The 115,343-nt window shown below is 39.0% G+C and carries 97 protein-coding genes, 3 tRNA genes and 1 pseudogene (2 of these 101 cut by a window edge); 54 read left to right on the plus strand and 47 right to left on the minus strand.

All coding sequences use genetic code 11. From position 1 onward, the window contains the following. Window positions 1-126, plus strand: partial view of a KamA family radical SAM protein gene (locus JKG61_RS06855; protein WP_202102227.1) — the end only. The gene continues 1,227 nt to the left of window position 1, outside the view; 126 of the gene's 1,353 nt are visible here — the last part of the coding sequence; the start codon falls outside the window, past its left edge; its stop codon occupies window positions 124-126. A gap of 95 nt (window positions 127-221) precedes the next feature. On the opposite strand, the gene JKG61_RS06860 is transcribed toward JKG61_RS06855, so the two are convergent. From JKG61_RS06860 to JKG61_RS06875, 4 genes are read right to left on the minus strand one after another with little or no spacing between them, the layout of a single operon-like run. Beyond that, on the minus strand, window positions 222-2,804 hold the full coding sequence (locus JKG61_RS06860; RefSeq protein WP_202102228.1) for a BamA/TamA family outer membrane protein: 2,583 nt from the start codon (window positions 2,802-2,804) through the stop codon (window positions 222-224). Window positions 2,805-2,843: 39 nt separating this feature from the next. Then, entirely contained in the window at window positions 2,844-5,156 is a 2,313-nt protein-coding gene (locus JKG61_RS06865) for a GAF domain-containing protein (protein ID WP_202102229.1), read from the minus strand. Continuing rightward, window positions 5,156-6,067, minus strand: a complete 912-nt coding sequence (locus tag JKG61_RS06870) for an SdiA-regulated domain-containing protein (protein ID WP_202102230.1) — start codon at window positions 6,065-6,067, stop codon at window positions 5,156-5,158. Before JKG61_RS06870 ends, JKG61_RS06865 begins: the two co-directional genes overlap by 1 nt. 4 nt (window positions 6,068-6,071) lie before the next feature. Further along, window positions 6,072-7,253 (minus strand): Pycsar system effector family protein, encoded by a 1,182-nt coding sequence (locus JKG61_RS06875; protein WP_202102231.1) that lies wholly within the window; start codon window positions 7,251-7,253, stop codon window positions 6,072-6,074. A 245-nt stretch (window positions 7,254-7,498) separates the two neighbouring features. Between JKG61_RS06875 and JKG61_RS06880 the strand changes: the two genes are divergently transcribed. From JKG61_RS06880 to JKG61_RS06900, 5 genes are all read left to right on the plus strand, one after another. Beyond that, window positions 7,499-8,611: a sensor histidine kinase gene (locus JKG61_RS06880; protein ID WP_202102232.1), complete on the plus strand. Its 1,113-nt coding sequence runs from the start codon at window positions 7,499-7,501 to the stop codon at window positions 8,609-8,611. 5 nt (window positions 8,612-8,616) lie between these two features. Next, the gene (locus JKG61_RS06885; RefSeq protein ID WP_202102233.1) at window positions 8,617-9,366 is read left to right on the plus strand and encodes a LytR/AlgR family response regulator transcription factor; all 750 of its coding nucleotides are present in this window, start codon (window positions 8,617-8,619) and stop codon (window positions 9,364-9,366) included. A 148-nt stretch (window positions 9,367-9,514) separates the two neighbouring features. Continuing rightward, window positions 9,515-10,639 carry an efflux RND transporter periplasmic adaptor subunit gene (locus JKG61_RS06890; protein ID WP_202102234.1) on the plus strand — a complete coding sequence of 375 codons (1,125 nt, stop codon included), beginning with the start codon at window positions 9,515-9,517 and terminating at the stop codon, window positions 10,637-10,639. 20 nt (window positions 10,640-10,659) lie between these two features. Beyond that, window positions 10,660-13,806 (plus strand): efflux RND transporter permease subunit, encoded by a 3,147-nt coding sequence (locus tag JKG61_RS06895; RefSeq protein ID WP_202102235.1) that lies wholly within the window; start codon window positions 10,660-10,662, stop codon window positions 13,804-13,806. Between the two features lie 14 nt (window positions 13,807-13,820). Next, on the plus strand, window positions 13,821-15,221 hold the full coding sequence (locus JKG61_RS06900; protein WP_202102236.1) for an efflux transporter outer membrane subunit: 1,401 nt from the start codon (window positions 13,821-13,823) through the stop codon (window positions 15,219-15,221). Between the two features lie 113 nt (window positions 15,222-15,334). Here JKG61_RS06900 and JKG61_RS06905 read toward each other — a convergent pair whose 3' ends face one another. Together JKG61_RS06905 and JKG61_RS06910 are read right to left on the minus strand one after the other, a co-directional pair. After that, window positions 15,335-15,673: a hypothetical protein gene (locus tag JKG61_RS06905; protein WP_237249401.1), complete on the minus strand. Its 339-nt coding sequence runs from the start codon at window positions 15,671-15,673 to the stop codon at window positions 15,335-15,337. 68 nt (window positions 15,674-15,741) lie between these two features. After that, window positions 15,742-16,122 (minus strand): hypothetical protein, encoded by a 381-nt coding sequence (locus JKG61_RS06910; protein ID WP_202102237.1) that lies wholly within the window; start codon window positions 16,120-16,122, stop codon window positions 15,742-15,744. A gap of 183 nt (window positions 16,123-16,305) precedes the next feature. Between JKG61_RS06910 and JKG61_RS06915 the strand changes: the two genes are divergently transcribed. Both JKG61_RS06915 and JKG61_RS06920 read left to right on the plus strand, forming a co-directional pair. After that, complete coding sequence (locus JKG61_RS06915) at window positions 16,306-16,704, plus strand: hypothetical protein (protein ID WP_202102238.1); 399 nt, start codon at window positions 16,306-16,308, stop codon at window positions 16,702-16,704. A gap of 106 nt (window positions 16,705-16,810) precedes the next feature. Next, the gene (locus tag JKG61_RS06920) at window positions 16,811-17,599 is read left to right on the plus strand and encodes an SDR family oxidoreductase (RefSeq protein ID WP_202102239.1); all 789 of its coding nucleotides are present in this window, start codon (window positions 16,811-16,813) and stop codon (window positions 17,597-17,599) included. A 57-nt stretch (window positions 17,600-17,656) separates the two neighbouring features. Here the strand turns inward: JKG61_RS06920 and JKG61_RS06925 are convergent, their stop codons facing one another. The 6 genes from JKG61_RS06925 to JKG61_RS06950 all read right to left on the minus strand — a co-directional run bounded on the left by JKG61_RS06925 (window position 17,657) and on the right by JKG61_RS06950 (window position 27,831). Then, window positions 17,657-19,093 (minus strand): SusD/RagB family nutrient-binding outer membrane lipoprotein, encoded by a 1,437-nt coding sequence (locus JKG61_RS06925; RefSeq protein WP_202102240.1) that lies wholly within the window; start codon window positions 19,091-19,093, stop codon window positions 17,657-17,659. 12 nt (window positions 19,094-19,105) lie between these two features. Continuing rightward, the gene (locus JKG61_RS06930; RefSeq protein WP_237249402.1) at window positions 19,106-22,324 is read right to left on the minus strand and encodes a SusC/RagA family TonB-linked outer membrane protein; all 3,219 of its coding nucleotides are present in this window, start codon (window positions 22,322-22,324) and stop codon (window positions 19,106-19,108) included. An 81-nt stretch (window positions 22,325-22,405) separates the two neighbouring features. Next, a complete protein-coding gene (locus tag JKG61_RS06935) occupies window positions 22,406-23,461 on the minus strand; it encodes a dipeptide epimerase (RefSeq protein WP_202102241.1) in 1,056 nt (351 codons plus the stop codon). A 14-nt stretch (window positions 23,462-23,475) separates the two neighbouring features. After that, window positions 23,476-24,696, minus strand: a complete 1,221-nt coding sequence (locus JKG61_RS06940) for a C40 family peptidase (protein WP_202102242.1) — start codon at window positions 24,694-24,696, stop codon at window positions 23,476-23,478. A 197-nt stretch (window positions 24,697-24,893) separates the two neighbouring features. Next, window positions 24,894-27,086, minus strand: coding sequence for a WG repeat-containing protein (locus tag JKG61_RS06945; protein ID WP_202102243.1), 2,193 nt, complete (start codon window positions 27,084-27,086; stop codon window positions 24,894-24,896). Window positions 27,087-27,342: 256 nt separating this feature from the next. Continuing rightward, window positions 27,343-27,831, minus strand: coding sequence for a DUF2938 domain-containing protein (locus tag JKG61_RS06950; RefSeq protein WP_202102244.1), 489 nt, complete (start codon window positions 27,829-27,831; stop codon window positions 27,343-27,345). 202 nt (window positions 27,832-28,033) lie between these two features. Between JKG61_RS06950 and JKG61_RS06955 the strand changes: the two genes are divergently transcribed. The 4 genes and pseudogenes from JKG61_RS06955 (at window position 28,034) to JKG61_RS06970 (ending at window position 30,695) form a co-directional block, all read left to right on the plus strand. Next, window positions 28,034-28,315, plus strand: coding sequence for a thioredoxin family protein (locus JKG61_RS06955; RefSeq protein WP_202102245.1), 282 nt, complete (start codon window positions 28,034-28,036; stop codon window positions 28,313-28,315). 37 nt (window positions 28,316-28,352) lie between these two features. Next, window positions 28,353-28,646 carry a thioredoxin family protein gene (locus JKG61_RS06960; protein WP_202102246.1) on the plus strand — a complete coding sequence of 98 codons (294 nt, stop codon included), beginning with the start codon at window positions 28,353-28,355 and terminating at the stop codon, window positions 28,644-28,646. Between the two features lie 2 nt (window positions 28,647-28,648). Beyond that, window positions 28,649-29,578: pseudogene (gene trxB, locus JKG61_RS06965) on the plus strand (thioredoxin-disulfide reductase); the annotation flags it as partial. 109 nt (window positions 29,579-29,687) lie between these two features. Further along, a complete protein-coding gene (locus JKG61_RS06970; protein ID WP_202102247.1) occupies window positions 29,688-30,695 on the plus strand; it encodes an NAD(P)/FAD-dependent oxidoreductase in 1,008 nt (335 codons plus the stop codon). Window positions 30,696-30,729: 34 nt separating this feature from the next. Here JKG61_RS06970 and JKG61_RS06975 read toward each other — a convergent pair whose 3' ends face one another. After that, complete coding sequence (locus JKG61_RS06975; protein WP_202102248.1) at window positions 30,730-31,680, minus strand: helix-turn-helix domain-containing protein; 951 nt, start codon at window positions 31,678-31,680, stop codon at window positions 30,730-30,732. A 154-nt stretch (window positions 31,681-31,834) separates the two neighbouring features. After that, a complete protein-coding gene (locus tag JKG61_RS06980; protein WP_202102249.1) occupies window positions 31,835-32,368 on the minus strand; it encodes a 5' nucleotidase, NT5C type in 534 nt (177 codons plus the stop codon). Window positions 32,369-32,520: 152 nt separating this feature from the next. Here JKG61_RS06980 and JKG61_RS06985 point away from each other — a divergent pair, with 152 nt between their 5' ends. Beyond that, a complete protein-coding gene (locus JKG61_RS06985) occupies window positions 32,521-33,267 on the plus strand; it encodes a DeoR/GlpR family DNA-binding transcription regulator (RefSeq protein ID WP_202102250.1) in 747 nt (248 codons plus the stop codon). A 227-nt stretch (window positions 33,268-33,494) separates the two neighbouring features. Beyond that, on the plus strand, window positions 33,495-34,829 hold the full coding sequence (locus JKG61_RS06990; RefSeq protein WP_202102251.1) for a GH1 family beta-glucosidase: 1,335 nt from the start codon (window positions 33,495-33,497) through the stop codon (window positions 34,827-34,829). 74 nt (window positions 34,830-34,903) lie between these two features. Here JKG61_RS06990 and JKG61_RS06995 read toward each other — a convergent pair whose 3' ends face one another. Continuing rightward, on the minus strand, window positions 34,904-35,437 hold the full coding sequence (locus tag JKG61_RS06995) for a hypothetical protein (protein ID WP_202102252.1): 534 nt from the start codon (window positions 35,435-35,437) through the stop codon (window positions 34,904-34,906). Between the two features lie 92 nt (window positions 35,438-35,529). After that, window positions 35,530-36,036: a GNAT family N-acetyltransferase gene (locus tag JKG61_RS07000; RefSeq protein WP_202102253.1), complete on the minus strand. Its 507-nt coding sequence runs from the start codon at window positions 36,034-36,036 to the stop codon at window positions 35,530-35,532. Between the two features lie 168 nt (window positions 36,037-36,204). Between JKG61_RS07000 and JKG61_RS07005 the strand changes: the two genes are divergently transcribed. After that, window positions 36,205-37,308, plus strand: coding sequence for an AI-2E family transporter (locus JKG61_RS07005; protein WP_202102254.1), 1,104 nt, complete (start codon window positions 36,205-36,207; stop codon window positions 37,306-37,308). Here JKG61_RS07005 and JKG61_RS07010 read toward each other — a convergent pair. Beyond that, on the minus strand, window positions 37,303-38,037 hold the full coding sequence (locus JKG61_RS07010; protein WP_202102255.1) for a metallophosphoesterase family protein: 735 nt from the start codon (window positions 38,035-38,037) through the stop codon (window positions 37,303-37,305). The genes JKG61_RS07005 and JKG61_RS07010 overlap by 6 nt on opposite strands. Before the next feature lie 318 nt (window positions 38,038-38,355). Here JKG61_RS07010 and JKG61_RS07015 point away from each other — a divergent pair, with 318 nt between their 5' ends. From JKG61_RS07015 to JKG61_RS07030, 4 genes are all read left to right on the plus strand, one after another. After that, on the plus strand, window positions 38,356-40,779 hold the full coding sequence (locus tag JKG61_RS07015; RefSeq protein WP_202102256.1) for a DUF2339 domain-containing protein: 2,424 nt from the start codon (window positions 38,356-38,358) through the stop codon (window positions 40,777-40,779). Continuing rightward, on the plus strand, window positions 40,766-41,995 hold the full coding sequence (locus JKG61_RS07020) for a DUF3999 family protein (protein WP_202102257.1): 1,230 nt from the start codon (window positions 40,766-40,768) through the stop codon (window positions 41,993-41,995). The genes JKG61_RS07015 and JKG61_RS07020 overlap by 14 nt, the downstream gene beginning before the upstream one ends. A gap of 129 nt (window positions 41,996-42,124) precedes the next feature. Further along, window positions 42,125-42,655 (plus strand): hypothetical protein, encoded by a 531-nt coding sequence (locus JKG61_RS07025; protein ID WP_202102258.1) that lies wholly within the window; start codon window positions 42,125-42,127, stop codon window positions 42,653-42,655. 117 nt (window positions 42,656-42,772) lie between these two features. Next, window positions 42,773-43,801: a threonine aldolase family protein gene (locus JKG61_RS07030; protein WP_202102259.1), complete on the plus strand. Its 1,029-nt coding sequence runs from the start codon at window positions 42,773-42,775 to the stop codon at window positions 43,799-43,801. Between the two features lie 25 nt (window positions 43,802-43,826). Here JKG61_RS07030 and JKG61_RS07035 read toward each other — a convergent pair whose 3' ends face one another. Continuing rightward, on the minus strand, window positions 43,827-44,792 hold the full coding sequence (locus tag JKG61_RS07035; protein WP_202102260.1) for a YeiH family protein: 966 nt from the start codon (window positions 44,790-44,792) through the stop codon (window positions 43,827-43,829). Window positions 44,793-44,977: 185 nt separating this feature from the next. On the opposite strand from JKG61_RS07035, the gene gndA reads away from it, so the two are divergent. The 3 genes from gndA to pgl are packed head-to-tail and all read left to right on the plus strand — an operon-like array spanning window position 44,978 to window position 48,706. After that, window positions 44,978-46,381, plus strand: coding sequence for an NADP-dependent phosphogluconate dehydrogenase (gene gndA, locus JKG61_RS07040; RefSeq protein ID WP_202102261.1), 1,404 nt, complete (start codon window positions 44,978-44,980; stop codon window positions 46,379-46,381). A 29-nt stretch (window positions 46,382-46,410) separates the two neighbouring features. Beyond that, the gene (gene zwf, locus JKG61_RS07045) at window positions 46,411-47,922 is read left to right on the plus strand and encodes a glucose-6-phosphate dehydrogenase (RefSeq protein ID WP_202102262.1); all 1,512 of its coding nucleotides are present in this window, start codon (window positions 46,411-46,413) and stop codon (window positions 47,920-47,922) included. 55 nt (window positions 47,923-47,977) lie between these two features. Continuing rightward, a complete protein-coding gene (gene pgl, locus JKG61_RS07050) occupies window positions 47,978-48,706 on the plus strand; it encodes a 6-phosphogluconolactonase (RefSeq protein ID WP_202102263.1) in 729 nt (242 codons plus the stop codon). Between the two features lie 587 nt (window positions 48,707-49,293). Here the strand turns inward: pgl and JKG61_RS07055 are convergent. The 11 genes from JKG61_RS07055 to JKG61_RS07105 all read right to left on the minus strand — a co-directional run bounded on the left by JKG61_RS07055 (window position 49,294) and on the right by JKG61_RS07105 (window position 60,268). Continuing rightward, window positions 49,294-49,366 (minus strand) — tRNA-Lys (locus JKG61_RS07055). Window positions 49,367-49,488: 122 nt separating this feature from the next. Then, window positions 49,489-49,995, minus strand: a complete 507-nt coding sequence (locus JKG61_RS07060) for a hypothetical protein (RefSeq protein ID WP_202102264.1) — start codon at window positions 49,993-49,995, stop codon at window positions 49,489-49,491. Between the two features lie 894 nt (window positions 49,996-50,889). After that, window positions 50,890-50,962: transfer RNA gene (locus tag JKG61_RS07065), tRNA-Lys, on the minus strand. Window positions 50,963-51,095: 133 nt separating this feature from the next. Continuing rightward, window positions 51,096-52,094 (minus strand): GTPase ObgE, encoded by a 999-nt coding sequence (obgE, locus tag JKG61_RS07070; RefSeq protein WP_202102265.1) that lies wholly within the window; start codon window positions 52,092-52,094, stop codon window positions 51,096-51,098. Between the two features lie 22 nt (window positions 52,095-52,116). After that, the gene (locus JKG61_RS07075) at window positions 52,117-52,692 is read right to left on the minus strand and encodes an adenylate kinase (RefSeq protein WP_202102266.1); all 576 of its coding nucleotides are present in this window, start codon (window positions 52,690-52,692) and stop codon (window positions 52,117-52,119) included. A gap of 76 nt (window positions 52,693-52,768) precedes the next feature. Next, window positions 52,769-52,842, minus strand: a tRNA-Arg gene (locus JKG61_RS07080). Window positions 52,843-53,030: 188 nt separating this feature from the next. Beyond that, window positions 53,031-56,237: an efflux RND transporter permease subunit gene (locus JKG61_RS07085; protein WP_202102267.1), complete on the minus strand. Its 3,207-nt coding sequence runs from the start codon at window positions 56,235-56,237 to the stop codon at window positions 53,031-53,033. Between the two features lie 24 nt (window positions 56,238-56,261). Further along, entirely contained in the window at window positions 56,262-57,317 is a 1,056-nt protein-coding gene (locus JKG61_RS07090; RefSeq protein WP_202102268.1) for an efflux RND transporter periplasmic adaptor subunit, read from the minus strand. Window positions 57,318-57,331: 14 nt separating this feature from the next. Next, window positions 57,332-58,816 carry a TolC family protein gene (locus JKG61_RS07095; RefSeq protein WP_202102269.1) on the minus strand — a complete coding sequence of 495 codons (1,485 nt, stop codon included), beginning with the start codon at window positions 58,814-58,816 and terminating at the stop codon, window positions 57,332-57,334. A 63-nt stretch (window positions 58,817-58,879) separates the two neighbouring features. Continuing rightward, window positions 58,880-59,482 (minus strand): TetR/AcrR family transcriptional regulator, encoded by a 603-nt coding sequence (locus tag JKG61_RS07100; protein ID WP_202102270.1) that lies wholly within the window; start codon window positions 59,480-59,482, stop codon window positions 58,880-58,882. A gap of 129 nt (window positions 59,483-59,611) precedes the next feature. Further along, entirely contained in the window at window positions 59,612-60,268 is a 657-nt protein-coding gene (locus tag JKG61_RS07105) for an NUDIX hydrolase (protein ID WP_202102271.1), read from the minus strand. Between the two features lie 142 nt (window positions 60,269-60,410). On the opposite strand from JKG61_RS07105, the gene pfkA reads away from it, so the two are divergent. From pfkA to gap, 3 genes are read left to right on the plus strand one after another with little or no spacing between them, the layout of a single operon-like run. Beyond that, window positions 60,411-61,394, plus strand: coding sequence for a 6-phosphofructokinase (pfkA, locus tag JKG61_RS07110; RefSeq protein WP_202102272.1), 984 nt, complete (start codon window positions 60,411-60,413; stop codon window positions 61,392-61,394). Window positions 61,395-61,400: 6 nt separating this feature from the next. Next, window positions 61,401-62,249, plus strand: a complete 849-nt coding sequence (locus tag JKG61_RS07115) for a hypothetical protein (protein ID WP_202102273.1) — start codon at window positions 61,401-61,403, stop codon at window positions 62,247-62,249. Window positions 62,250-62,254: 5 nt separating this feature from the next. Further along, a complete protein-coding gene (gene gap / locus JKG61_RS07120) occupies window positions 62,255-63,253 on the plus strand; it encodes a type I glyceraldehyde-3-phosphate dehydrogenase (protein ID WP_202102274.1) in 999 nt (332 codons plus the stop codon). Window positions 63,254-63,295: 42 nt separating this feature from the next. Here gap and radC read toward each other — a convergent pair whose 3' ends face one another. After that, window positions 63,296-63,982, minus strand: coding sequence for a RadC family protein (gene radC, locus JKG61_RS07125; protein WP_202102275.1), 687 nt, complete (start codon window positions 63,980-63,982; stop codon window positions 63,296-63,298). Between the two features lie 146 nt (window positions 63,983-64,128). On the opposite strand from radC, the gene JKG61_RS07130 reads away from it, so the two are divergent. After that, the gene (locus JKG61_RS07130) at window positions 64,129-64,587 is read left to right on the plus strand and encodes a peptidylprolyl isomerase (protein WP_202102276.1); all 459 of its coding nucleotides are present in this window, start codon (window positions 64,129-64,131) and stop codon (window positions 64,585-64,587) included. Between the two features lie 19 nt (window positions 64,588-64,606). Further along, window positions 64,607-65,011, plus strand: coding sequence for a DUF5606 family protein (locus JKG61_RS07135; protein ID WP_021070166.1), 405 nt, complete (start codon window positions 64,607-64,609; stop codon window positions 65,009-65,011). A 410-nt stretch (window positions 65,012-65,421) separates the two neighbouring features. Here the strand turns inward: JKG61_RS07135 and leuS are convergent, their stop codons facing one another. After that, on the minus strand, window positions 65,422-68,205 hold the full coding sequence (gene leuS, locus JKG61_RS07140; RefSeq protein WP_202102277.1) for a leucine--tRNA ligase: 2,784 nt from the start codon (window positions 68,203-68,205) through the stop codon (window positions 65,422-65,424). 241 nt (window positions 68,206-68,446) lie between these two features. Here leuS and JKG61_RS07145 point away from each other — a divergent pair, with 241 nt between their 5' ends. From JKG61_RS07145 to JKG61_RS07165, 5 genes are read left to right on the plus strand one after another with little or no spacing between them, the layout of a single operon-like run. Then, window positions 68,447-69,325 (plus strand): cell division protein FtsX, encoded by an 879-nt coding sequence (locus tag JKG61_RS07145; protein ID WP_202102278.1) that lies wholly within the window; start codon window positions 68,447-68,449, stop codon window positions 69,323-69,325. 52 nt (window positions 69,326-69,377) lie between these two features. Then, window positions 69,378-69,620, plus strand: a complete 243-nt coding sequence (locus JKG61_RS07150; RefSeq protein ID WP_202102279.1) for a DUF3098 domain-containing protein — start codon at window positions 69,378-69,380, stop codon at window positions 69,618-69,620. A gap of 5 nt (window positions 69,621-69,625) precedes the next feature. Continuing rightward, complete coding sequence (locus tag JKG61_RS07155) at window positions 69,626-70,420, plus strand: undecaprenyl-diphosphate phosphatase (protein WP_202102280.1); 795 nt, start codon at window positions 69,626-69,628, stop codon at window positions 70,418-70,420. Continuing rightward, window positions 70,420-71,145: a tRNA pseudouridine(55) synthase TruB gene (gene truB, locus JKG61_RS07160; protein ID WP_202102281.1), complete on the plus strand. Its 726-nt coding sequence runs from the start codon at window positions 70,420-70,422 to the stop codon at window positions 71,143-71,145. The genes JKG61_RS07155 and truB overlap by 1 nt, the downstream gene beginning before the upstream one ends. Window positions 71,146-71,157: 12 nt before the next feature. Beyond that, window positions 71,158-72,135 carry a bifunctional riboflavin kinase/FAD synthetase gene (locus JKG61_RS07165; RefSeq protein ID WP_202102282.1) on the plus strand — a complete coding sequence of 326 codons (978 nt, stop codon included), beginning with the start codon at window positions 71,158-71,160 and terminating at the stop codon, window positions 72,133-72,135. An 11-nt stretch (window positions 72,136-72,146) separates the two neighbouring features. On the opposite strand, the gene bshB1 is transcribed toward JKG61_RS07165, so the two are convergent. The 3 genes from bshB1 to JKG61_RS07180 all read right to left on the minus strand — a co-directional run bounded on the left by bshB1 (window position 72,147) and on the right by JKG61_RS07180 (window position 74,195). Then, the gene (gene bshB1, locus JKG61_RS07170; RefSeq protein ID WP_202102283.1) at window positions 72,147-72,866 is read right to left on the minus strand and encodes a bacillithiol biosynthesis deacetylase BshB1; all 720 of its coding nucleotides are present in this window, start codon (window positions 72,864-72,866) and stop codon (window positions 72,147-72,149) included. A gap of 169 nt (window positions 72,867-73,035) precedes the next feature. Next, a complete protein-coding gene (locus tag JKG61_RS07175; RefSeq protein ID WP_202102284.1) occupies window positions 73,036-73,533 on the minus strand; it encodes a glutathione peroxidase in 498 nt (165 codons plus the stop codon). An 8-nt stretch (window positions 73,534-73,541) separates the two neighbouring features. Then, window positions 73,542-74,195: a DUF4294 domain-containing protein gene (locus JKG61_RS07180; RefSeq protein ID WP_202102285.1), complete on the minus strand. Its 654-nt coding sequence runs from the start codon at window positions 74,193-74,195 to the stop codon at window positions 73,542-73,544. 144 nt (window positions 74,196-74,339) lie between these two features. Here JKG61_RS07180 and JKG61_RS07185 point away from each other — a divergent pair, with 144 nt between their 5' ends. The 8 genes from JKG61_RS07185 (at window position 74,340) to coaA (ending at window position 83,073) form a co-directional block, all read left to right on the plus strand. Then, window positions 74,340-76,547 carry a RelA/SpoT family protein gene (locus JKG61_RS07185; RefSeq protein WP_202102286.1) on the plus strand — a complete coding sequence of 736 codons (2,208 nt, stop codon included), beginning with the start codon at window positions 74,340-74,342 and terminating at the stop codon, window positions 76,545-76,547. A gap of 86 nt (window positions 76,548-76,633) precedes the next feature. Then, complete coding sequence (locus tag JKG61_RS07190) at window positions 76,634-77,128, plus strand: Fur family transcriptional regulator (protein ID WP_202102287.1); 495 nt, start codon at window positions 76,634-76,636, stop codon at window positions 77,126-77,128. Window positions 77,129-77,358: 230 nt separating this feature from the next. Beyond that, window positions 77,359-78,633 carry an adenylosuccinate synthase gene (locus JKG61_RS07195; RefSeq protein WP_202102288.1) on the plus strand — a complete coding sequence of 425 codons (1,275 nt, stop codon included), beginning with the start codon at window positions 77,359-77,361 and terminating at the stop codon, window positions 78,631-78,633. Between the two features lie 3 nt (window positions 78,634-78,636). Next, on the plus strand, window positions 78,637-79,923 hold the full coding sequence (locus JKG61_RS07200) for an anthranilate synthase component I family protein (protein ID WP_202102289.1): 1,287 nt from the start codon (window positions 78,637-78,639) through the stop codon (window positions 79,921-79,923). A gap of 87 nt (window positions 79,924-80,010) precedes the next feature. Next, window positions 80,011-81,243: a nucleoside recognition domain-containing protein gene (locus tag JKG61_RS07205; RefSeq protein ID WP_202102290.1), complete on the plus strand. Its 1,233-nt coding sequence runs from the start codon at window positions 80,011-80,013 to the stop codon at window positions 81,241-81,243. Window positions 81,244-81,281: 38 nt separating this feature from the next. After that, complete coding sequence (locus JKG61_RS07210; RefSeq protein WP_202102459.1) at window positions 81,282-81,659, plus strand: methylglyoxal synthase; 378 nt, start codon at window positions 81,282-81,284, stop codon at window positions 81,657-81,659. Continuing rightward, window positions 81,659-82,060, plus strand: coding sequence for an OsmC family protein (locus JKG61_RS07215; RefSeq protein ID WP_237249403.1), 402 nt, complete (start codon window positions 81,659-81,661; stop codon window positions 82,058-82,060). Before JKG61_RS07210 ends, JKG61_RS07215 begins: the two co-directional genes overlap by 1 nt. A 56-nt stretch (window positions 82,061-82,116) precedes the next feature. Further along, on the plus strand, window positions 82,117-83,073 hold the full coding sequence (coaA, locus tag JKG61_RS07220) for a type I pantothenate kinase (protein ID WP_202102291.1): 957 nt from the start codon (window positions 82,117-82,119) through the stop codon (window positions 83,071-83,073). Here the strand turns inward: coaA and JKG61_RS07225 are convergent. Then, on the minus strand, window positions 83,060-83,929 hold the full coding sequence (locus JKG61_RS07225) for a mechanosensitive ion channel family protein (protein WP_202102292.1): 870 nt from the start codon (window positions 83,927-83,929) through the stop codon (window positions 83,060-83,062). The two genes, coaA and JKG61_RS07225, sit on opposite strands and share 14 nt — an antisense overlap. A gap of 132 nt (window positions 83,930-84,061) precedes the next feature. Here JKG61_RS07225 and JKG61_RS07230 point away from each other — a divergent pair, with 132 nt between their 5' ends. Further along, window positions 84,062-85,015: an acetyl-CoA carboxylase carboxyltransferase subunit alpha gene (locus JKG61_RS07230; protein ID WP_202102293.1), complete on the plus strand. Its 954-nt coding sequence runs from the start codon at window positions 84,062-84,064 to the stop codon at window positions 85,013-85,015. A gap of 47 nt (window positions 85,016-85,062) precedes the next feature. On the opposite strand, the gene JKG61_RS07235 is transcribed toward JKG61_RS07230, so the two are convergent. Both JKG61_RS07235 and JKG61_RS07240 read right to left on the minus strand, forming a co-directional pair. Further along, window positions 85,063-86,313 (minus strand): thioredoxin fold domain-containing protein, encoded by a 1,251-nt coding sequence (locus tag JKG61_RS07235; RefSeq protein WP_202102294.1) that lies wholly within the window; start codon window positions 86,311-86,313, stop codon window positions 85,063-85,065. Window positions 86,314-86,424: 111 nt separating this feature from the next. Continuing rightward, entirely contained in the window at window positions 86,425-87,141 is a 717-nt protein-coding gene (locus JKG61_RS07240; RefSeq protein WP_202102295.1) for a class I SAM-dependent methyltransferase, read from the minus strand. 75 nt (window positions 87,142-87,216) lie between these two features. Here JKG61_RS07240 and JKG61_RS07245 point away from each other — a divergent pair, with 75 nt between their 5' ends. Then, window positions 87,217-88,098, plus strand: coding sequence for a LysR family transcriptional regulator (locus tag JKG61_RS07245; RefSeq protein ID WP_202102296.1), 882 nt, complete (start codon window positions 87,217-87,219; stop codon window positions 88,096-88,098). Between the two features lie 49 nt (window positions 88,099-88,147). Here JKG61_RS07245 and rseP read toward each other — a convergent pair whose 3' ends face one another. The 5 genes from rseP to JKG61_RS07270 form a co-directional block, all read right to left on the minus strand. Then, window positions 88,148-89,455 carry an RIP metalloprotease RseP gene (gene rseP / locus JKG61_RS07250; protein ID WP_202102297.1) on the minus strand — a complete coding sequence of 436 codons (1,308 nt, stop codon included), beginning with the start codon at window positions 89,453-89,455 and terminating at the stop codon, window positions 88,148-88,150. Between the two features lie 10 nt (window positions 89,456-89,465). Continuing rightward, window positions 89,466-90,629, minus strand: a complete 1,164-nt coding sequence (locus JKG61_RS07255) for a 1-deoxy-D-xylulose-5-phosphate reductoisomerase (protein WP_202102298.1) — start codon at window positions 90,627-90,629, stop codon at window positions 89,466-89,468. Window positions 90,630-90,640: 11 nt separating this feature from the next. Then, window positions 90,641-91,429, minus strand: a complete 789-nt coding sequence (locus JKG61_RS07260) for a hypothetical protein (RefSeq protein WP_202102299.1) — start codon at window positions 91,427-91,429, stop codon at window positions 90,641-90,643. 96 nt (window positions 91,430-91,525) lie between these two features. After that, the gene (locus JKG61_RS07265) at window positions 91,526-93,652 is read right to left on the minus strand and encodes a S9 family peptidase (RefSeq protein ID WP_202102300.1); all 2,127 of its coding nucleotides are present in this window, start codon (window positions 93,650-93,652) and stop codon (window positions 91,526-91,528) included. A gap of 356 nt (window positions 93,653-94,008) precedes the next feature. Then, window positions 94,009-94,347, minus strand: a complete 339-nt coding sequence (locus JKG61_RS07270; protein ID WP_202102301.1) for a DUF3276 family protein — start codon at window positions 94,345-94,347, stop codon at window positions 94,009-94,011. A gap of 250 nt (window positions 94,348-94,597) precedes the next feature. Between JKG61_RS07270 and JKG61_RS07275 the strand changes: the two genes are divergently transcribed. The 6 genes from JKG61_RS07275 (at window position 94,598) to purH (ending at window position 101,186) form a co-directional block, all read left to right on the plus strand. Beyond that, entirely contained in the window at window positions 94,598-95,482 is an 885-nt protein-coding gene (locus tag JKG61_RS07275) for a LiaF transmembrane domain-containing protein (protein ID WP_202102302.1), read from the plus strand. Between the two features lie 143 nt (window positions 95,483-95,625). Beyond that, complete coding sequence (locus JKG61_RS07280) at window positions 95,626-96,537, plus strand: sensor histidine kinase (protein ID WP_237249404.1); 912 nt, start codon at window positions 95,626-95,628, stop codon at window positions 96,535-96,537. Next, window positions 96,530-97,267 carry a LytR/AlgR family response regulator transcription factor gene (locus JKG61_RS07285; protein WP_021070135.1) on the plus strand — a complete coding sequence of 246 codons (738 nt, stop codon included), beginning with the start codon at window positions 96,530-96,532 and terminating at the stop codon, window positions 97,265-97,267. The genes JKG61_RS07280 and JKG61_RS07285 overlap by 8 nt, the downstream gene beginning before the upstream one ends. Before the next feature lie 25 nt (window positions 97,268-97,292). Then, window positions 97,293-98,723: a serine hydrolase domain-containing protein gene (locus JKG61_RS07290; protein ID WP_202102304.1), complete on the plus strand. Its 1,431-nt coding sequence runs from the start codon at window positions 97,293-97,295 to the stop codon at window positions 98,721-98,723. Window positions 98,724-98,850: 127 nt separating this feature from the next. Next, on the plus strand, window positions 98,851-99,426 hold the full coding sequence (purN, locus tag JKG61_RS07295; RefSeq protein WP_202102305.1) for a phosphoribosylglycinamide formyltransferase: 576 nt from the start codon (window positions 98,851-98,853) through the stop codon (window positions 99,424-99,426). Between the two features lie 233 nt (window positions 99,427-99,659). Next, a complete protein-coding gene (purH, locus tag JKG61_RS07300; protein ID WP_202102306.1) occupies window positions 99,660-101,186 on the plus strand; it encodes a bifunctional phosphoribosylaminoimidazolecarboxamide formyltransferase/IMP cyclohydrolase in 1,527 nt (508 codons plus the stop codon). Between the two features lie 67 nt (window positions 101,187-101,253). Here purH and JKG61_RS07305 read toward each other — a convergent pair whose 3' ends face one another. The 4 genes from JKG61_RS07305 to recQ form a co-directional block, all read right to left on the minus strand. Next, window positions 101,254-102,591 (minus strand): Na+/H+ antiporter NhaC family protein, encoded by a 1,338-nt coding sequence (locus tag JKG61_RS07305; RefSeq protein ID WP_202102307.1) that lies wholly within the window; start codon window positions 102,589-102,591, stop codon window positions 101,254-101,256. A 263-nt stretch (window positions 102,592-102,854) separates the two neighbouring features. After that, on the minus strand, window positions 102,855-104,333 hold the full coding sequence (locus JKG61_RS07310) for an alanine/glycine:cation symporter family protein (protein WP_202102308.1): 1,479 nt from the start codon (window positions 104,331-104,333) through the stop codon (window positions 102,855-102,857). A 167-nt stretch (window positions 104,334-104,500) separates the two neighbouring features. Then, window positions 104,501-105,316: a 3-deoxy-8-phosphooctulonate synthase gene (gene kdsA / locus JKG61_RS07315; protein ID WP_202102309.1), complete on the minus strand. Its 816-nt coding sequence runs from the start codon at window positions 105,314-105,316 to the stop codon at window positions 104,501-104,503. 9 nt (window positions 105,317-105,325) lie between these two features. Beyond that, on the minus strand, window positions 105,326-107,515 hold the full coding sequence (recQ, locus tag JKG61_RS07320; RefSeq protein WP_202102310.1) for a DNA helicase RecQ: 2,190 nt from the start codon (window positions 107,513-107,515) through the stop codon (window positions 105,326-105,328). Between the two features lie 95 nt (window positions 107,516-107,610). Here recQ and JKG61_RS07325 point away from each other — a divergent pair, with 95 nt between their 5' ends. From JKG61_RS07325 to JKG61_RS07335, 3 genes are all read left to right on the plus strand, one after another. Then, window positions 107,611-108,576, plus strand: a complete 966-nt coding sequence (locus JKG61_RS07325) for a KpsF/GutQ family sugar-phosphate isomerase (RefSeq protein WP_202102311.1) — start codon at window positions 107,611-107,613, stop codon at window positions 108,574-108,576. Window positions 108,577-108,731: 155 nt separating this feature from the next. Continuing rightward, window positions 108,732-109,106, plus strand: a complete 375-nt coding sequence (locus JKG61_RS07330) for a DUF1573 domain-containing protein (protein WP_202102312.1) — start codon at window positions 108,732-108,734, stop codon at window positions 109,104-109,106. A 108-nt stretch (window positions 109,107-109,214) separates the two neighbouring features. Continuing rightward, entirely contained in the window at window positions 109,215-110,417 is a 1,203-nt protein-coding gene (locus tag JKG61_RS07335) for a pyridoxal phosphate-dependent aminotransferase (RefSeq protein WP_202102313.1), read from the plus strand. Between the two features lie 52 nt (window positions 110,418-110,469). Here the strand turns inward: JKG61_RS07335 and JKG61_RS07340 are convergent, their stop codons facing one another. Then, window positions 110,470-111,546, minus strand: a complete 1,077-nt coding sequence (locus tag JKG61_RS07340) for an SGNH/GDSL hydrolase family protein (RefSeq protein WP_202102314.1) — start codon at window positions 111,544-111,546, stop codon at window positions 110,470-110,472. A gap of 61 nt (window positions 111,547-111,607) precedes the next feature. Here JKG61_RS07340 and JKG61_RS07345 point away from each other — a divergent pair, with 61 nt between their 5' ends. The 3 genes in view from JKG61_RS07345 to JKG61_RS07355 are tightly spaced (at most 46 nt apart) and all read left to right on the plus strand, a layout consistent with a single transcriptional unit that may run on beyond the window. Beyond that, window positions 111,608-112,975: an exonuclease domain-containing protein gene (locus tag JKG61_RS07345; RefSeq protein WP_202102315.1), complete on the plus strand. Its 1,368-nt coding sequence runs from the start codon at window positions 111,608-111,610 to the stop codon at window positions 112,973-112,975. A 46-nt stretch (window positions 112,976-113,021) separates the two neighbouring features. After that, complete coding sequence (locus JKG61_RS07350) at window positions 113,022-113,747, plus strand: SIMPL domain-containing protein (protein ID WP_202102316.1); 726 nt, start codon at window positions 113,022-113,024, stop codon at window positions 113,745-113,747. A 33-nt stretch (window positions 113,748-113,780) separates the two neighbouring features. Next, window positions 113,781-115,343, plus strand: the 5' portion of a protein-coding gene (locus JKG61_RS07355) for an ABC-F family ATP-binding cassette domain-containing protein (protein ID WP_202102317.1). Its footprint extends 69 nt past the window's final position; only the first 1,563 of its 1,632 coding nucleotides appear in the window; it begins with the start codon at window positions 113,781-113,783; the stop codon falls past the right edge of the window.

Below are 115,343 nucleotides of genomic sequence, written 5' to 3' on the forward strand. Positions count from 1 at the left end.
TTTGCAAAATATGATCCTAACGCTATGTGGATGGACGATCTGAAGCCAGCTTTCGGCGATCAGTTCTTTTTCGAAGCCGAACTTCAGGAAATGAAGGAAGCTTCTTTAGAACCTGAAAGTATATAAAACAACGGTAGGATAAATCGGGTCGTCGAGGACAGGTATATCGACGACCCAATACAGTTGTATACATTTCTGCCATCTTTCCACTCGGGATCAACTCAAAACCGGAGACCGATACGGATATAGGGCAATACGGCTTCATTGGAAATACCCCAAGCAGCCTGTATCAGCATCAGATCAGCAGGGATAAAATAGACACCACCACCATAACCATGATGCCATGACTGCGATTTTTCCTGCGACATCCAAACACGACCTACGTCATAAAACCCGACTAGACCTACAGTGCCTGGTACAAGATAGGAATCGTAACTAAATAATTTGGCACGCGTCTCTAGATTATTATAGACCATCGTCTTACCTGTAAAACGTCTGGAATTATAGCCTCGTAAACTCCCCTCTCCTCCCAATTGCACATGTTGAAAGAAATAAGGATCACCCCATACCGCCTCTAGCCCAGTACGGTTCGCTAATGTAGCTACATCTTTTCCAAAAGTATGATAAAAGCTAAATGCGGTATTCAGATAGGTATGCTGTTTCCTATCACCTCCTGTCTCTGACTGCCAACTCACCTTAGCATAGGCATACATTCCTTCTTTGGTATTTTCAATATTGTCTCTTCCATCATAATCCATCCCCACTTTAGCTCCCGTAAAGAACTTACTACCGTAAAAACTTTCTGTGGGATGTTCGTTTTGATAGTCGCCCAAGAACCGTCCGTTATTTTTACTTTCTTGTGCATTAAAATAGGTGGAAGACGAACCATAGCCTAACCGCAACTTGTTAGAGAGTGGGTATAGCAAGGCTATATCCGCATCCACTACATCGTAACGGTTTCGGTAATAATGTATACCTTTGTCTTCTCCTTTTTCATACACAGTATTATTGCCGTAACCAAAGAAGTTGCTCAGATTGAATGGTCCTTGGGATTCGATATCGATATACAGATCCTGCTTTCCCCAGATTGATTTTGCTATCCCCTGATAACTTAACATAAAAGACTCCCGTCCGGTTAAGTAACTTGCCTTAAGAATATGCTTGATGGCAAATGGAGTTTTTCGGAACCCCTGATTCTCAATGATATAACCAAGCCCCATGATCAGCCCACGGTCAATACCGTAATTGACATCTACCAGGACTCCTTTACGATCGTATACAAATGCATTATAATCGTATGCGTGAATAGCGGTATCATTACGTATTCGATACTTTATACCCATTTTACGGGGAATCGTATTTAATGATGCATCCTTGTCATCGTATAGATACAATTTCTTCCTATTGGAAAATGAGGGCTCGATGTTGTAATCATCTTTTCCATCACCCCCGACTATACGTACCTTTATCGGTGATTTGCCGTCGCCATCTATGGTATAGCTATCTGTACCGCCTATTCCATAAATCCGTAATTCCTTGGTTTCATGTGGAAAGAAGTTTCGTTCTAAAAGCTTTCGGCCTTCGGTACCATCTTTCTTTTTATTATTGACCTTCAATGCTACTGTACCGTCTTCCCTATAGTCAAGTTTTACGAACTCGTTTTTAGCAGACAATGGAATGTCTACAACATTTGCCAAAGCTTTATAATACGCTATCCCTGTCGTCTCCATATCATCCCTTCTGGAACGGATGTTATGCACCAATTCTTCGGCACTGAGCTTTACTATGGTATCCGGCATAGCTAACATCGCACGCTGAATCAACGAATCGGTCAATGCCTGTTGAACAAAACGAATCTCTTTCTCCCAATCCGATTGACTCAGGTGATTCAAAAAGAAACGGTCAAAATGTCTAGCATTGAAATTCCAATGGGAGACATTTCTGATATGGGGGCTAAACGGCTGCAGATGTGCTTTCAACCATTGATGAGACAATAAAACAGGGAATACTCCGGAAGTTTTGTAATACACCTTATCCCGATCTCTGGGAACTGGTGTATAGGTCTTTTTGCCCTTTTCCTTTTCTGGATCCCAACGCCAATTGTCTTCATGCCTATCCCAATCTCCCAGTATCATATCCAGTAATCTGGCCCGTAATGTCAGGTCTTGTTCGACCTGGGTATCGTTGTCTTCGAGTACCTTACGGATTACCTTTAGGGTATTATCGGTCTTGCTATCTTCGAAAGGCATCCGAGGTTCGAAAATATAAGCTCTATTTTTGAAAATGTCCCTAAATTCGCCCAAGCGCGGATCATCTCCGACATACACCAACTCGGGTTTAGCATGAGGAATATCCAAAGCTTCATTAAAAGGAGGCACTGTCAATGCACCAAAAGGATGGGTAATGGAAATCTGATCTTGAACGATATCTTTTATAATCGTCTTTCTAAGATTTTCGGGTAAGCTCCTTTCCGGATACTTCTGTATAGAACGCAATACCCACTCTCTACCATTGGCATCCGCAAATCTAAGCGACTGGGTCTGCATCCCACCGCCTAGTTTTATCACTTGCAGCCCACCATGCTCTTTACTCAAATCCATTACCCGCATAGGGACAGGTGTGTTATATAGTTTCCGGTAACTATCGCCAAACCAAAACCGACGGACTGGACCTACTTTGTCATACTCGGGAGCAATCAATGCTGTAGTACTATCCGCCTTTTGGGCATATGTATCCGTGCCGAATGTACAGCCCAACAAACCTAAAAACAGGATATACTGGATTTTTTTTCCGACTGATATCATCTTTTTCCTGTGAACTTGCATAAATAAGTGCTTTTTATTTTATAAAATGACATCTACACGTAATGCGTGCAGCCCACTAACCCCCTGTAATTCTTCCAATTCTAACTCTTCTATATCAGGTTTAATCAATCCCATATCTGCTACCGAGAGTAGATCTTCGATCAAAATAGACACTTCTGCTTCTCCCTGTACGACAACCGCTATTTTCCCTGGCTGAACAAGTCGTTCATCTGTACCACGGATCAAGACCTTATCGATTCTCTTTTTGATCATCTGATAGCGGATATTATAACCGCCTTCGACATCAAACCGTCTTTCGTCTCTCCTGAACGAAATATCTATTGCAGTAGGGTGTACAAAAACCAACTGGGTCGTATTCATCGCTATAGGCAATGAATCCTGCAATCTATCAACCTGTTGGCTGATTTGTGCCATAGAGACCAACTGTTGCCGTCTGAATGTTCTCAAAATAGTTGGATTAAACACCATAGACGGTGTTATCGACTGTCCGATATAAAAATCGTACTCAATGCCATCGGTTCTGAATTTTTCGAAATAGGAAGGAAAACGCTCTTGAACAAACTCATTCAGCTTGTTAATATTACCAGCTATCAAAGTATTTACCTGTTTTAAGGATTCTTCAAAAGCATCCTGGTAATAGGTTATACCCAATGACTCTGCATATATTTTAATCTGTCTATCCAATTCATCATCCAACCAAGATAATGTCAGAATAAATGTAGCGACTTCCTCTTGGAAAAAGGCTGTAATGTCATGCATCCGCTCGACCTTACGATCTGTTGCCAACCAGGTGTCTACCTTATCCATCTTGCGTTTAAAACTTTTCAACGCAGCCAAATCAGGGAACAAACCTTCAGGCAAGTATTTCATAAGGCTTCGCAGTCTATCCAGATGAAGCTTATTATCTTTCCTAAAGGCAATATTGCGAAGCTTCGTAGAATCTTTGAGATCCACCCCTCCATACAGCGGATATACATTTGAAAAGCTGATCCGCTCCAATGGCAACGACTCATGGGTGTTTTCGTAATCCTTCAGATACTTTGCTGCAGCCTGATTGAAACGCCACTGCACTGCAGGCTGGAGAGCAGTATAGTTCTGCAAAATCACGGTATCTAACCTATTCTTGAACTTTAAACGTAAATCATATCCCAATTGGATTAATACAGGAAAAAGTGGTGATAAACGAGTCAGAATAGAAGGCGACAACGTAGACTCTTCCTTCGTATATAACTCCAAGAAACCAACAAGTTCCTCTTGGTGTTTTAAGGGAAAACAGACGTAACTACTCACGTCCAACGCCTCGATCTTCGCTCGGAAATAATCCAGCTGGGTATCAAAATCGGGATGAATATTATACGATAGAATAAAAGGAGATTCTAAATATTTAAGTACATATTCTTCGATATTATCGATATTTCCTCCGATATATTCGTTAAAAAGCAAATAACTTTTGGCCACCCCTTCCTTTAGAATAGGCATGCCATTGAGGTATAAAACAGGAAAAAGTGAACAGTTGACATCCTGCTTGCCAAGTACACTCTTTATTTTATCCAGAAGACTATGAACAAATTCGCTACGTGTGTAGGTATTAAAGTTCAATATCATATCCTGTATACTATCCAGGACAAAGCTCTCGGTTGCATCCGTAAACCGTAGCATAGAAAAGCCTTCGAATATAAAATTATCCAAGTGTATACTTTGGAGAAGAGGCTGCACATTGGCCTCATCAAGCATTTCCCGATTATTGACACATGAAAAATCTAACGTCGGCAATACAGTCCTGGGGCGCACCGTGACAAAACTGAAATCAACCTCTAACTTCAAATATTTGGTAACTTCTTCCTCTCCTATATATTCAAAGATGTAAGGAGTTGCAGTCATGGGGATACCGTACAGTCTGTCAAGTACCAACTCGTACATAATCTTATCGGTATGAATCACATCCCTACAAAATAGATGCGCACGCTGATCTATAACCGGAGATAATATTTGTTCAAGCAGATCGTACATCGGAACTGTTCCAGCAAATAGAACCGAAGGAATAGGCGTAGACATGCCCCAAGCCTGAGGTGTATCTGTCGCTAAATTATTTGCCCAACCAAAGATCAACTCAAAAGCTTCTAAAAACTCCTGAGCATTGTCTACAGACAGCTCTCCCTTTTCTTTTTCTATTTCTGCAATACGCTGTTGTACCAATTGGGACATGCTTTGTCCGATTGATCCAACATCTATAGTCCGCAAATGTTCATATAGCTTAGCGAAAGATAAATCACTATATGCACTTGTTACAGCAATTAATTTATTTATATAGACATTTCTTGTCTCTATCATTACTTTTTCACCTGTTGTATTTTACAAATTTCAGCATGGCCTTTATCCCCAGCTTCACTGGATATATAGAGATTTAAATGCTCGTCAAACACCATTCCCTCAGGCTGCTCGAAGGTTTTCCTATCGAATCGCACTACTTGTTTCAAGCGGAATGTTTCATCTGTCACAATCAATGCTTTATCTATGGAAGATATAATATACCATTCATCATTTATAGGATGTTTGGCCATAGCCGATGGCTTAAAAGACTTAGCCATCCTTTTGTCCAACTGTCTTATTTCATCTGTATGAATAGAAAATGTTTTCTCTACTGTAAGCTCTCCGTCGGAAGAGTGACTGAGTATGTATCCGGTTGTGGTAGCAGTCTTTTTATCTATTTTACAGCTTTTGCACAATACATATAAGCGGTTAGTTTTCGAATCAAAAGCCATAGATTCATATTCTCCTGACGGCAACACCCCTGTATGATGTTTGACCTTGGACCGATCCGTCGTACCGATGGCAAAGCTATAAATAGAACCGTTACTCTTCAATATGAAAAACTCTTTTCCATCGTTGGCAATACCCTCATAGTCTCCTGAACCTGCAAATTGAAACTGCGCTGTAACCTCTCCTCTTTCCAAGTCATAAGTAAAGAGAATTCCATCCTCATCTTGTATCGCAAAGACAGTCTGTGGTATCGTAGAAAGATAAGTCAAACCCGATATTTCCTCCAATACATCTGGCAAAACATAAATCTTCCCAGAGGCTAAAGGATAGGGAAAACCGGTCGTATCTGTTTCCAATTGGCTATCCTGTTGAGAAGCCGTTTTGAAATTGCAACTGAGTAAGCTATGTACAATTAGCACAAAAAGAAAACCTAAAATGACTTTTAGCTTTCTTTGTTTTGGTAGGGAGTAATGCTCAATCATATCGTTAATAGGTAATAATGGCTATAAAAAATGCTATTACGGATAGAACCAGCCCAAACATAAACACGCCATACGCATAACGGAGCAGTCTATACTTACGCCCTAGAACTACCCCTTGGGAGTACACATCCTTGGTCATCATTCCGTATAAGAATTCGCTATCTTCCATTGCTTGCTGCATTCCATCCTGATAGGTATGAAATGGCATTCTAAAGAAATTACCAAAGAACAGAAGATTTACGGTTTTATTTTGGACCTCTTCGTCCTTAAAGTAACCTGCAGGAATTTTCGGTATAGTTGCTAAAATCGCCAACACCATCGTAATGACAACTGCAGTCATCAAAGTAAAAGTAGGGATAATGAGATGTTGGTTACTATCCAGTTTTCGCAGGAGTCCTGCAGCCACCACAGATAGAATAATAGAGTTGACAGTCAACAATATGTTGGCTTTATTATCAGCCATATCACTCAATCGTTGATTATTGGATGAGGTAATCCGAAACATTGTTTCAATGCCACGTTCAGGTCTAGACTTCTTACCACCTACTTTAATGGCCTTTTGTTGGGATATCTTATCACCATTTCCTTTATTATTTTTCTCCAACAGTGTATTCAAATTGTGCTTTTTTATGCTTTCGCGTCGTTCCTGCGCATATTGTGTGTGGTAGTGATGATTTTCCATAAGCCGAATAGTCTGCCTCCTCCACATTTCCTTGTCTATCGTTTGTCCTGTGACCAATTCCGACTCCTTACGCATGAGTTTATTACGTTCGGCAAAATTCATCCCTCCTAAATGAAAGAGATCAGCGTCGCAGACAATCTGTTGTAATAACCCCTCAGGTTTCTGGGGCATTCTGGTTGCCAATATACAAGCCATGACTTGCTTGCGTGCGTCCTCCTCCACATCATATTTAATCAGAAACTGATCAGCAAACTCTGCACTCCGTTCTTCATGCCCCACTGCACCACCATTCGCATAGCCAACGTCGTGAAAATAAGCGGCACAGATAACAATAAAACGGTCTGTAGGCGACAAGAGATAATAATCAGCCATTTCGCGCACCGCTGCCACGACATCTAGCACATGAGTCTCATCGTGAAAACAATACGTCATACCTTCTGTAGACTGCCGTATGTTTTCCTTGATAAAAGAAGGTATCTGCGCTATAATATGTTCATATTCCATAAGTATCTGTGTTAAGCATATTATACATATCTGATATAAAATAAGCACAAAAAGTCCAAAGAACAAAAAATACTATGCAGTTTGAACAATTGTTTCAAACAGGTGTATATACGTTTCAGTAGGAATTATTCTCGTCTTGGCCGATAACAATGGGTAAGCCCCGTATTATTGCTTACTTTTAAAGTGGTTTATATACTGGTTTTTACACATTTTTGTAGATGAAAGATTAAAAGGCAACAACGACATTGAAGGAAAAATTTAAAGTAATCAATCGCACAGCTTCACAGAAGGATGCTTTTTTTACCGATATGGGCAAACGGATTCTCATTGCTACATCGGCATTCTTCTTATACAATATTGTGTCCTATATTGTGGATCCTTTATCTTATTTCTGGCAAAACTATTTTCAACACGGATGGCGCTATATTCTAGCCGATTGTATTATCTCTTTTTTATTTTGTTTTGCGGTTTCAGAAGCAAGTATATTAATTGGCAGAAAACTAGATAACTTCATCTCCTGGAAAGATAGTCCGATAAAACGATTATTGCTTGAATCTACTACTACCCTAGCTACAGTACTTATCCTCCTCTATATACAGACTTTTATCTTTATCACTTTTTTTGAAGATGGAAACGGGAAGGCAACCCCACCTACCGTACAGGATACGGTAGAATCTATCCGATGGCTTGTTGTCAGTCTAATTATCTCTTTTGCTATAATGGCCATTAATACTGGTGACTATCTCATAGCCAGTTGGAAAAATGCGGCCTTAAATGCTTTAGAATTAAATCAGCTTGCTGTAGAGGCCGAACTACAATCGCTAAAACTACAACTGGACCCTCACTTTGTTTTTAACAACCTCAGCGTACTGTCAGAGCTTATTCTGACAAATCAACAATTGGGGCATGAATATGCTGAAAACTTCACCAAGCTATACCGATATCTCCTTATACATTCCAAAAAAGATCTTGTCCAGCTGGAAGATGAAATCAAATTTTTAAACGCTTACATTTTTCTACTAGAACAACGCATCGGGAGTGGCGTACGTTTTGAAATTGAGATTGACGAAGCTTATTACGGACTTTCACTCCCCCCTATGACCTTGCAAATGTTGGTTGAGAACGCGCTTAAACATAACAAGACCCTCCGAACGGATCCTTTATTGATCCGTATAGGATCAGACGACAAGGAATGTATCGTCGTCGAGAATAGCCGACGTCCTCTGGAGCATACAACGTTATCCTCTGGTATTGGTATCTCTAATATCATCCGACGTTACCGCCTTCTAGGAAGCCTAGTTCCATCTATAGACACAAGCGAACAAACTTTTAGTGTAACCATTCCCCTATTAAAGTAGCCTATATGAATGTATTAATAATTGAAGACGAACAGCCAAATGCCGAAAGGCTAAAAAGACTGATCCTGGAGATCCGCCCTCAGGCTGTGATCCTAGATGTTCTGGAAAGTATTGCAGAAAGCGTAGATTGGCTATCCAACAACCCTTTTCCAGATGTCATCATGATGGACATACAGCTCTCTGATGGCGTGAGCTTTGAAATCTTTAATCAAATCAAACTAGAAGTTCCAATTGTCTTCGTTACCGCCTATGACGAATATGCCATTAAAGCGTTTAAACAATACAGTGTTGACTACCTCTTAAAACCTGTAGACAGGGATGAATTAGTTGCAGCCTTTGAAAAACTAGATTATATCACGCAGATTTCCGATCGACAATCTTTCGAAAAGCTTTTGACAGCTTTCCAGCCCAAAGAATATAGGAACCGTTTTCTGATACCTTTTCGAGATGAATTCAAAACCATACTCGTCTCCGACATTCATTATTTTTCTTCTGAAATGCGGATTACCAAAGCTTACCTTATCGATGGCAGTGAGATCATTATTCCACAGACGCTAGATGAGTTGGAGAAACAATTAGACCCTCGTTTATTTTTCAGAGCAAATCGGCAGTTTATTGTACACATAGATTCTATTTCCCGAGTGTTCAATTATTTCAATTCCAAACTAAAAGTCATACTAAAAAACAATTCCTCGATCGAGATCATCGTGAGCAGAGATAAAGCACCTCTTCTAAAAAGTTGGCTTGGCTATTAAAAACACCTTTTAGGCTAATCAATACATCAGTAATTCCGTCAATTCAGTCGTTAATATCTACGTTTCAGTAAGATTATAAATATAATACATCAAAGGTCTACGTTTATTTGCATCCTTAAAATACAAAGAAGTAGAATCTATGATGACAATGAATCACGTAAAAATCGCTTTAGTCTATACATCGGCAATTGCCTTGTTCCTGACCTCTTGTGGACCATCTACATCAGAGCACCATGGAGCGGAACAGCCTGCTGTAGAAACGGATTTTATCCGCCTTGAAGTTGAAGATGTAGACACACATAAAGAATATCCCGGTGCTATAGAAGGTATTGTGAATATAGAAATCAAACCTCAGGTCACAGGCTATCTTTCGGAAGTACTGGTGCGGGAAGGAGATTTTGTGCAGAAAGGACAGACACTATTCCGTATCAGTCCGGAGGTATATACAGAGCAGGTCAAGAATGGACAGGCGGCAGTTAAAGCTGCAATAGCAGCTCAAGAAACGGCCCGCTTAGAGATCGAGAAACTAAGACCTTTGGTGGATGGCAAAGTAGTAACAGAGATACAGCTAAAAACGGCGATGGCTACTTATGAGTCTGCCGTTGCTCAGGTCGAACAAGCTAAAGCCAGTCTCGGATCTTCAAAAATAAACGTAGACTTTACAGTAGTAAAAGCCCCAGTAAGCGGCTACATCGGACGCATTCCTAATCGTAAAGGTGCCCTTGTGTCTCCTGCAGATCCTATTGCACTAACGACACTTTCGGATATCAGTTCGGTACAGGTTTATTTTTCATTGAGCGAAGCCGATTACCTCAGTTATCAAAAGTCAAACCTGCTATCCCAAAGCGGAAAACAGGTCACATTAATTCTTGCGGACGGGTCGGCTTATGACCAACAAGGAACCTTGGAAAGCGCCAGTGGAAATATTGATAAAGCAACTGGAAGTATCACGATGAAGGCTGTCTTTAGCAATCCGCACAAGCTGTTGCGCTCAGGGGGAGCAGCCAAGGTGATGCTCAACCGTACAGTTAACAATATTATCCAGCTTCCGAAATTGAGCGTTAAAGATATTCAGGACAAGTTTTTTGTATTCAGGCTATCGGATAGCAGTACCGTAAGCATGGTTCCCATCGAAATTGAAGGTGGAACAAAAGACCTCTATTTTGTCAAGGCTGGTGTACAGCAGGGCGACAAAATAGCCATTAACAGAATCGATATGTTACAAGACGGCTTAAAAGTAGCCGCTAAGGACACGACACTATCGATTCAGTAAGCAAAGCTAATACAAGTATCATGTTAAAGAAATTTATAGACCGTCCGGTACTTGCGACGGTAATCTCCATAATCATTGTAATACTGGGTGTACTGGGTCTTAGCCGACTGGCTATCACCCGATTCCCAGACATTGCTCCTCCTACCGTATCCGTTTGGGGTTCATTCCCTGGTGGTAATAGTGAAACGGTAATCCGTTCGGTCGTCACACCGCTTGAGGAACAGATCAATGGTGTAGAGGATATGGAATACATGCGGTCCACAGCCAGCAATGACGGCTCCTTTTCGATCACTATTGTATTCAAACAAGGGGTAAATCCTGACCAAGCGGCTGTCAACGTGCAGAACCGCGTACAACAGGCTACACCGATCCTACCTCAGGAGGTTGTACGCATGGGACTCACCACATCCAAACAACAAAACAGTATGGTTTTGCTGTTCAACCTGTATACGGAAGATAACTCACGCTATGATGAGACTTTCTTACAGAACTATGCCAATATCAACCTGCTGCCACAGATAAAGAGGGTAAAAGGCGTTGGAAAGGCAGAGGTATACGGTATGAAAGACTACTTGATGCGTATCTGGCTGGATCCACAAAAAATGGCGTCCCATGGGCTTCAGCCTTCGGATATATCGGCAGCAATTGCAGACCAAAGCTTGGAAGCCGCACCAGGAAAACTGGGCGTAGAATCAAATGCCGCGTTGGAATATGTCATTCGCTATAAAGGAAAGAAAAATCTTCCTGAGCAATATGAAGATATCATTGTCAAAAATGAGGAGTCGAATCTAGTACGTCTTCGCGATGTAGCCCGGATCGAATTTGGCTCGATATCCTATAGTGGAGACAACACGACCAATGGCAAAAATGCGGTATCCGTAGCTATCATGCAGGCTACAGGTTCTAATGCCAATGAGATTGAGATAGGTATCAACAAAGAAGTTGAAAAATTGTCTAAATCTTTTCCTCCTGGCGTTAAATACTCTAAGGTAATCAGTTCGAAAGAACGCCTTGATGAGGCTACCAGTCAGGTTAAAGCGACTTTAATAGAAGCCTTTATACTGGTATTTATCATTGTATTTTTGTTTTTACAAGACTTGCGGTCGACTATCATTCCCGCTATAGCTGTTCCGGTAGCGATTATAGGGACTTTCTTTTTCCTATTGGTATTTGGCTTTACAATCAATGTGCTGACCCTATTCGCTCTTGTACTTGCTATCGGAATTGTGGTCGATGACGCTATCGTCGTCGTAGAGGCTGTGCATGGCAAAATGGAAGGCACCAATCTCAGCCCTAGAGAGGCTACTTATGGCGCTATGGGTGAGATCACCGGAGCTGTAATCTCCATCACCTTAGTGATGTCTGCAGTATTTGTACCGATTGGTTTTATGTCTGGTTCGGCAGGTCTCTTCTATAAGCAATTTGCGTATACACTAGCTATCGCTATTATTATATCGGCGGTCAATGCCCTTACGCTTACTCCTGCCCTATGTGCATTGTTCTTGAAAAATGATCATGCAGAAGGACATGACAATAGGAAGAAAGGTTTTGTGAAACGGTTCACAACAGCATTCAACGCTGGATTTGAGAACCTAACCGGAAAGTATGTATCGGGTATCCAACTTCTATTCCGAAAGAAATGGCTTGCGGGTGGAATGATTATAGGGACGATCGGACTAGCGGGATTTCTCATGATGAGTACCCCAAAGAGTTTTGTACCTATGGAAGATGATGGTTTACTGATGTATGTCCTTAACATGCCTCCAGGAACGGGGTTAAGTAAAACAACCGAAGTGGCAGAGAAAATCAATGAAATGCTGAAAAGCAACGAAGCTATACAAGAAAACACATCCATCACTGGCTTCAATCTACTAAGTGGTAGTGCCGGATCAGGATATGGTATGGGATTCGTCAAACTCAAGCCTCAAAAGGAACGTGGCGCGGTTAAGGATATCAATGTCATCACAGAAGCGATCTCTCAACAATTGACAACGGTAAAGGAAGGTACTATTCTTACTTTTAGAATGCCTCCAGTAGAGGGATATGGTATTACAAATGACGCCGAGATTGCCTTACAAGACAGAGTAGGCCGTAGTCCACAGGTTCTAAAAGCTAAAGCTGATGAATTAATTGGGGAATTGATGGCTACACCCGGTGTCGCTTACGCCTATACCATGTTTCGTACAGACTATCCACAATTGGAACTGGAAGTCGATGAAGACAAGGCAAAACAAATGCAAGTAAGTGTTGCTGGGTTATTAAACACGATCCAGACTTATTTTTCAGGTGATCAATCGGCAGATTTTTCCCGCTTTGGAAAATTCTATCGGGTCAGCATAAAGTCTGATGGCGTATTCCGTATGGATGAACAAGCTTTCAACAATGTATTTGTAAGAAGTCAAACGGGAGAAATGGTACCTGTCAATACATTGGTAACATTAAACAAGGTTTATGGTCCAGAAGCAGTCAATAGGTACAATCTCTACAATGCACTGACGATTAATGTATCTCCACAACCTGGGATCAGTAATGGAGAGCTTATGAGTCGTATAGAGCCGATACTTGACCGCTTACCTTCGGACTATAGCTATGAATGGACAGGGCTTAGTCTCGAAGAAAAGTCAGCAGGTAATCAAACGATTATCATACTTAGTTTATGTATATTCTTTGTTTATCTGATTCTTTCAGCACAGTATGAAAGTTACCTTCTTCCACTTTCTGTCATTTTATCGATTCCTACTGGAGTGATCGGTGCTTTCCTTGGAATACAGGCTATCGGTCTAGACAATAACATCTTTGTTCAGGTAAGTTTGATCATGCTGGTCGGACTACTTGCCAAGAACGCGATTCTAATTGTCGAATATGCGGTACAACGTAGAAAAACAGGATTATCGATTATAGAATCAGCTATCGCTGGGGCACAGTCGCGCCTACGTCCTATCGTGATGACGTCTCTCGCCTTTATAGCAGGTATGATTCCATTGATGGCTTCATCCGGAGGAATGGCAGTTGGAAATATTTCGATCAGTATCAGCGCGGCTTTAGGCATGCTGAGCGGTGTGATACTTGGGGTATTTATTATCCCCGTTCTATATGCATTGTTCCAATTTTTACAAGAGAAGGCATCTGGGAAAAAAGAACAGCATGAGATAAATACTAAATCATAATACAAAGGAACACCATGAAAATATTATATAGCGCAATCGCAACCATTCTGTTTGTGAGTTCCTGCTCGGTAACGCAGCAATACAAACGCCCTGAGCTCGATTTGCCCGAGAACTATCGCGCAGACTTAACGCTGACGGCGGATAGCATACAACTACCTTGGAAATTATTTTTCCAGGACCCGTTGTTGATTACCTTAATCGACAAGGCGCTCGAGAACAATCATGACTTGCAGATGGCTCTAAAAAGCATAGATCAACTTGATTTACTGATGAAGCAGGCTAAACTGGCCTTGCTCCCTACTGCTGCTTTTAATGCTAATGGTAGTAGAGGTTGGTCATCGAACAATAGTCTAAATGGAGCTATGAGCAGTCAGTTTACAAACAGCAAATACATAGACGACTATAACGCTGGAATAACAGTTTCTTGGGAGGCAGATATCTGGGGCAAATCCCAACTGTATAAGGAACAGGCTAGAGCTTCTTACTTCGGTCAAAAGGAAAATTATGCTGCATTACGTACCCGTATCATTGCTCAGGTAGCTCAAGCCTACTACCGCCTGATAGCGCTGGACGAACAATTGAAAATAGCACAGGAAAACGTAAAACTAAGTGAGGAGCTACTACGTATCACACATCTGCAATATCAGTCAGGTCAGGTCAACTCGCTCGCTATTGAACAATCGGAAGCACAGAAGAAAACCGCAGAACTGATTGTACCACTTTCAATACAATCAATTAACGTTCAAGAAAATGCTTTATTGATTCTATGTCGTATGTATCCCGACCGTGTACAACGAGGAGTGCAATTGGTTAACCTCCTCCCTCAGGGACTCTTCAATACGGGTGTACCGGCACATCTGTTGAGTCGACGCCCAGACCTAAAGGCTGCAGAATATGACGTCATAGCACTTAATGCCAAAACCGGACTTGCGAAAACGGCAATGTATCCTTCATTAAGTCTTTCGGCTCAAGCTGGATTAAACTCTTTCTTATTTAAAAACTGGTTCGATTTACCGGGGTCAATTACAAAAAATCTTGCGGCAAATCTAACACAGCCTATCTTCCAAAAGAAAGAATTGCAAACAGCCTATCAAACAGCCGTATTGGAGCAGGAGAAAGCTGCTATACAATTTCAAAAGACGACCCTGCTAGCGGTAGCTGAGGTATCTGACGGTCTAGCCAACTATAAAGGAAGTTCAGATAGGTTAGCTTTGACATTGGAAAGAGGTTTAGCTTTGGATAAAGCTACAAATGATGCCCTGCTGTTGTATAAAAGCGGTATGGCAACCTATCTCGAAGTCATAAGTGCGCAGAATGCTAAACTGCAGAATGATCTGGAGCGCAATAACCTTGAACAGGAAAAACTAAATAGTATAATTGACCTGTACCGTTCGTTGGGCGGTGGAGTTGACTAATGACTTTGAAATGTCAGACCAATAATAGTAATTTAAATTATGTTTTTCTCCGTAAAACAGTCCTCAGAAGGCATCTAACTTTTTGTGGACTGTTTTGAGGGTAAAATAATGGATTAGAGAGCTTGATTTTTATCTCCAAAAGTAATCATAATCATACCCACTACAATTACAAATATACCAAGTATCTGTAACCAAGAAATAGAGGTTTTGAAATACAATGCCATAGCAAACTGTACAGATATAAAAGTCCCGCCCGAACACAAAGCTATAACGATTGGCTGAGAGACATTCCTGAACAGCTGCACTAAGAACCAACTCGCGGATAATAGTATTATATTTCCGGCTATCAGCGCATGCCAATGGTACTTAGGATTTAACCCTCCCCATTTGAAAAAAATACTAGATATAATTTGGCAAGCCCAAAATGCCACAAAATAGATATAATTAATCATCGTCGTTACTGTTAAAACTTTTCGAAAGTAACAATAAAATAGCTATCCTACATAGAACTATTGGATGTTTAATATACTTTAGGACTTTCCAATAAATCGGTTACATAACCTAAGATTTCAATCTCGCTGTGTCCATCCTCTAACATGGAGAATGTAAGGTATGCTGCATAAATTTCTCCGCTAAATAGGATATGCTTATCCTCTACTATAGTGTCTATAATCTGATCTCTTATTTCTACACCTAAATGCTGAAGTTCATTGTGTAAGTTGGTTGAGATGGTTTCATGGCACTCACCACCCGCAAACCCCACTATGATATGTAAAACTAACTTATCAAAAAGGTCAGGATCCTGGTTTTTGAATTTATTGGCATAAAGGTCATAGTCGAATCGCTTTTTTGCACTATTGACTATTTTATCCCAGATCAAAAATTCTGTTTTCGTCTGCATAACTCTAATTGTTTATAAGGTGGTTATGTAAATATAAAAAAAACGAAATGTATTTCAAAGAGGAAAAAGCAACAGTCTATCAGGAATATAATTCTTCAACTTTTGTAGAAAACCATTTTTGATTGAAAATTGTTTATCAGATAGTGTATGGGAATTTTTAACAAAAGAAAATAGGAGGTTATCATGGGATTCAATAATTATGTAGATCCTGAAAATGATTTTCTTGAGGATGACGACCAAGAAGACGGACTAGAGGTCAATGATCTAACTTATGATGAAGAAAAGGGAAGCTATCGATTTGACGTTGATGATAATGATCCAGACTGGGATCATCCGGCAGATTATGACACTTTGAGTCAAGGGGCTGAGGAAGATCTGTCGACTTATGATGTTTCTAACCCTTTCGTAGGATCAGAGTATGCAAATTTGGACAATTTGAAACAAGAAGATTTAGAAAGATCTGGTATGCGTATTACAGACAAAAAGAACTTTAAGTTATCTAAGCTGGATAAAGAGATATCAAAAGATGAAGAGGATTATAGGGATGATCTGGATGAAGAAGGATATCCAAGGAGAGATTAATTGGATTGTATTTAACTTTGACTTTTGTCAATTCGAGGGCTTTTAGTAGGTTTGATTGTGTTTTTTATCAAGTAGCATCTAAATTTTAAATCCCTAAATCGTAGGCATGAAAATAATTTTAAATGGAAAAAAGGCCCTAGTTGGTGGTAGTTCTTCTGGAATTGGGCGTGCCATCGCTATAGAACTGGCAAAATGCGGAGCAGAAGTTACTTTAATGGCTCGTTCTGAAGAGAAACTGAAAGTTCTATTATCCGAGTTAGATTCTTCTCAAGGGCAAAAGCATCATTATCTAGTTACAGATTTTAATGATTATGAATCTCATAAGAATAACGTAACTCAGTATTTCGATGAGTATCAAGTTGACATCTTAGTTAATAATACCAACGGCCCGCAAGCGGGAGACATCCTACATAAAGGGGAGAATGATTATCAACTCGCTTTTGAGCTCTTGTTCCAAAATGCGGTATTTACTACCCGTTTAGCTTTACCTTATATGCAGTGTAAAGGGTTCGGGCGCATTATCAATGTTTCCTCCATGACAGTAAAAGAACCTCAGGATAGTTTAGTCCTTTCCAATACCATGCGTACAGCTCTGGTATCTTGGAGCAAGAGTCTTTCTAATGCTGTGGCTGTAGATGGGATCACTGTGAATTCGATTATGACTGGATATTTTGATACGGAACGTTTGAATAGTCTAATGGAAATTCAAGCAGTTTCTGCCGGTATAGGTGTAGAAGATATAAAGAAACAACGTATCGCCTCTGTACCGGTTAATAGATTAGGAAATCCGCAGGAGTACGGATATCTGACAGCATTCTTAGCCTCTGACTATGCTTCATTTCTAACAGGTGCCGCTATTCCTCTAGATGGTGGAATTGCGAAAACTATGTTTTAGGATTTAATAACAAGGAGACGATAGTTTTATCGTCTCCTTGTCCATATAAGTATAATTTTATGGTTTATCCCACCATACTCTAGCATTTAGTCCATCTGTACCACCATAAGGGAATGATTTAACAGCAGCCTCGTAGTTGGTTTTATTATTTGAGGCTTCCTGTGTAGGGTACCCTTCACGACGTGGTATATTTCCTCCGTTAATATCAGCTGCCAAAGTTAGATTAGGGAATCCTGTTCTTCGCCATTCTGCCCATCCCTCATAACCGTAAGGGAATAAGTGTATCCAACGTTGTGTGGCTATTTGTTCGATTGCATTATTAGCATCATATGCTATATCTGTATTAGATAAATAAGCCGCTGCACTAGTATTTTCACCGGTCCACTGAGAAAATGATTGTTTTATGGCTTCTTCATAGAAAGTTTTTGCCTGACTATCCCCTCCGCCGATCCAGCCCAACTTTGCAGCTTCTGCTTGTGCAAATAATAGTTGAGCGTAGGTTATTAGATGCACTGGAGAATCTTGCTTTCTAATGGCGCTACCAAATAAAGATACTTTAGGGATATCTACGTCAGGATTAGGCACTAATTTCCCGAACTCTAGTCCAGCATAGCCACCTGCACTGTTCTTGTCTCCGTAAACGGCGAGACGAGGATCGTTATAGGGTAACATATGATTGACGAGCACTTCGCTCAATGCATACCAGTTTCTTTTCTGTACAGTAAATGAATTGTACCAAAAGTTTTCGTGTGCGGATTCTGCTAAGTGTGGGTAAGACAGGTTATCACTGTTAGACGTTAGTATACCTGCATTCATCGCCTTTACGAATTCTGCTTTCCCTTTATCCGGGCTTACTTTAGATAGCCTTAAGGCCATTAACATGTGCATTGAATTTCCGAGTTTTTTCCATTTACCCATATCTCCATTGTAAACGATATCATTTTTTATCTTTCCAGATAATACGATACTGCTATTAGCCTCATCCAGTAATTTGAACAGCGCAGTATAAATATCTTCTTGTTTATCGTATTTAGGAGCAGCCAGTTCCATACCCTTAAGGGCTTCTGTCATCGGAACATCTCCCCATCGATCGGTTACGTGCCAAAGAAAAAATGCCTTTAATATTTTCGCAACAGCGATTTGGTTAACAACAGGCCCATCATTTGCATTTAACTCTTTTTCGCTATTAAGGACAGCTTCCAAATTCATTAATGGACCAATATACCACGTAGAAAAATTGAGATTGGTCGATATAAAACGGGTATTATCCGTATAAGTTGTCAAGCTTAAATATTGAGGATAGTGTACACCGTAGGCACTAGAGCTAACACTAGATAAATACATCTGAGAATTGGCTATAAGCTGAGTTCCAGATGCCTTATTAGGTCTATTAGGATTCTCATAATACGATTCATCGAATTTCGTACAAGAAGACAGGATTGCCATCGGACCAATGGCTAGCCACAGATATCTTAATATATTATGTTTTTTCATGACTTACAATTTTTAAAACTTGACACTTAGATTAAATCCATAAGAACGAACTGTTTGTAATTCCCCCTTTTCTATCCAACTGATATTAGCACTCCCTGAGGATAGTTCTGAAGGATCTAGTCCTTTGGGTGCTTTTTGCCAGATCATCCACGGATTTCTCGCAATCGCTGCAATGCGGATTGTTTTAAACGGTGTGTTCCCTAGCTGATTTTGATTGAAAGTATATCCTAAACTCACTTCTCTCAACTTGATATAAGACGCATCATATAACCATTCTTCGTAAATTCGAGTCCCAATTTGGTTTCTAAAATAAGTCCTGGCATCAATAAAAGCATTAACTTCTTGTCCAGTAGCTTCTGAAATTCCATTTATTTCAAAACCACCGCCATCAGCTAGTGGATCTCGGACATTTTTACCATTGCTGTTAAGCACTGCTGTTTCTTCAGCCTGACCGGATTTTACCGCTAGCATTTTAGACCAACTGAAAAATTTACCTCCAGATTGAAAATCAATCATGGCATTAAAATCTATGTTTTTGTATTTAAAACTGTTGATAAAACCACCTGTAAAATTGGGAATAACTGAACCGAAATTTTTATTAAGTTCCTGAATCGGTAGATTTGCGTTATCTAACAATATTTTCCCTGTGGCTTCATCTCTTTTGTATCCTGGTCCTACCAACGAACCGAATGCCGCTCCTTTATTGGCATATAAATAAACAGTTTGACTTGAGTAAGTGTTATTATCTAATTGATAAGCATCTATTCCAGGAATTAACTCATGTATCTTACTGTTGTTTTTCGCTCCGTTTAATGTTGTCGTCCAAGAAAAACTGTCTGACTGTACAGGCACAGCTGTCAACGAGAGTTCAATACCACTATTTTCGATATCTCCTGCATTCACTGTGAAACTAGAATACCCTGTAGCGACAGAAGAAGAAAGTCCGATAACCTGATCTTTATTTCGCTGTTGGTAGTAGGTGAAGTCTAGCCCCAATCTATTATTAAAGAACTTCAGATCAGTTCCTACCTCAAAAGAACGTGCAAAAGATGGCCTCAAACTGGGATTATTCAACACATCCGGAACGTAGAATGTATTGATAGTTCCATTTTTTGAGGTATATACAGACCCTATTTCGTAATTTAAAATAGTTGAATATGGTGATACGGATGAACCTGCTACCGCGTAGGATGCTCTCAATTTTCCAAAACTCAACACCGGCAATTCTATCAAATTACTAAATACAAATGAGCCTGATACGGAAGAGTAATGATAGGCGTTATTGTCTTTTGGTAAGGTCGATGAAATATCTCTACGGAACGAACCATCAAGGAAATAAGTGTCCTTATAGCCTAGCGATGTCATTACATAAGCCGATCTAGTCTGCTCTTTTAGCTTATAGGATTCCGCTATAGGTCTATCAATCGAACCTTCGATATTATAGAAGCCAATCGAACTAAGTCCCCCTTGTGTCCGTTGATTCAGATAGTCATAATGTCGTGTATATATATTTCCACCAAGGTTTGCATGGAGAGAAAAATCGTTCCATGTTTTATCATATTGTGCTAACACCTCATAGTTGGTTTCATCATTTTGAAACTTCCCGACTCGGTACCCTTGATCTGAATTGAATGAGCCGACACCAGTATGAGCTCTACCTCCAACAGCTAGTTTTTGGCTGATATTCTGTGTAAATTGATCTTTTCTAATAAAGCCAGACAATTTTAAGTTTGAGCGTATTTTATAGGTCAAACCGATGTCTCCAAAAAAGCGATCTCTCGAGTCGTTGTTCAGATTCTCGTAGGCATCAAAAAAAGGATTATTCCAATCTGATGGTGTATTATTAACCATCAACTCACTTGTTCCATCTGGGTTAACGTTCCAGTTCATAATGGTTCCGTCAGCATATTTATAATTGCGCAGTCTATTAATATCTATATTACGCTGAAACCATTGGGTAGCACCAGTAAATGATCCTTGATACCCCTGTGTGGGTCTTTGACCATTATTGTTAGCATAATTAACATTGGCAGAAGCAGTAAGTTTTTCTGTGATATCCAAAGAGCCATTTATAGCGAAATTATTCCTTTTTAACCAAGTGTTCGGATATGTCCCCTTTATGTAGGCATTATTATACGAGAAGCGAATTGCACTATTTTCACCACCTCCACTAATGGTCAATCCGTTGTTTGTATTCACGCCAGTGTTAAAGAAGTCTTTGATGTTATCAGGTTGGGGTACAAATGGAGTAGCCTTACCATATTCGGCATCTAGCGGATAGAAACTGTAATACATACGAACTGGGGTTCCATCCATTTTGGGTCCCCAAGACTCATCATTACCATTAACATACAACTCTCCTGATGCTAATTTCAGAAAAGTCTGATTATTACCTACTCCATAAGTGTTTTGCAACGGCATAAAGTTTCCAACTTGCTCAAAGGATGTTGCTGAGTTCAAATCAATCGCGATAGATTTAGGACCTTTTTTACCTTTTTTTGTAGTAATCATAATTACTCCATACTGACCACGGATTCCATAAAGTGCCGACGCAGTGGGGCCTTTAAGGATATTGATACTTTCTATGTCCTCAGGGTTCACATCCTGTCCTACGTTACCTAAGTCCACTCCATTACCATTACCTGAACTGAAGTTGGAGTTAGATATTGGCGTACCGTCGATCACCATTAGTGGTTGACCTCCCCCCGTAACAGAGTTGATACCTCTTAGTTTAATCTTTTGTGTTCCACCTAGATTCGCACCAGAGGATCCCGTGACTTGCGCTCCGGCCACTTTTCCCGCAAGCGAACCTAATACATTGGCCTCTTTTGTAAAAGTAAGATCATCTCCTCCAATTTTTTGAGTCGAATATCCTAATGATTTCTGGGACCTTTGTATGCCTAGTGCTGTTACAACAACTTCTTCAATATCCTTCTCGCTAGTAATTAAGGTTACACTAATTGTTTTCCGGCCTTTGACCTGAATCTCTTGCGAGAGATAGCCGACTGCGGAAATCATCAGTGTTGCATTTTGATCTGCATTTAAAGCAAATAGTCCACTGGCATTGGTAGATCCTGCAGTAGAGGTCCCTTTGACCGAGATTGTTACTCCCGACAGAGGAGTTCCATTTTGGTCTGTTACCTTACCAGCTACCGAAATCTGCTGCGCGTTTACCACCTGTAAACCAGCGCTCGCCATCACACATAGTGCGGTGAGTAGATGATTTTTCATGAATAAGGTTTGTTTAGTTTATAATTTTTTTAAGTTTTATTTGGTACTCCGGTCAATTTACGACCGGAGATTTTTTCTGTATCATGTGTTTTTTATCACACCTATTCCCGGCCGATCTGGCAGTATACACAGTCCATTGTGTACTGTCATCCCATCGTAAATATCGTTCCCTATAAGTAATGCTCCATCTAAATCTGCCCAGTCTACTAACGGTGCTAGTTGTGCCGCAGCAGAGATTGCACAAGAAGTTTCGGTCATACAACCGAGCATTACCTTCATTTCTAAAGATCGCGCTAATTCTGCCATTTGCTTGGCTTCACGCATACCTGTACATTTCATAAGCTTGATATTAATACCTGTATAAACATCCTTTAGTTTGGGGACGTCAATCAATCGTTGACACCCCTCGTCTGCTATCGTAGGGATGGGTGAGTATGCTGTCAACCAAGCATTCTCATCGATCATCTCTTTCGGCATAGGTTGTTCTAAAAAAACTACATTCCGTTCGTACAACCAATGTGCCATTTCTAATGCTTCTTCTTTGTTTTTCCAACCTTGATTGACATCAGCACAAAGAGGAACATCAGTTACAGAGCGTATAGTTTCAATAATCATTTTATCTGTATCAAGACCCAGTTTGACTTTCAAAATCTTAAACTGTTCTGCTTCCTTTACCTTCTTACGAATCATCTCTTCGCTATCTATACCTATTGTATAGGAAGTTGGAGGAATACGATCTGGATTTAACCCCCATATTTTATAGTAAGGTTGTTGCATGATTTTCCCCAACAAATCGTGCAAAGCGATATCCAATGCCGCTTTTGCAGCGGTATTCTTTTCTTGTAGCACATCGATATAGTGAAGAATTTCATCTGTTGCAAATGGAGAAGAAAAGTGACTTAAGTCCACTTGACGCAGGAAATCGCATACACTTTCTTGTGATTCACCAAGATAAGGAGGCATACTAGCTTCACCATATCCGATGAGTCCTTCGTATTCTATTTCAGTCAATACTACAGGAGTAGTCGTCCGACTAAAGGACGCAACAGTAAAGACATGACGCATTTCTAAGGTGTAAGGCCTAAAGCGTAATGTGAATCTGCCCATTGTTTTTGTTTCCCAGGAATTGCTGCTCATGATGTCTTTCTTTTTTATTTTTTGTAGAATGGGTTGTCTTGAATAGCTACGATAGCGTTATCTTTGGCTCCAACATAACGTTTCGCTGCAACGACTGTCCTAGTTTGGAAATCGTCATAATTACTTGCGTCTTTCAACATAGAATTAACACGTACCGTACCCGCTGAATGTATAAATTCTCCATTGCCCATATAGAGCGCCACGTGTGTCACCCGCGCATTAGGATTGCTGGCTTTACCGGCAGCGAAGAAAAGTAAATCTGCAGGTTTTAGATTTTTTAATGCCTTTTCCGCGTCGAAATGACCATCCTGGCCTAAAATATCTACTGTTTCACCGACTAAAACCTGTTGAGAGGCATCCCGTGGAATTACATAGCCATTCATGAAAAATGCTGTTTTGGTAAAACCACTGCAATCTACACCTTTGACTGATGTACCACCCCATAGGTAGGGGAGTCCTAACATGCTCTTGGCACTATTCAACACATTATCGGGTGTTAGGTTTCTTGAGGTTATCCAATCTTGTAGTGTCAAAGCCTCATCTTTGGGTACATAGCCAATGCGTCCATCGGGATAAGCAACTTCGTAGAATTGTGAAGATTCTTTCTCTAGGGCTAGGATATTACCATACACCAGGTCTGAAATACGAATACTTTTTACATCTGGCTTAGAGTAAGCTTTTCCAAAGTCATTGGTGTATACTATTTTTTTGCGGTTTTTCCATTGTTGTAATTCTGCTGTAGTCATCGGAACAAGCGAAGAGGTCGGTACCCATGATATATAACCTTCAGGCGTACGTACTCTATATTCGCCATTGGATTTCTGTAAAATATCAACTTGTGTTCCCAAAATAGCTTGCGACGCCATTTCAGATGCATGTCCCGGTTTTGTCCGCAGATTGGCCACGGATAAATTAACAATTCCAAAAGTTTTCATTCCTACTGAAGTATCCGGATATAATTGAACTTTTACCTGAGCACCGCTTTTTTGCAGTTTCTCCTGAAGGAAAGGAAGCGCATCGGATTCGGTTGTCTGTATGACATAGGTATTCTTTTTCAGATCTGCACTAGTCAACTCAATCAATTTCGTTCTTTTATCAGGGGCGAATTTTGACTTTCCTTCCTCTATAGAAGCTACAACTATTTTGTATTTTGTAGAATCAACTTGCGCAAAGGTAATAACCGATGAAAACAAGCCCAATACTGGTAGACAGAAATAAATAAATTTTTTTATCATAATTATATTTTCAATCGTGAAGGGATCATATAAAGTATATGCCTAAATTACGACAAAAATGCATAGAAACGCAAGAAATAATGAATTAATTAAATGTTTTTGCGTTTTTTTACGAATAATTTGACAAATCGGAAACACACCCCGATCGATCAATGTTATCTAAGCTGTGAAGGTAATAGGTAGTAAAGAGTAACAATTTATTCATATTCTTTGGCCTTGACCGGAGCTTTATTACCATCTTTATCCATTACATAATACCAGCCATCCTTTTTCACGATAATGGGCCATGTTTTGTCTTTGCCGTGATAATTTCTACGGATGTCATCATAAATAGCAGGGACAACCCTATTTCCGTTTTTATCGGCCATACCTGACTTCCCGTCCTGCGTAAGCATAATATTCGGATAGCTGGCACTCAGCTCTACATAATCAAAAATAGGTTCCAGTAAGATATGACCGTCACGACGTGCCAGGCCATAGTGCCTTCCCTTCTGTATTTGCAAAATACCGTCTTCGCTCCCTGTGGCATACACATTATCATACTCAAAAGGCAATACCACGCGACCTGCTACATCAATCATCCCATATTTATATTTCCTTCTTTCACCTTCTCTCCCGACATCACGCTTAGCAGCCAATGCCACTCCTTCATAGAATACATCAACCTGCTCTATGCCCTCGAATCGCTTTTCTTCCCAGCGTTCATTGATAAACAGATTCCCTTCTTCACCGTATATTTTCTTCAATCCGCTGTAAAATCCGCCATGATTTTTATCATTGTAGGCCGGAAAACGAAGTAAGTTATACCCTGCATCAGTCCTCCATGTTGGATTTTTATAGATCAGTCTACCTTGTAAATCGACGAGCTTATACTCCTTATTCTTCATCTCAAGCAGCCAATAGCGATTATCTACTAAATGACATTCCGCTATTTGCTGTAATAACGTGTCCATCCGATTTTGCTTTATATTATAACTGTAAAAAGCATTATCATAGTTTTCCAAACGCTTACGCACCAGCATCCACTCTTCATTTAGTATATCGATATACTGTTCAGCCATTGGTATAATTAGCTTTTTCGTCTCCAGATCGAAGAGTCCTATTTGCTCGAGGTAACTTCCTTCTCGTTTCCCTTTAGAGAAAGCCAAATAGCGTTTAAGCACCTGAGGTTGGTATTCTACACCCCTATTTGAAAACTGATAGGAGTTTTCAACAACATAATCCAGAGGAAGAATTTCCTCGCCAAGCTCATCAGCTACTCCTATTTTACCTTGATTTTCTACTCGATAGACCGTCTTTCCATTATAGTAATGTGCGTCTATACCGCTATACTTGCCCATAGGAAGAATGAGGTTCCCCTCCCAGTTATAAATCCCCTTCTGTCCGTCATTCATTGCTGCTATTAAATAGGGCATTTTATCAACTTCGTTTTCGTATTCCATACGGGCTTTCCATTTGGGGTCAAGTCCATAACTACTGTCTCGCTCATCCAAGGAAATTGTTGGGACATATTCACTGGTATATCTGCCATCAGACTTTAAGAAGCTGACTTCATCGTATTCAAAATCAAGCACTGTCTCCCCTTGTGCACTAATCACCCCGTACCTTCCCTTCTTTTTTGCATTCGCCAGATTGCGATTAAATCCACCGATGTATTCCAATGAAGCTGGTACAATCACCTGCTTGGACACGGGGTCTATAATGCCTAAATATTCTTTTTCTTTAAAGACTAACAAATTAGAGCCTTGGATAGCCCGATAGAGCTCATGTCCAGAGATCAGCACATTCCCAGTAGTATCAAAGACGTATGAACTAGTTGAAATATTCGCTTCGAAACGGATCTCCTTCCCATCGTAAAGTATACGCATATAATCATCGTACTTTATGGGGATAATGACATCACCTGTCGCTTTCGCCAATCCCGCCTGTTCGCCGTCCCTGATCTCTACGAAATCATCATTATAGAAATTTGTTACATACTCAAATTGTGGTTCTTTTATCAATTGTCCTGTCTGAGTGGAGACCCAGCCCCAAAGCCCTTTTTGAGATACTGCTATCACTGCCTTATTGATGACTTTAGCATCTTCGTAATCAAATGGGACAATAACATTTCCCTGTTCGTCTGCTACCCCAACGCGACCTTTACGCTTCAAAACAGCAAATTTATAGTCATAAGCTACCCCTTCTCGCCATTGTCCTTGATACCGTGTCTCGAGCTTGATATGATCGTATACGCTGGGCAGCAGTACTTGCCCATCTTCTCTCAACATGCCATATTTACCGTCCTTAACAACGACAAACAGATCTGCAGCATGTTCTTCGACATCGTCGATCCAAAAATCACTAGCTGGGTGGTAATAATAAGTTTTACCTGATTTCTTAATTTTCATCAGGGGAGAGAGATAGTCCCCGAACTCAATAGATTCTACAACTTGATATTCCTGAGTGTAACTCAAGCTCAACTGAAATATTAAAAAAAGGCAGATCAGGTACTTCATATACAACAAAATATACTCAAATATCGCTATTATTTGTTACTATAAAATCCCTGAATACAGTTAATCTATAGTTTATAACAGCCCTACCTGAGTATAGTTCTAGCCCTCCAGCCTCCCATCAAAAGACGGGATAAATGTCAAATATGCATTAACGAAGTAAGAAAGCCATTACCCAACCTGTTACATATAACCCTAATCCATACATAAAATGTGCCTGCAAGCTCCGAACACGGGCTAAGCTTGGGTTTGGTGTCTTTGAGGCAGCTACTCCAAAGCCAAACGCTGGCTGCATAATGAACCAAGGGGCGAATGTCGTGCCTAAACCAATCAACATCGCTGGCCAAAATGTAGGCGCAGAGAGCCAATCGATTCCCCAGATCAACAATAACAGGTAAGCAAACGCTATTCCTATCGAATAATGGGCCAACCAACCAATCTGCTTCTCCTTCCAGAAAGGTGTTGCTTTTAGAATAGATTCATGGTAGAATGTACCTTTTGTAATATGTCCAATCCATCGTCCTAATAATGCATAATCCAACGATGGAATCTGCCATACTTTTTTTAGAACTACGGCGAAGACATCCATTACGATGGTGGCGCCGATACCTAATAAAAGTGCATAAAATAGTGTTATCATAGCTCCTTAATTATAATCTAATACCGCAAATGTAAGCGATATGAGACGTTGTACAGGAACACAAAACAGAGCAAAAACAGGACAAATCAAAGCATTGGATATTCTTGATTGATACACCTGTGATATGTACCGTTTTTGCTAGCAAATGTATAATTATACAAATCACGCTCGCTCTAACTTTGTAGTACTAAAGAATAATAAAATGCAAAAAGAAACCCACAGCCTGAAACTGCTGCAATTTTACGCAGACTGGTGTCAGCCCTGCCAAATGATGATGCCTATCGTAGCATCCATAAAGGGAAAAGAGTATGATTTCCTTGATATATTACAATACAACGTGGACGAAGAAGCCTTCCTGTCTCAGAAATACAACATACGATCAATCCCTACAGTGGTCGTTTTAAAAAACAATGAAGAGGTATGGCGATATACAGGCCCAATGCGTGCCAGTGAACTCAAAGAGATACTATTATCCTTGCGCTAGACCTATTCCATTTTTATACATTTAATCAAAATACAACATGAGTTTCTTAGATCAAAAAAGTGACAAACCTATATTTATGCAATTTACAGCGATATGGTGTGGCCCTTGCCGCATGCTAAACCCTATCGTTGATAAAATCAAGGTTCATAAGTCTGAAGATGTAAATTTTATGCGCATAGATGTCGACACCCAAAGTACTATCGCGGAGGAATTCAGTATCCGTGGTGTACCGACGATGATCTTACTGGACAAAGAAGGAAAAATAAGCTGGAGACATACAGGCTTAGCTTCAGAAAAAGAAATCCTGAACCATATCGAAAACATTCTATAACTATGGAGAATACAACACAATGTGCTATCATCGGATCGGGACCTGCAGGCTATACAGCTGCTATATACGCGTCCCGAGCAGCTCTATCGCCCGTACTATTTACCGGAGTACAGGTGGGTGGACAACTGATGCAGACAACGGAGGTGGACAATTTCCCAGGATATCCAACTGGTGTATTGGGACCACAGCTCATGGAAGATCTCAGACAACAGGCTCTTCGATTTGATACCGAAATCATACAAGACGATATCGTTGAAATTGATTTTTCGGACCGTCCTTTTCGATTAATAAGACATAGTGGGGAGATAACCTGGGCCGATTCTATTATCATTGCTACCGGAGCATAGGCCAAATGGCTGGGACTAGAGAATGAGTCTCGGTACTTTGGTATCGGTGTATCGGGATGTGCTACCTGCGATGGATTCTTCTACCGAGATAAATCTGTTGTGGTAGTAGGTGGTGGTGATACAGCATTGGAAGAGGCCTTTTTCCTCGCTAAATTCGCGAAGGAAATTCATCTTCTGGTACGTAAAGACACCTTTCGTGCGTCGCAGATTCTGCAGAATAGGTTAAAACAATTTCCACAAATCACCGTTCACTTCAATACGGAACTACAGGATATAATTGGGGATGGAAAGAAAATCGAGTCTGTCATCATCAAAAAACCGGACAATAACACCTCGGAGCAGATATTGAATGTAGAAGGCGTATTTGTCGCTATAGGACACACACCTAATACCGAACTTTTCAAAGGGAAACTCAACCTCGATGAAAGAGGCTATATAACAACCATCAAAGGTTCAACAAAAACTGGTCTCCCAGGTGTATTTGCCTGCGGAGATGTACAGGATAGTGAATATCGTCAAGCGATAACTGCAGCTGGTTCGGGCTGTATGGCTGCTCTGGATGTCGAACGTTACCTAGCCTCCAGAATAGAAAAAAACGGTATATTCTGTATTGAAGAAGAATCAACAGTTTCAACAATAACATCCCGAAATGGCATTAATTGCCTCGATAATATTACCCTTTAATCTATAAATTATGGATAGTATAAATCGACGGAGTTTCTTACATAAAACAGCATACACCTTATCAGGGTTAGCCCTGAGCAGCTCGCTATCAGGCTTTGACATGGCTCAGCATGAGATAGAACTTTCCCTATTTGACGTCATTATTGTTGGAGGGAGTTATTCCGGCTTAGCAGCGGCGCTAACCTTAGGACGCTCGCAACGTAAGGTTCTGATTATTGACAGCGGAAGTCCCTGTAATAAAGTAGCACCTCATTCGCACAACTTTCTAACACAAGATAGCAGACGCCCCAGCGATATCGCCCATACCGCTAAACAGGATGTTATGAAGTATCCCACAGTGTCTTGGCTAGATGACCGTGTGACAGCCAGTAAATTCCAAAATAACGCATTTACAATACAGACTGCTAATAACAACAAAATACAGGGAAAAAGAGTCTTATTTGCTACCGGTATCCGGGATATCATGCCCGAATTGCCAGGTTTCTCCGCTTGCTGGGGTAAATCGGTATTACACTGTCCCTATTGTCATGGATATGAGTTTAAGGGCAAGAAAATTGGAATTCTAGGGGATGCCAATACAGCATCCCATTATGCTCTACTGGTCAAAAATTATAGTCCTGACATTCAGATTTTCAGCCCGCAAAAAGATAAATTCGATACGGCTCAACAAGCAGCGTTAACACGAAACAATATTGAAATCATAACGAATCCCATAAGAAAAATACAACATGAAGACGGTTGGTTAAACACCGTCGAGCTCGATAACGGTCAAAAAATAGCACGCGATGTGCTCTATACCAGACCGCAATCCGAACAACACTGCAGTATCCCTAGCCAACTGGGATGTGAACTGACCGAACAGGGATTAATCAAGACAAACAGTAACCAACAGACCACTGTACGTGGTATATATGCTTGTGGAGATAATTCTGCGTTCCGCTCTATACCTATAGCTGTAGCTACGGGCTCGACAGCAGGAGCGGCTATAAATATGGATTTGGCAATAGAATCTTTTTAACAAAAGAGCCTCTATTATAATAGAGGCTCTAGTATCAATGTTTGTGTTTTTTTCGAAAGGCTAAAGGTGTCATTCCGGTATGTTTTTTAAAAAAGCGTCCAAAATAGGAATACTCGGTAAAATTCAATGCCAATGCGATCATGGCAACCGTATCATTCGTTTGTAGCAAACGTGACTTAGCTTCCTGTATCATCTGCTTCTGAATAAAATGACTTGCAGGAAATCCGGTAGCTTCTTTTACTACATCGTTGAGATAATTAGGATGTACATGTAACAGTTCAGCATACGCACTTACAAAACGCTTTTCTATAAAATGCTCACTCACCAAAAACTGAAATTGTGCTGCAAGTTGGTCTTTACGGGACAAAGAAAACTGTTCAATACTGGTCTTTCGGTTATAGATACGTTCGGCCTCCAACAAGATTACATTTAAAAACATACGCGTCAGTAAGTCATCATTGAAGGAAATTTTCTGACAGTTCTCACTAGTCAGCTTCCAGAACAAATGTTCCATCATGCCAACCTCACGTTCAGAAAGTGTAATAAAAGGCTCTTTGTTAAACTGAAAAAATGGAAACTGATTCAGTTTTATCTGATGCTTGATACAAAGCAAGAAATAATCTGCGTCAAACATACAGTATATTCCTTTTATATTGTCGCTCCAGGCCTCGACCGCATGAAGCTGATTCTCTCCGACGAAAAACATGGTTCCTGGCTTAAAGAGATATTTCTGGTGCCCAATCACTTCCTCCATCTCCCCTTCTGTCAACAAGACTATACTATAAAACTTTCTTCGTGTCTGCCGACCTTCAATTTTTCGTTGCCGTATCTTTAAATCTTCTAACTTTGCGATCTCCAAGAAACCGCTTCCATGCTGATAAGAAACTGAATTGCACTCTTCGCAAAAAGTCGAGGGTGCATCATTCAAGTAGAAGCTCTTGAAATCCCGCTCATCCCTCAATTCCTTAATATCGTGTTCTTTCATATTCTGCATTACTATTTTAGATACAACAATGTCCTTTTATGAAGAGTCAAAAGAACGGCAATAAGCTATAATCTTATTACAAAAATAAACTATTAAACAGGATTTTAAATAGGCATATTATCGTTCATTATGTACTATTTGTTTGATTGTTATCTTATTGCTCCATAAAATATCGATGTACATCCTTCCAGTCCTGTAAACGTTCAAACCGATGTTCATTGATATTGTGAAAACTATTGAACATTAGACTTATTCCTTTAAAAGTAAGCAAATTCTTCACATGATCATCGATTAGATAGTCGGTATGGATAATATGCTTATGTCCACAGAAGACAATATTATGCCAAGAGATAAATGGAAAATACTCAGCTAACCAGTCTCTTTTTTCCCGAAGGCTCCACGGAAACTCCATCGCTGCCGATACCACAAAAACATCGTATCTATCGTGCAGTTCTTTCACGACCTCTTGTGCATCCTTTGCTACAGGCAGTGTTCTAAAAAAGCCATCAGAGCCAATGTAACGTCTCACCGCTGTTTTATCGGGAACACATTCTCCTTCAGGTAATCCTAACACATCTGCTTCAGTAAGCTGTATACCTGTCTCTTGATGATAATAATTGAGATAATGATCCAGGTTGTCGGCCAAGACCCCATCCATATCCAACGCTATTGTTTTTCTATTGTGCATATCTTATAATTTTAATCAAATATAGCAAAACTTAGAAATATAATGCAAAACATTGCAAACAATAGCAATATATAGAAGTAATAAATCTTATCAATTTTACATTGCTGCGCGATTATATTGCGTACAATATTGAATTTATGTAGGTTTGTCTTATGTTAAAAGAGGATCGTCATAATATTATTGTTGAAGAGACCGTTACCAATGGCTCGTCTTCCTTTCAATCGCTATCTAAAAAACTAGCTGTTTCAGAGGATACAATAAGACGAGATATCAAAGAACTTGACAACAAAGGCTTATTACGTGCAGTTCGTGGTGGAGCGGTATCTGTATCCCGTATTCCCCATCATTATCGGGATCGGGAGAATACCGATATCGATCAAAAGAAAATTATCGCACAGAAAGCAGTATCACTCATCAAAAGTGGACAAGTGCTATTCTTTGACGGCGGAACATCTGTTTTAGAATTAGCTAAAATTCTACCCCTAGATTTAAAAGTAACAATCATTACTAATAGTTTTCCAGTAGCTAATGCTATTGAAGACCATCCTACTGCGGAGCTTATTTTTTTAGGGGGAAAGCTCAATAAAACTTCGTTTTCAACCTACGGCAACGAGACACTGCAAGGTATTGCTAAATTTAAAGTCGATATCTATTTTTTAGGTATATGCAGCATTGCTCCAGATAAACTTTCCTGCAAAGACCTGGAAGAGGCAGAAACAAAAATTGCTATGATGAGGCACAGCGTCAAAACTGTAGGGCTATGTACTTCGGACAAAATAAATAGTGAATCACCCTATTTTGTAGCCCAGACAGGCCACATGCATACCTTAATAACAGAGAACTCCAAAGGTACGCCAGGAACTAAAGCACTAGCAAGACTGGGAATAGAAATTCTATAGTCTCTGATTTCTTCGTAAAAAATTAACCTTTTTACAACATATGATTAACATAAAATCAGTAGATTCATGTAAACATTATTCCAAAACAGGATTAATAAATTTACATAGCTATGAAAACAATAATCTACTTTTTTCAGAACGTTGTCTCTCGACTATTTTTAGCCCGGTTCAGCTCATTTTATTCGCCACTTCGGTCACAAAGAAGCTAATCGAACAAATTGAAATAGATGTTAATAACTAAAAACACTTTTGGTAAAGATTTTATTTGGGGTGTTTCTACCGCAGCTTATCAAATAGAAGGTGCGCATGACCATGATGCAAAAGGTCCTTCTATCTGGGATATTTTTGTCCAAAAGAAAAATAAAATTATACATAATCAGCATGGCAATATCGCTTGCGATTTCTACTATCGGTATGAAGATGACCTGAAACTGATGCAGAGTCTGCATATTCCTAACTATAGATTTTCTATTGCTTGGAGCAGAATACAACCTGATGGGATGGGAAACGTAAATCAGGCTGGTATCGATTTTTACAATAGACTTATCGATTATTCCCTTAGCCTGGGAATTACTCCCTGGATCACCCTCTATCACTGGGACCTCCCCCATGCACTCGAAGAAAAAGGCGGCTGGACAAACCGAGATGTAAAAGATTGGTTTGGCGAGTATGTGGCTCTCTGTGTCAAGTATTTTGGCGATCGTGTAAAAAACTGGATAGTCCTTAATGAGCCTACTGTATTTACAGCTGCGGGTTATTTTTTTGGAGTACACGCACCTGGTAGAAAAGGCTTGAACAACTTTCTAGCTGCGGCGCATCACGCTGCTTTGGCTCAAGCCCAAGGAGGCAGAATCATTAAATCACTGCAAAAGGAAAGTTATGTCGGCACGACCTTCTCTTGCTCCCATGTGGAACCTTACTCTACGAAGGAAAGGGACATCATTGCCGCGAGAAAAGCAGATGTACTGCTCAATCGCTTTTTCATTGAGCCTCTATTGGGAATGGGATACCCTACTCAAGAGATCAAGGTCTTAAATCGAATCGAACGCTATATGAAACAGGGCGACGATACGGATTTAAAATTTGACATGGACTTTATTGGTATACAGAATTATACCCGGGAGGTGATACGGCATTCGCTATTTGTTCCCTTCTTACGTGCTAAGATTGTAAGTGCAAAAAAACGAAAGGTTGAAACGACGGCTATGAACTGGGAAATCTATCCTGAGTCGATGTACCATATACTTAAAAAATTTGATGCCTACCCGAATATTCCTCCACTTATTATCACCGAAAATGGAGCAGCATTTGAGGATCTGGTTGAAGATGGCCGTGTCGATGATTTACAAAGGACACAATATCTAAAAGATGTTATCGAACAGGTATTCCGCGCGAAAAGTGAAGGTGTAAATGTAAAAGGTTATTTTGTCTGGACTTTCTTAGATAACTTTGAATGGGCGGAAGGATATCATCCCCGATTTGGACTGGTACATGTTGATTTTAAAACGCAGCAACGTATTATCAAAGCATCGGGACATTGGTACGGCAACTTTCTCCGCTAAATAATTAGCGAAACAAAGCCACTAAAGTATGCTCTTTAGTGGCTTTATATTCAATCAAACGAAGTTATTATTTTCTAATAGCCCCATTTGACATTCAATTGATGCTTATCGGCATATTTCTTTCCTAAATCATAAACATTCTCGAACAAACCATCTACTTTAGGCAAGTATTCCTTTTCAATTTTTTGAAGAAGTTGTTGTTTTTCTTCATCCGTACCCTTGGTATCGCAAAGCTTCGCGTAAGCTGCGTACTCATTTTTATAAACGGGAAGTACCGCTTCAAATAATTGAATAGATTGCTCTTGTAAAACCTTTGCGTCATCATCGGATACCGTTAACCCCTTGATGTCTTTAATGGCTTTCTCTACCGTTAGGACTTTCAGATTGACAATCTGTTGTGCTTCATCTCCATTCTTCTTACTAGATGGGATATCAGGGAATTCGACCGTCTCTTGTTGAAGACGTTTGCCAAAAGTTGCCGGATCAAAATCGGCAATCAAATTGGTATTGAGTACCACTTGTCCAAAAAATTTATCTGGACTAGCAGACTGACAGGCTATAAAAAATAAACTCGTTAATGTGAAAATAATAAAACGGAACAGCTTCATATATAAATAAATTTTAGTGTGCAAATTAACGAAATCATCAATGGATATTCAAACATTGGTCTACGCAGCATATCGCTCAAATCCCAATCCTCTTAAATATCCAACGAATACATCAACTCATCATCCGTTGATCCATCTGGCCAAGTAACCTTTTCGGAATGTGTATACACAAAACCAAATCGTTGATTCGCCGCTTTAGAAGCTTCATTTCCGGCACGATGCGACACCAGAATAGAACGACAGTTTTTCTGACGTGCCCAGGCCATGCGTTCTTCATAGAATAAAGTAGACACCCCTTTTCCTCTATGCTCTGGTTTGATGTAAGAGGAAAACAATAGCGCTTTGGAATGGTCTCCATAAAAAAGGGCCACACCAGTCAGACCAACCAAATTACTTTGATGATACAACCCAAAAATTGCCCGGTTGTCATTTTCCAACAAAGTTGACCACTCTTGATCGCTGTAGTTCGATTCTTTTGCATAATTGCTTCCAAACTTGCCAGGTTCAGCTTGCAGTGCTTCAAGTCGAATATCCTTATATGCTTGCCATTGGTCTGCTGACAGACGTATTAGGTCGTATTGTCCAATATTATTTTTCACTAATCATAATTCTATGATGATACCTCTCTTTAAAACATTACAAAAATAAATATTCTAGGCTATTATCGCCTAGGCTTGACTTTATCATTTGTAATTCCATATTATTTTCCGATTTTTATTTCAGAATTTATTGGTTTGATATTTGTTCTCTAAAATCAAATTCTGGATATGACGAAATTCTTAACTCTTCCGTTTTACATCAAATTAGCCTGTACGTTAATCAGCATTATTGCAATTGTCTACATTGCACGTGTAGGTCAAGCCATCATTGTCCCTTTTATTTTAGGAAGCCTTTTTGCCCTGCTGTTAACCCCACTTGGGTCTTGGATGGAAAGAAAGCTAAGAATGCCTCGCGTCTTAGCATCTCTCATTTCCCTGCTTCTTTTTTTTACTTTACTCATTGGTGTAGTTGTTTTACTAGGCTCACAGATGACCAATCTAAAGGAAGATTGGCCTGCATTTGAACGGCAAGTGGTGCAAGGGATGGAAGTATTTCAGGATTGGATTTCCAAAAACCTGCATATCAACTATTCGGATCAGATGGAATACCTTTCTGATACTTTGACCAAATCCGTGAGTCGCGGTACAGCCATACTAGGGGTAGCACTCCTATCCATGTCTTCCACATTTATCCTACTGGTATTTACTTTTTTATATACCTTTTTCATCTTAGTATACCGTCGTCATGTTGTACGTTTTCTCCTATTACTAAACCATGACAGGCATCACAACATTGTGCTTGACATTGTCTCACAGGTACAATATGTGGTAAAGCGTTACCTTATCGGTCTATTTTTGCAAATGATTATCGTGGCCACAATGACTTTTATTGCGCTCACGGCTATAGGTGTCAAATACAGCCTAATGCTGGCCATATTTACAGGTATTTTCAACGTACTCCCTTATGTGGGCATATTTCTTTCTATGTTGATTATTGCCCTGATAACTTTTGCTACCTTATCGTTAATGCATGTCATTCTAGTTTTGGTCGCATTGATTGTCATTCATTTTATCGACAGTAACTTTGTCGTACCGAAGATAGTAGGTTCCAAAGTTCAGGTAAACTCCATGGTGGCTATGATGGCTATCTTTTTCGGGGAGCTGCTGTGGGGAATATCGGGAATGTTTTTGGCCATCCCCATCCTTGCGATCTGTAAAATTGTCTTTGACCGTATCTTAGAATTAAAACCATGGGGATTCCTCTTGGGAGAAGACGATGACAAAGATCATTATATGAAACTCAAAAAGGAGATCTGTGACAGAAAATCATGATTTCAATAAGAAATCGGCATAGAAATCAGGAATCTCACTGTTGTAGATAGCATCTGCTACAGCCTGTATCGGATATTCCACTTTCTGTATTTCGGCCATTATGCTATCGGCAGAAATAGTCAAAATGGTGTATGTCGCTTTCCTATCGGCTTCCTTACTACGACCTACTGATCCACAATTGACCAAAAGAGCTTCGGGAAATTGCTGTATGTAGGAATAATGGGTATGCCCCATGACGAGGACGTCCATTCCTCCCCTTGCTAATTCTGACAGTATAGCTCCTTTATCATCTTCTTCAAATAGGTATTCTTCATTACTGCTAGGGGTTGCATGCACTAATAAAAGACGTTTGAATATACCCTCTACTTTAAAAGTCAGAGACAGTTCAAAAGGAAGGTTGGAAAGCCATAATTTATTTTCTGGAGAAATAGTCCGTTTGGAGAATGCAATGGCAATATCACGATTTGCGGTCTCTACCGCATCATGATGTGTCAAAGGTACCACCGGATAATCGAAAGCAATCCGTTCATCATGATTGCCCAGCAAGCAAGGGATTCCCCGCTGTTTAAATAGAGAAATCACTTCATTGCCCCAAGGTGCAAAGTCCACCAAATCACCTAAACAATATATTTGCGGTATCCCCCTTTGACGAATATCGGTTAGAACATGTTCTAATGCTGTAAGATTGCCATGGATATCACTAATTATTGCTACTTGTATTGATTTCATCGAATTTGCTTATTTATGAGAAAACAAAGATACCGAATCATCTTTCTGCAGAGAAGTGTTTTTGGCCTATTCTGTGGTACAATTGGAATGAAAATGTATCTGTCGGTGATCCAGATTATCTCTCTGAAACCTACATATTGTAAAAAACTTTTGCAATCTCTCAGTAAACATACATACCTCAAAATTAAAGACAGCCGAAGCTACTAAGCAGGGTACCAAAGGGTTCTTTGAAAAATTATTTGGCAAATAAAAAGTCATTCACAAGTTTTTGTACCTTGGTACGATTTTAGCACGAAAGCTAAAACGAAAGCTTAGTTTATGGAAATATTATTAATTGTACTTGGATTTGCTGTTCTCGTGTACCTGCTAAATAGACAGAGAGATGAGATTAAGGGGTTGCGGGAAGGTCTGTCACACACTTTTGATCAGCTAACCATACTAAAGAATCTTCTAGAAGATGGTAAAACCATCCAGACGACTGAAGAGCCAGACCAAGTACCTTTAATAACGGAAGATATTTCGATAGAGGAGACTGATTCTACACCACAACCTATCCTGATGGAAGAAGAGGTTACGTTAACTCCTCCTCCTATTCCCGATTTTCTGCTGCAAGAAGCGACAGAAACTCAATTTCAAACAGAAGACCAATCCAACACTATACAGGATCCTTTTCCTTTTCAACCCATTGTTGAAGAGGAAAAGCTGTCTTGGTTTGAAAAATTTAAACAAAAGAACCCGGATATTGAAAAGTTTATTGGTGAAAATCTTATCAATAAAATCGGTATTATTATCCTAGTCCTCGGAATTAGCTTTTTTGTAAAATATGCTATTGATAAAGAATGGATCAATGAACCTGCACGTGTTGGTATCGGAATATTAGCAGGAGGCATACTCTTGGGGGTCGCTCACCGTATGCGCGCCCAGTTTAAGGCTTTTAGTTCGGTATTAGTGGCCGGAGCCATCGCTGTATTCTATTTCACCATTGGCATAGCATTTCATGATTATCATTTGTTCAGCCAGACGACGACTTTTATCATCATGGTTATGATCACGATGTTCAGTACATTCGTTTCGATGGCTTATAACCGACAGGAGTTGGCTGTAATGTCTGTCATAGGCGGATTTGCAGTACCATTTATGGTCAGTACAGGTCATGGAAACTATCACGTGCTTCTGACCTATATTACCCTTCTGAATGTAGGCATGTTAACGATTTCCTATTTCAGACGATGGTTTGTGGTAAACTTTACCGCATTTATACTGACGACACTTATCGTCGCGGTCTGGTATATCGTATTGCCTTCATCAACTCCTGCGATCCTGTTGCATGTATTTGGTTATTGCACCCTGCTCTATATCCTATTCATGGTTGCATTTGTAATCAACAATGTCGTTCATAAAAACAAGTTTTCTACGTATGAAATTGGAGCAGTGATATCGAACACATCGGCTTTTTATGCCATAGGGTATCATATTGTCCACAGTTATAACCCAAACTACGTAGGTCTTTTCACTATACTACTCGCTGGTTTTAACATTATATTTGCTTACTTAATTTTCAAAAAGTATAGATTTGACAAAACGATAGTTTTTGTACTTATTGGACTCGCTTTGACCTTGGCTACGATCACGATTCCGGTTCAATTTGAAGGTAATTATGTAACGATTTTCTGGGCATGTGAGGCTGTACTCCTGCTATGGCTAACGCACAAATCTCAATTAAAAGGCTTTCTACTGGGTGCGATACTTGTGCAGTGGCTCGCCATCATTAGCCTAGTACAGGACCTAGCAGCCTATGTAGAAGACGAAGTTGCGCATACACTTGTCCTTAATACGGTATGCATTACCGGACTAGTGATCATTGGGTCGCTCATCGCCAGCTATAAACTATTACAAAAACACAGCTATACGTACACGCTATCAGCGATCATTTTCAATCAGATAGCCTACCGAAAGTTCATATTCGTCTGCGCACTCGTATTGGCCTATATATTACCTATCATCGAAATCAGCTATCAGGCATCTTTCCGATTCGACAATGCGGGTACCGTTTATTTCTTCATCTATCTCTATCATATGATATTCAGTACTCTTCTTATTTACTTTGGAAGATACAAGACTAAATCTATAGAGACCCTATCAGATGTACTCATTATAGCTAACGCAATTTTCTATATCATTGTAGGTTACCGTATTCCTATAATTGAAAAGTATACAACGTTTATTTATAATGACGGAGCTTTCCCGTTTGCCTTTAATCTGCATTACTTATCACTCATGGCCTTACTATTACAGGTCTGGTGGTATCTGAAGCGTCATTTTTTCGAGTCCGTCGAACTTGGAAAACGAAATGCCTGTACAGCTTGGTTGGTAGCTTTCTTTATCGTGTATCTCTGCAGTGCTGAGGTTAATATTGTCTTTCTGTTTCAAGCAACAGATTTTGACAGTTACTTTACTACACGAGAATTTGTAATGAAGGTCATCTTTCCTATATTATGGGGATTACTATCTTTTGCCTTCCTTATTTATGGCATCAAGAAAAGCCTTAAAACAGCCCGTGTTATTGCATTGAGCCTTTTGGGGATTACAATTCTGAAACTTTTCATCTATGACATCCGGGATGTGTCCGAGACTGGAAAAATTATAGCCTTTATTTTATTGGGTGCGTTGATATTGACGATTTCCTTTGTATATCAAAAAATTAAAAAACTTGTAGTAGATAATAACAATGAAAAGCTTTAAACATCTCTTACTTCTTCTGTTCTTTGTTATTGCCACTTGCTCCTATACCGTCAGGGCACAACAATTGCAAGCGCAGGTAAGCGTCAATGTAAATGGTTACCACAGTATAGTTGTACCTCAGGAATTTAGAGCCAGAGTGGCTAATAATATGGGAATGCTTAGATTGAAAGATGCTAAAGGCAATGAAGTTCCCTTTATTCTACAAGCCCCCGCTCCACAGTCTTCCTATTTCTCACCTATTCCTTATGAACAGGACAAAAACAAAGTGGATAGCACGGAGCTGTTTCTAATTGACACTAAAGTCAAGAAAAAAAACAGTGGATATATCATACAGGTGGCCAATACGGATAATAGTAAAAAATATCGCGTAGAAGGTAGTGATGATAGGGAAAACTGGTTTGGCATTATCAACAATGGTATTCTTACGGACCTGAAAGACGATAGTCAGACATTCACCAACAAGTCGATACAGTTTCCTTTGGTAGATTATCGCTACATCCGTATTATTTTGGATGACAAGAGCTCTCCTCCGATCAAAGTTCTCCATATTGGTGAAATAAAAAGTGATGAGACAGCGCCGCAACTAGAAAGAGTCAAACACGTAGCATACCAACAGACGAATAACCTTGATCGCAAAACGACCACAATAGCCATTACCAAGGAGATGTGGTCTCCTATTGACTATTTCCAAATCTATACCAGTACACCGAAGCAGTACTACCGCACGGCGCATACCTACACGGAGCAACAAAGATCAAACACAGACAAAAGGCATTCGGGATCTCAATATAGCAACAGTGAGTACCTCGAGTTACATAGTAACGTCAATGGTATATACATGCTGCAAGAGGCTTACCCGAGTAGCTTTTTCCTGGAGATTGAAAATGAAGATAGCCCAGCCCTGCAAATAGACAGTATAGTATTCTATCAAACCCCCATACGTTTGATCGCTGATATGGACAAACAACAGGAGTACAGCTTGCAGGCAGACACGAATTGGACTTCTCCGAATTACGACTTGGCTAAGATAACACTGAATCTTCCTAGCGATATACCCACCGTCACTATCGGCACCATTAAAAATCTCGAAACAAATTCAACTTCAGGAAATAAGAACTATGGCAATTACATCTTAATTGCTTGTTCGATTCTTGGCGTATGCTTAGTTTTTTATTTTGGTAGAGGTCTCATAAAAGATGTAAATAAAGACAAATAATATTTACAAGTACTAATACGGTTTCCCGTAAATAGTGTTATATTTATGACGCATCTTTGGAGCTAGATTAGTAAGGATAATTTCTAGCGTAAAAAAAACTGAGTACCACATCAAAACAAATCCTGACCTATGACTGCAAGAGAATTTGTATCTAGTATTCGGGCCAATCAGCCTGAACGTTCCAATTTGGAACATCGACTAAACACGGAAACATTACATGGTATCTTAAGTGATGCCCAGATTTCGGATTCGGCGTCTATTTATGAAGACCATGGTAATGAAATATTAAACCTTCTCCACAATTTTGACCTATCGAGATTGAACATCTATGATATTACTTTTGACCATGACCTGGAAGTTTATCAAGATTACTTATTCTTCGGTTGGGATACTATCGGAGACCGTCTAGGCTACCACATCCCTTCTGGAGAAGTAGTGAGCTACTACCTGCATGGAGATTGTATTAATTATAAATGTGCAAAAGACGACAGACAATTCCTCCAATTATTTTTTGAATTATATCTTTTACTGAAAGGTCGTTTGGAAACAGAAGATCAAAAAGAAAAAGAGGAAATAGAACAACAGTTTTGGCTCAATACCACCTCTGCTGCATCTGAATCGTATTGGGAACATTATCAGCGATTCTTGAATTTTTCTTAGCTTTTTCTGTACTCTGGACCAGTCTGCTTCGAAGTAAACTTGCTATATTTCCCCCGCAAAAAAATGTATGAGGAGAAATTTACGTAGGTTTACTCCGAAATTGGTTAAAGAGCTATCATGTATAATTTTAAGAACGACTACTCCGAAGGCGCACACGCGAATATTCTAAACAAATTATTAGAGACAAACCTTGTTCAGCAGCTAGGGTATGGTGACGATGAATATACCTCAGCGGCCAAGGCTCTTTTAAAAGCTAAAATAGATAATCCGCAAGTTGACATACATTTCCTTTCGGCAGGAACTCAAACCAATTTATTGGTCATATCTTGCCTCCTTAAATCACACGAAGCTGTGATAAGTGTCCAATCAGGGCATATTTATGCACATGAGGCTGGAGCTATCGAAGCTACAGGACACCGAATAATAACGGTAGAGAGCATGGATGGCAAACTAAGGCCAAGAAATATTGAGCAAATCGTACAGCAACATACGCTAAGACCACATGTAGTCAAACCCAGACTGGTATATATATCTAACTCGACTGAAATCGGAACAATCTACCAAAAAGCCGAACTGGAAGCACTTTCGCAATGTTGTAAACAGTACAACTTACTTTTATTTCTCGACGGAGCGCGACTTGGTAATGCATTGACTGCAACGAACAATGATCTAACACTTGCTGAAATCAGTAGACTGACGGATGTTTTCTACATAGGAGCTACAAAAAATGGAGCTCTACTAGGGGAAGCTGTTGTATTCAACAGACCAGATATGTATCCCGATTTTGATTACGCTTTAAAGCAAAAAGGAGCTCTTTTGGCCAAGGGGAGGTTATTAGGGATTCAATTTTTAGAACTATTCAAGAGTAACCTTTATTTTGAACTCGCTGACCATGCCAACAAAATGGCCATGAAGATAGCTGATGCGACACGCGAATTGGGATACGATTTCTTGACACATTCAACAACCAATCAAATATTTCCTGTTTTTCCACGACATACCATCAACGAACTTTACAAAAAGTACCTCTTCTTTGAGTGGAAACAGGTAGATGAAAATCACTCCGCAGTACGACTCTTAACCTCCTGGGCTACGCCAGAAAAGGTAGTTGACGAATTTATATTTGATTTAAAGGCACTACAGTAATATACGAACCTGCATCTAACATTTATCAAAAATAATAGAGTATAAATAACAACGATGGTATTGCTATCAACCCCCATAGTACAAGTCCTAAAATAAATGGTTTGGTACCTACGGACTTTAACACTTGGGTAGAAAGCCCAGCCCCAATCAAGAACAATACTGCTGTAAGTCCGCTTTTGGACAGATATACAATGTAAGGAGCAATTTTGTGTAGTGGAGCGATATAAGTATTACCAATAATGGCTAATATAAAGAGTCCGATAAAGTAAGGAACCTGTACTCGACTTCCTTTATTTTTAAAAACCAAAGCACTAAAAAATGTAACGGGTATGATCCACAGCGCACGTGTCAACTTGACGGAGGTCGCGATTTGTAGCGCTTCCTCTCCATATCTGCTAGCTGCACCGACCACAGAACTGGTATCTTGAATAGCCACGGCACTCCAAAGACCAAACTGTCCTTGTGAAAGATTAAAGAAGTGTCCAACGGCGGGGAACACAAATAAAGCGATAGAATTTAAAATAAAAATAGTAGCCAATGCTACACTAATCTGCGCTTCCTTAGCCTTTATCACGGGGGACATGGCAGCAATAGCACTCCCTCCGCATATTGCGGTACCCACGGTAATCAAAAAAGCTATTTTCTTATCAATGTGTAACATCTTACCTATAAAATGCCCTAGAAATAGTATCCCGAATAAAGAGGCTACGGTTAAAAGAAAACCGTTTTTGCTGGCATGAATGGCAGACTCTACATCCATCCCAAACCCCAAGCCAACGACAGATACCTGTAATAGACTATGTGTCAATTTTCCTGTAATATTTGAAAACGGATTCCCTAACCACTGTGCCGTAATAATCCCAATTAATAATGCTATAGGAGGTGATACAAAAGGGCTTAGACAAAGTAGTCCCAAACCGATAAAAATAAACTCACGAATACTTAAATTTTTATTTAAAATTCCTTTTTTAAAAAAATGACTATTGTTCATCTTACAATCTCTTTTGATTAAACAATACAAAGTTGCGACCTATGGATTTCAAAAGAAAATGATTAAAAACCATACCCCATAACCAATAGTTATGCTTCCCAACGTTGAAAAAACAGCACTAATTCAACGAAAAGATTCCTATCTTTGAACACAGGCAGAAATCTGCATCAACTGATAAAAATTTTATGGAATTATATGATTTTGGCATAGTTGGTCTTGGTGTTATGGGAAGAAACCTCCTATTAAACATGGCCGACAATAAATTTGCCGTAGCGGGATTAGACCTTGACGCCGCTAAAGTAGAGTCTTTAGAGAACGAAATTAATGATACCCATCAAGTAAAAGCAACGACTCAGGTAGCTGAATTTACGCAAGCAATCCGAAAACCTAGAGCTATTATGTTGTTAGTTCCGGCTGGTAAACCTGTGGATGGTGCTATCAACAGTCTTCTCCCTCACTTGGAAGAAGGCGATATTATCATTGATGGTGGTAATTCTTATTTCCCGGATACAGATCGTAGATTTTTAGAACTATCTCAGAAAAATATTCATTTTTTTGGGATGGGGATATCAGGAGGAGAAAAGGGTGCACGTTTCGGCCCTAGCTTAATGCCAGGAGGAGATAAAGGCGCTTACGAACGTCTACGTCCAATCTTTGAAGCAGTATCAGCGAAAGTTAATGGAGAACCTTGTGTAGCTTATCTAGGCAATGGCTCTGCTGGTAACTATGTAAAAATGGTACATAATGGCATCGAATATGGTATCATGCAGCTGATTGCGGAAACTTATGATTTGATGAAACGTGGTTTTGGAATCGATGATGAAAAGATACAGCAAACCTTCGTTCAATGGAACAACACGGAATTGCAATCCTTCCTCGTAGAAATCACAGGTGAAATACTCAACAAATTTGATGAAGACGGACAACGTCTGGTAAACGTCATATCCGACTGGGCAAAATCTAAAGGAACAGGTAAATGGACCTCACAGAATGCCATGGATTTGCAAGCACCAGTCCCCGTTATAGACGCGGCAGTAACTATGCGGGACATGTCCAAATTCAAACCTGAACGTGTACAAGCAGCTAAAAAATTAAATTGGACGCCAGCTGAAAAAAACATAGATGAAGACCAGGTAATCGGACAATTAAAAGACGCTTTCTACTTTGCCATGCTAAATACCTATGCACAGGGGTTAGCACAACTGACTATAGCTTCGGAAACCTATAACTATGGGCTTAACCTGGAAGAAGTAGCCAAAATATGGCGTGGAGGATGTATTATCCGAGCAGCGGCACTAGAAGATTTCAGACAGGCTTACAGCCGTGATGCTTCATTACGCAATATTCTTTTGGATGATACTATTGCTAAAGATATTTCATCTAGACAAGCTAATACGAGAGAAATCGTAAAACAAGCTGTTGAGCATGGAATTCCATTTGCCGCTTATATGAATGCGTTGGCTTACTTTGATTCTTACCGATCGGAGCGTATGCCAACGAATATCATACAGGCGCAACGCGATTACTTTGGAGCACATACCTATGAGCGCATTGACCGCGAAGGTTCGTTTCATACACAGTGGGACTAAAATAAATTGAACACATTTTTAATCATACAATGAAGACCAGTAAAAAAGCCAGACCTTCTATTATAGTGATTTTTGGAGGTACGGGAGATTTGGCAAAGCGTAAATTAATACCCGCTTTTTACAATTTATTTTTGGACGACTGGATGCCAGAGAAGTTTGCTATCATCGGTTTGGGTCGTACGGAGCTTGATAATGCAACTTATAGGACACATCTGGCAGAGGGACTATCTGAGTTTTCCCGTACAGGAAAACCAGAGCAACAGAAGTGGGAGGAATTCAGTCCGAATATCACCTATTTCCCTTCTAATATCGACGATATTGACTCATACAAAGAGCTCGCTAGCCAACTGGATGCATTAGACGAGTTGTGGGGGGAGCGCGCCAATAGGTTGTTTTACCTATCTGTAGCACCACGTTTTATCGAAGCGGCGACTCTACATATCAATGAATCTGGTCTTGCAAGTATACCAGACAAAGACCGCATCGTTATCGAGAAACCATTTGGGAATGATAAACAAACAGCAGTCGCTCTTAATAAATTACTAAGACAGACTTTTCAAGAGAAACAAATCTATAGAATAGACCATTATCTGGGAAAAGAAACAGTTCAAAACATACTGGCTTTTAGATTTGGCAACGCTCTTTTTGAACCACTTTGGAATAGAAACTTTATAGATTCGGTACAGATTACGGTAGCAGAACAGGTAGGTGTTGAGAACCGCGGAGGATTTTACGAAAGTGCAGGAGCGCTTAAAGATATGGTTCAGAACCACCTTCTACAGATACTCTGCATGGTGGCTATGGAAGCACCAGCTTCATTCAAATCAGAAGAGATACGTAATCGCAAAGTAGATGTACTACGAGCCGTACGCCGTATCAAACCTGAGGAGGTGCAACGCTACGCCGTAAGGGGCCAATATGGTGAAGGATGGCTGCAAGGCAAAAAAGTACCTGGCTACCGTGAAGAAGAGGGAGTGAATCCTAAATCAAATACAGAGACATTTGTTGCTGTTAAATTTTTCTTAGACAATTGGCGCTGGCAAGGAGTACCATTCTATCTACGTACAGGAAAACGTATGCAGGAGAAACATTCATCGATTACGATACAATTTAAACCGGTACCGCATTCGACCTTCTCCGAAGGGCAAATGGACAACCTCATGCCCAATAAGCTGACCATTAATATACAACCTCAGATGGATATCCGTCTACGCTTTATGACGAAACGTCCGGGCTTAACTATGGCATTGAATCCATCGGAAATGGTTTTTGATTATGATACCTGTTCTACACAATCACCAGAGGCTTACGAAACATTGCTTTTGGATGCATTGAACGGGGATGCTACCCTTTTTATGCGCTCCGATCAAGTGGAAGAGGCTTGGGATGTAATCACTCCGATCCAAGAAGCTTGGGAAAGCAGAAATACACTAGATTTTCCGAACTATGCATCAGGAACTTGGGGCCCTGAAAATGCAGAGGCACTGGTCGCTCAAAACGGTCATGTATGGGCTGTAAATGCGCACCATAAAACGCGATAACAAGATTTGATCCTGACGAGTATAATTTAATATTGACTACTAAAAGTTTGAAGAATTGATACAGATATTTGAGAATACACAACAATTGACGGAAGCTGCAGCCGCTCTATTTATCGATACCGCAAAAGAAGCTATTGCCAAGAACAATAAATTTACCGTTGCGCTGACCGGAGGTTCATCTCCTATAGCCCTGCATAATTTGCTTGCATCTGCAGACTATCAGCAGATGATCGATTGGAAAAAGGTATATGTTTTTTGGGGCGATGAACGTTGGGTGCCATTTGAAGACGATCGTAGCAACACGAAAATGGCTTTTGAGACCTTATTGAATCATGTTCCAATTCCGGAGGAGAATATCTACAATATGTATTCAGAAACAGCTTCCCCTGAAGCGTATGCTACGCAATATGAAGCAGATATCAAGAAGGTTGTGGGCGAAGATGGAGTCTTTGATTTGATCCTACTCGGCATGGGTGACGATGGTCATACAGCATCTCTATTCCCCCACACGGCAATATTGGCTGAAGATAAAAAATGGGTAGACGCCTATTATCTTGAGCCACAAAGCATGTACCGGATTACATTAACAGCTCCGCTCATCAATAAAGCGAAAAATATCGCTGTGCTCACTTTTGGAGACAAAAAGACCGATGCACTATATGAAGTCTTAGAAGGCGAACGCAATCCACAAGAATACCCTTCGCAGCTACTCGCTCCAAGCCACGGAAAGCTTGTATTCATGACGGATCAAGCAGCAGCAAAACGATTGAAAAAGTCGTACTAAAACGTAAATAGAGGACTGTCTCAAAAGTCGATTTCAACTGGTTGATACCAAATAAAATTTTGATTCTATATTAGACTCAGCGAAGAAAGAGGACCAAATTCTTAATAAGTTTTGGTCCTCTTTTATGATTTCTCAAATTGAAAGCTATATTATCAAATAAAATTCTGAATTTCATTTATGAGACAGCCCCTTTCGTTTGTGATCCCGCTGGATTGGATCAGCCCCGCAAGCCCCCAAGCTTACCCCTGATCCTTCTATGAATCGAACCCCCTGGATTCGACCCTAAAGGGCACAAAAAAAGCCACACTTTGCAGTGAAGCTTTCTTGTGATCCCGCTGGATTGGATCAGCTCCGCAAGACCCCAAGCTTACCCCTGATCCTTCTATGAATCGAACCCCCTGGATTCGACCCTAAAGGGCACAAAAAAAAGCCACACTTTGCAGTGAAGCTTTCCTTGTGATCCCGCTGGATTGGATCAGCCCCGCAAGACCCCAAGCTTACCCCTGATCCTTCTATGAATCGAACCCCCTGGATTCGACCCTAAAGGGCACAAAAAAAAGCCACACTTTGCAGTGAAGCTTTCCTTGTGATCCCGCTGGGATTCGAACCCAGGACCCATACATTAAAAGTGTATTGCTCTACCAGCTGAGCTACGGAATCCTAATTCTTTATCGAATTATCCTTCGTTGTTTGAAGTGTTGCAAAGGTAAGAAAAATATCTTTAAATGCAAGGTTTAAAAATAGATAAATCAAATAGGTGGGGTTGATACCTTTAATAGACACTACTTACCCCTGTCTACATGGATGTAATTCTGGTTTGCAGCTATGTATTTTGCATTTGCATACATGCAGTTCGCTCCCGCATGCATGTAAATTACTTTTACATGAATGTAAATCACGTTTACATCGATGTAATTCTGGTTTGCAGTTATGTATTTTGCATTTGCATACATGCAGTTCACTCCCGCATACATGTAAATTGCTTTTACATGAATGTAAACCACGTTTACATCGATGTAATTCTGGTTTGCAGTTATGTATTTTGCATTTGCATACATGCAGTTCACTCCCGCATACATGTAAATTGCTTTTACATGAATGTAAACCACGTTTACATCGATGTAATTCTGGTTTGCAGTTATGTATTTTGCATTTGCATACATGCAGTTCACTCCCGCATACATGTAAATTGCTTTTACATGAATGTAAATCACGTTTACGTGAATGTAATTCTGGTTTGCACCTATGTATTTTGCATTTGCATACATGCAGTTCACTCCCGCATTCATGTAAATTGCTTTTACATGAATGTAAATCACGTTTACATGGAGGTAATTCTGATTTATATCAATGTAAGAGTTTCGATCTTTTGTCTTCTTATATTACATTGTAGGCAGCAGTTTGTTTATACGTTGAATTCTTTAAAAAAGATTAAACAAAAAATCGTACTAGGTCGCATTATGCCATCTTTTTTCGATTTGTGACAGATTCTTTGAACGTCTCTGTTTGTCTTGTTCATTCACTTTGATAATGTATAGCTGCCCTAGACAAGTGTGACCAATGCATCTGAAATCAACACGTGTGGGGGCTTGTGGTAAGATTCAAATGGAAGTCCTAGCAGAAGGGCTAGTTTTGTGTTAAATAGAAAATTTGTTTTTTCCGAATGTGTTCTGGATGGGAAAGAAGATCGTAAGAACCTCAGATCCGTCGTCAGGATTACTTCACTACTATACATTCAGAAAACCGAGGAATCTTCCTGTGAACAGCAATATTATATTACCTCATTAACAGATAATCCGGAGTTGCTAACACATCTATAAGAAACCATTGGGCCATAAAGAATAATCTCCACTTGAATCTTGATGTTGTCTCCCGAGAAGACGGACAATAAAAAGGAGTCAACTACTGTGTAGTGTCTCCTTAAGTGATCCCGCTGGGATTGGATCAGCCCCGCAAGACCCCAGCTTATCCCTGATCCTTCTATGAATCGAACCCTGTGGATTCGACTCTAAAGGGCACAAAAAAAGCCCCACTTTGCAGTGAAGCTTTCTTGTGATCCCGCTGGGATTGGTTCAGCCCCGCAAGACCCCAAGCTATACCGTGAACCTTCTATGAATCGAACCGCTCTGGGTTCGACCCTGAAGGGCACAAAAAAAGCCCCACTTTGCAGTGAAGCTTTCTTGTGATCCCGCTGGGATTCGAACCCAGGACCCATACATTAAAAGTGTATTGCTCTACCAGCTGAGCTACGGAATCCTAATTCTTTAACGAATTACCCTTCGTTCTTTGAAGTGATGCAAAAGTAGAAAATTTGAGCATTTATACCAACTTTTTTTTACTTTTTATTGCCTCTATTTTTAAATAAGCTCATTACTAGGCCATTAATTTGTTAAGAATTTATAACCTTCCAAAGCATATCTTTTAATGGAAGGATATTCTTATTGGCTACAGATGATATAAAGATATAAGGTATGTCCTTCGGCACCTGTAATGCCATCTCTGCCTCTAATTCATCGTCCAACATATCGGATTTTGTAACAGCTAGTAAACGGGGTTTCATTAAAAGCTCTTCATTATAAGAAGTCAATTCGTTCAATAGAATATTATACTCTTCAGCTATCGTACGATCGGTATCAGCCGGAACCATAAACAAAAGTACCGAGTTGCGTTCTATATGTCTTAAAAAACGAATCCCTAAGCCTTTTCCCTCCGAAGCTCCCTCAATAATCCCGGGGATGTCGGCCATGACGAAAGATTTATTATCGCGATAACTTACTATTCCTAAATTAGGAACTAAGGTTGTAAAAGGATAGTCTGCGATCTCCGGCTTAGCAGCAGAGACTACTGATAATAGGGTTGATTTTCCTGCATTTGGAAAGCCTACTAATCCTACATCTGCCAAAACTTTGAGTTCTAGAATAACCCACTGTTCTACACCAGGCAACCCCGGCTGCGAGAATCGTGGCGTCTGTTGAGTGGGGCTTTTAAAATGCCAGTTGCCTAAACCTCCTTTACCGCCTGCTGTGAGAATCTTAGTTTCTCCTTCCTCGGTGATTTCAAATAGGACCTCACCTGTTTCGGCATCTTTAGCAACAGTACCTAAAGGAACCTCCAATACTTCGTCATTTCCATTAGCACCTGTTCGCAATGCGGACCCACCTGGGCCTCCCGATTCGGCGATAATGTGCTTCCTAAACTTCAGGTGTAATAAAGTCCAGTGCTGTGTAGAGCCCTTTAATATGATATGTCCACCTCGTCCACCATCACCTCCGTCCGGACCACCCTTGGCCGTGAATTTGTCTCGATGCAAGTGCGCAGAACCTGCTCCTCCATGTCCCGAACGACAACACACCTTTACATAATCAACAAAATTAGAACCTTGAGCCATATTTCAATAACAGTGAATAAAATTAAGCGTTGTAGCTATCAATTACTTGAGATAAATCAGTAAAAATAGCTTCAATCTCACCAATACCATTTACCTTTGACAATTTGCCTTGAGATTCGTAGTATGGAAGCACATGAATAGTTTTTCCGAAGTATTCTTCTATACGTTTCTTTAACTTATCAGCAGCATCATCAGCACGCCCAGAAATTTCCTGACGTTTTGCGATACGTTGTGTCAGTTCTTGTTCATTCACATCAAGAGCAATCACTCCTGTGATAGAGCTACTATTCTCTATCAAAAAATTATCCAATGCTTCTGCCTGTGCAACAGTACGAGGAAAACCATCAAAGATAAACCCCTTTGCTTGTGGGTTTCTCTTGATTTCCTCTTCCAACATAGCGATGGTTATCGAATCAGGTACTAGGTTACCATCAGCAATAATCTGACTTACTTGTTTACCTAAATCGGTTTGACCTTTGATATGTGCACGAAAAAGATCTCCGGTAGAAATATGCACAAGATTGTATTTACTGATAAGTTTCTCTGACTGTGTACCCTTTCCTGCTCCTGGAGGACCGAATAATACAAGGTTTAGCATAGTGTTGAGTAATTTTTGATGACAAAAATAAAAGCCTAATCCGGTTAAGAGAATTAGGCTCTTCAGTTAACTAGAGTGCGCTCCAAGGGAGTCGAACCCCTAACCTTCTGATCCGTAGTCAGATGCTCTATCCAATTAAGCTAGGAGCGCTGTTACCATAACGTTAAAGAATAACCTTTTATGTTTTTGGTGTTGCAAATATAGATATTAAAAAGCTTTATGCAAATATTTTTCTATTGATATTTCAACAAATCGAGATAACGGTATAATCTTAAAAAAAGAAAATACGGGCAGAATATACCTTCTCCCCGTATCGTCTATTACTAATATCTGACATACTAATGCTTTGCATCCATCTCGTCGACATAGTCGGCATTCGGGATATAGTCTGCTGTAATCAATTCTTTATAGTTCTCTGGCTTCTCTTTACCAAAACGTCTCTGCAAACTATCAAAAAGAGAATATACGACAGGTACAACAACTAACGTCAAAAACATCGACGACAAAAGACCTCCGATAATAACAATAGCTAGTCCTCTATTAGTATCCGCAATACCCCCTGTCGCCATAGCGATAGGAATCATACCAAACACCATAGCGATCGTAGTCATCAGGATCGGACGAAGACGTGCATGGTTAGCTGCCACTAACGCATCATGTGTCGTTGCTCCAGATGCCTTTTTATGATTAGCAAAATCGACCAATAAAATAGCATTCTTAGCAACCAAGCCAATCAACATGATGATACCTAAGATTGTAAAGATATTCAATGTCTGATTCGTCAATGCCAACAACAATAGTGCTCCGATAAACGAGAGCGGAATAGAAAACAATACGACAAACGGTGTTGCAAAGTTATCATACAAAGCTACCATCACTAGGTACACTAATATAATCGAGGCCAAAAGAGCTACTCCCAACGTTCCAAAACCTTCCTCTTGATTTTCCATATTTCCTCCCCACATAGTCGCTACACCTGTCTTTTTGGGCAACTTATCAAATTCAGCTTGCCATTCCTGAGCTACAGTACCAGCAGGACGTCCGATCACTTGCGCTTTCACTGCCACAGAAGGTGTTTTGTCCCGTCGTTCCAACAATGTCGGTCCAGAACCATAGGAAATATCCGCAAACTGTTCTAACCTAATCGAAGTTCCTTGATTATTGATAAATTTCAACTTACGAACATCTTCTATACCTGCCCTGCCTTTATCATCAAACTGTATATTGATATCGTATTCGTTATCTCCCGCACGGAACTTATTATCTGTATTTCCGGAGAAAGCCACCTGCATCGTACTACCCACCGTAGCGACATTCAGCCCTAATGAGGTCATTTTATCGCGATCTACTTTTACATTAATCTCTGGATTACCGGCCTCTGATGACAATCGTACTTGCGAAGATCCTGGTATTTTCTTCAGCACTTCAGCAGCTTGATTTGCAAATTCCAAAGCATCTTCCATTGACGTACCGATAACTGTTAAATGTACTGGTGCCTGCTCCGCCCCCATCAACCCCATATTCACGGTTCGAACTATTGCCCCAATCAGTTCATTCTCTAACTCACGTTTTAGCTCGGCAGAATATACCTTAGAATTTAAAACCCCTACATACTCGTCTTTTAAGATAACATGGATTTCGGACTTGTATCTAGACCCCGATACACCTCCCATACCACCATCACTCGATTGACCTACGGTAGTAATCATACGCTTAACCTCGGGTTTTGAAGCAATCAAATTCTCTGCACGCTGGGTTAACTGATTTGTTGTTTCTAAGGACGCGTCTTTTTCCAACTCAAGTTGCATCATAAACTCACCTTTATCATTCGCTGGGAAGAAGTCTCCTCCAATATAACCCAAAATCGGCAAAGAAAGCGATGCAAAGAATAAAACTATGGCTATCAATAATGTGACTAATTTATTACCTCTTGTGCGCAAGGACCACTTCAGGATATCTGATATCCAATGGGTGAACTTGGAAAGACCACGTTCAAATCCTAATATTATTTTCCCAAAAAAGGAGCTTGAATTGATATGCTCTAACCGTCCAAAACGAGAATATAACCATGGCACTACTGTAAAAGAAACCAACAAAGACAATCCAGTAGCAATAATAACAGTAACACAGAATTGAGCGAGAATATTAGCCACGAGTCCTGTGGACATCGCGATCGGCAAGAACACAACAACAATTACCAGTGTAATAGCTGTAACCGTAAATCCAATCTCAGCAGCTCCATCATAAGCAGCACGCACCTTGTTTTTTCCCATCTCCATATGCCGGTGCACATTTTCGATAACTACGATAGCATCATCGACCAAAATACCAACCACCAAAGACAATCCCAATAAAGACATCAGATTCAGTGTATATCCCATAAAATAGAAACCAATAAAAGTTGCTACCAAAGACAACGGGATAGCCACCATCGTAATGGCCGCATTACGCAAACTATGCAAGAAAAACAGCATAATGAAACCGACCAATATAACGGCAACCACTAGATCCTTCATAACGTGATTTGCAGAATGCAAAGTATATTCACTCGAATCGTTAGCAATAAGAACCTGTATTCCTTCTTTCTGATAGTCTTTCTCAATACCAGAGATCAGATTACCGTCTTTATCTTTTGTTGCAATAGTTTTTTGCACCAACTTGGATACCGCTACAGCATTGGCGTCAGACTGCTTATACACTTGCATCAAAATCGTATTCTTGCGATCCAAACGCGCTACCTTCTCAATTTCAGCGACACCATCTTGAATATCTGCGATATCACGCAGAAAAACAGTTATTCCTGCAGGTGTAGTTATTGGCAGATTACGCAGTTCTTCAACAGACCCCACCTTACCAGCAAGACGAATGGTATTTCGCTTTTCGGCAGACTGAACACTTCCTGTAGGAAAATCCATATTAGAAGCAGCAATCACTTGCTGAATCTGTGTAATACTCAAGCCGTAGCCTTCTAATTTTTCAGGATCCACTTTCACCTGAATCTCGCGCTCTTCACCTCCAATCATATCAACCTTCGCCACACCGTTTACCCTTGCGAATACAGGTTGTATCTTTTTGTCTAAAAGATCGTAAAGCTCTTTTTCTGACAACGCTGAGGTTACAGCTAAACTCATGATTGGCATATCATCCAATGAGAATTTATTCAAAATTGGCGGATCCACATCATCTGGTAAATCATTCAATATGGAATTGATTTTCCGTTGCGCATCTGTAAGCAAAAAGTTAACATCAGCTTCATCATTTAATGTTACCGCAACCACGGAAACACTTTCCATCGAGGTAGCCTCAATTTTCTTCACCATCTCAAGGGAAGAAATAGCGTCTTCAATTTTTTTGGTAACGGTATTCTCTACCTCCGTAGGTGAGGCTCCCGGATATACCGTCTGAATCAAAATAACTTTGATGTCAAACTTAGGAATCAGCTCATACCCAAGTCGGGTATAAGAAAATATACCACCAAGGATCAAGATGATAAACATCACAATGATTAAACTTGGCCTCTTTATCGAAATTTCAGAAATCTTCATATTATTTACCGCCTTTTCAACTTATTATTTGATAATAGAAATAGGTGCTTGATCGAACACATTGATCTGACCGGAAATAATGACCTGATCACCTACACTCACACCTTCTAATACTTCGATATAATCACCAAAGCTTCTGCCCGACTTAACCGTGGCGGCAACTGCTTTTCCATTCTTCACCACAAAAATCTTGTTGTCGCTTACAGAGCCCAAGAACGCAGTACGAGGTATCACAACCACATTGGCTGTCACATCGTCGCCAAACCTAGCAGTACCATACATACCTGCACGCAATTCGTTATTAGGATTAGCAACCTCGATCTCTACGGGAAAATTTAAGCTTCCATCTGACTTAGGGGCTATAAATGTAATCTTACCACTATATACTTTATCCGGGTAAACGCTAACCCCCAAGTTTACATGTTGCCCTACCCTAAGTGTGGCGACATTCTTTTCATCTACATTTACACGTAGTTTCAAAGTGCTGACATTCACAATATCAAATGCAGCGGTTCCAGGGTTCACGTATGTTCCAGGTTCAATTTTCTTGGAATTTATAATTCCAGACACTGATGTTTTAATCGTCACATCACCAGCTGTAAGTTTTGCGCTGCGTAAATTATTTTTAGCGTTTTCAAACTGAAGCTTGGCTTGATCTAATTGCTGCTGTGTGACCCCTCCTGTACTAAAAGCACTTTCAAATCGTTGTACATTCTGCAAAGCATTGTCATAGTTAGCCTGTGCGTTTGCCACATTAACATTCAATTTATCCCCCTCTACAACAGCTAGCGTTTGACCGGCGCTAACTCTGGCTCCCTCACTTACTAACACCTTTACCACACGCCCTGGAGTTTCAGCTGAAACAGTAACCTCTTGCTTAGGAATAAAATTACCATTGACCACGTAAGTTAAATCAACTATCTGTGTACGTACAGTATCTACCCGCACAGCCACTTTTTCATTGGTCACTGCAGCCGCTGCAGTTATCTCTTCATTCTGCTTCTTGTTCTTGTTCAATAAATAAACAATACCTGCTAGTACAGCTGCGATACTTACGATTGTTATTATTACGCGTTTCATAATATATATTAAGATTATTTTTCGTTTACTAATGTTTTTAACTGACCTTTAGACTTTATCAGCTGTATTTCGGCAACTTTAAAATTAAGTAAAGAAGTATTCAGATTGTTTTGTGCATCGGCATAAGCATTCTCCGCATCAAGCAACTCTGTTAAGGTAGCCAATCCATTTTTATAATTGTTTTCCGTATCGGAAAGCACCTCTTTCGCTAATGTTACGTTGGAGCGATTGGAATTGATTGTCAACAGTGAATTTTTAACCTGCGCTTTCGCATTTTCTTTAGCCAGATCTAAACCTAACTTTGTCTCTTCATAATCAACTTTAGCCCTTCTAATCTCGATATTGGCCTGATTGACTTTTGATTTCGTTGCTCCCCCCGTAAATATTGGTATACTAAGATTCAAACCTATTGTAGAGAAATCGGCCCAGACTGACTCTTTGGGTTTAAACAGAAAAAAACTATTTGAAAAACCTAAGACACCGTAGTTCGCACTTAAAGATAAAGTAGGGTAATATTGAGACACAATAGACTTTTTGTTTAACTCCAATAACTCACTCTGTTTACTCAACAATCGCAACTCTGTCCTGTCATCCATTATCGGCTGATCCTCCAAAGCAATAGATGCATCAATCTCAAAAGTTTCCTCAGGTAAGGCAACTGCTTGCTTAATATCCATACCTATCGCAAATTTTAAAGCATTCTCTCTAAGCTCTAACGCATTCATGATTTGACTTTTCTGCGCTTTAAGATTATTGATTGCAACCTCAGTCCTATCTAAGTCTATCTTTTTTGCCAGTCCAGCATCGACTAATCCTTTTATAACACGGTGTGTCTTGGTTGTGTTATCTAGGTTGTTCTGTACTGTTTGCAACTGCAACTGAGTTTGATAAACCTCATAATAAGAATTGGATACTTTTTCGATCAGTTGCTCGTCGGTCAATTCTTTATTTATTTGATAAAACTCCCGAGTAGATTTTGCTGCTTTCAAACCCGTAAAAAGCGCTTGATTAAAAATCTGTTGATTAAGGGATACCGAGTTTTGCGATGACCATGGCGTCCCGAAGCCAACAAGTGTAAGCCCGGCAGGCACCGGTGGAGCTGTTGTTTTAGGCGTTACTTCCCCTTTAACTCCACCTGATATAGAACCTATATTATTTCCATTAGCATCAGTCAATTGCCCTGTGAGATTTCCATCCAAATCGGAAGCACCACCTCCTCCTCCAAAACCACCCATAGCAGACAAGTCTATAGCCGATTTTTGTACTTTAACATTATAGGTTACACCACCATTAAAATTCACCTGAGGAAGAGCTCCTGCTCTCACCTCATCTATTTTATACTGTGCATTTTCAAGATCCAAAGCTGATTTTTTAGCATCAGCTTTATTCTCCAATGCATACTTTATTGCTTGCTGTAACGTCAACACCTCTTGTGCACTGACGCTGGAGACTCCAAAGACTCCGGCTAATAAAACTGCAATAATTTTTATCCTTTTCATCTAGTTTATTTTTTTCTTTTGTTGATGAGAGTTCTCCCGAAGCATCGGGATTGGTTTCGTTGTTTATTGTTCGATGATTCGCTCTTCAAAAATCAATCTAATTGCCCTTTTCTGACTATCCACAATATGACTGATATTTTCCTTATTAGGTATACCAGAGATAATATCCTGCACATTATACATTATACCAAGTGACTTCATTATCTCAACAAATGCGATACTAGCCTCTTCAACATCTTTGATCCGGACGTCTCCAAAATTTACAGACTTGGAAAACAATGCCTTGGTAGCCGCAACATCCCTCTGATAAAGCTCCTCAATAACAGATGCCATATCAACACCTTTAATCCACTCTAAATTTTCATCAATGTGAAGCATATAATACTTACTAAGATATGAGGCCCTCAATTCTAGAATTTCATAAAGTGTTGCCATCAGATCCTTAGTGTAATTAGCAACAATAACTTCCTCTTTACCAAATAGTTCATCAGCAACTGTACTGATTACATCTCTTATTAAAGCGGACTTATCTTGGTAATAGTAATATAGGTTTGCCTTAGTGATCTTCATATCTTCAGCAATTTCATTCATCGTGGTTTTATTGAAACCATAATGACAAAATCTCCGCAGAGCTACTTCGACGATTTCTTCCTTACGTTTATCCATTTCTCCCTTTTAACTCCTGACTTTTATTAAATTTTGTTCAAAAGTACAGAAAGAGCATGCCACATCTAAAAGAATTGCAAAAAAAAACAATTCTCTGACAATTAAAACAAATTAATTAAAACACCAATATTAGGAAAAGAGTTTGGCGAACTTCCTTTTATCAACCTTATATAGCCGGGCGGCACGGTAGGAAACTCCTGTTTGATACTCGTCAAGTTCTTTTAAATAGCCAAGATTTCCCATTTTTTTGCGGAAATTTCGTTTATCTAGAGATTCACCCAAAATCGACTCATACACTTGCTGTAATTGGGTCAGTGTAAATTTTTCAGGTAGAAGTTCAAACGGCGTAAATGAAAAACTTAAGTTGGCTTTTAGTTTTTTCAAACCGATTTGCAAGATTTCGTTGTGATCAAAAGCGAGATCAGGCACATTGTTAATAGCAAACCATTTAGCCTGTCGCATATAATTAGTTATGGGTTTTATTTTATTTTTCACCTCCTCATAACGTACCAGAGCCATATAAGCTACCGTCAAAATACGCCCTTCTGGATGGCGCTTCACTCCTGCCAGCGCAGCCAGCTGCTCTAGATAGATATCCTTCAAGCCAGTATTCTCATACGATATACGTTTGACTGCGTCCTCCATTTCTTCCTCTTTGTCCACAAAATAACCAGGAATAGCCCACCAATCTTTATAAGGATACTCATTTCGTTCAGTAAGAAGCACTTTTAACTGACCTTCATGAAAGGTTAGAATCAAACAATCTACGGTGAAAAAAGAAAGCACAAATTTTTATTTTAAATAAAAAACCAACCAAATATCAGACAATATTGCTTAAAAATTACAGAAGAAACAAAAAAAAGATGGTCAAAAATTTAATAGTGTAGAAAATACACACTATATTCGTATTGCCTAAAATTAGTTTGATTTGAAAAAAATAACAAACATTGGTGTATTTACTTCAGGTGGTGATGCGCCAGGGATGAACGCAGCGATCCGAGCTGTAGTAAGAACCGCAATATACGAGAACATACAAGTTACCGGGATCTACAGAGGTTACCAGGGAATGATTGATGCCGATTTTGTGAATATGAACAGACGTTCTGTAAGTTCTATTATTCAACATGGTGGCACGATTTTGAAATCTGCTAGATGTTTAGAATTCAAAACAAAGGAAGGACGCCAAAAAGCATATGAAAATATTAAAGCACATGGCATAGATGCATTGGTCGCCATAGGCGGCGATGGTACTTTTACAGGAGCAGATCTCTTCTCTAAAGAATTTGAGATTCCTGTGATGTGCATCCCTGGAACAATCGATAATGACCTCTACGGTTCGGATTACACATTGGGATACGATACCGCCAACAATACCGTCATTGAAGCAATAGATAAAATACGGGACACCGCTTCATCGCACAGTAGAGTTTTCTTTGTCGAAGTAATGGGGCGAGATTCAGGTTGTATTGCGTTAAATGCAGGAGTCGGTGGAGGTGCCGAGGCGATACTTATGCCCGAAGTCGATAGTGGTGTAACAGAGCTTTTTGATGAGCTTGCTTTAGCGGAAAGTCGAGAGAAGAGCTCAATGATCGTTATCATAGCAGAAGGTGACCAAAATGGAGGCGCCTATAACGTTGCTAAAATTGTGAAAGAGAAATTTGACCATCTTGATATAAAAGTTAGTATATTAGGGCATCTACAACGCGGAGGCTCACCTAGTAGTTTCGATCGAGTACTGGCTACCCGAATGGGCTTTAAAGCTGTAAAAGAACTAATGGCTGGCAATTCTAGGGCTACTGTGGGATTAAGAGGCACATCAATCGTAACTACTCCTTTAGAAGAAGCCTTAAGCAAGAAAGAATTCAAACTAGACGAAGAGTTGTTGGCAATTGCAAACATAATGAACAAATAGAGAGACATGATTTTAATAATTTTCACTGGATCAAGATATGCAGATTGGCGATTGGCCGATAAAGGAAAAGTTTTACATGGTTTCCGAACCGCAGGAATAAACTCTTACATCCAGGATGAAAATTTCATCAACCAACTCTTAAACAAAAACACAGACTTACTTTATAATGCTGAAAAGGTAAGGAAGATTTTTTTCTTTGGAGCAGGAGCATCATCAAAAGACCGTCAGGAAAAGATTGTTCGGGTTTTTTCTTCTTTTTTCAAAAATGCGCGAGTCAAAGCTTCTCATGACCTAGACGCTTCAGCTATCGCTACATTTGGGGATGAAAAGGGTATAGTTGGCATCATTGGATCGGGCTCCAACGCAGCCTACTTTACCGGTAAAAAGATTGTGGAGAATAATTACGGTCTAGGTTATATCCTAGCGGATGAAGGTTCTACCAACTGGCTCAGCAAACAGGTACTCAAAGATTTTTTGACGCAAGCTATGCCAAATGGTTTTAGAGAGAAGTTTTTAGAGAAACATAATATTGACCGAAAAGTGATTTTAGAAAAAATATACAATTCTCCCAACCCAAACATATTTCTTACCTCATTTGCAGACTTTATCTTAGAGAATAAGAACGATCCCTACATGGCTTCACTCGTTAAGAAAGGATTGGACTTGTACATCAAAACTTACCTTATTCCATTAGCAGACAACTATCCTGACTCTCCAATATGCCTAACAGGTTCGGTTGCCTATAACTATAAAGAGTGGTTAATGGAGTTGGGAAATGAGTATCACCTCGGAATTCAAAGCATCGTGAAAGAACCTATTCAGAATTTAACGAAATACTACATAAATAAAAATTAAAAAAAATGAAAATTGGAATTAATGGATTTGGCCGTATCGGTCGTTTAGCATTTAGAGCAGCAGTCAATCGAAAAGATATCGAGATCGTCGGAATCAACGACTTGGTCGAACCTGATTATATGGCATACATGCTAAAATACGACTCTACACACGGCAGATTTGATGGAACTGTAGAAGTAAAAGATGGCAATTTAGTGGTTAATGGTAAAACCATCCGGGTTACTGCAGAAAAGGATCCTGCAAACCTAAAATGGAATGAGGTGGGAGCAGAAGTCATCATTGAATCAACAGGTTTATTCTTAACGCAAGAAACAGCACAAAAACATATTGATGCAGGTGCAAAGAAAGTAATCATGTCAGCACCTGCTAAAGATGATACTCCGACTTTTGTGATGGGTGTAAACCACAAAGAGCTCCAAGCTAATCAACATATTGTATCGAATGCATCGTGCACAACGAACTGTCTAGCGCCGATAGCAAAAGTTCTACACGATAAATTTGGTATTGTAGAAGGACTGATGACTACTGTACACGCTGTAACAGCTACTCAAAAAACAGTAGATGGTCCATCTGTTAAAGATTGGAGAGGCGGTCGTGGCGCATACCAAAACATTATCCCATCTTCTACTGGCGCTGCAAAAGCAGTAGGTCTGGTATTACCCGCTCTTAAAGGAAAATTAACAGGAATGTCCTTCCGCGTACCTACAGCTGATGTATCGGTAGTAGACCTTACTGTCCGTCTAGACAAAGGTGCTTCTTATGAAGATATTAAAGCAGCGATGAAAGATGCTGCCGAAGGTGAACTAAAAGGTATATTAGGATACACGGAAGATGACGTGGTATCTACCGACTTCCTTGGGGATGCGCGGACTTCTATCTTTGACGCTAAAGCAGGCATATCCTTAAGTGATAATTTTGCAAAAGTTGTATCTTGGTACGACAACGAATGGGGATACTCTAATAAAATTATTGATTTAGCACAAGAAGTAGCTAAATTTATCTAAGCTTTTAAGCATTAAGAAAGAGACGCATTAGGCCTCTCTTTCTTATAAAACTCCTTCATCTCGAAAGCTATAATAACCACTATCCGTAAAAATCAAATGGTCATTCACCCGTATGTCCATAATCTTAGCAGCATCACAAACCCTATTTGTCAGGTCCCGATCAGCTTTACTTGGATGCAGTGTACCAGAAGGATGGTTATGAGCCAAAATAATGGAACTGGAATTATTCTGTAGGGCATGCCGCAATATCATCTTTATATCTACTGGTGTAAAATCATTTCCACCACTGCCGATCAACTGTTCGTGTAAGACTTTACAAGCCGTATTTAAATAGATCACCCAAAACTCTTCATGTGGTAAATCCTGCAAATAAGATTTAAAATAATCGTATACTCGTTTACTACTATTGAGTAATGGTTTTTCTAGAGCTCCTTCTTCCTTTCTTCTTCTTCCTAACTCGAGAGCTGCAACGATAGAAATTGCTTTTGCTTCTCCAATCCCCTTATATTCACATAGCTGATAGACATCCCGCTTGGACAGTTGGCTTAGACTATGTTTCGAATCGCTCAAAATTCGCTTACAAAGCTCGACTGCAGTCTCTCCTTGGGATCCTGAACCAATTAAGATAGCCAATAATTCTGCATCGGTCAGGGCACGCCGCCCTTGTTCCAATAATTTTTCTCTAGGGCGATCTGATTCCGCCCATTCACGAATAACAAGCTTGCTCATAAACTACATGTGATAAATAATTGATTTTCTTAAAGTTAATAAAAAACAATTAGTCCTCAAATTTTAACTTGCTTCGACAGAACATCACAACTTATTTTTAGCTAAAAAACCCTATCTTTGTACCTCGAAAACAAATTTATTTAGTAATGAGTAAAGCAATTATCAAGACAGAAAAAGGCGATATGACTGTACAGTTTTATACAGAAGACGCTCCTAATACCGTTGCAAATTTCGTTAAACTTGCTAAATCAGGCTTTTATGATGGATTAGCATTTCATCGCGTAATCCCTGATTTTGTTATCCAAGGAGGGTGTCCAAACTCAAAAGAAGGTGCTGCTGGAGCACCGGGTACTGGAGGCCCTGGGTATAAAATTGATTGTGAATTAACGGGTGAGAATCAATTTCATGATCGAGGTGTACTATCTATGGCGCATGCCGGCCGTAACACAGGTGGTTCACAATTTTTCATTTGTCACAGTCGCAATAACACTGCTCATCTAGATCGCAACCACACTTGCTTTGGTAAAGTAATAGAGAATGTAGACATCGTAGATGATATACGTCAGGGTGACCGTATTTTGTCAATCGAAGTAATAGAAGATTAGTTAACAACAAAGCAATAACATGAATTTAAGAGCTTTAGTATCAGTCACAGGTAAACCTGGTCTGTTTAAACTTATTGGGCAAAACAAGGGGGGATTTATTTTAGAATCCTTAGATAGTGCAAAAATTAAGTCAGTTGTCAATCTAAATACAACAAAAATGGCAACCCTTGAAGACATCACTATCTACGGCGAAGAAGAAGAAATCCGGCTATTGGATGTTCTTGAAAAAATCAAAGCTGAAGAAATCAATGTCCCTGACACAAAATCTAACGGTGATACGCTGAGAGAGTTTTTCAGAAGCGTAGCTCCTGGACACGATGAATCACGTGTATACACTTCGGATATCAAAAAGATTATATCTTGGTATAATATTATAAAGGAATTTCCTTTATTTGAAGAGGAAGCTCCTGCTCCTATTCAATAATACAAGAAGGTCTGATGAGAGTCAGGCCTTTTTTGTAATTATACGGCACAAAAAAATGCTTCATATAGAAAGCATTACATGTGATCTTAAAATCTGTCATAAAATCTACCTAAGTATTAGCGTTTTTTTGCTTTTTCAGGTTCTGTTTCGATAGGTTTTTCTACGAACCCCCAATTAGTTATATAAAACATAAACGGGTTGCGCTGTAAACTGGTACTTTTCTCTTTTCTTTTTTTAATCATATTTTTTCTTTCATTTTGTGTTCTATTGTGATAGTATAATCAACAAGCAAGCCAAACAACTGCAACTCTTATTTAAAGAAAGACAAAATGACATGGAGTCCATATAAGGATATAAAAAACGGGAATACTTGATGATGTATCCCCGCTTGTATTTTGAATATGATTTTATCAAACAACAATATTAATGATCTTACCTTTGACAAAAATCATCTTTTTCAGAGGTTTTCCATCCATATAACGCAATACGTCTGCATTAGCCAACACCATATCTTCGACAGTTTTCTGATCTAGATCCAACGCTAAAGACAAGTTCATCTTCATCTTACCATTGATAGAGACGGGATATGCAAACTCAGACTCGACTAGATAGGCAGGTTCGAACACCGGATAACCCGCAGAAGAAATAGAACCGGCATCATTCCCCAACAATGTCCACAGCTCTTCTGTGATATGTGGTGCATAAGACGACAACACAACAATCAGGTCTTGAAGAATCTCCCGTTTATTACATCTAAGATCAGTCAATTCGTTGACGCAAATCATAAAAGCGGATACAGATGTATTGAAAGAAAAACGCTCTATATCATCTTCTACCTTCTTGATTATTTTATGTAGTGCTTTATATTCCGCCTTTGTAGGTTTTTCATCAGAAATATTCAAATTGCCTTCTGCATCGTGAAAAAGACGCCATACTTTCCTTAAGAACTTATAAACCCCTTCTATACCATTTGTATTCCAAGGTTTGGCCTGCTCCAACGGCCCCAGAAACATTTCGTAGAGCCGTAGTGTATCAGCACCGAACTGTCCAATGATATCATCGGGATTGACAACGTTAAATTTAGATTTGGACATCTTTTCTACTTCTGTCCCACAGATGTATTTCCCATCTTCCAAGACGAACTCCGCATGTTCAAAATCTGGACGTGAAGCTTTAAACTTTTCGGTGTTCAGCATATCGTTATGCACAATATTCACATCTACATGCAACGGGATCGTGTTGTATTCGTCCTTCAAGCCTAAAGACACATAAGTATTCGTACCTCTACCCTCTTCATCCAACACACGATACACAAAACTCGAACGTCCTTGAATCATTCCCTGGTTGATAAGCTTCTTGAAAGGTTCCTCTTCATTATGATAGCCTAAATCCTTCAATATCTTATTCCAAAAACGGGAATACAGCAAATGTCCTGTAGCATGCTCAGAACCTCCAATATAAAGATCAACGGACTTCCAATAATCTATCGCCTTTTTAGAGGCAAAATCTTCTCTATTCTGAGGGTCCATATAACGGAACCAATACCAAGAAGATCCCGCCCAGCCAGGCATGGTACTTAATTCGTATTCGTATTCGTCTTGATATTTCCAACCTTCAGCCCTTCCCAAAGGAGGTTCACCAGACTCCGTTGGCAGATACTTATCCACCTCAGGAAGCAACAAAGGCAACTCTTCTTCTTTGATAAGATAAGGCAATCCATTTTTAAAAAATACCGGAACAGGCTCTCCCCAATAACGCTGACGGCCAAAAATAGCATCGCGCATACGGAAATTGACTTTTGCCTTTCCTAATCCCAGCTCGCCTAGTTTGGCTATTAATGCGTCAACGGCCTCAGCATAGCTCATACCATTAATAAATCCGGAATTAATATAACGTCCATCCTTATTGGCATCAGCAGCTTCGTCAATATTTTGACTATCTGATATCGCAACTATAGGGAGATTAAAGTGTTTAGCAAACAGATAATCTCGTTGATCTCCGGATGGAACTGCCATAACAGCTCCGGTTCCGTACCCCGCCAAAACGTAATCTGCTATCCAAATCTGTACATCTTCTCCTGTAATAGGATGTTTGGCATAGGATCCGGTAAAAGCTCCCGACACCGTCTTGGTATCAGCCATACGATCCAATTCAGACTTCTTAGAAGTATTATGAATATAGTTCTCGACTTCTGCCCGTTGCGCGTCGGTCGTCAGGGAGGCTACCAAGTCATGTTCTGGTGCCAACACGATAAAACTGACGCCAAAAATAGTATCTACACGAGTCGTAAACACTTCTATATCCGTATCAAACTGTGGTACCGGAAACTTGACAAGCGCTCCAACAGATTTACCTATCCAATTGCGTTGCATTTCGATCAATGGTTCGGGCCAATCAATCACATCCAATCCACGGAGCAAACGATCTGCATAGGCAGTGATACGCATTGACCACTGCATCATCTTCTTCTGTTCAACAGGAAATCCCCCTCTCTCGGACAATCCGTTGATCACCTCATCATTAGCTAATACAGTTCCTAAAGCAGGACACCAATTAACTGTGCTCTCCCGAAGATAAGCCAATCTGTATTTCAAAAGTTCTTGCTGCTGTTGTTCTTCACTGAAGGCTCGCCAGTCTTCGGCAGTAAACACGCCGATATCTTCATCCGACTCCGCATCTATCCCTTGCGAACCTGTATTTTCGAAGCGAGTTATTAATTGCTCAATCGGGACAGCACGATCTTCTTTCTTATCATACCACGCATTAAAGGCTTGCATGAAAATCCATTGCGTCCACTTATAGTAATCGGGCTCTGATGTACGGATCTCTCGGGACCAGTCATAGGAGAATCCGATATTGTCCATCTGCTGACGGTAACGATTAATATTTGCTTCGGTGGTAATCGATGGATGTTGCCCTGTCTGTATAGCGTATTGCTCTGCAGGTAGACCAAATGAGTCATACCCCATAGGGTGCAACACGTTAAAACCTTTAGTACGTTTATATCGAGAAAAAATATCCGAGGCTATATAACCTAGTGGGTGTCCAACATGCAGACCAGCCCCTGAAGGATAAGGAAACATGTCTAAGACATAGTACTTTGGCTTTTCCGTTGACTCAGATGTTTTGAAAGTAGCATTCTTTGCCCAAAATGCTTGCCACTTCTTTTCTATTAATTTATGATTATACTCCATTTTGTACAAAAAAAGATTTTACAAGAGTTGCGAAAATAGCGATTTTAAGTCATTTTTAATACAAAACTTTTTTATTGTCAGTAATAATTTCGGATATTAGTTGACTTATTCATTGATTTCAATGAGTAGGGAAAGGACGATAAAAAATGTTAAATATGTAGACCTTGACAAGGTTATTGCATTATATAATTCCTAAAATCATCTTAATTCTTTATTTTCGCATCAAATTAAATTAAGGTTTATGTCTGCATTAGAACAAGGATCACCTCGTAAAAAAACTAAATCTGTATATATTTCAACGGTTATTAGTATAGCTCTCGTATTATTAATGACTGGGCTTCTAGGTTTAATATTGGTTCATGCTAAAAATCTCTCTAAATACGTAAAAGAAAACATCGTCCTCAACATCATTGTCAATGACAACATAAATGAAGGTGATGTACTATCCCTGCAAAAGGATATCGAGAAAGACAATTATGTATTACGTACAGAATATGTCAGTAAAGAACTTGCTGCAAAAAACCTAAAGGAGGATTTAGGCGAAGATTTTGTAGAATACCTTGGACACAATCCCCTTTTGCCCTCTATCGATATTTATTTGAAAGAACAATATGCTAATTCAGATAGTATCCAACCCTTTATACAAAAACTAGTCAAAAATAGCCGTGTAAAAGAAGTCGTGTACCAAGAGTCTCTCATCGATATGGTAAATAAAAATATCCGTATCATCTCTATAGTAGTGCTGGCTTTCGCTGTCATCTTGTTGGTTATAGCTGTCGCGTTAATCAATAACACGATCCGGCTTGCTATATATTCGCAGCGATTCTTGATAAAAAGCATGCAGTTAATCGGGGCTACAAAGAACTTTATACGCAAACCATATATTCTATACGGTATCGTACATGGTTTAGTAGGTTCTCTTATTGCTATCTTATTACTGATTTTCACCCTACAATTTGCTCAAAAACAGGTGCCGGAATTAGTTTTTCTCCGTAATTGGTATGAATTTGGAGCTATATTTTTAATTGTAGTTATTTTAGGAATATTGATATCTGGATTAAGTACGTATTTCGCCGTTACCAAGTATCTAAAAGCCAAATCACACAGTCTATATCGCTAGGGCCTAATTTCGAGATTCTATAAGTCATCATTTAACAAAAAATTGAAAGATAATGTCACAAAAAAATCCATTGATAAACAATGAAAGGAAATCAAACTTATTTGTATTTCAAAAAATAAATTATCAGCTTTTCATTGCTAGTATCGTTATCGTAGCTATTGGTTTTTTCTTTATGATGGGCACTGAGGATATTTATAGCTTTACGAAAATCACCTTGGCTCCTTTAGTAATCGTTTTAGGTTTTGCTGTAGGCTTCATTGCAATACTTTATAAGCCGAAAAATAAAAACAACTAAAGGCTATGAGTTATTTTGAGGCTATAATATTAGCCATTCTTGAAGGACTTACCGAATTCCTGCCGGTATCCTCTACAGGGCATATGATTATCGGATCAGCCCTAATGGGTATAGAACCCTCTCCTTTCGTCAAACTATTCACCATCGTCATACAATTAGGAACTATTCTATCGGTACTGGTACTCTATTGGAAACGTTTCTTCAAATCGATGGATTTCTACTATAAATTGGTTGTAGCTGCAATACCTGCTTCTATACTGGGATTATTGCTCAATGATTTTATTGATTCATTACTAGAAAGTCCTCTTACGGTAGCGATCATGTTGGTCGTAGGAGGAGTCATATTGTTATTTGTGGATGTATGGTTCAATAAACCTACCGTAGAAGATTCGGATAAGATCACTTTTAAACAAGCGTTTATAATCGGCTGTTATCAATGTTTAGCACTTATACCAGGAACGTCTCGCTCCGCAAGTACGATTGTCGGAGCCATGACACAACGACTAACGAGAAAAGCTGCAGCTGAGTTCTCTTTTTTTTTAGCGATTCCTATGATGCTAGGGGCTTCTTTGGTCAAACTTTTAAAGTTCTTCAAAGAAGGTCACTCATTTTCAGGCCAAGAGATAAATCTATTGATCGTTGGTAATGTGGTTGGTTTCATTGTAGCCATCATTGCGATAAAAACCTTCATAGATATTCTGACGAAATATGGTTTCAAGGCTTTTGGCTGGTACAGGATTATTGTAGGCGGAATCATTATAGCTATGCTACTTAGCGGACATAGTTTACAAATTATTTAATGGAAGTTACGCAAGATTCGAACAGGCACTTTTCGTTTGCCGAAGGTGAACTATTATTGGTAGATAAACCGCTTTCCTGGACCAGCTTTGATGTTGTAGGGAAATTAAGGAACACGATGAAACCACTGAAGTTGAAAGTTGGTCATGCAGGAACTCTTGACCCGCTAGCCACGGGGCTACTGATTGTCTGCACAGGCAAGTTGACTAAGAAAATAGACTTGTTTCAAGCAGAAGACAAAGAATACACGGGAACCATTACGCTTGGAGCAACTACACCATCTTACGACTTAGAAACAGAAATCGACAATACATTTGACGTCTCTGGAATTACAGAAGAGGCCATAAAAAGCACCGCAAAATCTTTCTTAGGAGAAATCAACCAATTTCCCCCTGCTCATTCTGCATTAAAGATAAATGGGGAACGGGTTTATGAAAAAGCGCGACGAGGGGAAGAGGTGGAGTTAAAGGCAAGAAAAGTTTTTATACATGGCTTTGATATTGAAAAAATAGATTTTCCAATTGTACATTTTCGAATAAAGTGTTCAAAAGGGACTTACATTCGTTCCATAGCTCATGATTTCGGAAAACTATTAAATAACGGTGCTCATCTCTCGTCATTGCGACGTACGATGAGCGGAGAATTCCATGTTGATAAAGCTTGGAACCTAGAAGAATTAATACAAGCCATTCGTACTCAAAAAGACAGAATGGAAAACAAAAGTTGATTGTAATTTCTAATGAAAATATATAGAAACCTAGACGAGTTTGCTCCGCTAGAAAATGCCATAGTCACTATCGGTACATTTGATGGCGTGCACATAGGTCACCAAAAAATATTAAAAAAATTAGTTAACTGTGCGAAGGAACTTAATGGAGAATCTGTCCTCTTAACATTCTTCCCTCATCCTCGCCTCATTATCAACCCTGATGATGAGGGACTTCGGCTGATCAATGATATCGAAGAAAAAACGCATCAGTTAGCACTTGCAGGAATCGATCACCTTATCATCACCCCTTTTACGAGAGATTTTTCAAACCAAAGTGCAGAGGAATATATTAGAAGCGTTTTGGTCAACAAATTGGGAACAAAGTCAATTATATTGGGATATGACCATCATTTTGGTAAAGATCGAAAAGGCTCTATTAAGGATCTTATTCATTTCTCTACTATATTTGATTTTCAAGTCCAAGAAATTCCCAAACAAGACATTGACGATGTCGCCGTTTCGTCAACTCGCGTAAGAGAATCACTTATAAAAGGTGATATTCTTACAGCGAACAAATACTTAGGCTATCCGTTTGAACTGACAGGGACTGTTATCCGAGGAGACCAAATTGGTAGACAGATTGGCTTCCCAACAGCCAATATTCATGTCCACGAAACACATAAACTTATTCCAGCTTATGGAATATATGCTGTCGAGGTGGAAGTATACCCTAGGGTACCTTCTATTGAATCTGGAATCTATCATGCCCTTAAGCCAGAAAACACAGCTCAGGGGATGTGCTACATTGGTACCCGACCGACCGTAGATGGGATGAATAGAAAAATAGAGGTCAATCTATTAGATTTCAAAGAAGATCTTTATACAAAGACAATACGGATAAAATTCATGCAATTTATGCGTCACGACGAACGTTTTGATTCCTTAGAGGAAATGCAACAGCAAATAAAAGTGGATGAAGAAGGTATTAGGGCTTATTTCAAAAAATAAGCCCTATTATACTATATAAGTTTAAACAAATCAGTTACCCCTAATAATTTCCTGGAAGTAAACCCCTCAGCATAAGCCACCTGTATATTACGACCAAATTCCTTAGCCCGCCCTTTCGTATAAGCCATAAAGTCAGGATTAGATATATAGGTCTGCGGACCGTCATCGGTATTCGATGCGTTAAATTGGGTTTTATAAGCTAATATTGATTTTTCTTTCAAATCCCAATATGAACTGATATCCAAAATAACATCAGGCTGAATATACTTATCCTGAATCAATTGAAGCTGTAGTCGTGGTCTGAAAGCCTCTTGGACTAGATTATTATCCTCCGTTTCAATACGCCTAAGCCCCGACAAGAATAAAGCATCATTAACAAGTTTGCTTGCGCGCCCATGATCGGGATGCCTATCATCTAACGCATTGGTAATGACAATCTCTGGTCTATACTTACGAATGGCCCGTATTATAACTTTTTGGCTTTCCTCTTCATTAGTAAAGAATCCATCTCGAAGTCCTAAGTTCTCTCGAAGTGCCACACCTAGTATTCGTGCGGCCTCGTTAGCTTCTTCTGCTCTTGTATCTGCTGTACCACGAGTTCCCAATTCACCTCTCGTCAAATCAATGATACCGACAAGCTTTCCTTCGGCAACATATCTAGCAATAGTCCCTCCTGCTCCTAACTCAGCATCATCAGGATGTACAGTCATAACCAATAAATCTAATTTCATCCGTTATTATTCTTTTTTACTTAAAGAGCCTTCCAAATTCAATACACAGCTACCATTTGGATATATAGCTCCGTTATTCAGGCTCAAACTTAGGTAAATTATATTTTTATCTAGTCGGTAACTAACAGGTACAGAAGTTTACTTACTTTTTTGACAAAGCTGTGAAAAATCACTCTTCCGCCAGAAGCTCCTTAATCCGTGCCTGAATACGATTAGACATTGGGCTTGTGAATGTATAATAGAAATCAACAACGTTCCCTTTTCGATTTACTAGATATTTATGAAAATTCCATCGGGGAGTACTATCCATAACACCATTCAGTTCTTTACTGGACAAAAACTTATACAATGGATGAACATAATCTCCTTTGACGTGTATCCTCTTGAAAACAGGAAATGTAACACGCTCCTTAATCTTACAGTAAGTTTCAAGATTAAGGCCTGTACGAGGTTCTTGATTATTGAAATCATTAGAAGGAAAAGCCAAAATTTCCAAGCCCTGATCTTTAAACTGCGCATAAAGCTGTTCCAATGTTTTAAATTGCTTTCTGAAATAGCAACCACTTGCTGTGTTGACAATAAGAACAACCTTACCCGCAAAGTCCTCTAACGATCGTTCTTTTCCAGAAAATTCAAGGGCTCTAAAGCTGTAAATATTGTTCTCCATACATATATTTATTGATAAGGTTTATTGATAGGTCTTACCCGCTCGTATTCACGAATAATATTTTCGATCTCGAAATCTTCCGAAGGATCATATGTACTTTTTAAATTATGTCCGAAAACCCGCGCCACTCCCTGGTAGACAAAAGCAGTAATACTTCCTTTCATATCTTTGACAAGATCATAGCTAGTATTACCTGTTTGTCTTTCTATCAACTTGATAAGAATCTTTCCTTGCGAGACGGATAAATTCTTTACTTCATTACTTATTTTCTCTTTTATTTCCTGTTCACAAGCCTTAATCAAGGAATTTTCCTCTCTTTTACTATTTACCAAAGCTAAGTCCCTGTCTAACTGCTCATAACGTCTCTGGGCATAAATAGCATAAGGTAATACCCTCAATACATTCCTTTTCAACTTAAGATATTGATTTTTCTGTTCTTCATTTTTCCATTCTCTCCGAGCTCTAACCACCACCTCTTCAATAGGAAACCAAGGAACAATTTCTCCAGATTCTAATTTCGTCGTAAGATAATACCCTATCACTTCAGGTGTACCCTCTCCATAATGTGGCATAGTCAAAAGTGGCATCTGCTCTTGGGCGACAGCTAATTTACCCAATCCAAGCAGAATAACATATATTCTTATAAATCCCCAGCTACACATTGTTTTTTTGACTATTGATTCCTAAAAAAATCTTTATTTTTTTGTATATTTATATCAAAGGGACATAAGACCATTCAGTTTTCACCCCTTAACTATAAAATTACAATTTTTGATTGAAATTACGAAATTAATTAAAAGGTTCTTATGGCAGATTATGTGATTGATATTGAGGCGGAAAACAAAGAAATAAGAAAACGCTATAGGGCTTTATTACGAGCATGCAAACCTACTTTGCAAAAGGGCGATAAACAAGAAATCCGAAAAGCTTTTGATCTCGCTTTGGAAAGTCACAAAGACATGCGGAGAAAATCCGGAGAACCTTATATATATCACCCTATCGCGGTAGCTCAAATCGCGGCGGAGGAGATTGGTCTTGGTACCACCTCTATCGTGTGCTCTTTATTACATGACGTAGTAGAAGATACTAGCCTCACCTTAGAGGATATCGAAGCTCAATTTGGGAAGAAGGTTGCAAAAATAATCGACGGACTTACTAAAATATCCGGAGTATTTGACCCTAATAGTTCTATACAAGCTGAAAATTTCCGCAAGATGTTATTGACTCTTGCGGATGATGTCCGTGTTATTCTCATTAAATTGGCAGACAGGCTTCACAACATGCGTACCATGGAGTTTATGGCTAGGCATAAACAGCTCAAAATTGCTTCTGAAACAAGTTATTTATACGCTCCCCTAGCTCACCGTTTAGGTCTCTACGCAATAAAATCCGAACTGGAAGATCTTTCTATGAAATACACCGATCCGGACACTTATAAATTCATTGCAAAAAAGCTCAATGAGAAAAAGGCTGAACGGGAAAGGTTTATTTCAAACTTTATCGCTCCAATCAACGAAATACTTATCGAACAGGGAATCAAGGCTGAAATCTACGGCCGGCCAAAATCGATACATTCTATCTGGAATAAAATGCGAAAAAAATCCATCCCCTTTGAGGAGGTCTATGATTTATTTGCAATCCGGGTTATTATCGATTCTGAATATGAAAAAGAGAAAACCGAGTGTTGGAAAGTATACTCTATCATCACCGACTTATACCGTCCTAACCCAGATCGTCTACGGGACTGGGTGTCCACACCTAAGGGAAATGGCTATGAATCATTACATACAACAGTAATGGGACCAAAAGGACAATGGGTAGAGGTACAGATACGTACCAAACGTATGAACGAGATAGCAGAAAAGGGATTTGCAGCACATTGGAAATATAAAGAGTCTAATTCTGACAATGGACTTGATCAGTGGATACAAAAAGTAAGAGATATCTTGGGCAGTCCAGAACAAAATGCGTTAGACTTTCTCGATGACTTCAAAATGAATCTATTCTCCGATGAGATATTCATTTTCACACCTAAAGGTACCCTCATACAATTACCCAATGGAGCTACGGCTCTTGACTTTGCTTTCGAAATACACTCTGATATTGGCGCTACCTGTATTGGAGCTAAAGTAAACCACAAATTAGTCCCCTTGAGCCATCATCTACAAAACGGTGATCAGGTCGAGATTATAACGTCAAACAAACAAACTCCAAAAGAAGACTGGTTAAATTTTGTTGTTACTGCTAAAGCTAAATCTAAAATTCGCTCTTCATTAAAAGAAGAAAAAAGAAGAGTAGCCGAAGAGGGGAAAGAGATATTGGAACGAAAACTCAAGTCTCTGAAAATAACATACAATACGGATAATATCAATAAAATAGCAAACTATTTCAAATTCCCAAGTTCACAGGAATTATTTTTCAACGTTGCCAAAGGATCAATTGATATAAAGAGTCTTCGGGAATATGCCGCGAGCGAAAAGATACATGAACACAACAACAATCAATTCTCTTCTCATATCTCAGGACTTGTTGAGAAAATCAACAAAAAGGAAAATGAGACAATCCTCATCGGTGATGATTTACAAAAGGTAGATTACACATTAGCTCCTTGCTGTAACCCCATACCTGGTGATGACATTTTTGGTTTTCTCACGGTCAATGATGGAATCAAAATACACCGCACCTCCTGCCCCAATGCGTCAAAGCTTATGGCTAACTATGGTTACCGTATATTGAAAGCACAGTGGTCATCCTCACAAGTTGAGACCTCTTTCCTTACAGGCATACGTATTATTGGGATTGATGATGTAGGCCTTGTAAACAAATTGACTACAGTTATATCACAGGAATTCAAGGTAAACATTCGCTCTTTATCAATCTCCAGTAACCAGGGGATTTTTGAGGGTGATATTATGGTTCACATCAACAATCTTGATCACTTGGACAACCTTATAAATCGTCTAAAACTAGTCAGCGGTATAACAAGTGTAACAAGGTATGAATCTGAAAATTAATCATTTGATTATCAGAATTTTCAAACATGCTAGAAATAGCGTAGAAATTGGTAAATTTGCTTAAGTCTTAATCGTTATATTAGAACATGAATCAAGCTGAGAACTACAGTACAGTAAAAAAAATATTTGAAGCTTACTTAGAAAATAAAAGTCTGAGGAAGACTCCTGAGCGTTACGCGATCTTAGAGGAGATTTATTCTCGTACTGATCATTTTGATGTGGAATCGCTTTATATCCACATGAAGAACAAGAAATACCGTGTGAGCAGAGCCACGGTGTACAATACTCTAGAGCTTTTGGTATCTTGCGACTTAGTGACAAAGCACCAATTTGGCCGTAATATGGCGCAATTTGAAAAGTCCTATGGTTATAAACAGCACGACCATGTAATCTGTATCGAGTGTAATAAAGTTGTTGAATTTTGTGATCCTCGAATCCACCAAATACAGAGTATGATAGGTGAGCTTCTTAAATTTGACATCAAACACCACTCTTTAAATTTATATGGTGTATGCCAAGATTGCCAAGAATCTAAAGGCAAAGAAGAGAAAAAAGGAAAGACGAAAGTAATTTCAAATTAATTCTCCAACCTTTATTTTAAATAGTATTTTTGTTCGGAAAATTGACAATCAGTTTTCCGAACTTAGTTTTTACAGCACCTGTTTATCATTTAACAATTTCAATTGATAAACTATCCTTCGTATTGGGAAATAGTTTTAAGGCTACTATTCACGATGGTTTTTAAGTGTGCTAGACAGAGTGCTCATTTTAGTTTTTGAAAAATTCAATTTTAATCTCAAAATAATACGTTATGCAAGTTGATGTGCTATTGGGCCTACAGTGGGGCGATGAGGGTAAAGGTAAGATCGTGGATGTACTATGTCCACAATATGATTTAATCGCTCGTTTCCAAGGTGGCCCTAATGCCGGACACACGTTAGAGTTTGACAACAAAAAATTTGTTTTAAACACTATCCCTTCAGGTATTTTTAACCCTAAGACTTTAAATTTAATTGGAAATGGTGTAGTCATCGATCCAATTATTTTAAAAAGAGAGCTTGACAACTTAAAGTCAGCTGGTTTCGATCCTGTAGGAACAGGAAAATTAGTTTTGGCTCGCAAAGCACATTTAATTCTTCCTACACATCAGTTATTGGATGCAGCTTCTGAATCCAAAATGGGTGCAGGAAAAATCGGTTCTACATTAAAAGGAATCGGCCCTACCTATATGGATAAGACCGGTAGAAATGGTCTACGTGTTGGTGACACTACGCTTCCTGACTTTATGGAGCGTTATGAAAGATTGAAAGAAAAACATTTAAACATCTTAGCTCATTACGGCGAAGTTCCTGATTTTAAAGAGCGGGAAGATGCCTTTCTAGCAGCGATAGAATTCTTAAAAACAATCCCTCACGTAGATTCAGAGCACCTGGTTAACCAATATCTAAAAGAGGGCAAAAAGGTGTTGGCAGAAGGTGCACAAGGCACATTATTAGATATTGACTTTGGCTCTTATCCCTTTGTTACATCTTCTAATACCACAACAGCTGGGGCTTGTACCGGTCTAGGGATAGCACCAAATCGGATTGGAGAAGTATTAGGTATATTCAAAGCTTATTGTACGCGTGTAGGTGGCGGTCCTTTCCCTACCGAACTGGACGATGAAGTAGGTGAACAATTACGTCAACTTGGACATGAGTTTGGAGCGACTACCGGTCGTGCAAGACGTACAGGATGGATTGATATTCCTGCATTGAAATATGCAATCATGTTGAACGGTGTTACTGAGCTTGTCATGATGAAAGCGGATGTACTTGACACCTTTGAGAAAATCTACGCTTGTACACATTACAGATACAACGGAGAGGTAATCGACTACATGCCTTATGATATCAACTCGATCAAACCGGAGCCAATTCTCGAAGAAATAGAAGGGTGGAATCAAGACTTGACAGGTATTCGTTCTAAAGAAGAAATTCCGGCAGCTTTGGCTAACTACATTGCTTATTTAGAAAAAGCACTCGAATTGCCTATAAAATATCTTTCTGTTGGCCCAGATCGTACACAAACCATTGTCTTGAAATAAAACATGGCAAAAGCCATTTTTGAAGTTGACAGGTTATCTTTTGATGCTAGAGCCTTCCAATGGGCCCAGCAATTCGGACAATTGTGTTATCTTCAATCTAATGGTTACGTTGATGAGTACAGTTCTATTGACTGTATTCTAGCTGTAGATGCCCAAGAAGAGTTTTATGCAACAAGTCATAAAACCTTTGAACATATTGAAAATTTTAGAGCCAAATATTCACAACAGTGGGTATTTGGCTTTTTCGGTTATGACCTAAAAAACGAACTTGAAGGATTGCAGACCTCGTTCGCTAACCCCTTAAAATTTCCTGATGCATACTTCTTTGTACCAAAAACAATTATTAAATTTTTCAAAAGCAGTATAGAAATTGACGGAGATAATCCCAATCATATTTTTGAGCGTATACAAGCGCAGAGCTTAACTGAACAAAATCAAGAAATAGAAAAAACACCTATTAAAATCCGACAAAGGATGTCAAAAGAGGCTTACTTTAACACCTTCTCTAAGATGATGTACCACATAAAACGAGGAGATATATACGAAGTAAATCTTTGTCAGGAGTTTTATGCGGAACATGCCAAAATAGATCCAGCATCCACTTATAGACAGCTTAATATAATATCTCCTACCCCATTTTCCACATTCTTCAAGCTAGGCGACAAGTTTATCTTATCTGCGTCACCCGAACGTTTTTTGGCTAAAAGAGGGAAGAAACTAATCTCTCAGCCTATCAAAGGAACAGCTCCACGTGGAAAAGACAAAATGGATGACGACCGTATCAAACATCAATTACGAAATGATCCAAAGGAAATAGCAGAAAACGTAATGATTGTAGATTTGGTTCGCAATGATATGACACAATCTTCAGCGCCAGGAAGTGTTGTAGCATCAAAAAAATTAGAAGTCCATACCTTTAAACAGGTTCACCAACTGATTTCTACTATTACTGGAGTAAAAAAAACAGATCTCTCGGATGTTAACGTCATTAAAAATCTATTTCCTCCTGGATCAATGACAGGCGCTCCAAAAATCAGTGCTATGCAACTGTGTGATAGGTATGAAGCCTCAAAAAGGGGGGTATACTCCGGTGCAATAGGTTATTTTTGTCCAGATGGTGACTTTGATTTTAATGTTGTGATTCGAACGATTCTGTACAACCAAACCGAACAATACCTCTCTTTTCATACGGGAGGCGCGCTGACCTATAATGCCGTTGTCGAGGACGAATACAACGAATGTCTCTTGAAGGCAAGCGCAATTAACACTGCGCTTAAGAAATTATCTTAGCTCCATTGAAGCATTTCTCATAGGCTTGAATTCCTTCTTGGAAGAATCTTTCATAAACCTTACATTTACGTTAAAATCAATAATTATATGGCGCTAAATTACGTATGGGTTTCTTTTTTTCTAATCACTTTTATTGTAGCCCTCATAAAACTCATCGGTGGAGATACCGAAGTATTCCAGAACATTGTAAAATCTTTATTCGATAGTGCTGCTGGAGGTGCCACCATCTCATTGGGTTTGATAGGAATGATGACTTTCGCGCTAGGGATTATGAAAATCGGAGAGAAAGGTGGAATGATAGCGGTATTTGCTCGAATTGTCGGCCCTTTCTTTAATAAGTTATTCCCGGAAATACCCAAGAACCATCCCGCCCTAGGTTCTATTCTAATGAATTTTTCTGCTAATGCACTGGGCCTAGACAATGCTGCCACGCCGTTGGGACTGAAAGCGATGAAAGAATTGCAGGAGCTAAATCCGAGCAAGGATACGGCTTCAAATGCACAAATCATGTTTATCGTTCTGAACGCATCGAGTTTGACTTTACTTCCGATCTCTATTATGGCATACAGGCAGGAAGCAGGAGCAGCACAACCTTCTGACGTATTTCTACCAATACTTATCGCTACCTTCTTTTCTACGCTCGCTGCCCTGATTTTAGTATCTATCTATCAAAAGATCAACTTATTTAATAAAACAATACTCTTCTATCTGGGAACGTTATCTGTTGCTATTGGAGGGCTTCTCTATTATTTCTCCACCCTACAGCAAGAGCAAATCGAAGTTATTTCCTCGGTTGTAGGCAATCTTACACTGTTTTCCCTGTTCGTTTCTTTTATCGCACTCGCCTTTTATAAGAAGATCAACGTTTACGATGCCTTTATCGAAGGTGCCAAAGAAGGTTTTGGAGTGGCCGTTAATATTATTCCATACCTCGTAGCCATTTTGGTAGCTATTGCTGTATTTAGAGCATCAGGCACCATGGACTATCTTGTCGATGGCATTTCCTATATAATCGCCAAACTAGGATTTGACACCTCATTCGTTGAAGCCTTGCCTGTTGCCTTTATGAAGCCACTGAGTGGGTCTGGCGCCAGAGGTCTGATGGTGGACTTAATGGCAGCAAAAGGAGCAGATGACTTTGCTTCTCGCGTAGCTTGCGTCATCCAAGGATCTACAGAAACTACATTTTACGTTTTAGCTGTTTATTTTGGATCCGTAGCTATTAAGAATACGAGACATGCGCTGCCTTGTGCTTTAATAGCAGAGTTCGTGGGTGTAGTAGCCGCTATCATAGTTGCCTACATTTTCTTCGGATCATAAAAAACAGTAAAGGTAACAAACTCAAGTTTTTTTTGCATATGAAAACAATAGCATTAATCGCCCATGACGGGAAGAAAGCGGAAATGGTCGCTTTCGTTAAAGATCATATTGAAAATCTCAGAAAAGCAGATTTGATCGCTACGGGGACTACAGGCACCTATGTCAAACAAACCGGGCTAGAGGTAGAGTTAAAACTCAGCGGTCCTAAAGGCGGTGATGCTCAAATAGCTGCTCTCGCTGCCGAGGGTAAAATAGATGGCATCATCTTTTTTCGAGACCCGTTAGGAAAACACCCACACGAGCCAGACATTCAGATGCTCATGCGTATCTGCGATCTCTACAATGTGCCATTAGCAACAAATCCAAGTACAGGAGCTCTTATTATTGAAGGATTACTAGATGACGACACAAAATAATGGATGAAATTAAAGTAACGATAGGCAGAGAGAAATATAGAACCGAAGTACATATCAATCAACATAATCTCATTGCCGATGAACCTATAGAAGTTGGTGGCACAGATCTGGGTCCAAACCCCACCTCTATTCTTTTATCTGCCTTGGGAACCTGCAAAGCAATGACAATGCGCATGTACGCAGATCAAAAGCAGTGGCCGTTAGATGCTGTGGAGATAATACTGTCTTCCGAAGTAGTAAAGAGCACACAACAACAGACGACTTATATCCGATGTACCGTGAAACTGTTTGGTGATCTAGATGAAGTACAGAAGGAAAGAATTTTTAAAGTGGGTGACAAGTGCCCAGTTCAAAAAATATTAAGTAACCCTGTGGTTATAGAAAGTAATATGCTACAATAAATTTACAGTTAATCTGAGTTAGGGATATTATATTTGCGCCAATAAACAATCCAGCAATGTCATCATTACAAGAGGAACTTATATTAAGCAGCCCCTACCAAGAATTTGAAAGGGAAGAGTGGAAAGATTTAAATGGGCAGTTTAATCTAAATCTAGAGTCCACTGACATCCATTCGCTACACGCACTCAATGAACCTCTCAATATGAAGGAAATTGAGGAAATATACTTTCCTTTAGCTCACCTTATCGAACTTCATATTAAAAATCACGATACAATTCGAGATGACAGCAATTCTTTTTTTCAAAGAAACCAGCAAAAACTGCCCTTTATTGTCGGTATCGCTGGATCAGTAGCTGTTGGAAAAAGTACAACAGCACGTGTATTGACAAAAGTATTGTCTTTATTACCGCATAAACCTAAAGTCGAACTCGTAACGACGGATGGTTTTTTGTTTTCCAACAAGGTTCTCTTGGAAAAAAACATAATGAATAGAAAAGGATTTCCAGAGAGTTATGATACCAAAAAGCTGCTTCATTTTCTATCCGCGATCAAATCAGGAATTCCCCGAATATCTGTACCCATGTATTCACATTTGGAGTACGATATACTGCAAGATGAAGAACAACAAATCATTGAACCTGATATCCTAATCTTAGAAGGCATTAATGTATTACAAGTCACTTCTCAAAAAGGACAAAATAATAAAGTATTCGTTTCTGATTTTTTCGATTTTTCCATTTATGTGGATGCTTTAGAAAAAGACATTATATCTTGGTATGTCAACCGCTTTGAGTCTTTGAGAGCTACTGCCTTTCAAAATCCTACATCTTACTTTCATAAATATGCGGATATGAGCCTGCTAGAAAGTAGAAAAATGGCGACTCAGATATGGAATGAAATAAACAAACCGAATCTACATGACAACATCCTACCTACAAAATATAGAGCAGATCTCATCTTACAAAAAGGATCTGATCATTTTGTAGAAAGTATAAAAGTTAGGAAGATTTAGCTTGGCGATGTTTGAAAGTCAAAATATACTTCAGAATTTCATTCTCTATGTTTTTATGTAGCTTGTTACTGCTACTAACAGCATATAATTCTATTTTATAGCGGACAAAGTCCTTTCCTATCTCTATAACTTCTAAATCAAGTTCATTATTAGGTGCTAAATTGGGGTGGTTAAGTAAAGTCTCACGTATATATGCTTCTAGGTTCTCGACAGAAACATCAATCGACAGAGGCAATTCAAACTTGACAGCAAATAGATTGGAACGATGTGCAGAAAGATTAACCATCGGATTAGTAAACACCAAATTATTAGGTATCATAACAATATCATCTTCATCGTTTTGCAATTCAATGTTAGCAAAAGTGATATCAACAATCCTTCCTTTTTGATCCCCTACTTTAATCCTATCGCCTACTGAAAGTTGTTCAGAAAACATAATGAATAGACCACTGAGCATATTGGTAATATAATCTCGAAAAAGAACCGCTATCGCCATAGCGACAATAGTGAGACTAGTTAAGAATTCAATAGGCTTGATCCCAAAAGCGATCATCAGTCCAATAATTACGAACACCGCATTCAACATGGCTGTAACTCTATTTATACCCAGGACAAAATTACCTCTTACGGCTTTTTTCGCATGACGTACATTGTAGAAAGAGATAATAGTAAAACGTATTATAGAAACAATTATACTAGGGACTAGAAAAAAGTAAAATCCACGTACACCTTGATACCACCAAGTAATCTCATCTTTGGAGGCCGTATTTAAGAAAAAGGCGATAGTCATTCCCAAAAGAATGATTTTAATTATGAATGTAAACGGAATCTTATTGTTATTACTATTTTTCACCATTTATATTAATTGTCTAATGAGGTCTAATCTACTAATTTTTGAACAATTGAGCATACTTTTTAAAACACAAAACTGTTTTAAAATCCCCGAAAAATACAGTAACTTAGCCCTCCTAAAACGAAAGTTTTTTATATGGAAACAACATTTGATTTTGAAAAGCCGATTGCAGATTTGCAAACTCAAATAGAGAAAGTTCGTCAAGTAGCGGATAAAACGAAGGTGGATATGAGTGCTACCATCCGTGAGCTTGAAGAAAAGCTCGCAGAAACTACCGTCGAAGTATATAAAAATATGACCGGCTGGCAGAAAGTGCAAATGTCACGACACCCAGACAGACCTCAAACATTTGACTATGTCGACCTGATCTGTGACGAATTTGTAGAGTTACACGGTGACCGTACAGTCAAAGATGATAAGGCTATCATTGGTGGATTCGCTTCTATTGGAGGACAGTCCGTCATGGTAATAGGACACCAAAAAGGTAAAAACACGAAAGAAAGACAGTATCGCAATTTCGGAATGGCCAATCCTGAGGGCTACAGGAAAGCGCTTCGATTGATGAAAATGGCGGAAAAGTTCAATAAACCGGTCGTCACACTAATCGATACAATGGGAGCATATCCTGGCCTAGAAGCAGAAGAACGTGGACAGGGAGAGGCGATCGCTCGCAACCTTTTAGAGATGTCGGTTCTTAAAGTTCCTGTAATCTGCATCGTTATCGGTGAGGGTGCTTCAGGCGGTGCATTGGGAATTGGCATTGGAGACCGTGTATATATGATGGAAAACACTTGGTATTCGGTTATTTCACCAGAATCCTGCTCTTCAATTTTATGGAGAAGCTGGGACCATAAAGAGCGTGCTGCTGAAGCACTAAAGCTAACGGGCAATGATATGTTAGCCAATGGCTTGATCGACGGCATTATCCCAGAACCACTTGGAGGTGCACATCAAAATCCAGAAGAAGCTGCAAACAATTTAAAAACACAGATTTTAAACGATTTAGCTATTTTGCAGGTTAAAGATCCAGATATACTTGTCAGCCAACGCATCGACAAGTTCAGTAAAATGGGCGTTGTCCATGAATAACAAAAAAGAGTCTCAAATTGAGACTCTTTTTTGTTATAACGCATTTATTATTTCCACGTAGGCTGACCTGATTTCATTTTATCTAAAGTAATCTGATAATTTTCCTTCTCACCTTCCGAAGCTAACATTAATGCTTTTTCTTGCCATTTTATAGCATTTGATTTATTGCCGGATTTATACAAAAGATTAGCATAAGTATCGATAAACATAGCCTGTTCACCACTTTCCAACGACTTTTTACTCCAATCTAAAGCAGACTTAATACAAGCATCATCATCACAGTTTTCGAAAATCGTCCAAGCAAATGAATTCAACATGTCAGCCGCTATACCTCTTGCATTCATACTTAAAAACTCATTAACAGCATCTTTAAAAGCTGGCCAATTCTTCTCTCGGGCATAATACTGAACCTTAGACATCGCTATAGAGCTCTTCATACTTACATAGGGGTGATCTTTTTCAATTTCCTTCTGTATCGCTACGAAATCTACAGGACCAGATGCTCCGCTTGCCATTTTAGGTCGTATCAATTCATTAGCTAATACTCTTGCTAAGATATCATTACTACTTTGAGTTTTGTTATTTTCGATTAATAACTCATCGACTCGTTGCATATTATTTTTTATTATATCATAGCAAGTACTTTCACTTGAAGTGGCTCCCTGTAATAGCAGGTCTATATTATCGGCCGTTAAAAAATCATCTACTTCTATTGATGAAACAAAAGCCTCAATTGCTTTACTAGCCATCGCCTGATCATAGGCTGATTGAGCAGCTGTTGCTAAGCGCTTCGCTATTTCAGGATCTTTCGGATTTGCCTCAAACTTCTTGATCAATGTAACATACTGAGTTTCCGGATGAAGCCCCTCATTTGCTCTTGAAATAAAAGCGTCAGCCTCTCCTCCCCCAACCATACGATGTACAAGCTCTCCATCTGGAGAAAACACCAAAAAAGTCGGATACGCTCTGACATTATAATCCTTGCCAAAGCGAGCTGCCTCCTCATACCAAGACTTGACCTCTTCAGAATCCTTTTTTGTCTGATCCATCTGAAGTTTCAGATTAATAAAGTTGGAATTGAAAAATGCACCTACTTTTTCTTGAGGAAAAACATTTTCTGCCATCCAAATACAAGGTCCGCACCAGGTTGTAAAACAGTCGACGAAGATATGCTTATTCTCCGCTTTAGCCTTAGCTTTTATCTGTTCCCAATTACTGTTGTGTTCGAAATGAATTCCTTTTTGCTGGCCTATACCTAAGAAAGGAATAATAAAAAGAAGTGTTAATAAATTTCTCATAATATTTTAATTAGCTATCCAGTGAAGATATAAAGACAATTTAAATCATTTCCTCCTATAAACATAATGAGGCATAGCAACTTAACAAAAAATAACATTATTATTGTAGTCCTATTTGAATGCCACAAAGCTCGCAAAACACAGATTCTTATGTAAAATATCTACTTTTGTAAAGCCAACTTCTTTAAGCAAATCTAGTTGATACATAAGCGGTCTCGGGCTATCTTCTTTTTCGATATAGTCAAATACATGATCTCTATAGGCCTCATCTTTTAGAGACTTTAGGTAGTCGCCATATTTATCCTGATAAATCAATCGTTGCAAAGCAGGGTCAGCTTGCTCTACTAGATCAAAAATCCAAATACTCCCTCCTTTTCGTAGTAGACCATAGAGCCGAGCAAAGGCTTCTTTCCAATCATCATCCTCACGAAGATGATGTAATACTGCAGTAGCGATGATAACGTCAAATTTTCCAGGCTCTAAATCAACCGTTCTGAAATCTCCCTTTAAACAGTGTATTCCTCCCCCTTTATTGACAGCAGTTATACGCTCTTTAGCCTTTTCCAACATAGGTTTGCTCAAATCCACCAATGTAATATCCAGTGGAGACACATGCGTTAACAACTGTATGTCATAATTCCCTGCGCCACAACCTATATCGAGTACATTTCTCAGGTCGGGATAGGTAGTTGATATTCCCTCCGCAAACAAATTCATGTTAAATAGTGCATCGAGTGTTGTCAGTTGTCCTGTTTCTAATTTTGAAAACCGTTCAACATCCTGGTCGAAACGCTTTTCAATTTCTTTCAAAGTGGATTTATTTTTCATACAAACCAAAACTACATAACCTATTAATACCCTAAAAATACTATTTTTATCACCAATTAATACCTATTTAGTATCATGGAAATTAGACATCTCCGTTATTTCAGAATGCTAGCCCAAGAATTGCACTTTGGCAGGGCTGCTAAGAGACTATTTATTTCTCAACCACCACTCAGTCGGCAAATCAGAGAATTAGAAGAAGAACTAGAGGTACAACTGTTTATAAGAAATAACAAACGCGTAATATTGACAGATGCTGGTAAATATTACCTAGCAGAATGTGAACAGTTATTAAATAATTTGGAGAAAGCAAAACAACAATCTAGACAGATTCACCTTTCCGAAAGCAGTGTTTTTAACATTGGATACATAAGTTCTATCTCTAAAAAGAAACTATCCGAATTACTAAAACGGATAAAAAAAAACTATCCCCTATTACAAATTCACCTATTTGAGACTTCTTCGCATAAACAGTTGGACGCCCTAGAGCAGGGAAAACTGGACATTGGTATTGTCCGTGCTCCGATCATGCGTCCCTTGTTAACGCAAGTTAATTTATACGAAGATGGATTTGTATTAGCAGTATGCAAGGATACAGTTCTTGTAGACAATATCAAAGATATAGATTTATCTTCAGCCTCGTTTATTTCATACAATAGTGAATATGCACCGGTATACCATCAAAAGTTTTTAGAGATATGTGCCAGGCTCCATTTTACACCAACTATCATCCATGAATGCAACACCATACCATCCATATTAGAACTCGTTGCTTATGGTGTGGGAATCGCAATAGTTCCAAAGACGGCCATACAAGACCGTACCACGTCAGATATACATTTTTTAGAAATCGGAATCGCTTCGGACATCACAACACGGATCATAATGACTTCTCTTATAAACAACCCCAGCAATGTGCTACTTCCAATTTCAGACCTAGTATACCATACCTTTAAATAGAAAAGTCCGCATTGAATAATGCGGACCTCTCCTAATTACCTTTATGTTCTTACCACTTGAGAATATCATTCCCAAATGTGAAAAGCATCAAAGCTATCAGAATAAAAAAACCGACCATCTGTGCCGTCTCCAAAAACTTATCACTTAACGGTTTTCCTTGAACCATCTCTACCAACAAGAAAATAACATGACCGCCGTCCAATGCCGGAATCGGTAATAAGTTCATAAAGGCAAGAGCCATGGACAACGTACCTACAAGCGTCCAAAAGCGAAACCAATCCACTTCACTACCGAACATCTTAGCAATACCTACAGGTCCCGACAAAGCCTTATCTGCTCGTACCTCACCTTTAAAAATTTTGCCAAATCCCTTGATATTGTCCGTTATTACAGAGAAAGCCTTGTTCACACCAATAGGCAAAGACTCCACAAAAGTATAGGTGCGTCTGACCTCAGGCATAGAATTAATAAATCCTAATATAGAGGAGGTATCAGCCGCTGCGATCAATTGTAGAGAATCCACTCCACGGATGATATCCAGTTTTATTTCTTTGCCTTTATTCTTAGCAACTTCTTCTTGAAAAACATCAAGTCGAGCCACAGACACCCCATTAATACCAATGATACTATCCCCTTTTAAAAGTCCCATCTTCTCAGCACGTGATCCCTTGGCTACAGAATCTATTGGAACTATTTTAAATATAGGCGTTACAAATTCATTTCTTTTATGTTCAGCGATTTCGTTTAACATTGTTGCTGGCAGCACAATATCTAAGGTATTACCCCCTCGTTCAACCTGTAATGTCGCATCCCCCATCAATACATCAGAAGTCATCAAATCCTTGTAAAACAAATGGGCCTTATTACCATTAACACCTACGATCTTATCACCTTCTTTTAGACCTACCTTCTCTCCTATGATACCTGGTTTTACACCATACAATCTCGTATTATCTAAATCAGCTTCACCGTACTTGAAAGTAATCATCCAAAAGGCAACGATACCGACGATAACGTTCACTATAATACCCCCCAACATAACGATAAGGCGCTGCCAAGCGGGTTTAGAACGAAATTCCCAAGGTTTTGGTTCTTCCTTCAACTGTACAGTATCCATGGATTCATCAATCATCCCAGCAATCTTAACATATCCTCCTAACGGCAACCAACCAATACCATACTCACAACCTTTATAATTAAACTTAAAAAGCTTTACTCCCCAAGCGTCGAAAAACAAATAGAACTTCTCGACTTTAATACCGAACATTCTTGCTGCCAAAAAGTGTCCTAATTCATGTAATATAATTAAAATTGACAGTGCTAAAATAACCTGTCCAATCATTACCAATGTTCCCATCTATTAAATATTAGTTTCTCAACTTACGTATTAAATCCCGTGCCACAAGTCTACTTTCCTGATCAAAAATAATATAATCCTCTAAACCTAGGCCTTCTTCATTATTAATCTGACATAATGTCTCTTCTAAAATATCTGACATCTCTAGAAATGACAGTTCATCTTTCAGAAAGGCGTCAACAACAATCTCATTAGCAGCATTAAGTACACAGCACCTATTCCCCCCCTGTTTTAAAGCATCATACGCTAGTCCAAGATTTCTGAACGTATCGATATCAGCACATTCGAATGTAAGTGCTGGATGTTCCAAAAAATTAAATCGCTTAAAATCGTTTCTTAGCCTGTTGGGATATGTCAAAGCGTACTGAATAGGCACCCTCATATCAGGGGCACCCATCTGCGCCTTCATAGAACCATCTTCAAATTGCACGATAGAATGAATTATAGACTGCGGGTGCACTATAACATCGATTTCAGAAACTTCCAAATCAAATAACCACTTAGCCTCTATAACCTCTAATCCTTTATTCATTAAAGACGCAGAATCTATAGTAATTTTGGCACCCATGGCCCAATTCGGGTGCTTTAAAGCTTGTTCGCGCGTCACATCAGCTAATTCAGCAACCGTTTTGCCTCGAAAGGGGCCTCCGGATGCTGTAAGATATATTTTCTCAATTTTATTTTCCTCGCCTACCAAACATTGGAAAATAGCCGAATGTTCGGAATCTACCGGTAATATTTTCACATCATATTCTTGAGCCAGTCCCATCACCAATTCACCTGCCATCACTAATGTTTCCTTATTCGCGAGAGCAATATCCTTACCCGACTTTATAGCTTCTACTGTTGGTCTCAACCCTGCCGCCCCTACTATTGCATTGAGAACAATGTCTACCCCTGTAAATGCAACTGCTTCAATAAGGGCTTCTTCTCCCACCAAAACTCTACAGCCTGTATGTGCCAAAGCAGATTGAACTTTCGTAGAGTGCTCTTCATTAATAATAACAACAAGCTTAGGTTTAAATTCAATAGCTTGCTGAATCAATAGATCCACGCTATTACTAGCTGTTATTACGGAAGCTTCAAATTTATCGGGAAAGGATCTAATTACATCCAGCGCTTGTCTACCAATACTACCTGTAGATCCTAATATAGCAATACTCTTCTTCTCCAACTTATCCTTTCTTAAATTATACTTTTAAATAACTCCGGATCATCACTTCCCTTGTATTCTTTCATCATATCTGTATAAATCACTGCCATAGCTAGGCTAACTAATGGTATAAATAAAAATGTACTAATCCCCATAAAGAATACTGCAATATACCAATAACCGATCTTCAAAAGAAAATAAGCGATGAGCGATGACAGTCCTAATAGAAAAAAAACAGTGAGTACCCTAAAAAAATTACCTCTTGTAAAGGCTAAGCTCAATTTAACTCCACGAAAGAAATTCACGTTTCTTTCTAAAATAAAAAAAGGAAAAAAAGTAATTCGGATCAACAAAGCTCCTCCCACAATTGCTGACAAAAAAGGCACCACTTCATAGGTGATAAAGTCTTTGTCGACATGCATAAATACCAATGGAAAAAAAAGTACTCCTATCAGCAGTGTCAATATGCTTCCTAATAGCGAACAAAGTATCAGCCCAAACAAGAAGTTGACAAACTGCTTAGTCGAAGGTACATACTGCATCAGATTTGCATGTTCTATTCCCTGTGACAACAATATAGCACGCTTAATTAACACCAGCTGCAATCCAAAAAAAAGTACAATACTCAACAACATTAGTACCACTCGAAACCAAAGCTCTAAATAGTCAAAATACGAGGCTGAAAACGCAATTAACTGGCTTACCAAAAAAATCACAAAACACAATCCCGCCACAGAAACATAATGTTTCTTTAAAATATTGAAGGCTCTGAAAAGCACGTCGTTTGCTTTGAATGTGCTCTCCTTTAAAAATGCTAACATATTAATGTATAATAGTGCAAAGATGATGTTTTTTTTTATATTACATCAAAAACTGGTGATAGTTTTTAGCAACGACCACCAGTCTTCCTAAAGAAGCTAGTTGAACTCTCTCGGTAAAGGCTTTTCTAAAAGATATTGATAATAAAAACGTGCTCTTTCTCGAAAGTCGTAAGCAACTTTAGATCTATTCCAACCGTGTCTACTACCAGGGTAAATCATCAGCTCAAAAGGCACATTACGATCAGTGAGTGCATCGATCAATTGAATCGTATTTTGCATATGTACATTATCATCAAGATCTCCATGCATAATTCTCAACCCACCTTTATACTTATTCACATAACTTAAGACAGACCCATTTTTATAACCTTCAGGATTATCCTGAGGCGTATCCATCCAACGTTCTGTATAATGCGTATCATATAGTTCCCAGCTTGTCACAGGAGCACCTGAAATACCATAGTCAAAATAATCCGCTCCTTTGGTTAATGCTAAGCAAGTCATATACCCTCCATAACTATGTCCCGTGATCAACAATTTATTCTTAGCCACCCACGATTTAGCTTTCAACCATTTAGCAATAGTGATATAATCCACCAACTCCCAATGTCCCAAATTTCGGTGCATCCAGGTCACGCCCTGCTTACCAAAATGCCCAGAAGCTCTATGGTCACATGCTATCTGTATAATGCCTTCATTAGCCCAATATTGATTGGATGTTCCCTTCCAGGTATTTTTAACGGTTCCAGCATCTGGTCCTCCATAAATACTCATAATTACGGGATATTCCTTTTTTTCGTCGAAATCGGTCGGATAGGTAATCACCACAGGCAGGTCAAACTTTCCGTCTTCAGATTTAATGGTGAAAAACTCCGTTTTACCTATTACATAATTATTAAACTCCGTAGATCGAGAATCAGCCAACTCTCTGATAATCCTTCCTTGGTTATCTAATAGCGCCACTTTATTAGGAGTAGTCACATTTGAATAATTGGTTATAAAATACTTTCCATCCGGGGAAACATTTACATTGTGGGTAAAATCACCAAACGTCAGTCTCTTCATATTCTTTCCCGAATAATCCACTCGATATAAATCTGTAGTTGCAGAATTCTCTTTACGTGCTGTAAAATAGACGACCTTAGTCTTTTCGTCAATATGAGCTAGTGCAGTCACCTGCCAATCTCCTTGCGTAATAGGATTCAACAGCTTTCCCTCTAGTGTATACAAGTAATAATGTGCCCATCCTGTTTTATCCGACTTCAAGATATAATGCTTGTTATCCGCTAAATAAGTGATACGCTCATCGTGATCTAAATTTATCCAAGCCGATTGCACCTCATTATAAATCTCCTTTTTGATACCTGTAACAGGGTTTACAGCATAGAATTTCAGATTGTTCTGATCTCTATTCATCCATTGAATCATTATAGATCGACTATCAAAACTCCAGTAGGGCTGGCCAAAATACTGATCATCTTTCTCATTAAATTGCCCCCACACAATTGGCGCACCTTCAGCTTTCACAAATCCGATTTTTACTTCAGGGTTATCCTGTCCCGCTTTGGGGTACCTTGTTTCTTCCAAGTAACCATTCTGCCCTTTAGACACATATATTGGAAACATAGGAACCTTAGTATCATCAAATCGCATAAAAGCAAGCTGCTTGCTATCAGGAGACCACCAGAATGCTTTATAATTTGTAGGCCGTCCTAAAATTTCTTCGTAGTAAACCCAAGATGACCACCCATTATAAATAACATCCGTTCCATCATTCGTATATTGCACCTCGCTGCCGGTGGCCACTTCAATACTGAATAGATTGCTTTTTCTAGTAAAGGCTACACGCTTCCCATCAGGTGATAACGTCGGATTTTGCTCTTCATCATTTGGAGAATCCGTTAGTCGCTTAGCAACGTCTTGACCATATTTGATATAGATATCCTTATCTTTAACAAATACACGCACATCATTTGTCTGCGTAGGGACATACACATCCCTCTTACCAGATTTCACGTTTACCTTGTACATCTTCCTATCGGCCACGTCACTCTCCAAATAATGATCTTTATCTGCCCAACCAGTATAACCATTAATGGCTTTAGTAACTGTATATCCTCTTCCCCAAGACTCGTCGAAATCCATTTTTTTCACTTGGGCATCAACGGAGTATTGTGCTAAAAAAAGTGATACGATCAAAAGACCACCAAACAATCTATTCATATATATTTAATTTGATTTTTCAGTTATTATATTTAATATCCAAACTACATTCATTCATTTTTGTGCAGCCTGCACGATAGGGATATTTTATATGTATTTAATTATTTATGAGTATTTGTCCTCAACAATGTAATGAGTTCTTTCTACCTAGTTTGTTTCTGTATGAGTTAAAAATAGTTTTACGAAAATAGAAAATTGCATATTTCTTTTTGCAATGATAAGTGTAATATATTTACGACTTTTCGTTAACCGGTACACTCATCTTAACAGAGTCTTGTTAAGATAAAAAGAAACTTCTAAACAAAGAAAAAGCCACCTTTATAAAAGTGGCTTATTATTACTTTAGAAGAGAGAGCTTAAAAAGAATAGTTGCCTCTTTCCACCAACTCTTCATTACTTTCGTAAGTAGAATCATCTTGACTAGGCTCATATCTCTTCTCAACTACTTCTTGATTTGATTTGATGTAATCCACCACGTCTGTCAGTCCTTCTGCAAATTTCTCAAAATCCTCTTTATATAAGAATATTTTGTGTTTGATAAATTGACCATCTTCAAAACGCTTTTTACTCTCAGTGATAGTCACATAGTAATCATTTGATCGCGTCGCTTTTACATCAAAAAAATAAGTACGTTTTCCTGCTCTCACCTTTTTTGAAAATACTTCTTCACGCTCTTTGTTTTCAAAATCTCCCATTAGTCTAGTATAAGTATTTAAGTTTAAATCCTATTTTTTAATTCCATAAATATATAATAATTAATTTTAAACATCCAAATTTTATTGAAAAAATTATTTTTTTTATCACTTTATTTTAAATACAATGAGAAGTATGGTATTTTCACCGACTAAACAGAGCCATTTACCGAACAAGAGAAATCATAGACCTAATAACAGTCAGTTCATATCAATGCTATGATTACCTTTGGAGTAGATAAAACAAAATAAAATGGAAACCAGAGAGAAGATGCAACAGAAACCCGTCCTTCCACCAAATAATAACAAGAGTTCCACTACAGTGGGGGCTATAGTCATATTGTTCGGAATATTTCTATTGTTAAAAAACATTGCCCCTGGACATTTTTTTCCGAGCTGGCTAATGGGTTGGCAAATGATATTATTGATTATTGGCTTAGTCATAGGTGTCAATTCGAAGTTTCAAAATAAATCTTCTCTTATACTGATTACGATCGGATCTGTTTTTATACTTAGAGACATGATGGGATACAATCCAGGAAAGATCCTTATCCCTGCTATAGCTATTGTATTGGGTATATATATTGTCAATAGAAATCGTAAAGCTCCAGAAATACCGACACCTCCCCCATCAGTCCCACCTCATCCCACAGACGAGTTTGACTGGGACAAAAGAGTCATCGATTTGTCGGATTCTAGCACTTCACAGAGACCTCCGAATGAAAGCGATAAAAACCTTAACTTTCAACCCCATAATGACAACTCCCGAGAGTATTATCGAAATTCCTATTACTATGCTGAAAATTACCTAAAAATTGATTCCATATTTGGAAGTGCAAAAAAAATAGTGCTTTCCAAAAATTTCCTTGGGGGTACAACGACAAATATTTTTGGAAGTACTGAAATTAATCTATTACAGGCTGATCTTAGCCAACCTATTGTAATTGATATATTTCAGCTTTTTGGAAGCACAAAACTAATTGTCCCTCCACATTGGATGGTGTCTCCTTCTGTTTCATCAATACTTAGTGAAAGTGATGATAGACGTGTAATAATCAATCATGTTTTTGATGAGAACAAAAAGCTTTTCATTACAGGAACCTCGATTTTCGGAAGTCTGACGATAAAAAACAGCTAAGAATAGTAATGGCATCGACTCTATTTAAACTAAAGTCAAAAAACATGCTGATTCACATCAGCTCGTGGACGATATTTATCTTATACTTTCTAGTTTCGTATTTTTTACTCTGGTGGGAGTTTCATCCGCTTAAAGTAAATCCAATGGAACCCGCGATCGGAGCCTTAGCAATAACAGCATGTTGCTACCTTATATTCAGCTCCATGCAGTTCTATATGCCTAAAAAAAATCAATACCTCAAAATCACCGTAATCTGTGCGGTATTAACAATATTGAGTTTAGGAATTTCTCTTTTTTCACTAATTCGTTTTTTTGACACCACCTCTACCAATCATTTTTACGAACGTTTACCCTATCGATTTATCATCAACTTCTTGCTGCTGATGTGTGTTATGATCATCAATGTTTTTTGGAACATACAGGAAGAATATAAGGAGAACAAAAAGCGAAAAGAAGAATCAGAGAAACTCGTACGTGATGCCGAGCTCTATAATCTACGGCAGCAGCTTCAACCCCATTTTTTATTCAACAGTTTGAACTCCATTATCGCACTGATCACAGTAAAGCCAGATCTAGCGAAAAAAATGACGTTTCAATTATCTGATTTTTTAAGAGGAACTTTACGAAAGGACGATAAGCAATTAATACAATTAACCGATGAGATCAAACATCTGGAACTCTACCTTGAAATAGAAAAAGTGAGATTTGGTCATCGCCTCAATACCACTTTCAACTATCCCGAAGAAGTTCTATTCGCCAAAGTACCGAGCATGATTGTCCAACCTCTAATGGAAAATGCAATTAAACATGGTCTCTACAACGTAACAGGAGATGTACTCATAGAGACAAACATCAGCCTGGAGTTGCATATGTTGACTATTGAAATCACAAACCCCTACGATTCGGACCAATTTTACAACGCAAAAGGCACAGGCTTCGGTCTGACCAGTATACAACGTCGGCTCTTTCTAATCTACGGACGAACCGATTTATTAAGTGTTAGAAAAACAGAAAATAAATTCACAGCAATTATAAAAATACCTCAACATGATTAAAGCAATTATTATCGATGACGAGCCACTCGCTCGCATGATCATCCAGGGATATCTACAGAATGAAGGTGACATACAAGTTATCGCCGAATGCGGGGATGGATTTGAGGGGGCAAAAGCGATCCAACAACATCGACCAGACCTGGTTTTTCTAGATATTCAGATGCCTAAACTCACAGGCTTTGAAATGTTAGAGATATTGGATGAGTTACCACATATTATATTTACTACTGCCTTTGAAGAATTTGCCATCAAGGCATTTGAAAAGTCGGCCGTTGACTATCTTTTAAAACCTATATCAGAGGATAGATTTAAATTAGCGCTACAAAAATTCAGAAATGCACATGGAACAGCACAGACACAAAAAACCATTAAAAACCTCCAAGAAGAAGTCGAAGAAGAGATTCTCGAGCGCATTGTTGTTAAAAATGGAACACAAATCAAATTGATCCCTGTACAGCAAGTAATATATCTGGAAGCATACGATGACTATGTGAAAATTCACACCAAAGAAGGAATGTTTCTCAAGAACAAAACCATGTCTTCTTTTGAAAAACAACTGGATTCCAAACAATTCGTTCGTGTGCACCGATCTTTTATTATTAAAGTGGATCAACTTGCTAAAATTGAACCTATGGAAAAAGAAAGCTATAGGGGAATACTCTTAAATGGCGATAAAGTGAATATAAGCAAATCAGGATACGCACGTCTAAAACAAACAATTGGATTATAACTCGTTGATTTCGTAGCTTTGTGGCATGATCAAATATGTCTTATATCTATTAATTATACTATGCTATAGTACCAATGCTTGGAGCCAATCAACAGCTGAAATAAGCAACAGACAAGTCTATAATAGGATAGAGTATTTTTTCAACACTCAACAAACCGATTCTATATATGCGATGGCCACGCCTAGCTTTCAAAAGAATATTCCGCTCCAAAGCTTTGCAATGGCATTACAGTACTTTTATAATTTCGGACAAATAAAAGAGGCGATTCCAGGGACATACCAGCAAGACGTAGCAGGGTACAACATAACGTTAGACAAAAAGAAAGCCTCCCTATACTTAAAAACAGACAGTACTTTTCATTTCGATTTATTTGAAATCAAAGACAAAGAGATCAGCACAGAAAAAAAGGAAAATATAAAATCCGTTGTGCAGAAAAACAATGCTCTTGATGAGTATATCGATTCTGTAGCACGGACCTATATACAACAGAAAAATGCACAAGCGCTAGCAGTCGGCGTAATCCACAACGGAAAAACAAACACGTTCTATTATGGAGAGACTGTCAAAGGTGATTCACTTTCGTTACCAAAAGAAAACACCTTATTTGAATTAGGCTCAATCACCAAAATATTTACAGCGACACTCCTAGCGGACTTAGTAGAAAAAAACATAATAACACTAGAGGATACGATCTCGAAGTACTTGCCCGATTCCGTTGCTCAAAATCAATATCTACAACAAATAACTTTTAAACAATTAGCCAACCATACTTCAGGATTACCTAAGTTGCCCGACAATCTGGAGAAATCCACTAAATTTTCGGCATCAGATCCCTACGCACAGTATAGCCGTAAAGAGCTATTTTCTTATTTAAAAAACATACAACGGGATGACCTCCCTGGTGATAAATTCGAATACAGCAATACGGGATTCGCCTTATTGGGCGAGCTTATTTCTATTATTGCGAAAAAATCTTACTCCCAATGTGTCGCTGATATTATAACGACTCCACTAAGCTTATCCAATACTTTAGAAAAAGTAAATCCTAAAACACAACAGATTACTAAAGTCTACAACGCTACAGGGACAGAAGCCCCTGTATGGCAATGGCAGGTATTTGTTGGTGCAGGGGGACTAAAATCGACAATAACAGATATGCTTCGATTTATTAAAATTCAGTTCAAGATGCCAGAGACCCAATTGGAACAAGCACTTGCCCTTACCAGACAATTCACCTACTATCTCCCGCCTTCTACCGATATAGGCTTGGCTTGGCATATGAATATGGTAAACGATGTGGTACAATACTGGCACAATGGTGGAACCGGCGGAAGCTCAACATTTATTGCGATAGTTCCGGATACCAAATCAGCCATTATAGTCTTAGCTAATTCAGCACTATCTGTTGATGAAATAAGCCGAAAAATATTGAATACCATTATAGAACATAAGTAATGCTATCAAGCACTGACGATGATAAACTCATTTTTTCGGCACAACACCGCAAATACCAAGATTTTTAGTTAAGTTTGGGATATTTACACATATAACTGCATCAATACGTTAAAGAACAATTTATTCCATGAAAAAAAGAATAGCAATTTTTGCTTCGGGTTCAGGTTCCAATGCACAAAAGATAATGGAACATTTTAAGTACTCTGATGATGCGGAAGTCGCTTTAGTATTAAGTAACAATCCAGAAGCCTACGTTTTACAACGGGCCGATAATTTTGAAATTCCATCACACGTTTTTGATAGGCATGACTTTTATCAAACAGATGAAATTGTTTCTTTACTAAAAAGACTAGAAATAGACTTAGTCGTTCTAGCTGGATTTCTTTGGCTTGTGCCTCAAAATTTATTAAACGCCTTTCCGAACAAAATCATTAATATCCATCCAAGTCTCTTGCCCAAGCACGGAGGAAAAGGAATGTATGGAGACCGCGTACACAAAGCGGTGTTAGCAGCTGGAGATGAGGAACATGGCATAACCATACATTTCGTCAATGAAAACTTTGACGAAGGGGAAATTATATATCAAGGAAGATTCCGTGTCGAAAAGGGAGACACCTTAGAAATATTAAAGTTCAACGGCCAACAGTTAGAGCATTTGCACTACCCTAAAGTCCTAGAAGGACTAATCAAAAAATACAATTAAACTATAGCTTAAGGAGCGCTTATTTTCAGTAATGGAGCGCTCCTTAATCACCTTCTCCTTCCTTGCCTATAGTCATATAGTGCTTATTTCTTTTTCTCCTTTAATTACTTCACAAGCATAGGGATTAAACACTTAATTTTGTACCTTTGCAACTTTAAATTAAATCTTTCCATTCCTCTTGTGCACAACACATTCGAGATGATGGGAAGACTGACACTTTCAGAAAAAAAACAATGAATCATCCTGTTAAGATCAAAAACGCATTAGTCTCTGTTTATTACAAAGACAACCTTGCACCTCTTATCCAACTTTTAAACAAATACGGAGTTACTTTCTACTCTACAGGCGGTACGGAAGCTTTTATCCGTGATTTAGGAGTTGGCGTAGAACGTGTTGAAGATTTAACAAGCTACCCTTCCATTCTTGGCGGCCGTGTTAAGACTTTACATCCTAAAATATTCGGAGGTATTTTGTCTCGTCGTCCATTAGAAGATGACAAAAAGCAATTGGAACAATTTGAAATTCCAGAGATTGACTTGGTCATCGTGGATCTCTATCCATTTGAAGAAACAGTAGCTTCTGGAGCATCTGACGAAGATATCATCGAAAAGATCGATATCGGCGGAATCTCTTTAATCCGTGCAGCAGCGAAAAACTTCAACGATGTAGTTATTATATCCTCTAAAAATGACTACAAAGAACTAGAAGAAATACTGGCTAATCAAGAGGGAACAACCAGCCTAGAACAACGTAAATCTTTTGCTAAACGCGCGTTCAATACATCTTCGCATTACGACACAGCGATATTCAATTATTTCAATCAAACTGAACCGCTAGAGGTTTTCAAGCAATCTGAACAACAAGCACAGGTGTTACGTTATGGAGAGAACCCGCACCAAAAAGGCGTCTTTTTCGGTGACTTGGAAGCTATGTTTGATAAACTAAATGGCAAAGAACTCTCTTACAACAACCTAGTAGATGTCGATGCAGCTGTTGCTATTGTAGATGAATTCCAAGAGCCTACCTTCGCCATATTAAAACATACGAATGCCTGTGGTGTAGCTTCTCGTCCAACTGTAAAACAAGCTTGGATAGATGCGCTAGCTTGCGATCCTGTATCTGCTTTCGGAGGTGTATTAATAACAAACGGCACTGTAGATGCTGATACTGCAAAAGAAATCAACAATCTATTCTTTGAAGTATTAATTGCACCAGATTATACAGAAGAGGCTATCAACACCCTTACTGAAAAGAAAAACAGAATCATTCTACGACGTAAAGATATTAAGTTGCCAAGCCAACAATTCAAGACTTTATTAAATGGAGTAATTTTGCAAGACAAAGACAACACCGTAGAAGGGCCGTCACAAATGACGACGGTGACCAATACCGCTCCTACATCGGAACAATTAGAAGATTTGTTCTTTGCTAATAAAATTGTAAAACACACCAAGTCCAACACCATTGTATTTGCAAAAAATGGCACACTGATCTCCTCAGGAGTAGGTCAAACGTCACGCGTTGATGCGTTAAAACAAGCTATTGAAAAAGCTAATGCTTTTGGGTTTGACCTAAAAGGTTCTTCTATGGCATCTGATGCTTTCTTCCCTTTCCCTGATTGCGTAGAGATTGCTTCGGAAGCTGGAATCGCAGCAGTATTACAACCAGGGGGCTCCATCAAAGATCAACTATCAATAGACATGGCCAATGAAAAAGGCATAGCTATGGTAACAACAGGCGTGAGACATTTTAAACATTAATCTGTTTCTAGACACCTAAGTAATAAAAAAAGGGTGAGTTTTGAAAAGCTCACCCTTTTTTTATTACTTAGGTCTTAACATTCATTTTAGTTCTAGAAAAAAATATGAACAATAATGTTGCTACCCCGGTCAAAAACGGGTAATATAAATATTGTATCAACTCGAAAGGAGATAGTCCTGCATTTCCTGTGCCCTGTTCTAAAACGGCAGCAGCAGCTAAGGCGGCTAAAATCTGAGCTCCATAAGGAATGATTCCTTGTACAAAACAAGAAGTAGTATCCAAAATACTCGCCACTCGCTTAGGATCCAAAGAGAATTTATCACCAATCTCTTTAGCTAAAGGTCCTATAATAACAATAGTGATAGTATTATTAGCGAGTGCAAGATTCACCATGGCTGTTAATGTAGCAATTCCTAACTCTGCACTTTTCGGCGATTTTATCCGCCGAAGAACAGTGTTCAATAAATAATCAATACCACCGTTAAAACGTATTATTCCAACAACGCCACCTATAACTAAACACAGCAGACTGAGTTCAAAAATACTTGCCAGCCCTGTATTAATACTAGAAACACTTTCTAAAAGAGTAACTTCATTAGTCCATATCCCCACAAACAATGCTACCAATATTCCGATACCTAATGTCCAGATAACCTGGAGCCCGAATAAAGCTAAAACAAAGACCACGACATAAGGAACAATCTTAATCAATTGATAGTCCTGCATCTCCAAAGTACGGATATGTTGTTCAAACTGAGCTCCAAGAAAGTAATAAATCACCGCAACTAATACAGCGACCGGAAACACAATCCCAAAGTTCACTTTAAATTTATCACGCATTCCGACATTTTGGGTTCGTGTGGCAGCAATAGTGGTATCCGAAATAAAGGACAAATTATCACCAAACATTGCTCCTCCTACTACAGCGGCCAATGCCATCGGCATTATTCCAGGAATATGCTCTTCAAAACCCACCGCAATTGGAGCTAATGCGACTATAGTTCCTACAGATGTACCTAGAGAAACAGATATAAAACAAGAAATCAAAAAAATTCCGGTAATGATAAAACGAGGTGAAATATAAGTTAGAGCAAAGTTCACCGTCGAAGATATAGCACCAATTGCATTGGAAAGACCACCGAACGCGCCTGCCAACAGAAAGATCAAAATCATTACTAATATATTCTCGTCGCCAGACCCTACAGAAAAGTGCTTGAGTTTTTCGGAAAATGGCTTTTTAGGATATTGAAGAAAGGCTATAAAAAGACACAGGATAAAAACAACAAGCACAGGCAAAGCATAAAAATCCTGAAGATAGATGGAGATCGAAAAATAAACTAATACAAATGCTATCAATGGCAATAATGCCCACGCTTTAGTCGCTTTACCCTCTTCTTTATCCATTATCCTTTTTTATTTGGCTACAAAACTACAATTCATAAGCCACATTTTCAACGATGCAATCCGATCTACCCAACTTAGTGGCACATTGTTTGTAAGGTTAATAAAGCGTTACAATTAAACTTAACACTATGAGAAAGCTATCATATACTACTTTCTTATTGCTACTATTCGTAGCATTTGTATTGATATTTGCTACTACCTGCATTGGTGGCTAATAAAGGTATTAAGATAAAAAATGGACTAAAAAACTTTCAGCCCATTTTTTATCTTTCCCAAAAATCGGCATTTTTTATCCCCAGCTCTTTTGGATTAAACTCTGGGTCTTCAATCCCCTTCTTCCTCTTTTCCAAGTAATCCTTCCATACTTTCATCGCCGTTTTGCTCATCAGGACGATAGCTATTAAATTCACCCAGGCCATTAATCCCACACCGATATCACCTAAATCCCAAGCTAGTTTTGCTGTTTTTATAGTTCCAAAATAAGTAGAAAACAAGAAAACAACGCGTAATACCCAAATAACACCTTTCTTATTTCTCCCTTTAATTATATATGCCACATTAGTCTCTGCATAATAATAATAGGCCATAATAGTCGTAAAGGCAAAGAAAAACAAAGCTATAGCTACGAATTGGTTACCAAAATCAGGAAAATGGTGAGAAACGGCAGCTTGAGTAAAACCTTCCGCAGCAACTCCCGGTAAGTTTTCCTTCAACAATGCGACTGCATGTCCAGACTGGTCGAAGGATTCTGCAACATTATACATACCTGTAAATAGAATCATCAAAGCAGTAGCTGTGCAGACAAATAACGTATCTACATACACCGAAAAGGCTTGAACCAATCCCTGTTGGGCGGGATGACTGACATCGGCAGCCGCAGCTGCATGAGGAGCCGTGCCCTGACCGGCTTCATTCGAATAAATTCCACGCTTTACTCCCCACGCTATAGCCATCCCCACAACACCGCCAAATGTAGCGTCGATGCTAAATGCCGAACTAAAGATCAACTTAAACATCGCTGGAATCTCTGTAAAATTCATTCCTATAATAATCAAAGCCATCAATATATAGGCACCCGCCATAAAAGGAACAAGAAATTCAGAGGCTTGCCCCAAGCGCTTTACTCCTCCCACAATAATAAGTGTCAAAAGAAGAACCACTGCAATTCCCACCCAGCTAATCGTCCAATCAGTACCTCCTAAAGAGACGACACTATTCGAATAATCAAATGCATTTGTAATCGTACTATTGATCGCATTACTCTGTACCCCAGGCAGCAAAAAACCTGTACTTATAATGGTTATTATCGCGAACAAAACAGCATACCATTTGACACCCAGCCCCTTCTCTATGTAATATGCAGGTCCCCCTCTAAATTCATCTCCTTCTTTCTGCTTATAGACCTGAGCTAGAGTCGATTCGACAAAAGCGGAAGCTGATCCTAAGAACGCAATTGCCCACATCCAAAAAACGGCACCTGGACCTCCCATAAATATAGCTGTAGCCACCCCCACAATATTACCAGTCCCCACACGTCCAGAAATAGCAAGAGCGAATGCTTGAAAAGAAGATATGCCTTCATTAGATTTCTTTTTCTTAAACAACAAATTCACCATATCCCTGAGGTAGCGAACTTGTAGGAAACCTGTTCGTATTGAAAAATACAGCCCTATAAGTAAACAGAAATAAATAAAAAAATCGCTCCATACATAGCTAGAGACTGTAGAAATAAGCTGTTCCATCAATAAGGTCTAGTCGTGTTATAATTGTCATTTATTTCTGTAAATAAAGGTATTTTTTATCATAAACCTATAAGATTATTTGAAATAATACCACAACTCGTACTTTTCAAATAACAAAGGCGCTTATTTAAGCGCCTTTGTTATTTGAACTAAAAAAATATGCGTCTTTAACCAATGGCCTCCCGGATTCTTGTCAATTTTTTCATTAATCCTTCTAACAAATCCAAATGTAACATATTGGCTCCATCCGATTTCGCATTTGCCGGATCAGGGTGAGTTTCTATAAAAAGCCCATCCGCCCCCACTGCAATTGCGGCCTTCGCTATAGTCTCTATCAGTGCTGGCTTTCCTCCTGTTACTCCACTGGTCTGGTTAGGTTGTTGCAAAGAGTGCGTACAGTCCATCACCGTAGGAACTTGGAATGAACGCATTACAGGAATACCCCTAAAATCCACAATTAAATCTTGATAGCCAAAAGAGTTTCCACGATCTGTCAAAATGACTTTTTCATTTCCTGCATCTTTTACCTTATCTACGGCAAATGCCATCGATTCCGCAGAAAGAAATTGTCCTTTCTTTATATTAACGACCTTACCCGTCTCCGCTGCTGCTGCCAGCAACTCGGTTTGACGACATAAAAATGCAGGAATTTGTAAAATATCGACGTATGCCGCTGCCATAGCCGCTTCATGGCTTTCATGAATGTCCGTCACCGTAGGCACCCCAAATTCACGACCTACCTTCTCCAATATTTTAAGCGCTTTCTCATCCCCTATTCCAGTAAAAGAGTCTATTCTAGATCGATTAGCCTTTCTATAAGAACCTTTAAAAACAAAAGGAATATTTAGTGAGTCAGTTATATTTACTATTTTTTCTGCAATACGAAGAGCAATATCTTCTCCTTCAATAGCACAAGGCCCAGCCATCAAAAAGAATTGGGTGGAATTACCATTCTTAATTTCTGGCAAATATTTATTAATCATCTTATTATTTTAATTTCCTAATTCTGATATAAATTTAATACGCATCAATTGGATATCTTCGTAGGAATAATCTTCCTCTCCCAATTCAGAAAGTGCATTCTTGATAGAATCTACTTCAGCGGTTTTGAAATAATCATACACCTCATCCTGCCTGTCCTGATCAATCATTTCATCGACAAAATAACCGATATTCAACTTTGTCCCCGAGTACACAATCGACTCCACTTCCTTCAATAAATCCTCATAACTTATACCCTTCGACAAAGCAATATCTTCTAAGCCGATTTTACGATCTATATTTTGAATAATACTAACTTTTAATGCCGATCTATTCGCTGTACTTTTTACGATTAAGTCTTGGGGTCTATCGATACCCTTTTCTTCCACATAATTCTTTATCAATTCCACGAAGGAAGAACCAAACTTCAAAGCTTTTCCTGCTCCGACTCCATGGATTTGCTTCATTTCCTCCATGGTAACTGGATAATGTGTACACATCTCCTCTAGAGATGGATCTTGAAAAACAACAAACGGAGGCAGAGACTTTTGCTTTGCAATTTTTTTACGAAGGTCTTTTAACATGACCAACAGATCCGTATCCAACGCTCCAGATCCCTGCTTAGGCTCTTCAACTCCATCGTCATCGGCAGCCTCCATCGGTCGATTCAAAATAAACCTCAATGAATACGGATTGTTTAGATAACGCTTACCGTCTTCAGTCAATGTAAGCAGCCCATAGTGATCAATATCCTTTTTAACAAAATCAGCTAATTCAGCCTGTCTTATCAGAGAATTCCAATAGTTTACCCCCTGCTCCTTACCTGTTCCAAAAAGCGCATGCTCATCATGTTTATAAGAAGAAATAGGTTGGTTATTTTGCCCCAAGAACACATTGATAATATGATGATCATCAAACTTATCCCCTTCTTCCTTAATAAAATTCAATACTTTCACTAAATTATCCTCAGCATCAAAATAAGTCTTCTGAGCTCGACAATTGTCGCACATATTATTACAGCCCGTTTCGTCAAATTTTTCACCAAAGTAATGTAGGATCTGCTTACGTCTACAAACAGACGATTCAGAATAATCAATAACTTCTTTAAGAATTTGTGTCCCTATTTCTCGTTCAGAAACAGGCTTATCTTTCATAAACTTAGTCAGCTTTTCAACATCTTTCTTAGAGTAGAAAGACACACATACCCCTTCCCCCCCATCACGCCCTGCTCTTCCTGTCTCCTGATAATACCCTTCCATAGACTTAGGAATATCATGATGTATGACATACCGGACGTCCGGCTTATCAATTCCCATTCCAAAAGCAATTGTAGCCACTATAACCTCAACATCCTCCATTAGAAATTTATCCTGTGTTTCAGCTCGTGTTTTTGCGTCAAGTCCTGCGTGGTAGGGTAAGGCTTTGATCCCATTTATATTTAAGACTTCGGCAATCTCTTCTACCTTTTTACGACTCAAACAATAGATAATACCAGTTTTTCCACTATTACCTTTGATAAACTTAACAATTTCCTTAACTACATTCTTTTTTGTACGAACCTCATAAAACAGGTTCGATCTATTAAAAGAAGACTTGAACAACGTAGCGTCATTCATCTGTAAGTTCTTACGAATATCTGACTGCACTTTTGGAGTCGCCGTAGCGGTCAATGCGATAATGGGAATATTTTCCCCGATGCCATTTATAATTAATCTTATTTTGCGATATTCAGGTCTAAAATCATGTCCCCATTCTGAAATACAATGCGCCTCATCCACAGCGACAAACGAGACCTTAATATTTTTCAAAAACTGTACATTATCTTCTTTCGACAATGATTCTGGAGCAACATAAAGCAATTTTGTTTTCCCCTCAATAACATCCGCCTTAACTTTAGTAATCTCACCTTTAGTCAGCGAAGAGTTCAAAAAATGAGCAATACTATCTGTACCTCCAAATGCTCTCAGTTGATCCACTTGATTTTTCATCAAAGCGATAAGAGGTGAAATTACGATTGCCGTTCCCGCACTCATTAATGCAGGCAATTGATAACAGATCGACTTTCCGCCTCCTGTAGGCATGATGACAAAGGTGTCTTTCTTATTTAGAATGTTAGTAATAATTGCCTCTTGGTCTCCTTTAAAAGTATCAAACCCGAAGAATTCTTGGAGATTGTCGTACAAAGATTTTTCTATTTCCATCTGCGCAGCTACAAAATTAAACAGGTAGGCTTACCTATCTAAAATTTAAATAACCTATTTTTGTGAATTGTATTATAAAAATAGGCATATTTTCCGTGAAAAGCAATTCAGAAATAAAAAAAGAGGCCATCGAAGTCCTCGAATTAGAAGCTAAGGCTGTGCTTAATTTAGCCAGCAGAATCAATGATGATTTTGTTGAAGTAATACGGCTCATTTTAACGCTAAAAGGACGGGTGATCCTCACGGGTATAGGAAAAAGTGCTATAATCGCTCAAAAAATAGTTGCCACACTAAATTCTACCGGTACCCCATCTATTTTTATGCATGCTGCAGATGCAATACATGGAGACCTTGGCATCATCCAACAGGATGATCTGATCATAGCTATATCGAAAAGTGGAAACACTCCTGAGATCAAAGTTTTAATTCCTTTTTTAAAACAGACCAACAATAAACTGGTAGCGATAGTCGGAAATATCAACTCCTATCTTGCCCAACAGGCAGACCATATATTGGACACCACAGTAGACAGAGAAGCATGTCCAAACAATCTAGCCCCTACAACAAGTACAACTGCCCAATTAGCGATAGGAGACGCATTAGCAGTATGTCTACAGACAGCGAGGCAGTTTACAGACAAAGATTTTGCTAAATATCATCCGGGTGGTGCCTTAGGAAAGCAACTGTATCTCAAAGTCGGCGATGTCGCCAACCTTAATGCTAGACCCAGCGTTCATACACAAGATTCTATAAAACAGCTCATCATAACCATAACCAAATACCGTCTAGGTGCTACTGCTGTTATAGCCGACCAACAGATTATAGGCATCATAACCGACGGAGATATCAGAAGAATGCTAGAGAATCATGACGATATATCTCGATTGAAAGCTATCGATATCATGTCGAAAAAACCGAAAGAAATCGAAGCGGAAGAGTTGGCTGCAAATGCCTTACACAAAATGAGAGAGAATAACATCTCGCAATTATTAGTTACGAAACAGGGAAACTACGCGGGGATAATACACATACAGGATTTACTTAAAGAAGGAATAATTTAAACTATACTTAACCAATAGAGTCCAAGATGAAATTAGCATAAATTGTAAAAATATTGTTGTTTAATGCGACAGTTAAAATATGTTAAGATAAAAAACTACATTTGGCATATCTATTGAAGATAAATTTAGAACAAAACGATATAATTTAGTAAAACATGAAAAAGTTATTAAGTATAGCAACCGTATTGATCGCTTTCATTTCATTATCGGCGATGGCAGTCGCGGTGGGCGAATTCAAATTCGAGAAAGAAACGCACGATTTTGGAACAATACCTTTTAACAAACCCGCTAGCTTCGAATTTGCGTTCACTAATATAGGTGATGCGCCAATCATTATTTCGGAAGTAGCTCCATCTTGCGGCTGCTCTGTCGCTGATTTTTCCAAAGCTCCCATAAAACCAGGAGACTCCGGCAAGATCAAAGTCACTTATAATGCCGCAACTAAAGGTCCTTTTACCAAATCATTTACCGTCAAGTCTAACACCAAAACTCCTGTAAAAACATTGACCGTAAAAGGAAATGTAGAATAAAAATAAAACATAACAAAAAAGCCGTATTAGTTACAACTAATACGGCTTTTTTATAAGTACGCTTTTCGTATCTTTGTTCACCATTTTAAATAAAAATTTTTAGTTATTATGCCAAAGATATCACAAAAAGGCATGGATATGCCAGCCTCTCCAATAAGAAAGCTTACTCCATTTGCAGATCAAGCAAAGAAGGAAGGAAAAAAAATATATCACCTGAATATCGGCCAACCAGACATCCAAACGCCGGATGTCATGCTTAATGCCTTAAAAAACATTGATTTTAAAGTATGGGCATACACACCCTCAGAAGGCACAGCTTCCTATAGAACAAAACTAGCCAGCTATTACAACAAGCTCAATTACAATATAGCACCGACAGATATCTTAGTTACGAATGGTGGCTCCGAAGCTATTACCATTGCCATGCAAGCCTGTCTAAACCCAGGAGAAGAGATAGTCATCCCCGAGCCCTTTTATGCAAATTACAATGGATTCGCTTGTTCTTCGGATGTTGTTATAAAACCAATCGTCTCCCATATCGAAAAAGGCTTCGCATTACCCTCTATCGCAGATTTTGAGAAAGTAATTACGGAAAAAACGAAAGCAATTGCTATCTGTAATCCAAACAATCCTACAGGATATCTTTATTCACGTGAAGAACTTGAGGCGTTAAAAGCAATCTGTATCAAATACGATTTATACCTATTCTCAGACGAAGCCTATAGAGAGTTCTGCTATGATGGTCGTGAATTTATTTCTCCAATGCATCTAGAAGGGCTTGAAAATAATGTTGTCGTATTGGACACCGTTTCCAAGCGTTATTCGGCTTGTGGTGCACGCATCGGGTGTCTCATCACGAAAAACAAAGGCCTTTATCAAACTGCTTTAAAATTTGCACAGGCACGTCTCAGCCCATCACTAGAGGGACAGATAGCCGGCGAAGCAGCTGTAGACACGCCGGATTCTTATTTTGAGGCTGTTTCAAAAGAATATACAACGCGTCGAGACACATTAGTCAAAGGCTTAAACAAAATTGATGGTGTATTCTGTCCTAATCCAGGAGGCGCATTCTATGTAGTAGCCAAATTACCAATTGACAATGCCGATAAATTCTGTCAATGGATGCTAGAAAAATTCAGCTACGAAAATGAAACGGTAATGATGGCACCAGCCACCGGATTCTATAGCACACCAGGTTTAGGTTTAAACGAAGTCCGTTTGGCATATGTCTTGAATCAAGACGATCTAAAACGAGCGCTAATTTGTTTAGAAAAAGCGCTTCAAGAATATCCAGGAAGAAAAGAATTCTAAATTTTTCGTGCAAGAGAAAAGGCTAAGTAAATACTTAGCCTTTTCTCTTGCTCTAATGTATATTATGCTTTTTCAGCACATCGAGGACGAAAGGTTCAATTTGTTCAACCATCCGCATAAATCCTAAATCATTAGGATGTGTACCGTCTGTAGTTGCTTCATGATCCTCCCCTAATAAACTAGAGTTATCGAGGTAATACAACGCTTTAATCCCTTTAGCTATAAGTTTATTATATTCAGCTTTCCAATTAGCATTCTGTAAATGATTTCGCTTGTTCCAGTTTTGATTAAAATAACTGAGTTCCCTTATAACAGATGGAATCATAACAATCGGCGTATTAGGATGCTTCTCCCTTAAATAAGTAACTATATAAGAGGTTCGATCCGTCACCTGTTCGGGTGAAGAATTAGGTACACAATCAAGAATAAACATATCTGGATTTGCATCTGCCAGCATATGCACCACTTCTTTCTCCATTCTTGCATTTCCACTTATTCCAAAATTTATAAAATTATAACCTGTACGCCTCGATAATATTGCGGGGTAAGCCATACCTGGTCGACTTGCTGAAGCACCATGAACGATGCTAGACCCGTATATAATTATATTTCTCTTAAAAGGATTGGTTAGAGGTTGAAAACTTGCATCTTCATCTATCCCGATCTCCAAAGACTTGGTCTCATCGTATAGAGGCAGATAGACTAAAAACTCTTTTTCCTTTGAGTCGAGATTTTCCAAGACAAGTGTTTCTTCACAGGTTTTAACAGTTCCTTTTGAACCCGCATACTGCCATTTGCCTTTTTCATTTTTAATATAAACATCAAGCCCTTTGTTAGCAATCGCGGTCAGGTTAAGCCCTACTTTTCTATCGGTAACACACCACCTCGCATACAACTCCGAAGTATTAGATCTAAAAGTCACAAACATCCCCGCACTATTCGTGTATAGGTTTTTGACATTCTTTGGCATATTGCCGTACCTTAAGGTATCTACACGATGAAATTGCTCTGGGGTATCAAAATATTTCCCATAAATAGGCAACGTATGGAAAACATTTTTTTTTCCCTGAGCCTGTACAGCCATAATAGACAGGCAAATAGCGATCAATAAAATAGTAAGTCTTTTCATAACACTAAAATTAACAAATAATACCTAAACAAACAGCTAACATTATTAGTATTTTTGAAACATGGAATACGCAATAGTCGATATTGAGACAACAGGATCTTACGCTGGAGACAATGGAATGACAGAAATCGCTATTATTATACATAATGGTCAACACGTAGTGGATAAGTTTCAATCACTAATCAATCCAGATACGCCAATCCCATTTCATATACAATCCTTAACAGGCATTAGTAATGAAATGGTAGAAGATGCACCTACTTTCAAACAGATAGCGAAAAAAGTACATGCATTACTTCACAAACGGATCTTTGTAGCCCACAATGTTAATTTCGATTACTCATTTCTTAGTAAAGAACTAAAAAAAGCGGGTTACGATTGGAAATCCCAAAAGCTTTGTACGGTACGTCTATCACGAAAAATATTTCCAAATCTCGCTTCTTACAGCTTAGGGAAGCTCTGTCAAAATCTAGAAATCCCTATTTACCAACGTCATCGCGCCATGGGAGACGCTGAGGCTACAGTTACCTTATTCGAGATGTTGTTGCGAAATGACCATGACGCAGTGGTTCCGACCACACTTAAGAAAACAAAAGAGCAGCAGTTGCCCACACATATCAATCAGGAAGACTTTTTCAATCTTCCCGAATCACCTGGAATCTACCTCTTTAGAAACAGAAGTAATAAAATCATTTATATTGGGAAAGCAATTAACATAAAGAAAAGAGTATTGAGCCATTTTAGCGGCAATAATACTTCACAAAAAAGACAATCCTTTATCAATGATATCTTCAGCATTGACTTTGAAGAAAGCGGCACGGAGTTGATGGCACTTTTAATGGAATGCAAAATGATCAAAGAGCATTGGCCTATACATAATAGAGCTTTGAAAAAATTCGAACCTAAGTTCGGTCTCTTTGAATACGAAGATCAGAAAGGATACAGGAGACTTTTAGTATCGACTTTTAATAAGGAGGCCAAAGCAATACAGTACTTTGAAAGAGCTACAGAAGCGAACCACCTGATGTTAAAACTCATTACAGAGTTTGGTCTGAACAACAAGTTGTGTACTTTCTGTACAATTAGGCCAGAACTGAAATCTAATATAGACTACACCAACCTTCTACCACCAAGCAGCTACAACGAGATGGTAAATGCAGCATTGGAATACGTTAACAGCAATCGAAATTCCTTTATTATCATCGATCAAGGAAGAAATCTAGAAGAAAAGTCTTACATATTTTTTTCGGACGATCAGCTCTATGCATTTGGATTCATCCATACAGATAGCCAAATAAATGACCCTAGCGATATAATCTCGGAGCAGGACAAATGTGTAAGCAACTACTATATGAATGCTTTGGTATTGCAGTATGCAGAAAGATTCCCCGGTAAGGTCAAACAAAAAAAGACGTTTTTTTCCAAATAACACTTATGGAAAAGAACATGTAATTTCATCTTCAATATAAAACCTTATGACTAGAACTCCCACACCATTATTATTTTTAGGAGCATTGGCTCTTATTATCGCCACACTATTTTCTTGTGGGAACGGAAACTCAGAAAGCAAAAACCGCATTCGTGTTGGCGGCGAAGGCAAGATCCGGGTTATGCCTGATCAAGTAACGTTAACGATAAATGCCAGTTTTTCCAAACCTAAAATGGCGGAAGCTGTTCGAGAAACACAAGCGACAGTAGACACCGTCATGCTTATTTTGGAAAAGTTTGGAAAGAAAAATGAAGATATTAAAACAAGTAGTATATCTGCAAATAAAGACTATCAATATATAGGCAGTACGTATAAGTTTGTAGGATTTCAAGCGGAACAAACAATAGACTTCGTTCTTCATGACCTCAACAAGTTTACAGAACTCACGGCAAAGCTATTAGAAACAAAGATAAGCAGCATTTCCCAAATTCAATTCAACCATTCCAAAGCAGACAGCCTATTGCGTGAAGCAGACCTAATCGCCTACGATGATGCTTTGAAATCAGCCAATAAACTAGCATACAAAGCCAATGTGCAACTAGGCACTTTGCTCTTTTTATCCAATGACGGGCTAGCTGCTAGTCAAGGAGGATACACAAGTGGCGAACGGATAGATACCTACAATAAAGCATTCGGAGGACAGGGCTTTAAAATAGCACCTGAAGTAATAGAGTTCAAGCGAAATATCATAACAGAATTTGGCATAAAATAATAAGGTGTAAATAAATAACCTTATCTTTGCGCCATGATTAATGTATCCAATCTATCTCTTCGCTTTGGCAAACGTGTGCTATTCGAGGATGTCAATTTAAAATTCACTCCTGGAAACTGTTACGGCATTATAGGTGCTAATGGAGCAGGTAAATCAACTTTTTTGAAGATCATCTCTGGAGAAGTCGATCAGACTAGCGGTTCTGTTTCTTTTACTCCTGGAGATAGAATGTCAGTCCTAAGTCAGGATCACTATGCTTTTGACGAGTTTACTGTCCTAGAGACCGTAATGATGGGAAACCAAGAGCTCTACAAAATCATGAAAGAGAAAGACGCTATCTACATGAAAGAAGACTTCTCTGACGCAGATGGCGAGCGTGCTGGTGAACTAGAAAGCTTATTTGCAGAAATGGATGGATGGAATGCAGAGTCCAATGCGGCTACCTTATTGAGTAGTTTAGGCATCAAAGAAGAGTTCCACTATAAACTGGTTTCAGAAATAGATGGTAATCAAAAAGTACGCGTCCTATTGGCACAGGCCCTATTTGGCAAACCAGACATCCTGATCCTCGATGAACCTACAAATGACTTGGACATCAATACCATTGCTTGGTTGGAAGACTTTTTAGCTTCCTATGAAGCTATTGTGCTAGTAGTATCCCACGACCGTCACTTCTTGGACGCTGTATGTACACATACAGTGGATATAGATTTTGGTAAGATGACCATTTATACCGGTAACTATTCCTTTTGGTATGAATCTTCACAACTAGCATTAAAACAACGCACCGATCAGAATAAGAAAACTGAAGAAAAGGTCAAAGAACTTCAGGAGTTCATCCGTCGGTTCTCGGCCAATGCTTCAAAGTCCAAACAAGCGACTTCCCGTAAGAAAGCCTTGGATAAAATCAACATCGATGAAATCCAGCCTTCTAACCGTAAATATCCTGCTATCATGTTCAACACCATGAACAGAGAGCCTGGAGACCAAACATTACATGTAGAAGGGCTGAGCAAAACAGTTAATGGAGAAGTCTTCTTCAAAGACATCACCTTCATGATCAACAAAGGCGACAAAATCGCTGTACTGGGAGCCAACTCCTTGATTACTTCTGCATTTTATGACATCATCGCTGGACGTGACAAAGATTACCAAGGAGACATCAAATGGGGTATCACCATTACGCCTGCAGATATGCCCATGGACAACTCATCCTTTTTTGATGGAAGCTCTGAAAATCTAGTCGATTGGTTGAGAAATTACACAACCAACCCTGATTCTGACGAACAGTTCATCCGTGGTTTCTTGGGCAAAATGCTCTTTTCTGGCGAAGAGGTTATGAAAAAAGTATCGGTGTTGTCTGGAGGAGAAAAGATGCGCTGTATGTTTTCAAAGATGATGCTACAAGGAGCAAACTTTTTGATTTTTGATGAACCAACCAACCACTTAGATCTAGAGTCCATTACAGCACTCAACAACGGCATGAAAGACTTTAAAGGTTCTATGTTATTCACATCACGAGATCACGAGTTAACAGAGACTGTTGCAAACCGCATCATAGAGCTTACTCCGAATGGAATCATAGATAAGTTAATG

It is taken from the genome of Sphingobacterium faecale (assembly GCF_016746095.1).
GTDB lineage: Bacteria > Bacteroidota > Bacteroidia > Sphingobacteriales > Sphingobacteriaceae > Sphingobacterium > Sphingobacterium faecale.

Bases quoted from the DNA above. Each gene is read 5' to 3' on its own strand.
- JKG61_RS06860 (WP_202102228.1), bottom strand. From the start codon at position 2,804: ATGATATCAGTCGGAAAAAAAATCCAGTATATCCTGTTTTTAGGTTTG.
- JKG61_RS06865 (WP_202102229.1), bottom strand. From the start codon at position 5,156: ATGATAGAGACAAGAAATGTCTATATAAATAAATTAATTGCTGTAACA.
- JKG61_RS06870 (WP_202102230.1), bottom strand. From the start codon at position 6,067: ATGATTGAGCATTACTCCCTACCAAAACAAAGAAAGCTAAAAGTCATT.
- JKG61_RS06875 (WP_202102231.1), bottom strand. From the start codon at position 7,253: ATGGAATATGAACATATTATAGCGCAGATACCTTCTTTTATCAAGGAA.
- JKG61_RS06885 (WP_202102233.1), top strand. From the start codon at position 8,617: ATGAATGTATTAATAATTGAAGACGAACAGCCAAATGCCGAAAGGCTA.
- JKG61_RS06890 (WP_202102234.1), top strand. From the start codon at position 9,515: ATGAATCACGTAAAAATCGCTTTAGTCTATACATCGGCAATTGCCTTG.
- JKG61_RS06895 (WP_202102235.1), top strand. From the start codon at position 10,660: ATGTTAAAGAAATTTATAGACCGTCCGGTACTTGCGACGGTAATCTCC.
- JKG61_RS06900 (WP_202102236.1), top strand. From the start codon at position 13,821: ATGAAAATATTATATAGCGCAATCGCAACCATTCTGTTTGTGAGTTCC.
- JKG61_RS06905 (WP_237249401.1), bottom strand. From the start codon at position 15,673: ATGATTAATTATATCTATTTTGTGGCATTTTGGGCTTGCCAAATTATA.
- JKG61_RS06910 (WP_202102237.1), bottom strand. From the start codon at position 16,122: ATGCAGACGAAAACAGAATTTTTGATCTGGGATAAAATAGTCAATAGT.
- JKG61_RS06915 (WP_202102238.1), top strand. From the start codon at position 16,306: ATGGGATTCAATAATTATGTAGATCCTGAAAATGATTTTCTTGAGGAT.
- JKG61_RS06920 (WP_202102239.1), top strand. From the start codon at position 16,811: ATGAAAATAATTTTAAATGGAAAAAAGGCCCTAGTTGGTGGTAGTTCT.
- JKG61_RS06925 (WP_202102240.1), bottom strand. From the start codon at position 19,093: ATGAAAAAACATAATATATTAAGATATCTGTGGCTAGCCATTGGTCCG.
- JKG61_RS06930 (WP_237249402.1), bottom strand. From the start codon at position 22,324: ATGAAAAATCATCTACTCACCGCACTATGTGTGATGGCGAGCGCTGGT.
- JKG61_RS06935 (WP_202102241.1), bottom strand. From the start codon at position 23,461: ATGAGCAGCAATTCCTGGGAAACAAAAACAATGGGCAGATTCACATTA.
- JKG61_RS06940 (WP_202102242.1), bottom strand. From the start codon at position 24,696: ATGATAAAAAAATTTATTTATTTCTGTCTACCAGTATTGGGCTTGTTT.
- JKG61_RS06945 (WP_202102243.1), bottom strand. From the start codon at position 27,086: ATGAAAATTAAGAAATCAGGTAAAACTTATTATTACCACCCAGCTAGT.
- JKG61_RS06950 (WP_202102244.1), bottom strand. From the start codon at position 27,831: ATGATAACACTATTTTATGCACTTTTATTAGGTATCGGCGCCACCATC.
- JKG61_RS06955 (WP_202102245.1), top strand. From the start codon at position 28,034: ATGCAAAAAGAAACCCACAGCCTGAAACTGCTGCAATTTTACGCAGAC.
- JKG61_RS06960 (WP_202102246.1), top strand. From the start codon at position 28,353: ATGAGTTTCTTAGATCAAAAAAGTGACAAACCTATATTTATGCAATTT.
- JKG61_RS06970 (WP_202102247.1), top strand. From the start codon at position 29,688: ATGGATAGTATAAATCGACGGAGTTTCTTACATAAAACAGCATACACC.
- JKG61_RS06975 (WP_202102248.1), bottom strand. From the start codon at position 31,680: ATGAAAGAACACGATATTAAGGAATTGAGGGATGAGCGGGATTTCAAG.
- JKG61_RS06980 (WP_202102249.1), bottom strand. From the start codon at position 32,368: ATGCACAATAGAAAAACAATAGCGTTGGATATGGATGGGGTCTTGGCC.
- JKG61_RS06985 (WP_202102250.1), top strand. From the start codon at position 32,521: ATGTTAAAAGAGGATCGTCATAATATTATTGTTGAAGAGACCGTTACC.
- JKG61_RS06990 (WP_202102251.1), top strand. From the start codon at position 33,495: ATGTTAATAACTAAAAACACTTTTGGTAAAGATTTTATTTGGGGTGTT.
- JKG61_RS06995 (WP_202102252.1), bottom strand. From the start codon at position 35,437: ATGAAGCTGTTCCGTTTTATTATTTTCACATTAACGAGTTTATTTTTT.
- JKG61_RS07005 (WP_202102254.1), top strand. From the start codon at position 36,205: ATGACGAAATTCTTAACTCTTCCGTTTTACATCAAATTAGCCTGTACG.
- JKG61_RS07010 (WP_202102255.1), bottom strand. From the start codon at position 38,037: ATGAAATCAATACAAGTAGCAATAATTAGTGATATCCATGGCAATCTT.
- JKG61_RS07015 (WP_202102256.1), top strand. From the start codon at position 38,356: ATGGAAATATTATTAATTGTACTTGGATTTGCTGTTCTCGTGTACCTG.
- JKG61_RS07020 (WP_202102257.1), top strand. From the start codon at position 40,766: ATGAAAAGCTTTAAACATCTCTTACTTCTTCTGTTCTTTGTTATTGCC.
- JKG61_RS07025 (WP_202102258.1), top strand. From the start codon at position 42,125: ATGACTGCAAGAGAATTTGTATCTAGTATTCGGGCCAATCAGCCTGAA.
- JKG61_RS07030 (WP_202102259.1), top strand. From the start codon at position 42,773: ATGTATAATTTTAAGAACGACTACTCCGAAGGCGCACACGCGAATATT.
- JKG61_RS07035 (WP_202102260.1), bottom strand. From the start codon at position 44,792: ATGAACAATAGTCATTTTTTTAAAAAAGGAATTTTAAATAAAAATTTA.
- gndA (WP_202102261.1), top strand. From the start codon at position 44,978: ATGGAATTATATGATTTTGGCATAGTTGGTCTTGGTGTTATGGGAAGA.
- zwf (WP_202102262.1), top strand. From the start codon at position 46,411: ATGAAGACCAGTAAAAAAGCCAGACCTTCTATTATAGTGATTTTTGGA.
- JKG61_RS07060 (WP_202102264.1), bottom strand. From the start codon at position 49,995: ATGAATGCGGGAGTGAACTGCATGTATGCAAATGCAAAATACATAGGT.
- obgE (WP_202102265.1), bottom strand. From the start codon at position 52,094: ATGGCTCAAGGTTCTAATTTTGTTGATTATGTAAAGGTGTGTTGTCGT.
- JKG61_RS07075 (WP_202102266.1), bottom strand. From the start codon at position 52,692: ATGCTAAACCTTGTATTATTCGGTCCTCCAGGAGCAGGAAAGGGTACA.
- JKG61_RS07085 (WP_202102267.1), bottom strand. From the start codon at position 56,237: ATGAAGATTTCTGAAATTTCGATAAAGAGGCCAAGTTTAATCATTGTG.
- JKG61_RS07090 (WP_202102268.1), bottom strand. From the start codon at position 57,317: ATGAAACGCGTAATAATAACAATCGTAAGTATCGCAGCTGTACTAGCA.
- JKG61_RS07095 (WP_202102269.1), bottom strand. From the start codon at position 58,816: ATGAAAAGGATAAAAATTATTGCAGTTTTATTAGCCGGAGTCTTTGGA.
- JKG61_RS07100 (WP_202102270.1), bottom strand. From the start codon at position 59,482: ATGGATAAACGTAAGGAAGAAATCGTCGAAGTAGCTCTGCGGAGATTT.
- JKG61_RS07115 (WP_202102273.1), top strand. From the start codon at position 61,401: ATGATTTTAATAATTTTCACTGGATCAAGATATGCAGATTGGCGATTG.
- gap (WP_202102274.1), top strand. From the start codon at position 62,255: ATGAAAATTGGAATTAATGGATTTGGCCGTATCGGTCGTTTAGCATTT.
- radC (WP_202102275.1), bottom strand. From the start codon at position 63,982: ATGAGCAAGCTTGTTATTCGTGAATGGGCGGAATCAGATCGCCCTAGA.
- JKG61_RS07130 (WP_202102276.1), top strand. From the start codon at position 64,129: ATGAGTAAAGCAATTATCAAGACAGAAAAAGGCGATATGACTGTACAG.
- JKG61_RS07135 (WP_021070166.1), top strand. From the start codon at position 64,607: ATGAATTTAAGAGCTTTAGTATCAGTCACAGGTAAACCTGGTCTGTTT.
- leuS (WP_202102277.1), bottom strand. From the start codon at position 68,205: ATGGAGTATAATCATAAATTAATAGAAAAGAAGTGGCAAGCATTTTGG.
- JKG61_RS07145 (WP_202102278.1), top strand. From the start codon at position 68,447: ATGTCTGCATTAGAACAAGGATCACCTCGTAAAAAAACTAAATCTGTA.
- JKG61_RS07150 (WP_202102279.1), top strand. From the start codon at position 69,378: ATGTCACAAAAAAATCCATTGATAAACAATGAAAGGAAATCAAACTTA.
- JKG61_RS07155 (WP_202102280.1), top strand. From the start codon at position 69,626: ATGAGTTATTTTGAGGCTATAATATTAGCCATTCTTGAAGGACTTACC.
- truB (WP_202102281.1), top strand. From the start codon at position 70,420: ATGGAAGTTACGCAAGATTCGAACAGGCACTTTTCGTTTGCCGAAGGT.
- JKG61_RS07165 (WP_202102282.1), top strand. From the start codon at position 71,158: ATGAAAATATATAGAAACCTAGACGAGTTTGCTCCGCTAGAAAATGCC.
- bshB1 (WP_202102283.1), bottom strand. From the start codon at position 72,866: ATGAAATTAGATTTATTGGTTATGACTGTACATCCTGATGATGCTGAG.
- JKG61_RS07175 (WP_202102284.1), bottom strand. From the start codon at position 73,533: ATGGAGAACAATATTTACAGCTTTAGAGCCCTTGAATTTTCTGGAAAA.
- JKG61_RS07180 (WP_202102285.1), bottom strand. From the start codon at position 74,195: ATGTGTAGCTGGGGATTTATAAGAATATATGTTATTCTGCTTGGATTG.
- JKG61_RS07185 (WP_202102286.1), top strand. From the start codon at position 74,340: ATGGCAGATTATGTGATTGATATTGAGGCGGAAAACAAAGAAATAAGA.
- JKG61_RS07190 (WP_202102287.1), top strand. From the start codon at position 76,634: ATGAATCAAGCTGAGAACTACAGTACAGTAAAAAAAATATTTGAAGCT.
- JKG61_RS07195 (WP_202102288.1), top strand. From the start codon at position 77,359: ATGCAAGTTGATGTGCTATTGGGCCTACAGTGGGGCGATGAGGGTAAA.
- JKG61_RS07200 (WP_202102289.1), top strand. From the start codon at position 78,637: ATGGCAAAAGCCATTTTTGAAGTTGACAGGTTATCTTTTGATGCTAGA.
- JKG61_RS07205 (WP_202102290.1), top strand. From the start codon at position 80,011: ATGGCGCTAAATTACGTATGGGTTTCTTTTTTTCTAATCACTTTTATT.
- JKG61_RS07210 (WP_202102459.1), top strand. From the start codon at position 81,282: ATGAAAACAATAGCATTAATCGCCCATGACGGGAAGAAAGCGGAAATG.
- JKG61_RS07215 (WP_237249403.1), top strand. From the start codon at position 81,659: ATGGATGAAATTAAAGTAACGATAGGCAGAGAGAAATATAGAACCGAA.
- coaA (WP_202102291.1), top strand. From the start codon at position 82,117: ATGTCATCATTACAAGAGGAACTTATATTAAGCAGCCCCTACCAAGAA.
- JKG61_RS07225 (WP_202102292.1), bottom strand. From the start codon at position 83,929: ATGGTGAAAAATAGTAATAACAATAAGATTCCGTTTACATTCATAATT.
- JKG61_RS07230 (WP_202102293.1), top strand. From the start codon at position 84,062: ATGGAAACAACATTTGATTTTGAAAAGCCGATTGCAGATTTGCAAACT.
- JKG61_RS07235 (WP_202102294.1), bottom strand. From the start codon at position 86,313: ATGAGAAATTTATTAACACTTCTTTTTATTATTCCTTTCTTAGGTATA.
- JKG61_RS07240 (WP_202102295.1), bottom strand. From the start codon at position 87,141: ATGAAAAATAAATCCACTTTGAAAGAAATTGAAAAGCGTTTCGACCAG.
- JKG61_RS07245 (WP_202102296.1), top strand. From the start codon at position 87,217: ATGGAAATTAGACATCTCCGTTATTTCAGAATGCTAGCCCAAGAATTG.
- rseP (WP_202102297.1), bottom strand. From the start codon at position 89,455: ATGGGAACATTGGTAATGATTGGACAGGTTATTTTAGCACTGTCAATT.
- JKG61_RS07260 (WP_202102299.1), bottom strand. From the start codon at position 91,429: ATGTTAGCATTTTTAAAGGAGAGCACATTCAAAGCAAACGACGTGCTT.
- JKG61_RS07265 (WP_202102300.1), bottom strand. From the start codon at position 93,652: ATGAATAGATTGTTTGGTGGTCTTTTGATCGTATCACTTTTTTTAGCA.
- JKG61_RS07270 (WP_202102301.1), bottom strand. From the start codon at position 94,347: ATGGGAGATTTTGAAAACAAAGAGCGTGAAGAAGTATTTTCAAAAAAG.
- JKG61_RS07275 (WP_202102302.1), top strand. From the start codon at position 94,598: ATGGAAACCAGAGAGAAGATGCAACAGAAACCCGTCCTTCCACCAAAT.
- JKG61_RS07280 (WP_237249404.1), top strand. From the start codon at position 95,626: ATGGAACCCGCGATCGGAGCCTTAGCAATAACAGCATGTTGCTACCTT.
- JKG61_RS07285 (WP_021070135.1), top strand. From the start codon at position 96,530: ATGATTAAAGCAATTATTATCGATGACGAGCCACTCGCTCGCATGATC.
- JKG61_RS07290 (WP_202102304.1), top strand. From the start codon at position 97,293: ATGATCAAATATGTCTTATATCTATTAATTATACTATGCTATAGTACC.
- purN (WP_202102305.1), top strand. From the start codon at position 98,851: ATGAAAAAAAGAATAGCAATTTTTGCTTCGGGTTCAGGTTCCAATGCA.
- purH (WP_202102306.1), top strand. From the start codon at position 99,660: ATGAATCATCCTGTTAAGATCAAAAACGCATTAGTCTCTGTTTATTAC.
- JKG61_RS07305 (WP_202102307.1), bottom strand. From the start codon at position 102,591: ATGGATAAAGAAGAGGGTAAAGCGACTAAAGCGTGGGCATTATTGCCA.
- JKG61_RS07310 (WP_202102308.1), bottom strand. From the start codon at position 104,333: ATGGAACAGCTTATTTCTACAGTCTCTAGCTATGTATGGAGCGATTTT.
- kdsA (WP_202102309.1), bottom strand. From the start codon at position 105,316: ATGATTAATAAATATTTGCCAGAAATTAAGAATGGTAATTCCACCCAA.
- recQ (WP_202102310.1), bottom strand. From the start codon at position 107,515: ATGGAAATAGAAAAATCTTTGTACGACAATCTCCAAGAATTCTTCGGG.
- JKG61_RS07330 (WP_202102312.1), top strand. From the start codon at position 108,732: ATGAAAAAGTTATTAAGTATAGCAACCGTATTGATCGCTTTCATTTCA.
- JKG61_RS07335 (WP_202102313.1), top strand. From the start codon at position 109,215: ATGCCAAAGATATCACAAAAAGGCATGGATATGCCAGCCTCTCCAATA.
- JKG61_RS07340 (WP_202102314.1), bottom strand. From the start codon at position 111,546: ATGAAAAGACTTACTATTTTATTGATCGCTATTTGCCTGTCTATTATG.
- JKG61_RS07345 (WP_202102315.1), top strand. From the start codon at position 111,608: ATGGAATACGCAATAGTCGATATTGAGACAACAGGATCTTACGCTGGA.
- JKG61_RS07350 (WP_202102316.1), top strand. From the start codon at position 113,022: ATGACTAGAACTCCCACACCATTATTATTTTTAGGAGCATTGGCTCTT.